Source organism: Orrella sp. JC864 (assembly GCF_037026685.1).
GTDB lineage: Bacteria > Pseudomonadota > Gammaproteobacteria > Burkholderiales > Burkholderiaceae_B > Orrella.
This window is the reverse complement of the sequence record NZ_JBANET010000014.1, coordinates 1-111,359: the sequence shown is the minus strand read 5'-3', so window position 1 is coordinate 111,359 and position 111,359 is coordinate 1. Positions and strand designations below refer to the sequence as shown.

The following is a 111,359-nucleotide window of genomic DNA, read 5'->3' as shown; positions in this document are numbered from 1 at the left end:
CCAACTTCGCCGACATGGCCAACATCGGCGGCCCGCCCGCCGGCGCCGTCACGGCGGCCTGCTTCCTGTCGCGCTTTGCCAAGGCCTATCCATGGGCCCACCTGGATATCGCCGGCACCGCCTGGCGCGGCGGCAAGGACAAGGGCGCCACCGGCCGCCCGGTGCCGCTGCTGGTGCACTACCTGCTCGAGCAAGCCGGCAAGGGCTGAGCATGGCAGGCCAGTCCAAGCTGCGGATAGACTTTGCCTTCGGCGCGCCCGACCGCGTGCTGATGGCCTGCCAGACGGCGGGCAAGCGCTACCACGCCGGCCAGCGCGTGCTCGTCTATTGCAGCGACCGGGCGCGCCTGGCGGCTTTCGACCGCATGCTCTGGACCTACCAGGACGACGCCTTCGTCCCCCATGTCATGGCCGACGATCCGCTGGCGGCCGACACCGCCGTGGTGCTCACGGCACAGGCGCCCGTGCCGCCGCCGGCCGCCGGGCAGGCCGAGCCTGCCTGGCTGCTCAACCTGGACGACGCCTGCCCGCCCGGCTACGAGCAGTTCGCCCGCATCATGGAAATCGTCTCGGACGAGCCCGAAGACAGGCAGGCCGCGCGCCAGCGCTGGCGGACCTACCAGGCCGCCGGGCACGCGCTGCACGCGCACGATCTGAAACGCTAGCGCGCGAAAAACCTGCGCGCCCCGCCCTGGAGCCCTGCATGAACGACTTGCGCGACGACCCCGGCATCCCCACCTTGACCGAACGTGTCGAACCCGGTTTGGCCACGTCCCGGCTGCCCGCCGGGCCGGCCTTTGCCCAAGCCGCCCCGGTTCAGGCCCCAGCCCCGGTTCAGGCCCCAGCCCCGGTTCAGGCCCCAACCCCGGTTCGGGCCGCCAGCCCGTCTGGCGCGCCGCAGGATCCCGAGCAGGCGCGCTGGCGCGCCCAGGTCCAGCAGGAAATCGAACGTGCCCTGCGCCCGGCCGTAGAAGCTTCGCTGGACAGCCTGCGCCGGCGCCTCGAACGCGAGCTGCCCGCGCTGGTGGCCGCGGCCATCGAACGGCATGCCGCCCAGCACCCGCCCCGGCATCCCGCCACGCCGTCCGGCGCAGGCCCCGACGCAGCCGGGCGCTGACGCCTCTTTTCCCGGCGGCAGGCCAAGCCTGCGCTGGATTTTTCAGGGAACTGTCAGGTATTCTAGTGGTCAGATAGCGGTGATCCGCCGGGGCGCGCCGTTGCCCTCCGGCCCATTGCTTGCGCATTCAGGAGCTTGAACCATGAACGATTTCCGTCAATCGCCTCTGGCCCGTACCGGACCGTATACCGGCGCACCGGGCGAAGTCGTGCGCAACCGCGTGTTGCGCAACACCTACTGGCTGCTGGCGCTCTCGCTGGTGCCTACCGTGCTGGGCGCCGCACTGGGCCTGTACACCGGCCTGAACCAGGTCATGGGCACCAGCCCCGGCATGACCACCATCCTGTTCCTGGTCGGGGCCTTCGGCCTGATGTTCCTCATCGAGCGCAACAAGAACAGCTCGGTGGGCGTGGCCCTGCTGCTGGGCTTCACCTTCTTCATGGGCATCATGCTGTCGCGCCTGCTGGGCTTCGTGCTGGGCATGAGCAACGGCCCGCAGCTGGTCATGACGGCCTTCGGCGGCACCGCCGCGGTGTTCGCCAGCATGGCCATGCTGGCCACCACCATCAAGCGCGACCTGTCCGGCATGCAGAAATTCCTGTTCATCGGCGCGGTGGTGATCCTGCTGGCGGCGCTGGCCAACATCTTCCTGCAGATCCCGGCCATGACGATCACCATCTCGGTGATGGCCATCGGCATCTTCTCGGCCTTCATGCTGGTGGACCTGCAGCGCGTGGTCAACGGCGGCGAGACGAACTACGTCTCGGCGGCGCTGGCCATCTACCTGGACGTCTACAACGTCTTTGCCAACCTGCTGATGCTGCTGGGCATCTTCGGCGGCGACCGCGAATAACCCGCAGCGGCGCGGCCGGCACCGCTGCCGGCATCGCCCCTGGACAGGCCCGCCCCAAGGCGGGCCTGTTTCGTTTCACCGCCCCGGCGGCACGGCATGCCGGGCAATCAGCGCGGCCACCCAGTCCATGAAGACCCGCAGCTTGGCGCTGACATGCCGTTTCGGCGCAAAGGCCAGATACAGCGGCATGGGGTCCATGCGCCAATCCTCGAACAGCGGTACCAGCGCGCCGTTCGCCAGATGGGCCCGCGACATGTACTCGGGCAGCCAGAGCACGCCCAGGCCGGCCAGGCCGGCGGCCAGGTAGGCATTGCCGTCATCGACCGACAGCACATGGCGGCCTTGCACCGTGACACGCTCCTGGCCGCGGCGCATGGCATAGGGAAACGCCTTGCCGGTGCGGGCCCAGACGAAACCCACGATGCGGTGGTGGCTGTCCTGCAGTTCGCGCGGATGCGCGGGCGCGCCCTGGCGCCGCAGGTAGTCCGGCGCCGCGTAGACTCCCAGCCGCAGGTCTCCCAGGTGCCGGGCCGCCAGTGACTGATTGGCGATCTCGCCCCCGCGCACCACGCAATCGACGTTCTCGTCGATCAGGTCGACCATGCGGTCGCTCACGCCCAGGTCCAGCTGGATATCGGGATACCGGGCATGGAAGGCGGGCAAGGCCGGCACCAGGACCATGCTGGCCAGCGGGCTGGGCACGTCCACGCGCAGCCGGCCGCGCGGCGAGGCCGCGGCGCTGGCCAGGCTGGTTTCGGCCTCGTCCATGTCAGCCAGCAGCCGGACCACGCGCTCGTAGTAGACACTGCCTTCGGCCGTCACGTTGACCTTGCGGGTGGTGCGGTTCAGCAGCCTGACGCGCAGGCGCGCCTCCAGCTGCTGCACCAGCTGCGTGACGCTGGTCCTGCTCATGTGCAGCGTTTCCGCCGCCTTGGTAAAGCTGCCGGTTTCCACCACGCGGGCAAATGCCCGCATCGCATCGAAACGGTCCATCCGGCCTCCTCGACGAAGATTGTTCGTATTCTACAAACAGTGATGGGCACACTTGCCTGTTTATCGGGAACAGCCAGTTGCCTAAAGTCATGCCATCGGGCCTGCCCCGGCCTTTTTTATGGAGACTTTCATGGCAACACGCGATGTCGTATTTCCCCCCGGGCGCCAAGCGCTTTATGACAGGAACCGCTATTCGCCGGCGATCCGGTCCAACGGCCTGCTGTTCGTCTCGGGCCAGGTCGGCAGCCGGGAGGACGGCTCGCCCGAACCGGACCTGCAGGCCCAGGTGCGCCGGGCGTTCGAGAACCTCAATGCCGTGCTGGGCGCGGCGGGCTGCACTTTCGAGGATGTGATCGACGCCACCGTGTTCATCGTCGATCCGGCGGCGAACTTCGAGACCATCTGGCAAACCGCCTCGGCCTATTGGGGCGAGGCCCCGCATCCGACGCTGACGGCGGTGGGCGTGACCTGGCTCTACGGCTTCCAGTTCGAGATCAAGGTGATCGCCAGGCTGCCGCAAGCCGGCCAGTCCTGAGCAGGCCTTACAGCCGCTGCAGGTCCATCAGGATGCGCCGGGTGGACAAGGGGCGGCCGGCCAGCTGTTCGGCCAGCCGCTCGCGCAAGCCCGCGCGCAGGGCCGGCTCGGCCTTGGCATCCAGGAAGTCGGGTTCGGCCTCGTCCACGCCGTAGCCCGTCTCGCGCAGCAGGATCCATTCGAAACGCCGCAAGGCGGCCGCCGCGCGCTGGCCGCTGGCCAGTTGCGACAGCGCATCCACATAGGCATCGAACAGCACCGGGTGCGGATCCTCGCGCGCCAAGAGGCGCAGCAGCAGCTCGTTCATGTACCAGGCCGACATCAGCGGCGAGCCGCTCAGCGCATGCAGGCCCGCGCACTCGGCGCGGGTCAGCGTCTTGACCTCGCCGCTGCCGCTCCAGGACAGCAGCAAGGGCTGGAAGGCCGAGAGCACCGGCCGCAGCACCGAGTAAGGCCTTTTTGCGCCCTTGGCCACCAGCGCCAGGCAGCCATGCTCGCGGGTAAAGACCTGCACCACCAGCGACGTCTCGCGCCAGGGCGTCGCATGCAGCATGTAGCCGGCCACGTCCTGGACGCGCGCCTGGCGTCTACTCATAGCCCAGATCGCGCAGCGCGCTCTCGCGCTCGGACCAGCCCTTGCGCACCTTGATATAGACCTCCAGGTGCACGGGCTTGTCCAGCAGCCGGGCAATGTCCTGGCGCGCTTCGGTCGCGATGCGCTTCATGTGCTCGCCGCCCGCCCCCAGCAGGATGGGGCGATGGCTTTCGCGCTCGACCACCACGCAGGCGGCGATGCGCGCGCCCTTCTCGTGCTCTTCCCACTGCTCGATGACCACCGTGCTGCCGTAGGGCAATTCGTCCCCGACCAGGCGGAAGATCTTTTCGCGGATCAGCTCGGCCGCGATGAAACGCATGGGCCGGTCGGTCAGCGTGTCGGGCTCGAACATGGGCTCGCCCTCGGGCAGGCGCTGGGCGATCTCCTGCAGCAGAACGTCCAGCTGCTTGCCGCGCGTGGCGCTGACCGGCACCACGGCGGCGAACTCGTGCTGGGCCGAGAGCTTGGCCACGAAGGGAAACAGGTCGTCGCGCCGCTTGAGCAGGTCCACCTTGTTCACGACCAGGATGGTCTTGCCGCCGGCCGGCAGCAGCGGCAGCAGCTTGGCATCGCCCTCGGACCACTTGCCGGCCTCGACGACCAGCACCACCACGTCCACCTCGGACAAGGCCTGGGTGACCACGCGGTTCATCATGCGGTTCATGGCCCCGCCGTGGCGGGTCTGGAAGCCCGGCGTGTCGACGAAGACGAACTGCTCGCGTTCGCGGGTGAGCACCCCCTGGATGCGATGGCGCGTGGTCTGCGCCTTGCGCGAGACGATGGATATCTTGGTGCCGATCAGGGCGTTGGTCAGCGTGGACTTGCCCACGTTGGGACGCCCCACCACGGCCACGAAGCCACAGCGGTAGCCTTCGGGCGGCCGGGCGGTCACTTCACCTCCTGCGCGACGGCGACGGGCAGGGTCAGCTGGGTGGTCTTGCGGGCCTTGGGCGAGCTGCGGCGCTTGGCCTGCGCGGGGCTGGCGGCTTCGGCGGCCTCCAGCGCCAGCTTGGCGGCGGACTGCTCGGCGGCGCGGCGGCTGGTGCCGGCGGCCACCACCTTGATGTCGAAGGCGCCGATGGCGCATTCGACCTCGAACTGCTGGCTGTGCGCGGCGCCGTGCGTGGCGACCACGGTGTAGACCGGCAAGGCCAGCTTGCGGCCCTGCAGGAACTCCTGCAGCAGCGTCTTGGCGTCCTTGCCCAGGGTACGGGGGTCGACGTTGGCCATCACCGGGGCATAGAGCTGGCTGATGACGCGGCGGGCCTCTTCGAAGCCGGCATCCAGGAAGATGGCGCCGAAGATGGCCTCCAGGGTGTCGGCCAGGATGGACGGGCGGCGAAAGCCGCCGCTCTTGAGCTCGCCCTCGCCCAGGCGCAAGTATTGCGACAGGTCGAGCTTCTGGGCGATTTCGGCCAGCGACGCCTGCTTGACCAGGTTGGCGCGCAGCCGCGACAGGTCGCCTTCGTCGATGCGGGCGTAGCGCTCGAACAGCATGGCGGCCACGACGAAGTTCAAGACCGAATCGCCCAGGAATTCGAGCCGCTCGTTATGGCGTGCGCCATGGCTGCGATGCGTGACGGCTTGCTCGAGCAAGGCCGCGTCGGCAAAGCGGTAGTCCAGGCGGGATTCGAGCTTAGCGAGTGACATCGTCAATTGAAGCGGCCTATACGTCCCAGGTCGCCGAAGTTCATCCAGATGAAGAAAGCCTTGCCGACAATATTACCGTCCGGCACGAAGCCCCAGTAGCGGCTGTCCAGGCTGTTGTCCCGATTATCGCCCATCACGAAGTAGTGGCCTTCGGGCACCGTGCAGCGCACGCCGTTGCGGGCGTATTCACATGCCTGGCGGTGCGGATACGACAAAATGGGGCCAATATTCTGGAAAGACCGCTCATCCAGCAATATCTTGTGGTCAATTTCGCCCAATTTCTCGTCATAGCGGGCGGTGTAGGCCACCCGGTCGGGCTCGAAGTAATCGCCGTCCCGGGTGCGCGGCACTTCCTGCCCGTTCACGTAGAGCTTTTTGTCCAGGTAGGCCACCTCGTCGCCGGGCAGGCCCACCACCCGCTTGATGTAGTCCACCTGGGTGTCCACCGGATAGCGGAACACCATCACGTCGCCGCGCTGCGGCTGGCCCAGCTCGATGACCTTGCGGTCGAGCACCGGCAGGCGGATGCCGTAGCTGAACTTGTTGACCAGGATCAGGTCACCCGATTGCAGCGTGGGCAGCATGGACCCGGACGGTATACGGAAGGGCTCGACGATGAACGAGCGCAGCACGAAGACGAACAGGATCACCGGAAAGAAGCTGACCGAGTACTCCACTAGCCAGGAGGCGCGGCCGGCCTGCTGCTGCGCCTGCAGGCGGCGCTGGGCGATCTCTTCGGCCGGCAGGCCCTGGGCGTCGCGCTCGGCCAGCGCCGCGGCCTGCGCGGCGCGGTCCTGGCGGCGCCGGCGCAGCCATAAACGGTCGGCCAGCCAGATCACCCCGGTCAGGACCAGCAGAACGAACAGTATCAGGGCGAAATTCCAGCTCATGCCACGCTTTCCTTACTTGTCATCGACCTGCAGGATGGCCAGGAAGGCTTCCTGCGGGATTTCCACGCTGCCGACCTGCTTCATGCGCTTCTTGCCGGCCTTCTGTTTCTCGAGGAGCTTCTTCTTGCGGCTGATGTCGCCGCCATAACACTTGGCCAGCACGTTCTTGCGCAGGGCCTTGACGTTCTCGCGCGCGATGACCTCCGCGCCGATGGCCGCCTGGATCGCCACGTCGTACATCTGGCGCGGGATCAGCTCGCGCATGCGCGAGACCACCTCGCGCCCGCGGTAGCGGGCGTTGCTGCGGTGCACGATCATGGCCAGCGCATCGACCCGGTCGCCGTTGATGAGCAGGTCCACCCGCACCACGTCGGCCGAACGGTATTCGAGGAACTCGTAGTCCATCGACGCGTAGCCGCGCGAGACGGACTTGAGCTTGTCGAAGAAGTCCAGCACGATCTCGGCCAAGGGGATCTCGTACACCAGGTGCACCTGGCGACCGTGATAGCTCATGTTGACCTGCACGCCGCGCTTGTTGTTGCACAGCGTCATCACCGGCCCCACGTATTCCTGGGGCATGAAAAGCGTGACCTTGACGATGGGCTCGCGGATGTCGGCGATGTGCCCGACCTCGGGCATGCGCGAAGGGCTTTCGACCTGGACTACCGTGCCGTCGCGCTTTTCGACCTCGTACACCACCGACGGCGCGGTGGTGATGATGTCCATGTCGAACTCGCGCTCCAGGCGCTCCTGCACGATCTCCATGTGCAGCAGGCCCAGAAAGCCGCAGCGGAATCCGAAGCCCAGCGCCTGCGACACCTCGGGCTCGAACATCAGCGCGGCGTCGTTGAGCTTGAGCTTTTCCAGCGAATCGCGCAGTTGGTCGTACTCGCTGCTTTCGACCGGGTACAGGCCGGCGAAAACCTGCGGCTGCACCTCCTTGAAGCCGGGCAAGGGCTCGGCGGCCGGCTTGCCGGCCAGGGTGATGGTATCGCCCACCTTGGCATGGGCCAGGTCCTTGATGCCGGCGATGACAAAGCCCACTTCGCCGGCCGAGAGCTGCGGCCGGGCCTGCGACTTGGGCGTGAACACGCCCAGCTGCTCGCACGGATGGCTGGCCCCGGTGGCCATCAGCAGGATCTTGTCCTTGGGACGCAGCACGCCGTTGACGATGCGCACCAGCATCACCACGCCCACGTAGTTGTCGAACCACGAATCGATGATCAGCGCCTGCAGCGGCTTGTCCGGATCGCCTGCCGGCGGCGGGATGCGGGCCACCACCGCCTCCAGGATGTCGTCGATGCCCATGCCGGTCTTGGCGCTGGCGGCGATGGCGTCGGCAGCGTCGATGCCGATGACGTCCTCGATCTCCTGGCGTGCCCCGTCGGGATTGGCTTGCGGCAAGTCCATCTTGTTAAGGACCGGCACCACTTCCACGCCCAGCTCGATGGCGGTGTAGCAATTGGCCACGGTCTGGGCCTCGACCCCTTGCGAGGCGTCCACCACCAGCAGCGCGCCCTCGCAGGCCGAGAGCGAGCGGCTGACCTCGTAGGAGAAATCGACGTGTCCCGGCGTGTCGATCAGGTTCAGCGCATAGACCTTGCCATCGCGCGCCTTGTACTGCAACGCGGCCGTCTGGGCCTTGATGGTGATGCCGCGCTCGCGCTCGATATCCATGGAATCGAGCACCTGGGCCGACATCTCGCGATCGGCCAGCCCGCCGCAACGGTGGATCAGGCGGTCGGCCAGGGTCGACTTGCCGTGATCGATGTGAGCGATGATGGAAAAGTTGCGGATATGCTGCATAAACCAGACTATAAGGATCGCAGGAAAACGGCGAAACAGGGAGGGGCCGCGCGCGGCGCCGCCGGCTCGGGCCGGCCGGCCGGATCGTCCATGCGTCGTCCGCACGGCATGCCACGCAGCAAAAAAGGGGGCGCCATGCGCCCCCTTTTGCGGCAACCAGCCATTTTAGCCGGTCTTGCGCCTACTTGCCCGGGCGCACCGCCACCCACTGGGTGAGGTCGCCGCGGCGCACCAGCAGCCCGGCCGCACGGTTCTTGTCCAGCTTGGAGACCAGCCTGTAGAACTGCTCGGGGCCGGTCACGTCGCTGTCGTTGACCGCCAGCACCACGTCGCCCTGGGCCAGCCCGGCGGCCGCGGCCGGGCCCTCGGCCGCCTGCACCAGCACGCCGCCCTTGATGCGCAGCTGCTGGCGCAGCTGCGCCGGCACCGGCGCCACCGTCAGCCCCAGGGCATTGGCGGGCGCCGGCTCGCGCTCGCCGCCGCCGGCCGAAGTCACGGCCTTGCCGGTTTCCAGCTCGTCCACCTTGACCTTGACGGTGACGTTGCGGCCCTTGCGCCACAGCTCCATGTCGACCTGGGAGCCCGGACGGGTTTCGCCGACGATGCGCGGCAGGTCCGACCAGCGGTGGATGGCCTGGCCGTTGAAGCGCTGGATCACGTCGCCGGGCTGCACGCCGGCCGCGTCGGCCGGACCTTGCGCCTCGACGCCGCTGACCAGCGCGCCTTCGGCCCTGGGCAGCCCGATGGCGTCGGCCACCTCCTTGCTCACTTCGCCGATCTGCACGCCGATGCGCCCGCGCGTGACGCGGCCGTCCTTCTTGAGCTGCTCGACAACCCGCATGGCCTCGTCGATGGGAATGGCCAGCGAAATGCCCATGAAGCCGCCGCTGCGCGAGACGATCTGCGAATTGATGCCGACCACCTCGCCGTTCAGGTTCAGCAGCGGGCCGCCGGAGTTGCCCGGGTTCACGGCCACATCGGTCTGGATGAACGGCAGGTACTCGCCCGTGTCGCGGCCGATGGCGCTGACGATGCCCGAAGTGACCGTGGAGTCCAGCCCGAACGGCGAGCCGATGGCCAGCACCCACTGGCCTTTCTTGAGCGCCCTGCTGTCGCCCACGGGCAAGGTCGGCATGCCTTCGGCTTCGATCTTGATCAGCGCCACGTCGGTGCGCTCGTCCGTGCCGATGGTCTTGGCCTTGAATTCGCGCCCGTCCGTCAGGGTGACGAAGATCTCGCTGGCATCGGCCACCACGTGGTTGTTGGTCAGGATGTAGCCGTCCGGGGAAATGAAGAAGCCCGAACCCAGGCCGCGCGGCACCGTGCGCTCTTCGGTGGGCGGCTGCTGCCCGCGCGGGCCCTGGCGCGGGCCGGGAATGCCGGGCGGCTGGAAGTCCGGACCGAAGAACCAGCGAAACAGCTCGTAGGGATCGCCGCCGCCGCCGGGCAGGCCGCGCCGCACCGGCACGGTGGCGGTGGTGCGGATGTTGACCACGGCCGGATCGGCCTTCTCGACGATGCTGGTGAAATCGGGCAGGCCTGCCACCGGCTGCGCCAGCGCGCCCGGGGCGGCCAGGGCCGCGCCCAGCAGCAGCAACAAGGCCAGCACGCCGGCGTGGCAGCGCCGTGCCATGGGGTTCGCAAGAGTTTGGAATCGCTTCATGTAACGCTCCAGGAAGCCCGTTCGGGCCTATGCAAGAAACTGGCTATTGCGCGGGCGCCAGCGGGACGTACTCGGTGGAGGCGGCCAGCTGCTCGAGCGTGGCCGGCGGCACCTCGCCCAGCACCGTCACCCAGAAGTCGGCGATGCGCGTGCCGTAGACGTTGATCGGACCGCGGCGCATCAGCCCGCGCGGATGGTCGCCCGCCAGGCTGCCGTCGTAGGGCTCGATGAATACGGAGATGGCCGCCAGCCCGTCCGAGAGCACCAGCTGGCTGACCGAGTTGCGCCGCCCCATGGGCCGGGCCACCTGCATGACCTGCGTGAAGCCGGGCGGGGCGGCGATGCGCCAGCCCTGCCGGGCAAGGTCCACGGCCGGATGCTCGGCGGCCTCGACCACCTTCCAGTCCTGCGTGGACCAGCCCGGCGCGAGCAAGGCGGGATCGACGTCCGCGCCCAGGCGCAGCGAGGTGAAGGACACCTGCTCGATCACGCCGCGGTCGCGGTCGACCGTCTGCGCCTTGAGCAGCAGGTTCGTGGAAGTATCGGCGCACAGCTTGTAGCCGTAGCGGCGGTCGTCGCGCGGCTCTATCCGCACGACCCGGCATTGGCGCCCGGCCACGCGGTGCAGCTTGGATTCGGCCTGGATCCGGTAGTGCTCGGGCAGGCGGGAGGCGTCGCCCAGCAGCAGGCCCGGGAAACGGTCCGGACGGCGGCGCTCGATCAGGACGGTTTTTTTCTCGGGAATGAGGCACTGCACGGTGTCGTTGTGCCGCAGGTATTCGCGCGGCTGGCCGTCCAGCACCTCCAGGCGCTCGCGCGAGCCGGTGCCGTCGATCACGTGCGTCACCCGCGAGGACTCGATGTATTCGCCCTGCTGGTAGGCGAACACGCCGCTGTAGTCCAGCTGCCGGGCCGCATCCTGGATACGGGCCAGCAGCATGACGGTCTCGTCGGGCGCGGCGCCTTGCTGCGCCCCCTCGGCCGCCAGGGCGCGCTGGTGCGCGCCGGCCATGGCGGCCACCAGGGTCAGGGCGGCCAGCCCCGCGCCCCGGCGCCACCGCAGCGCGCGCCCCAGGCGCGGGGCCGGCGCGCGCGCCAGCCTGCCTTGTACGCGGCTTTGCAGAGCAGTCAACGCATGCCTCCAGGTTCGAACGACACCTGGCGCACCGCGCTGGGGCCGGCCACCTGGCGGTGCGCCTCGAGATAATCGCCCAGGCCCGGCATATCGGCGGGCGTGGCCTCGGCCAGGGTCTGCACGCCCGCGGGCGTCTCGGGCTGCGTGAAATAGGGTTGCGCCACCCACACCACCGAGGCCACCGCGGCGGCCACGGCCAGGCCCGACAGGCCCAGGCGTACCGGCAGGTTGCGGCGCGGCGCGGCCACGATGGGCATCTCGTCCTCGATGGCGCGCGACAGGCGCACGCGGAAACGCTCGCTGGTCGTGATGGCCAGCTCGGGGCTGCGCAGCACGTCGCCGATCAGGTGGTAGGTGTTCCAGGTCTGGCGGCCGGTGGCCGTATCCAGGTCGACCGGCCAGGTGTCCTGCGACTCGCCGTCCATGAAGGCGGACAAGGTCTCGCCCCAATGGCTTTGCGTGTCGGCATGCTCGGTACGGGATACGGTTTGGGTTTGCATAACGTTGAACTCCTTACCAGCGACGCTCGGTATCGACATCCAGCAATGGACGCAGGCGGGCGGCAATGGCCTCGCGGGCCCGGAATATGCGCGAACGGACCGTGCCGATCGGGCAGTCCATGGTCTGGGCGATGTCCTCGTAGCTCATGCCTTCGATCTCGCGCAGGATGATCGCCGTGCGCAGCTCCTCGGGCAGGTCCTGGATGGCATCGTTGACCGTCTGGGCGATTTCCCGGCTGGCCGCCACCGATTCCGGTGTGCTGATGTCCGTTAGGTTGTCGGTTTCGTTAAAAGTTTCACCGTCTTCCATCTCCAGCGCATTGGGAGCGCTGGGCCGGCGGCCGGACGAGGCCATCCAGTTGCGGGCGGTATTGACCGCGATGCGGTACAGCCAGGTATAGAAGGCCGACTCGCCCCGGAATTGCGGCAGGGCGCGGTAGGCCTTGATGAAGGCCTCCTGGGCCACGTCCTCGATATCCGAGGGGTCGCGGATCATGCGCGAGAGCAGGCGCGTGATCTTGCGCTGGTACTTGAGCACCAGCAGGTCGAAGGCTTTCTTGTCGCCGCGCTGGACCCGGGCGACCAGTTCGGCGTCGGCGTCGCGCTCGCTCACGCTGCGCCCTCCAGGCCCGCCGGCCGGCGCGCCAGGCTGGCGGCCGACAACCAGGCCAGCCGCCGCCAGGCCTGCGGGGCCAGGCGGCTGCGCCAAAGCGTGCAGCGGCGCCTGCGCGCCGCGCCAGGCCGGCGTCCGGCCCATCCGTGCGGCCCGGCCAGGCCGGCCCAAAGCAGGCGCCAGGTGTTTTTTTGCAATGCAATATTTCCGTTCGGCAGCGCCGTGGCGGGCTCGATATCCCGCCCGGTGTACGCCAGGTCCAAGGTCAGCCAGGCGCCGGTCTGCCAGCGCGCCACGGGCTGGACGTCCTGCCAGCCGTCCGCCCCGCCCAGTTGCCAATGCCGGCCGCAGGCCGAGACGCGCAACGTGCGGGCCGGCCCGGGCCGGGCATGCCCGCGCCAGAGCCAGGCGCTCCAGAGGCAGGCGGCCAGCATGCAGGCCGCCTGTCCCCACGCGGGCGCCAGGCCCGCCAGCGCCAGCGCCGCGGCCCAGCCCGCCAGCGCTGCCAGGGCGGTGACCGCCCGAGGCCGGTCGCCGGCCACGGCATATGCGCTCCAGTGCGGGTCAGCCGCCGGACCCATTCAGATCCTGCGCACGGCCATCGAGCCGTTGGTGCCGCCGAACCCGAAGGAGTTCGACAGGGCCACGTCGATCTTCATCTCGCGCGCCTGGTTGGCGCAGTAGTCCAGGTCGCACTCGGGATCCTGGTTGACGATGTTGATGGTCGGCGGCGAGACCTGGTGGTGCACGGCCAGGGTGGTGAACACGGCCTCGATACCGCCGGCCGCGCCCAGCAGGTGCCCGGTCATGGACTTGGTCGAATTGACCACCAGCTTGCTGGCATGCCCGCCGAAGGCCAGCTTCAGCGCCTCGGTCTCGTTCTTGTCGCCCAGGGGGGTGGACGTGCCGTGAGCGTTCACATACTGGACGTCCTCGGGATTGAGGCCGCCGTTGCGCAGCGCGTTGACTATCCCGCGGCGCGGGCCGTCGCGGTCCGGCGCGGTGATGTGATGCGCGTCCGAGCTCATGCCGTAGCCGGCGAACTCGCCATAGATGCGCGCCCCGCGCTTCTTGGCGTGCTCGTATTCCTCGAGCACCAGCACGCCGGCGCCCTCGCCCAGCACGAAACCGTCGCGGTCGCGGTCCCAGGGGCGCGAAGCCGCCGTGGGGTCGTCGTTGCGGGTCGAGAGCGCGCGCATGGCGGCAAAGCCGCCGATGCCCAGGGGCGAGACGGTGGATTCGGCGCCGCCGGCCACCATCACGTCGGCATCGCCGTATTCGATCAGGCGGGCCGCATCGCCGATGCAGTGCAGCCCGGTCGTGCAGGCCGAGACCACGGCATAGCTGGGGCCCTTCATGCCGAAATGGATGGACAGCTGCCCGGAAATCAGGTTGATCAGCGAGGCCGGCACGAAGAACGGCGAAATCCGCCGCGGCCCGCGCTCGAGCAGGTCGGTCTGGGTTTCCTCGATGCGCGGCAGCCCGCCGATGCCCGAGCCCACGATCACGCCGATGCGCTCGGCATTGGCGTCCGTGACCTCCAGTCCGCTGTCGCGCCAGGCCTGCACGCCGGCGGCAAAGCCGTAATGGATGAAGGTATCCATCTGCCGGGCTTCCTTGGCGGGAATGTACTGGGTGACGTCGAAATCCTTGACCTCGCCGGCGATGTGCGTGGTCAGCACGGACGGATCGAAGCGCGAGATGCGGCCAATGCCCGACCGGCCGTTGACGATATTGTCCCAGGCGGTCGAAATATCGTTGCCGACCGGGCTGACGATACCCAATCCGGTGATGACGACACGTCGCTTCACGGAAGACTCCTCAAACAGATGAAAATGCCTGCGCTGCAGGCTCGGGCAGGCCGGCCCGGAACGGGCGCTGGAACCTGGGTGCGGCGCAAGGGCGGCATGACGTGACGCCCGTCATGCGGCAGGCCGCGCGCTGGCGCGAAAGCGCCGGCAAGCCAAAGCCATGCAGCCCAGGCACGACCTGGCCGGACGGCAGCCTGACGGCGCCCGCATCCCGTGCCGGCGCTCCAGGCGAGCCGGCCGGCACGAGAGAACGGTACTTATTGCTTGGCGTGCGCGTTGATGTAGTCGACCGCCTGCTGAACCGTCGTGATCTTTTCGGCCTCTTCGTCGGGGATCTCGGTCTCGAATTCGTCTTCCAGAGCCATGACCAGTTCGACCATGTCGAGCGAATCGGCACCGAGGTCGTCAAGGAAGGAAGATTCGTTCTTGATCTCGGCTTCGTTCACGCCAAGTTGTTCAGCGACGATCTTCTTGACGCGCTGTTCGATGCTTTCCATGCAGATCTCCAATTGGGAAAAATCCCGCGAATTATAGCCAAGCGTAGAGGTTAGCAAACACGAGGCCATGACTAAAAACACAGGCATCGTCCCCGGGGCGCGGCAGGCGCCAGGGCCGGGCGGCGATGCCTGCCCGACGGCAGGATGCCGTCATTTACTGCATATACATGCCGCCGTTCACGTGCAGGGTCGTACCGGTAATGTAACCCGCCTGCTGGCTGGCCAGGAACGCCACGGCGTGGGCCACGTCGGCCGGCGAGCCCAGCCGGCCCAGCGGGATCTGGCCCAGCAGCGCCGCCGTCTGGCTGTCGTCCAGCGCGCGGGTCATGTCGGTCTCGATGAAACCCGGCGCCACGCAATTGACCGTGATGCCGCGGCTGCCCAGCTCGCGGGCCAGGGCGCGCGACATGCCGGCCACGCCGGCCTTGGCGGCCGCGTAGTTGGCCTGGCCCGCGTTGCCGCTGGCGCCCACCACCGAGGTGATGTTGATGATGCGGCCCCAGCGGGCCTTCATCATGTTGCGCAGCACCGCGCGGGACAGGCGGAACACCGCCGCCAGGTTGGTGTCGATGACCGCCGACCAGTCCTCGTCCTTCATGCGCATGGCCAGGGTGTCGCGGGTGATGCCCGCGTTGTTGACCAGGATGTGCGGGCCGCCGCCTTCCTTGCCCAGGGCTTCGATCAGGGCGCTGCAGGCCTCGGCGTCGGTAACGTCCAGGACCACGCCGCGCCCGCCCTGCGCCTGCAGGGCTTCGCTGATCGATTGCGCGCCTGCTTCGGAAGTGGCGGTGCCCACCACGGTGGCGCCCTGCTGGGCGAGTTCTTGCGCAATGGCCCGTCCGATGCCGCGCGTAGCGCCGGTCACCAGGGCGACTTTGCCTTGCAGATCCATGCTTGATTCTCTTTTCAGTTGGCGGACAGGGTAGCCAGGGCGGCTTCGAGCGAGGCCGGGTCGGTGATGGCCAGCCCCACCAGATCCGGATCGATGCGGCGGGTCAGGCCGGCCAGGACCTTGCCCGGGCCGCATTCGACCACGTGCGTCACGCCCTGGGCCTTCATGGCGCGCAAGGTCTCGACCCAGCGCACCGGGTGCCAGGCCTGGCGCACCAGGGCATCGCGCACGGCCTGCGGATCGCTGACCTGGGCCACGTCGACGTTATTGATCACGGCGATGGCAGGCGGGTTCACCTGTACCTTCGACAAGGCATCCCGCAGCACGTCGGCGGCAGGCTTGAGCAGGCTGGAATGGAAAGGCGCCGAGACCGGCAGCGGCAGCGCACGCTTGGCCCCGGCGGCCTTGGCGGCCTCGCAGGCGCGCTCGACCGCCGCCTTGTGGCCGGCGATCACGACCTGGGCCGGCGCGTTGAAATTGACCGCCTCGACCACTTCGCCCTGGGCGGCCTGGCTGCAGGCCTGGCGCACCGCATCGTCGTCCAGGCCCAGGATGGCGGCCATGGCGCCCGTGCCCACCGGCACGGCTGCCTGCATGGCATCGGCCCGGATGCGCACCAGCCGCACCGCGTCCTCGAGCGCCAGCGAGCCGGCGGCCGTCAGCGCGGCGTATTCGCCCAGGCTGTGGCCGGCCACCACGGCCGGCTGCGCGCCGCCGGCCGCCAGCCAGGCCCGGTAAAGCGCCACGCCCGCGGCCAGCATGGCCGGCTGGGTATTGGTGGTCAGGTTCAGCTGCTCGGCCGGCCCTTGCCCGATCAACGCGGCCAGGTCCTGGCCCAGCGCCTGCGAGGCGGCGGCCAGGGTGTCGGCTACGGCGGCATTGCCCTGCCAGGCATCGAGCATGCCGACCGACTGCGAGCCCTGCCCCGGGAAAACGAAAGCGATTTTCATGAAGGTAGCCCTGTTGTAGGTATTCTTAGCCCATAGTGCGGCGCCCGGGCGCCGTCATACCCGGACGAGCACCGAACCCCAGGTGAATCCGCCGCCCACGCCTTGCAGCAGCACCAGTTGCCCGGCCTGGATGCGCCCGTCGCGGCGCGCCATGTCGAAGGCCAGCGGCACGCTGGCCGCCGAGGTGTTGGCATGCTTGTCCAGCGCCAGGACCACCTTGTCCAGCGAGACGTCCAGCTTGCGCGCCAGGAAATTGAGGATGCGCACGTTGGCCTGGTGCGGCACCAGCCAATCGATGTCCTGCACCGACACGCCGGCCTCTGCGCAAACCTTGCGCGCCGAGCGCTCGAGCACGGTCACGGCCTGCTTGAAGACGGCCTGGCCGTCCATGCGCAGGAAAGGATCGCCGGTGACTTCGCCATAGGCCACGTTGCCGGCCGCGCACAGGATCTTCATCAGGCTGCCGTCGGCATGCAGGGCCGAGGCCAGCACGCCCGGCGTGTCGCAGGCCTTGAGCACCACCGCGCCAGCCCCGTCGCCGAACAGCACGCAGGTCGAGCGGTCGTTCCAGTCGAGGATGCGCGAAAACACCTCGGCGCCGATCACCAGCGCGCAGCGGGCGCGGCCGGCGCGGATGTAGGCCTCGGCCGTCGAGAGCGCGTAGACGAAACCGCTGCACACCGCCTGCACGTCGAAGGCCGCCGCCCCCTGGTTGCCCAGGTTGGCCTGCACCAGGCAGGCGGTGCTGGGAAACACGTAGTCGGGCGTGGACGTGGCCACGATGATCAGGTCCAGCTCGTCCGCCGCCATGCCGGCGTCGTCCAGGGCGCGGCGGGCGGCCTCGGTGGCCAGCTCGCTGGTGCGCACGCCGCGCTCGGCCAGGTGCCGCTGGCGGATGCCGGTGCGCTCGACGATCCACTGGTCGGAGGTCTCGATGCCACGGGTGGCCAGCTCGGCCGCCAGGTCGTCGTTGGTGACCACGCGCGAAGGCAGGAAGCTGCCCGAGCCAGCGATGGCGGCATGCGAATAAGCGTTCTGCGTCATAGGGAGCTTCCAGTGGATCCTTCGGCCAGGGGCGGCTCGGGCGCCCGGACGCCGTCCGGCGCGGGCGCGCTCAAGCCGGTCATTTGCGCCACGCCGTGCGCGGTGCGCTCGAGCAGGCGGCTGATGACGGCCTCGCGGGCCCGCTGCAGCGCAAAGCCGTAGGCATAGACATCGGCCGAGCCATGGCTCTTGATGACCACGCCGCGCAGGCCCAGCAGGGCCGCGCCGTTGTAGCGGCGGTTGTCCACGCGCTGGCGGAAACGGTTGAGCACGGGCGTGGCCACGGCGCCGGCCAGCAGCGTATAGGGATTGCGCTTGAATTCTTCGCGGATCATCGAGCCCAGCATCCTGGCCAGGCCTTCGATGGACTTGAGCACGACATTGCCCACGAAGCCGTCGCAGACCACCACGTCGACCGTGCCCTTGAAAATGTCGTCGCCCTCGACGTTGCCGTGGAAATTCAGCTGGCTGGCGCGCAGCAGCTCGGCGGCCTGCTTGACCACGTCATTGCCCTTGATGACTTCCTCGCCGATGTTGAGCAAGCCCACGGAAGGACGCTCGCGCTGGTCCACGGCCTGGGCCAGCGCGCTGCCCATGATGGCGAACTGCAGCAGGTGCTCGGCGGTGCAATCGACGTTGGCGCCCAGGTCCAGCATGGTCGTGGCGCCGGTCTGGCTGGGAATGGACGTGGCGATGGCCGGCCGGTCGATGCCGTCCAGCGTCTTGAGCACGTAGCGCGAGATCGCCATCCAGGCGCCGGTGTTGCCGGCCGACACGCAGGCGTCGGCGCGCCCGTCCTTGACCGCCTGGGCGGCCAGGCGCATGGACGAGTCTTTCTTGCGGCGCAAGGCGACCTCGACCGAATCGTCCATGGAGACGACCTCGGCGGCGTGGACGACCTCGATGCGATCGCGCGGCGCGTCACGATGCGACGCGAGCGATTGCTCGATTTCGCTGGCCAGCCCCACCAGCAGGAGCTGCACATCGGGATGCCGCTGGGCGAACTCGACGGCGGCCGGCACCGTTACGGGCAGGCCGGCGTCCCCGCCCATGCAGTCGATGGCAATGCGTGTCACGGATGCCAGGAATCAGCGCGCAGGCAGCAGGCTTGCAGCTTACTCGTCGTTCTTGGTCTTCAGAACCTTGCGGCCCCGGTACACGCCGTTGGGGCTGATGTGGTGACGCAGGTGCACTTCGCCGGTCGTGGGTTCGACGGCGGTGGGAGGATTGCCCAGGAAATCGTGGGAGCGGTGCATGCCACGCTTCGAGGGACTCTTTTTGTTTTGCTGAACAGCCATGATGACTCCTTGGAACGGGCCGCATTGTACGACATGCGGACCCGATGTTTATCTAACGGAACTACGTACTGCCTGTGATTCTGACTTCATGCCTTGTCGGCATCGTTACGCTTGAGCCTGGCCAGCGCCTCGAAGGGCGAAGGGCGGCGCTCGTCCTGCGCCTGGGCGCCGCCAGCGCCCGGGCTGCCATCGGGGCAGACCTCGTGGCGCGGCACATACGGGATGCTCAGAATCAGCTCATCCTCGATCTGCGCCAGCAGGTCGAACCGGCGCGACCCCAGCACCTTTTCGGGCTGGCTCGCATCCAGGTCTTCTTCCTCGTCCAGCGGCAGGCCCTCGTCGAGCTCGGCCTCGGTCAGCACCGGCTGCAGCAGCACCTCGGCCTGGACGGGCCAGGCAAAAGGCTGCAGGCAGCGCTGGCACTGCACGAGCGGCCGGGCCTGGATCTGCAGGCGCAGCAGCTGCTCGCCGCGGGTGCCCTGCTCGCCGTCGATGGCCCAGCGTACCAGGCCCGCCTCGCCCTGCGGCTGCTCGGGCAGGTCCTGCAGGAGCCGGACGAAGCGGCCCAGGCCGACCTCGCCCTGCGCATGCCTGCGCAAGCGCACGAATTCGAAGACATCCATCGCCGAAGGATTGATGTCGGCTGCTTGATGCGCATCGGCCACAGTCGCTCCCTCCCTGGTGTCTCGCACCGTCCCGCACGCCGGCCACGACCCGGCATCGCCGCCATGCCGCCGGCTTGCCTTGCTTGACCGGTTTTCAGTCCTTTGGTTTCCTGCCTGGATCTGGTCCCTGGGCTCCAGGGCTCTTGCCGGGCGTCTTGCCAGCGCCGCCGCAGCGGCCACGAACCGGGGCCCGCAAACACCGCGCCCGCAAGGGCACGCACGCCGCCGCAAAACGGGCAATAATACTGCGCATTCCATGCACGCGTCAATTTTAGATGAGCCTCGATAACCCACCCCGCGGCGGCGCCGGCCCGGCGGACCGCCCCTTGCTGATCCTGGCCTCGACCTCGCGCTACCGGCGCGAGATGCTCGAGCGCCTGCGCCTGCCGTTCGTTGCCGAGCCGCCACAGGTGGACGAGACGCCCCTGCCGGGCGAGCCGCCCGGCGAACTGGCCCTGCGCCTGGCGCGGGCCAAGGCGCAGGCCGTGGCCGGGCGGCACCCTGGCGCGGTGGTAATCGGCTCGGACCAGGTCGCCGCCGTGGATGGCGCGCCGGTGGGCAAGCCCGGCGGCCATGCGCAGGCGCAGGCGCAGCTGCGGCGGCTCTCGGGCCGCACGGTCCGCTTCCACAGCGCCCTGGCCGTCACTGACGGGCAGCGCTGGCTGGCGCGCGACGTGGTCACCGAATGCCGCTTCCGCACGCTGGACGAGGCGGCCATCCAGGCCTACCTGCTGGCCGAGCGCCCCTACGACACGGCGGGCAGCGCCAAGGCCGAGAGCCTGGGCATCGCCCTGATGCAAAGCATGCACAGCGACGACCCCACCGCCATCATCGGGTTGCCGCTGATCGCCCTGACGGCCATGCTGGCCGAATTCGGCCTGGATCCCCTGCGTCACCTGCCCGCGCAGCACGCGCAAGCGACCCCATGAACGCATCGCACACAGCCGCCCTGCACCTGATCCCGGTCGGCCTGGGCGATGCCCCGATCGAGAGCTGGCTGCCGCAAACGGTGCGCGAGCTGGCCGGCCGGATCGATTGCTACATCGCCGAGAACGCCAAGACCGCCCGGGCCTTCCTGAAGCTGGCCGGCACGGCGCGGCCGCTGCAGGAAATCCAGATCCATACCCTGGATGCGCGCACCACGGCGCAGCAGATGAACGAATGGCTGGCGCCGCTGCAAGCGGGCCGCGACATCGGCCTGGTGTCCGAGGCCGGCTGCCCGGCAGTGGCCGACCCCGGCGCGCGCGTGGTCGAGCTCGCCCACCGCATGGGCATGCAGGTCAAGCCCTGGGTCGGCCCCTCTTCGCTGCTGCTGGGCCTGATGGCCAGCGGACTGGACGGCCAGCGCTTCGCCTTTCATGGCTATGCGCCGGTCAACCCGCAGGAGCGCGCCCAGCAGCTCAAGGCCTGGGAACAATCCTCGGCCCGCGCCAATCAGACGCAGATGCTGATCGAAACCCCCTATCGCAACGGCGCGATGTTCGCCACCCTGCTGGCTGCCCTGCGCGGCGACACACGCCTGTGCGTGGCGCGCGCGCTGACGACCCCGCAGGAGTGGATATGCACGCGCACCGTGGCGCAATGGAAACAGCAGCCGCCCCCCCAGCTGGACAAGCTGCCCACGCTTTTCCTGTTCCTGGCGGGGCGCTAGTGGCGATCGCGCGCTGGCAGCGGACGTGGCAGCTGCGGGCCGGCTGCCTCGGGCTGGCGGGCCTGCTGGCCGGCTGCGCCGGCACCGGCCCGCAAGGGCTGGACATCGACACCTCGGTGCAGGCGCTCGGCCAGAGCAGCCGCGTGCGTTTTCTGGTGCTGCACTACACCGGCTCGGGCAACGCGCAGTCGCTCAAGGTGCTCAGCCGCGGCCAGGTCAGCAGCCACTACCTGATCACCGACGAGCCGCGCCCGCGCGTCTACCGGCTGGTCGACGAACACCGCAGTGCCTGGCACGCCGGCCAAAGCCAATGGCACGGACGGACCTGGCTGAACGCCAGCTCCATCGGCATCGAGATCGTCAACCCGGGCTGGACCACCGGCGCCGACGGCAAGCCGCAATGGCACCCCTATTCCGATGCGCAGATCGAGACGCTGATCGCGCTGATGCGCGACATCGTGCAGCGCCACGGCATCGCGGCGCGCGACATCGTGGCGCACAGCGACATCGCGCCGCGCCGGAAATGGGATCCGGGTCCGCTGTTTCCCTGGAAGCGGCTGGCGCAGGCCGGCCTGGGTCGCTGGTACGACGAGGCGGCCGCGGCGCGGCTGCAGGCCGAATACGAGGCGGGAACGGTGCCCGACGTGGCCTGGTTCCAATCGCAACTGCACCGCCTGGGCTACGCGGTGCCGCAGCACGGCGTGGCCGACGAGCAGACCGTCAAGGCGCTGGTGGCCTTCCAGCTGCGCTACCGCCCCTCCGACTACGAGGGCCGCTTCGACGCCCAAAGCGCCGCCATCCTGCAAAGCCTGCCGGACTGACGCTCAGCGCCGCGCGCGGCGCAGCACCAGCATCGCCAGCACGCCCGCCACCAGCCCCCAGAAGGCCGAGCCGATGCCCATCAGCGTCACCCCCGATGCCGTGACCAGGAAGGTCAGCAGCGCCGGCTCGCGCTGGGTCTCGTCCTGCACGGCGGTGGCCAGGCCGCCGCCGATGGTGTTGATCAGGGCCAGCCCCGCGATGGCCGCCACCAGCTCGCGGGGAAACGCCGCCAGCAGCGCCACCAGCGTGGCGCCGAACAGGCCGATGAGCAGGTAGAACAGGCCGGCGGCCACGGCCGCGGTATAGCGCTTGTTGCGGTCGGCGTGGGCTTCGGGCCCCATGCAGATGGCCGCCGTGATCGCCGCCAGGTTGACGGAGAAGCCGCCAAAGGGAGCCAGCACCAGCGTGGCCAGGCCGCACCAGGAGATCAGGGGCGAGATCGGCGCGTCATAGCCCGAGGCGCGCAGCGTGGCCACTCCCGGCACGTTCTGCGAGGCCATGGTGACCACGAACAGCGGCAGCGCCATGCCGACCAGCGCTTCCCAGGAGAACTCGGGCGCCGTGAATATCGGCGTCGCCAGCCTGGCCTGGACCTGGTCCAGGTGCAGCTGGCCTTGCGTGGCGGCCACCGCCACGCCGGCCAGCAGCGCCCCCAGCACCGCATAGCGCGGCCAGGCGCGGCGCCCGGCCAGGTAGAACGCGGCCATGGCCAGCACCAGCAGGAACTGGCTTTGCATGGCCAGGAACACCTCCAGCCCGAAACGCAGCAGCACGCCGGCCAGCATGGCGCCGGCCAGCGGCAAGGGGATGCGCGACATGGCCCGCTCGAAGCTGCGCGTGACGCCGCACAGCAGGACCAGCAAGCCCACCGCCATGAACACGCCGGTGGCCTGCGGCAGGCTCAGGCCCATGGTGCTGGCCACCAGCAGCGCGGCGCCGGGCGTGGACCAGGCCGTCACGACAGGCTGGCGGTAGCGCAGCGACAGCCCGATGCTCGTCAGGCCGCAACCCAGGCCCAGCGCCCATATCCACGAGGCCGTCTCGGCCGGCCCGGCGCCGCTGGCCTGGGCCGCCTGGAATACGATGACGGCGGAGCTGGTAAAGCCCACCAGGACGCAGACGAAGCCGGCCACGAAGGCCGAAAGGGAAAAGTCGCCGGGCCGTATCGGCACGCGGACGGCGGGAGAAGTCGCAGGCTGCATGGGCGCGAAGCAATGGGCATGGCGCGCCTGGCGCGCCCATCCGGCGCGCTGCGGCGCAAAGGAGCCAAGCTTAACTGAATGCCGCCTAACGCGGCCTGGCCGCCCGCTGCCTAGCCGCGTGCCATGCCCGCCAGCCCAGCAACGCGGCCAGCACGCCGCCGTAGAGCCAGACCTCGGCAAAATCGTTCTTGCCCGCCTTGTGCAGCCAATAATGCACGATCGCCAGCACGCCCACGGCGTACACCGAGCGGTGCAGCGCCTGCCAGCGCGGGCCCAGGCGGCGCATCCAGCCCCGCGTCGAAGTCAGGGCCAGCAGGGCCATCAGCGCAAAGGCGGTCAAGCCCACCGTCACGAAGGGCCGCTGCAGGAAATCGGCCCACATGCCTGCAGCGCTAAACCCCTGCTCCCAGCCGGCCCAGGCCAGGCAGTGCAGGCTGGCATAGAAGAAGGCGAACAGCCCGCACATGCGCCGCAGCCGCACCAGGGCCGGCGCGCCCAGCAGCCTGCGCAGCGGCGTGACGGCCAGCGTCGCCAGCAGGCACACCAGCGTCCAGGTCCCGGACGAGCGCGTCAGGAATTCCACCGGGTTGGCGCCCAGCCCGCCTTGCCAGCCCAGCCAGAACCAGCGGGCCAAGGGAAACAGCCCCAGCGCGAAGAGCAGCGGCTTGAGCCGGTCCACCGTCCGGGCATCGAGGGCGGCCGGCCTAGCGATGCCCATGCCGCTTCAGTAGTTGGCCCGCAGGTCCAGGCCCTGGTAGAGCGAGGCCACCTGCTCGGCATAGCCGTTGAACATCAAGGTCTTGCGCTTGGGCGCGAACAAGCCCCCTTCGCCGATGCGCCGCTCGGTGGCCTGGCTCCAGCGCGGATGCGGCACCTCGGGGTTGACGTTGGCGTAAAAGCCGTACTCGTGCGGCGCCGCGCGCATCCAGCTGCTGGGCAGCGGCTTTTCGTGCAGGCGTATGGCCACCAGCGACTTGGCCGACTTGAACCCGTACTTCCAGGGCACGGCCAGGCGTACGGGCGCGCCGTTCTGCTGGGGCAGCACCTTGCCGTACAGGCCGAAAACCAGCATGGTCAGCGGATGCATGGCCTCGTCCATGCGCAGCACCTCGGTATACGGCCATTCGAGCACCGACGACTTCAGCCCGCGCATGTTCTCGGGCTGCATGGCGGTGACGAACTCGACGTACCTGGCGTTGCCGGTCGGCTCGACCTGCTTGAGCAATTCGGACAAGGAATAGCCGACCCAGGGAATGACCATGGACCAGCCCTCTACGCAGCGCAGCCGGTATACGCGCTCTTGCATGGGCGCCAGCTTGAGCAGGTCTTCGAGCGCGAAGCTGCGCGGCCGGGCCGCCTCGCCCTGCACGGCGACGGCCCAGGGATCCAGGCGCAGGGCCGCGGCATGGCGCGCCGGATCGCCCTTGTCGGTGCCGAACTCGTAGTAGTTGTTGTAGGAAGTGACGTCCCGCTCGGGTGTGGGCGCGTCCATGACCGCGTAGCGCGGATCGGGCTTGCCGGGCAGCGGCGAGCCCGGCGCCGGCGCCGCCATCGCCCGGCGGTGCGCCCAGGAGGGCGCGCCCAGCGCCAGGGCCGCGGCGCCGGCGCGGGCGATCCACTCGCGGCGCGCCTGCCAGACTTCGGGCGGGGTGATTTCGCTGGACGGCACGGCCGGGATCTTGAATTTCGACATCGCAGGGCTCCGAAAGGAAAGCGACCGGCCGCGCGGGCCATACCGTCGTGGTCCTTGGACAAGCCGGCGCGCCGCCGGTTCCCGCCGCGCCCCCGCACACGGCGCGGCGGCGCGGGCATCCGGCCTGCCGCCCCGCCCGCTCAGGCCGCCACGCGCGGCAACAGCCACTCGCGCAGGCCCGCCACGTCGTGCACGATGGCCTGCGGCGCACAGGCCAGCAGCTCCTTGTGCTCGTGCGCGCCGTAGGTCACGCCTAGCGCATGCACCCCGGCGTTGGCCGCCATCTGCAGATCGTGCGAGGTGTCCCCGATCATCAGCACCTGCGCGGGCGGCACGTCCAGCTCTTGCATGATCTCGTGCAGCATGGCCGGATGCGGCTTGCTGAACGATTCGTCGGCGCAGCGGGTGGTCTCGAAGCGCGGCCCCAGGCCGGTGGCGGCCAGCACGCGGTTCAGGCCCACGCGGCTCTTGCCGGTGGCCACGGCCAGGCGGATGTTGCGCGCGGCCAGGTCCTCCAGCAGCCCCGGGATGCCCTCGAACAGGCGCAGCTCGGGGTCGCGCGTCAGGTAATGGATGCGGTAGCGCTCCAGGAAGCGCGGCATCAGGGCGGCGGTCAGCCCGGGCACGGCGCGGCGCAGGGCGCTTTCCAGGGACAGGCCGATGACCCAGCTGGCGGCCGAGGCCGACGGCACGGGCAAGTCCAGGTCCCGGCAGGCCGCCTGGATGGCGGCCACGATGCTGTGGGTGGAATCCATCAGCGTGCCGTCCCAGTCGAACACCACCAGGCTGTAGGACTGGGCGCTAAGGGGCGTCATGGGCGTCTTTCTCCAGTTGATCGAGCACGGCCTGGCACGCCGCAGGCAGCTCGGCCCGCAGGTGCAAGGGCTCCGCGCCCAAGGGATGATCCATTTCCAGGCTGAAGGCGTGCAGGAACATGCGGGCAAAGCCCTGCTGCGCAAAGGCGTGGCGCGTGGCGTCGCGGCCGTACTTGTCGTCGCCCACGATGGGAAAGCCGCTGGCGGCCAGGTGCACGCGGATCTGGTGCGTGCGGCCGGTGCGCAGCTCGGCTTGCACCAGGCTGAACGCGCCATAGCGGCGTTGCAGCGTAACCACGGTATGGGCGAACTGCCCGGCCTCGTCCACCCGCACGCGGCGCTCGCCGCTGCGGGTGGTCCATTTAAGCAGCGGCAGCCGGATGTGCTGCCGGTCGTTGACCCAGTCGCCCTCGACCAGCGCGTAATAGCGCTTGCGGCCCCGGCCCTCGCGCAGCATTTCATGCAGGGCCAGCAGGGCCCGGCGGTTCTTGGCCAGCATCAGCAGGCCGGAGGTTTCGCGGTCGAGCCGATGCGCCAGCTCGAGAAAGGGCTGGGCCGGCCGGGCGGCCCTGAGCTGCTCGATCACGCCGAACGAGACCCCGCTGCCGCCATGCACCGCCACCCCGGCCGGCTTGTCCACCACCAGCAGGGCCTCGTCCTCGTAGACCACCGGGAATTCGGTGCCGGGCACGGGGCGGGGTTGGCCGGGGTCGGGCAGGCGCAGGGGCGGGATGCGGACCACGTCGCCGCCGGCCAGCCGGGTCTCGGCGCTGGCCCGGCCCTTGTTCACGCGCACCTGCCCCCCCCGGATGGCCTTGTAGAGATGGCTTTTGGGGACGCCCTTGCACTCGCGCAGCAGGAAGTTGTCCAGCCGCTGGCCGGCATGTTCGGCCGAGACCTCGACCAGCCGCACGGCCGGCGCGGCGCCGGCCGCCGGCCGGCGGGGATGGCCCGGGGACGGGCTCTGGGGAGGGTCTTCTTTGCGCATTGCGGAAAGCGGCATATAATCATCCAGCCTGAAGGGGCTGGATATAGCCGCCCGGCGTAGAGATGCAATTATGTTGGCGTCTCCGTCCGGAGCGCGGGCCGTCATTGTACCGCCGCCGAATCCCGCCCCAGGGGCACTTGGTCGTCGGCCCAGCCGCGGCTGCCATTGGCGATGTAGCACTTAGGCCCGCCACGATACGCAGCCCCCGTTGCCGGCCGAACGCGGCTCTGAACTCAAAGCAAGAAAACGTCGTCACAATGCATGCAGCAGATGCGTGCGATATTTCCCGCATCTGTGTTCTTACAGCAACCTTTCTCGTCAAAAACACAACCCGTGCGCCTGACCCCCCTGCTGACCGAACCCCGCGCCTTAGGGCGTGCCGTGCCCGCCTAGACCACCGTCGGTGGCGCGGGCAACCGCGCCACCCGCTCTTGCCTGCTTCAGCCCCGCACACCGAGTGACCCGAGGCGATGCGCCGATTTCGGCGCGTCTGACCATGGAGATCATCACTCATGAAGCGCATGCTGTTCAATGCAACGCACCAGGAAGAACTGCGCGTTGCCATCGTCGATGGGCAAAAGCTCATCGACCTTGACATAGAAACCGCCGGCCGCGAACAGCGCAAAGGCAACATCTACAAAGGCGTCATCACCCGCATCGAGCCGGGCCTGGAAGCCTGCTTCGTCAACTACGGCGAAGACCGCCACGGCTTTTTGCCCTTCAAGGAAGTGGCGCGCAGCTACTTCAAGGAAGGCGTGGACGTGCGCAGCGCCACCATCAAGGAGGCGCTGCACGAAGGCCAGGAGCTCATCGTCCAGGTCGAGAAGGAAGAGCGCGGCAACAAGGGCGCCGCGCTGACGACCTTCGTATCGCTGGCCGGCCGCTACCTGGTGCTCATGCCCAACAACCCGCGCGGCGGCGGCGTCTCGCGCCGCGTCGAGGGCGAGGACCGCCAGGAACTGCGCGAGACGATGGACCAGCTGCAAGTGCCCCAGGGCATGAGCATCATCGCGCGCACCGCCGGCATCGGCCGCAGCGTCGAAGAACTGCAATGGGACCTGTCCTACCTGCTGCAGCTGTGGAACGCCATCGACGGCGCGGCGCGCGAGAACGCCGCGCCCATCCTGATCTACCTGGAATCGAGCCTGGTCATCCGGGCCATCCGCGACTATTTCTCGCCCGAGATCGGCGAGATCCTCATCGATACCGACGACATCGCCGACCAGGCGGTGGCCTTCATGAGCGTGGTGATGCCGGACAACGTCCAGCGCGTCAAACGCTACCGCGACGACATCCCGCTGTTCTCGCGCTTCCAGATCGAGCACCAGATCGAGACGGCCTATTCGCGCACGGTCGAGCTGCCCTCGGGCGGCGCGGTGGTGATCGACCACACCGAGGCCTTGGTGGCGGTGGACGTGAACTCGGCGCGCTCGACCCGCGGCGCCGACATCGAGGAAACGGCCCTGCGCACCAACCTGGAGGCCGCCGACGAAGTGGCCCGCCAGTTGCGCCTGCGCGACCTGGGCGGGCTGATCGTGATCGATTTCATCGACATGGAGGACAGCAAGAACCAGCGCGCCGTCGAGAACCGCCTGCGCGATGCCTTGCATTTCGACCGCGCCCGCGTGCAGATGGGCAAGATCTCGCGCTTTGGCCTGATGGAGCTTTCGCGCCAGCGCCTGCGCCCGGCCCTGAACGAGGGTTCGCACGTGACCTGCCCGCGCTGCAACGGCACCGGCGTGATCCGCGACGCCGAATCCAGCGCGCTGCACGTGCTGCGCCTGATCCAGGAAGAGGCCATGAAGGAGAACACCGCGGCGGTGCACGCCCAGGTGCCCGTCGAAGTGGCCACCTTCCTCTTGAACGAGAAGCGCGCCGACATCGCCAAGATGGAGGCCCGCCTGAAGGTCAACCTGGTGCTGATACCCAACAAGCACCTGGAAACCCCGCACCATCACCTGGAGCGCCTGCGCCACGACGATCCGCGCCTGGAGCAGACCCGCGCCAGCTTCGAGCTGGCCGAGGCGCCGGCCACCAACGTCGCCTGGACGCCGCGCGAGCAGGAAATCAAGACCCGCCCCGAAGCGCTGGTCAAGGGCATCACGCCTGCCCAGCCGGCGCCCGTCTCGGCCCCGGCTCCGGCGGCCGAGGCGCCCGCCGCGCCGGCAGCCGCCGCCGCCGGCGGCCTGGGCGGCCTGTTCAAACGCATGATGCAATGGCTGGGCGGTTCGCCGGCGGCCAGCGCCGAGCCGGCCGCTGCCCAGCCGGCCGCCACGCCGCGCGAGAAATCGCGCCGTGCCGATGGCCAGGAACGCGGCCGCGGCGAAGGCCGCGAACGCTCGCGCAACCGCCGCGGCGAGCGCCGCGAAGGCCCGGCCGCCGTTGAGGCCGCGGGCGAGGACACCGCTCGGCGCGGCAGCCGCGGCGGCCGCCGCCAGGAGGCCGAACGCGACACCACGACGCGCCAGCCCGCCATCGCGCCGGCCGATCCGCAGGCGATGGCCGAGGCCGGCGAAAACGGCCGCTCCGGCCGCAGCCGCCGTGGCCGCAACCGCGGCCCGCGCCGCGAGGAAGCCGCAGGCGCCACGGCCGTGGCGCAATCGCAGGAAGACATGGTCGCCGCCCTGGCCCAGAGCATCGACGAAGCGGTGCCGGCCAAGACCGCGGCGGCGCCCGAGCAGCCGGTGACCGAGGCCGCGCCCCAGGCTGGCGCCCGGGACGAGACCGCCGCCGATGCCGCCCTGGCGCTGCACCCGGCAGCCGACGACCAAAACGGCGAGACCGGCGACCCGGAACGCAAGCGCCGCCGCCGCCGCAGCCGCCGGGGCCGCCGCAGCGGTGAAGAGGCAGGCGCAGGCACGCAGGACGGTTCGGCCGACGAAAACCGCGCCGAAGGCCAGGCGCAGGCCGAAGACGATGCCGGACAAGCGCCGGCGCCGACCATCCCGGCATACGCTCCGGCGGTTGCCGTGCCGCTGGCCGCCGAAGCTGCCGCGCAGGCGCAACCGCCTGCCGCCGAGCCGCCCGCCGCGCCCGAGCCGGTCTCGACCCTGGTGGATCCGGCCCTGCGCGCCGCGCAGACCGCCGAACCGCCAGCAGCGCCCCAGGCCCCGGCCGAGGAGCCGGCCCAGGCCGCCGAGGAACGCGCCCAGGCCGAGCCGGCCCAGGCCGCGGTCCCCGCCCAGCCCGAAGCGCAGGCCGATACGCCCGCGCAAGAGCAAGCCGGCGAACCGGCCCAGCCTGACCAGCCCCTGCCCTTCCCGGCCGAAACCGTGACGGCCACGCCGGCCAGCACGGAACAAGCGCTGGCCCAGGCCGAACCGGCCCTCGTCCCGGCCGCGGGCGATCCGCTGGCGGCACCTGCCGCCACGACCCAGCCGGCCACCCCGGCACCGGTCCAGGCCGAACCCGCCGCTGCCGCCCAAGCCGAGCCAGCCGCCGCTGCTGCCCAGGCCGCTCCTGTCCAGGCCGCTCCTGTCCAGGCCGCTGCCATCCAGGCCGCTACCGCCCAAGCCGGGCCGGCCGCGTCCGGGGCCGAGCCCGCGCCCAGCCAGCAGCGCCTGCACGAGGTGATCGCCGCCGCGGGCCTGCAATGGGTGGAGACTGCGCCGGGCCGGGCCGAAGCCTTGCAAGCCAGCCTGGCACAGGTGCCCCCGCCCAAGCTGGGGCGCGCCCGCAAGCCGCAGCCGCCCATCTCCAACGCCCCGCTGGTGCAGGTCGAGACGCTCGGCAAGTAGTAGCCGCCGGGCACGCCAGGCGGCCGTGCTGCCGCCTGGTGCTGCGCGCACGCCGCCCTCGCATGGGCGGCGCATGAAAAAAAGCCCGCTGTCGCGGGCTTTTTTTCGGCGCAAGCCGGTGCCGATCAGAACTGATAGGTATAGGTCAGCTGCAGCACATCCAGGCCCGGATTGGGGCGCTTGATGCTGGCATTGGAGAAATGCGAGTAGCGAATGCCGATGCGGTTGGCGTCGTTGATGAGGAAACCCGCGCCGATGTGGTCGCCGAACTGGAAGGCCGTGCTGATGGCCTCGTCGGCAAAGCGGGTGCTGGTAAAGACGGTGGCGCCGATGCCTGCCTCGATATAGGCGCGCTCGCTGGCGCCGATCCACCAACGGAACATCGGGACGGCATTGAACTGCCACACGTGGCCGGGGCTGCGAGAGCCGTCGGCCTGCCAATAGGCCACGCCCAGTTCGCCCACCAGGTCCAGGCGGCCCCAGTCGCTGCCGAAGCGGTGGGTCCAGAACGACGGCGTTTCGTAGTTCACGCCCAGGCGCTTGTAATGCTCGCCCACGCCGGCGTGGACGCTGATGCCGCCCTGGGTGCCTTGCGCCGGTTGGGCCTGGGCAGCGGTGCCCAGGCCTGCGGCGGCGGCCAACAGCCCCAGGCCCGCCAGCGCGCGCGGGATGCCCAGGCGCTTGCGGGCGGCGGCCAGGCCGCGAAGGCCGTTCTTGTTTTTGTGCATGATCGAAGACTCTCCAACAATGAGTGTTCGGCCTTGGGGGCACGCCGTCACCATGACGGCGTGCCCCCAAGGCTCATGCCCGCAAAATTAGCAGAAAAAACCCGCAGCCGCCTGCAAGACCCCTGGGGCGTCAGGCCGATACGGCTTCCACCGGCTGCTTGGTCAGCAGCGCCAGCAGGCGCGCCAGTTCCTCGCGCAGCTGGCGGCGGTCCACCACCATGTCGATGGCGCCTTTTTGCAGCAGGAATTCCGAGCGCTGGAAGCCCTCGGGCAGTTTCTCGCGCACCGTCTGCTCGATCACACGCGGGCCGGCAAAGCCGATCAGGGCCTTGGGCTCGGCGATGACCACATCGCCCATGAAGGCGAAACTGGCCGACACCCCGCCCATGGTGGGATCGGTCAGCACGCTGATGAAAGGCAGGCCGGCGGCCGACAGCCGCGTGAGCATGGCGTTGGTCTTGGCCATCTGCATGAGCGAGAGCAGGCTCTCCTGCATGCGCGCGCCCCCGGAGGCGGCCACGCAGATGAAAGGCGTCTTGTTATCCAATGCCGCCTGCACGCCGCGGGCAAAGCGCTCGCCCACCACCGAGCCCATGGAGCCGCCCATGAACTCGAACTCGAAGCAGGCCAGCGTGGTGGCCACGCCCCGGATGCTGCCGCTCATGACCACCAGTGCGTCGCTCTCGCCGGTCTGCTTGGCGGCCTCGGCCAGGCGCTCGGGATACTTGCGCGAGTCCTTGAACTTGAGCGTATCGACCGACCGCACGTTGCCGCCGATCTCGACCCGGCCCTCGATGTCCAGCAGCGAATCGATGCGCGCGCGCGCGCCGATGCGCATGTGGTGGCTGCACTTGGGGCACACGTGCAGGTTGGCGGCCAGGTCCTCGTTGTACAGCACGGTCTCGCACGACGGACACTTGACCCACAGGCCTTCGGGCACGCGGCGCGAAGCCTGCTCGTTGCTGGTCTTGTTGATCCGGGGAGGCAGGAGTTTTTCGATCCAACTCATGGTGATGACTCGTTATCGTTTGGCCGAAAGCGGTTCGGTTATGCCGGCGGCGCGGCGGGTTCAGGCCGGCACGCCAGGGCGGTCGGCAACAGGCTGCAGCGCCTGGCGGATGGTCTTGAGCCAATCGGAAGCGGCTTGCGCGGCCGTCTCGGCCTGCTGCGCGGGCGGCACGTCCCGCAGCGCCTGCTCCATGGTCTCGATGAGCTTGCTGCCTATCACCACGGCATCGGCCACCGCGCCGATGCGCTGCGCCGTCTGCGCGTCGCGGATGCCAAAGCCCACGCCCAGCGGCACCTTGATGTGGCGGCGGATGTCGGCCAGCCGGGCGGCCACGTGCTCGGTGTCCAGGTGGCCGGCGCCCGTCACGCCCTTGAGCGAGACGTAGTAGACGTAGCCGCGCGCGATCCGGGCCAAGGCCTGGATGCGCGCCTCGGTGGAGGTGGGCGCCAGCAGGAAGATCGGCGCGATGCCGTTCTCGTCCAGCAGGCGCGCGAACTCGTCGATCTCTTCGGGCGGGTAATCGACCGACAGCACGCCGTCCACGCCGGCCTGGCGGGCCGCCTGCGCGAAGGCCGCCTGGCCCATGCGCTCGATGGGATTGGCATAGCCCATCAGCACCACCGGCGTATCCGGATCGCTTGCCCGGAACTCGGCGACCATGCGCAGCACGTCCTTCAGGCCCACGCCCTGGGCGATGGCGCGCTCGGCGGCGCGCTGGACCACCGGCCCGTCGGCCATGGGATCGGAAAACGGCACCCCCAGCTCGATGATGTCGGCCCCGGCGGCCACCAGGGCATGCATGATGGGCACGGTGGCGGACGGGGACGGGTCGCCGGCGGCGATATAGGGGATCAGGGCGGCCCGGCCCTGTTGGCGGGTCGCCTCGAAACGGCGGGCGATGCGATCGCTTGCTTGGCTCATGGAGTGGGCTTTCAGAGTTGGATGCCCGCGCGCTCGGCGACGGTATGCATGTCCTTGTCGCCCCGCCCCGACAGGTTCACCAGGATGATCTTGTCGCGAGCGAGCGTGGGCGCGAGCCGCACGGCGTGGGCGATGGCATGGGCGGACTCGAGCGCGGGCATGATGCCCTCGATGCGGCAGCAGTCATGGAAGGTCTTGAGCGCCTCGTCGTCGGTGACATGGACATAGCTGGCCCGGCCGCTGTCCTTGAGCCAGGCGTGCTCGGGCCCCACGCCCGGGTAGTCCAGTCCGGCCGAGACCGAATGCGTCTCGGTGACCTGGCCGTTCTCGTCCTGCATGACGTAGGTGCGGTTGCCGTGCAGCACGCCCACCTGGCCCGCCGTGATGGAGGCGGCGTGCAGGCCGGTGTGCAGCCCCTGCCCGCCGGCCTCCACGCCCACCAGCTGGACCTCGGGCAGCGCCAGATAGGGATGGAAGATGCCCATGGCGTTAGAGCCGCCGCCCACCGCGGCCACCACCACGTCGGGCTGGCGGCCGGCGAACTCGGGCATCTGCGCGCGGCATTCGTTGCCGATGACCGACTGGAAGTCGCGCACCATCATGGGGTAGGGATGCGGGCCGGCGACCGTGCCGATGATGTAGAAGGTGTTCTCGATGTGGGTGACCCAGTCGCGCATGGCTTCGTTCAGCGCATCCTTGAGCGTGCGCGAGCCGGACTCGACCGGCACCACCTGCGCGCCGAGCAGCTTCATGCGATAGACGTTGGACGCCTGGCGGCGCACGTCCTCGCTGCCCATGTAGACCACGCACTGCATGCCGTAGCGCGCCGCCACCGTGGCCGTGGCCACCCCGTGCTGGCCGGCGCCGGTCTCGGCGATCACGCGCGGCTTGCCCATGCGCCGGGCCAGCAGGGCCTGCCCGATGCAGTTGTTGACCTTGTGGGCGCCGGTGTGATTGAGGTCTTCGCGCTTGAACCAGATCTGCGCCCCGCCCAGCTCCTCGGACCAGCGTCGGGCATGGTAGACCGGCGTGGGCCGGCCCACGAAATGGCGCAGCTCGTGCTGGAACTCGCCGATGAATTCGGGATCGTTCTGGTAGCGCGCATAGGCCGCGCGCAGCTCGTCCAGCGCGTGCATCAGCGTCTCGGCGACAAAAACGCCGCCATACGGACCGAAATGGCCGCGCGCATCGGGAAAATCGTAGGGTTTCAAGCGGGCTTCTCCTGCTCGGCGCCAGGGGCGGCCCAGGCCGCGCCGGCCTGAACACCGGATCCCGCAGTCCGGCCCGGCCCTGCCCGGCCGCTGGCGCGCCCAGGCCCGGCAAATGTTTCAACCAGACTGCAACACGCCATTTTAGCAGCGCGGGCCGCCGCCAGCCCAGGCGGCGCGCCGGCCCCTAGCGGCGCACGACCGAAACCACGCCCGCGACCTCGCCGATGGCCGACAATGCCCGGGCCAGTTGCGCGCCGTCCCCCACCTCGACGGTAAAGACCATGTGCGCCAGCGACTGCCGGCTCTGGGTGTTGACGCCCACCACGTTCAGGCGCAGCCGCGCAAAAACCTCGGACAGGTCGCGCAGCAGGCCCGGCCGGTCGTGGGCGCGCACGCTGACGTCCACCGGATAGACCGAACCCTCGGTCTGGCCCCAGGCCACGTCGATGACGCGCTCGGGATGCCGCTCGGCAAGCGCCGCGTAGCTGTGGCAATCGGCGCGGTGTATGGACACGCCCCGGCCGCGGGTGACGAAACCGGCGATGCGGTCGGGCGGGGCGGGGCGGCAGCAGCGCGCCAGCTGCGTCATCAAGGCGTCGACGCCCACCACCAGGACCCCGCTCTTGCCCGGCGCGCCGGTGGCCGCGCGGCTGGCGTGCGGCACCACGGCATCGGGATCGGCCAGGGGCTGGGCCGGCTGCTGGAACAGCGCGTCGATCTGGCGCAGGCTGAACTCGTCCTTGGCCACCGCCACGTACAGGTCGTCGGCCCGGGCAAAACCCAGCTGCTGCGCCAATTGCTCTAGCTTGACCGCGGTCTTGCCCAGGCGCTGCAGCTCCTTCTCGACCAAGGCCTGGCCCTGGGTGATGCGCTGCTGCAGCTCGATGGCGTTGAACCAGGCCCGCACCTTGGCGCGCGAGCGGGGACTGGCCAGAAAGCCCAGTTGCGGATTGAGCCAGTCGCGCGAGGGTCCGCCGGCCTTGGCGGCGATGATCTCCACCGTCTGGCCGGTGGCCAGGCGCGTATGCAGCGGCACCATCTGGCCATCCACGCGCGCGCCGCGGCAGCGGTGTCCCAGGTCGGTATGCAGGTAATAGGCGAAGTCAACCGGGGTGGCGCCGGCGGGCAGCTCGATGACGCGCGCCTGCGGCGTGAGCACGTAGATGTGCTGTTCGTGCGCGGCCTGCCCGTGCGGCGGCGCGCTGCGTCCCTGGGCGTCCAGCTCGTTGTTCCAGGCCAGCAGTTGCCGCAGCCAGGACAACTGCCGGTCGTACTCGCCCGCCGCGCGCGTGCGCCCGCCCTGCTTGCCTGACTCCTTGTAGTGCCAGTGCGCGGCCATGCCGTACTCGGCATGCTGGTGCATGGCCTGGGTGCGCAGCTGCACCTCGAAGGGCTTGCCGTCCTCGTCGGTGACCACGGTGTGCAGCGAACGGTAGCCGTTGGGCTTGGGCCGCGAGATGTAGTCGTCGAACTCCTCGGGCACCGGCTGCCACATCTCGTGCACCAGCCCCAGCGCGGCGTAGCAGTCGCGCTCTTCGGGCACGATCACGCGCAGGGCGCGCAGGTCGTACAGCTGCGAGAAGGCCAGCCCTTTCTGGCGCATCTTGTTCCAGATGCTGTAGATGTGCTTGGGGCGCCCGCTGACCTCGGCCTGGATGCCGGCGCGGGCCAGCGCCTGGCTGAGCGTCTGCACGGCGCGCGCGATGAAGGCCTCGCGCTCGGTGCGCTTTTCCTCCAGCAGGCGGGCGATGTCGCGGTATTGGTCCGGCTCCAGGAAACGAAAGGCCAGGTCTTCCATTTCCCACTTGATCTGCCAGATGCCCAGCCGGTTGGCCAGCGGCGCATACAGGTCCAGCGTCTCGCGGGCGAAGGCTGGGTCGCAGGGCGTCTTGGACTGGGCATACCAGCGCAGCGTCTGCTGGCGCGAGGCCAGGCGCATGAGCACGATGCGCAGGTCGGCCGCCATGGCCAGCAGCATCTTGCGCAGCATTTCCTTTTGCGCGCCGCTGTCGGCCGCGCTGTCGCTGGACTGGCGCGCGGCCGCGCCCAGGCGCACCAGGGCCCGGCTGCCCTGCACCAGCTTGCCCAGCTCCAGGCCGAACTGCCTGGCGATGGGATCTTCGCGCAGCGCCGGCACCGGCGCGGACAGGTCCACCGGCAAGGTGGCCAGCACGGCGGCCGCGCGGGTGGCGGTATCGGTGCGCAAGCCGGCCAGGATACGCACCACGCCGGCGGCGTGCTCGGCCAGGGCCTCGCCGGTGGGCGAACAAGCGCCTTCCAGTTGCGGCGCCACCCAGGCGCAGGCGCGCCGCAGCAGGTCGGCGCCGGCCGGATCCAGGCCCGCGCCGGCCTGCGCGAACCATTGCGTATCGAAAGGCGCCGGCAAGGCGCCGGCGTCGTCGTTCACCATGAAGTCAACGGAAAGAAAAAAGCCCGCTGCGCCTTGCCCGCCCAACAAGCAGGCACTACCGCAGCGCAAATTTCCCTACACTCTACACCAGCGCCCGGCCCGATTTGCGGCCGGCGCCTTGCTCAATCCAAGGGAATATTTGCTTATGCTGCGCTGGCTCAAGGGCGCCGGTGCGGGGCGGGCCGAAATCGACCGCATGCGCGCCCGCATCACCGATGCACTATGGGAGCAGGTGCTGTCCACCTACCCTTTCCTGGCCCGCCTGGACGACGGCGAGCGCGCCGAGCTGCGCGCGCGCTGCGCCTGGCTGCTGGCCAGCAAGCACATCAATGGGGCGCGGGGACTGCAGCTCAACGATGCCATGGTGCTGGCCATCGCCGCACAGGCCTGCCTGCCCATCCTGAAGCTGGATCCGGCGCTGTACTCGGGCTGGAACGAGATCATCGTCTACCCGGGCGGCTTCCTGATCCCGCGCAGCGAGCAGGACGAGGCGGGCGTGGTGCACGAGTACGTGCAGGAAGCCGCCGGCGAGGCCTGGGACGGCGGGCCGGTGGTGCTGGCCTGGGACGAACCCGATACCGCGGGGCAGGAAGGCGGCGCGCCGGGGCTGCACGCCTTCAATGTGGTCATCCACGAATTCGCCCACAAGCTGGACCTGCGCACGGGCGTGGCCGACGGCATGCCAGCCCTGCAAGGGCGGCCGGGCCTGTCGCCCCGGCAATGGCGGGCCGTGCTGGAGCAAAGCCTGGATGCCTTCACCCAGGCGCTGGAGGAGATCGAGGCGCAGATCCCGCCCGATGTCGATCCCGAGGGGCCCGAGGCCGACCCCTGGTACGGCCAGCTGCCGCTGGACCCCTATGCCGCCACGGACGAAGCCGAGTTCTTCGCGGTCAGTTCCGAAAGCTTCTTCGTGGACCCGGCGCCGCTGGCCCGGGCCCTGCCGCGCTGGTACGCGATGCTGGCCGCCTATTACGGCCAGGATCCGCTGGGCGCTCAGCCGACGGCGGCGGTCACCACGATCTCGACCTTGTAGTCGGGATTGGCCAGGCGCGCCTCGACGGTGGCGCGCGGCGGCGCGTTGCCATCGGCCACCCAGGCATCCCAGGCCTTGTTCATGCCGTCGAATTCCTTCATGTTGGCCACGAAGATCTGCGCCATCAGGATGCGGCTCTTGTCGGTACCGGCCTCGGCCAGCAGCCGGTCGATGGTGGCCAGCACCTGCGCCGTCTGGCCGGTGATGTCCAGGCTGGCGTCATCGGGCACCTGTCCGGCCAGATACGCCACGCCGTTGTAGACCGCCATGTCCGACAGGCGCTTTTCGACATTGAAACGCTGGATGCTGCTCATGCAAAACTCCCTTGCAATCGTGTGTGGAGAAATTTCATTCCAACTGAAAGACCTGCCGCAGATAGGCCAGGTAGGCCGGATCGTCGCACATGGTCTTTTCCGGCGCGTCGGACACCTTGGCCACCGGCTGCCCGTTGCAGCGGACCATCTTCATCACGATCTGCAGCGGCTCGTGCCCCAGGTCGTTGGTCAGGTTGGTGCCGATGCCGAAGGAGACCTTGCAGCGGCCGGCGAAACGGCGCGTCAGCTCCATGGCCAGCGGGAAGGTCAGCGCATCCGAGAACACCAGCAGCTTGTTGCGCGGATCGGTGCGGTTGGCGTGGTAATGCGCCAGCATGCGCTCGCCCCAGACGAAAGGATCGCCCGAATCATGCCGGGCCCCGTCAAAGAGCTTGCAGAAATACATGTCGAAGTCGCGCAGGAAGGCGTCCAGGCCATAGACGTCCGACAGGGCGATGCCCAGGTCGCCGCGGTACTCCTTGGCCCAGGTTTCCAGGGCGAATACCTGCGAATCGCGCAAGCGCGGCCCCAGCGCCTGGCAGGCCTGCAGGTATTCGTGGCCCATGGTGCCCAGGGGGGTGACCCCGTTTTCCTTGGCCAGCAGCACGTTGCTGGTGCCGGCGAACAGCTTGCCCATGTGGGTTTTCAGCTCGCGCACCACCTCTTCGTGCCAGGCGCGCGAAAAACGCCGGCGCGTACCGTATTCGGCCACCCGGAACTCGTCCATGTCGGGCGCGTCCAGCACCTGGCGCATCTTGTTGCGCAGGCGCTTGCGCCCCTCTTCCCAATCGGGAAACTGCCGGGTGTTGCGGAAATAGACCTCGTTGACGATGGCCAGCACCGGTATCTCGAACAGGATGGTGTGCAGCCACGGCCCCTTGACGGTGATCGAGATCTCGCCCGGCGCCTCGCCCTTGCCCACGAAAATGCACTTGTGGGGCAGGTGGAACAGGCCCAGGAAGTCGATGAAGTCGCTCTTGATGAAACGCAGGCTGCCCAGGTATTGCAGCTCGTCCTCGGTAAAGCGCAGGCGGCACAGCGCCTGGATCTCCTCGCGGATCTCGTCCAGGTAGGGTTCGAGATTGACCCCCGGCGTGCGGCATTTGTAGCGGTATTCGACCTGGGCAGCAGGAAAATGATGCAGCACCACCTGCATCATGCTGAATTTGTACAGGTCGGTATCGAGCAGCGACTTTATTATCATGATCGAGAGGGAGATTTTCGCAACCATAGCACAGCGCCCTGGCGCCGGGGCGCGCCGCGCCCCACGCCCGCCTGCTCTCTATTACAGCAAGCCGGCCGCGCGCCGGCCAAGCGCCGGCGCCCGTGCGCGCCTATGCTTGCCGCAGGGTTATCCGGGCCTGCCTACCCGCATTCGGTAAAATAGGCGGTTGCTGACCAAAAATCTCCTCGCGCCTGGAGCGCCCAGAGCATGACCCACGTTGTCACCGAAAACTGTATCAAGTGCAAATACACCGACTGCGTCGACGTGTGTCCGGTGGATTGTTTTCGCGAAGGCCCGAACTTCCTGGTGATCGACCCGGACGAGTGCATAGACTGCGCGGTCTGCATCCCCGAGTGCCCCGCCAACGCCATCTATGCCGAGGAAGACGTCCCGCAGGACCAGATGCAGTTCATCGCCCTGAACGCCGAGCTGTCGGCCGAGTTCGCCAGCATCAGCCGCTCCAAGAAGCCGCTGCCCGACGCCGACGAATGGAACGGCAAGGAAGGCAAGCTGGCGCACCTAGAGCGCTAAGGCGCCGGCCCCGAGCCGATGGCAGAAACCCAGTACACCCGCCAGACCGTCCTCGCCCGCACCGAATGGGTGCCGGGCAAGCTGTTCTCCTTGCGCGTGACCCGGCCCGAGGGCTTCGAATTCGTGGCCGGCCAGTTCGCCCGCCTGGGCCTGCCGCAGGCCGGCCCAGGCGAAAACGGCGCCCCGGCCAGCCCGGCGGACCCTGCGCAGCAGCCCGCGCCCACCGTGTGGCGCGCCTATTCCATGGTCTCGGGCGCGCGCGAGCCCTGGCTGGAGTTCTATTCGGTGGTGGTGCCCGAAGGACAGTTCAGCCCGCTGCTGGCCCGCCTGCAGGAGGGCGACGGGCTGTACGTGGACAGGACGGCCTTCGGGTTCCTCACGCTGGAGCGCTTTGCCGACGGCCAGGACCTGTGGCTGATCGCCTCGGGCACCGGCCTGTCGGCCTATCTGTCCATGTTCCGCGACGGCGAGCCCCTGCGCCGCTTCCAGCGCGTGGTGCTGGTGCACGGCGTACGCAGCGCGCAGGAACTGGCCTACCGCGACCAGATCCTGGCCTGGCAGCGCGAGGCCGGCACGCTGGACGGCCAGCAGCGCCTGGTGTACCTGCCCATCGCCTCGCGCGAGACGCTGCCCGGCGCGCCGCAGTCCCGGATCACCCCGCTGCTGGCCGACGGCCGGCTCGAAGCCGCGGCCGGCCTTGCGCTGGACCCGGCCCGCTCGCGCATCATGCTTTGCGGCAACCCCGGCTTGCTGGCCGATGCCCGCGCCCTGCTCAAGACCCGCGGCTTCGCCCCGGGTCGGCGCGGCGTCCCTGGCAACCTGGCGGTCGAGAACTACTGGTAGCTGCGCACGGGCCGTGCCCGCCGCCGCTGCCTGCCTTCCCATGCAAGACATCCCGGTCCGGATCGAACAGATCGACGCCCTGCTGCCCCAGACCCAATGCACGCAGTGCGGCTACGACGGCTGCCGCCCCTATGCCGAGGCGATCGCCGGCCAGGGCGCGGCGATCAACCGATGTCCGCCCGGCGGCCAGCAGGGCGTGGCCGCCCTGGCCGCCCTGCTGGACCGTCCGGAAATCCCGCTCGATCCCGCATGCGGCGCGCCCGGCCCCTTGCGCGTGGCGGTCATCGACGAGAAGCACTGCATCGGCTGCACGCTTTGCATCCAGGCCTGTCCGGTGGACGCCATCGTGGGCGCGAACAAGCGCATGCATACCGTGCTGGCCGACTGGTGCACCGGCTGCGATCTGTGCGTGCCGGTCTGTCCGGTCGATTGCATCGAGATGCGCGCCGCGCAGCGCGCCTGGACGCCGCAGGACGCGGCGGCCGCGCGCCAGCGGCATGGGCGCCGCAATGCGCGCCGGGCCCAGGAGCAGGCCCAGGAAGCCCGCCGTCTGGCCCAGGGTGCGGCCGAGCCCGCGCCCGCCGCCCGGCAGCACGCCCCGGAAGATCCCGAGGCGCGCAAGCGCCAGGCCGTGGCCCAGGCGCTGGCCCGCGCCCGCGCCCGCCGCCAGTCCACCCCCCAAAACTAGGTTCCGGCCCTCTTGCGCATGAACGCCGCCAAACGTCGCGAAATCTTCGCCCGCCTGCAGGCCGCCAACCCGGCGCCCACCACCGAGCTGGAATACGAGACGCCGTTCCAGCTGCTGATCGCGGTGCTGCTCTCGGCGCAAGCCACCGACAAATCGGTGAACCTGGCCACGCGCAAGTTCTTTCCCGAACATGGCACGCCCGAGAAAATGCTGGCCCTGGGCGAAGAAGGGCTGGCCCAGTACATCCGCACCATCGGCCTGTACCGGACCAAGGCGAAGAATGCCATCGCCACCTGCAGGCTGCTGCTCGAGCGCCACGGCGGCCAGGTGCCGCGCGACCGCGAAGCGCTGCAAGCCCTGCCCGGGGTAGGCCGCAAAACCGCCAACGTGGTGCTGAACACCGCCTTTGGCGAGCCCACCATCGCCGTGGACACCCACATCTTCCGGGTCAGCAACCGCACCGGCATCGCGCCGGGCAAGAACGTGCTGGAAGTCGAGCACAAGCTGGAGAAGGTGGTGCCGCGCGAATATGCGCAGGACGCCCACCACTGGCTCATCCTGCACGGGCGCTATGTCTGCGTGGCGCGCAAGCCGCGCTGTCCGAGCTGCGGCATCTCGGACCTGTGCGAATACAAGGCCAAGACGCCGGCCTGAAGCCGGCCCGCCGCCCGCCTCGCCCGGGCGGCCCAGCCCCGGGGCGGGCCTATGATAAACCCGCATGGAACAAACCCGCATGGCAATTTCCCGGTGGGCTGCGCATACTCGCGGGCACATCGTTCGAAAACGGGGCCGCCCATGCAGGGACGCCCTCGCGATCGCCGCCCCACAAGGGCGGTTTCCAACCCGGATGCATGGCCTATGGATGACGTCATTCTGGAAACGAAGGGCCTGACCAAGGAATTCCGCGGCTTCGTCGCGGTCAACAAGGTCGACCTGCGGGTCAGGCGCGGCCAGATCCATGCGCTGATCGGCCCCAACGGCGCGGGCAAGACCACCTGCTTCAACCTGCTTACCCGTTTTCTGCCGGCCAGCTCGGGCACCATCGTCTACAAGGGCCAGGACATCACCCGCGAGCGGCCGGCCCAGATCGCCCGGCGCGGCATCGTCCGCTCGTTCCAGATCTCGGCGGTATTCCCGCACCTGACCGTGCTCGAGAACGTGCGCATCGGCCTGCAGCGCGCCACCGGCACCTCCTATCACTTCTGGCGCAGCGAACGCAGCCTGCGTAACCTCGATCCGCACGCCCTGGCGCTGCTCGAACAGGTGGGACTGCAGGATTTCGCCGGCGAGACGACCGCGAACCTGCCCTACGGACGCAAGCGCGCCCTGGAGATCGCCACCACGCTGGCCATGGAGCCCGAGCTCATGCTGCTGGACGAGCCCACGCAGGGCATGGGCCACGAAGACGTCGAGCGCGTCACGCAACTGATCAAGCAGGTCGGAGCCGGCCGCACCATCCTGATGGTCGAGCACAACATGGGGGTGGTTTCCTCGATCGCCGACACCATCACCGTCCTGGCGCGCGGCGCCGTGCTGGCCGAGGGGCCCTACGCCAGCGTCTCGCGCGACCCTGCGGTCATGCAGGCCTACATGGGCACCACCGAGGGCCAGCTGCAAGGAGCGCATGCATGAGCGACGTCCGTCCGGAAAGCCCCCGTGCGCCAGCCCTGGAGATCAGCGGCCTGCACGCCTGGTATGGCGAATCGCACATCCTGCACGGCGTGGACCTGTCGGTGGCGCCCGGCGAGGTCGTCACGCTGCTGGGCCGCAACGGCGCCGGCCGCACCACCACGCTGCGCGCCATCCTTGGCCTGACCGGCGCGCGCAAGGGCTCGATCCGCATCCACGGCACCGAAGCCATCGACCTGCCCACCTACAAGATCGCCCACCTGGGCGTGGGCTACTGTCCCGAAGAACGCGGCATATTCGCCAGCCTGTCGTGCGAGGAAAACCTGCTGCTGCCCCCGCCCATCGCGGGCGTGCCCGGCGGGGCCATGTCGCTGACCGAAATCTACGAGATGTTTCCCAACCTGCTCGAGCGACGCCATTCGCAAGGCACCCGGCTCTCGGGCGGCGAGCAGCAGATGTTGGCGGTGGCGCGCATCCTGCGCACCGGCGCCAACCTGCTGCTGCTGGACGAGATATCCGAAGGCCTGGCGCCGGTGATCGTGCAGGCGCTGGCGCGCATGATCACCACGCTCAAGCAAAAGGGCTACACCATCGTCATGGTCGAGCAGAACTTCCGCTTTGCCGCGCCCCTGGCCGACCGCTTCTACGTGATGGAACACGGACAGGTGGTCGAACGGTTCACGGCCCGGGAGCTGCCCGCCAAGCAGGATACGCTGCACGAGCTGCTGGGCGTCTGAATCCGCGAAACGACAAACGTTGCACACCCATATCATCCGGCAAACCGCCGGTTACGAGGCAAGGAGACACACCTCATGAAGCTGCGTATTCTGGCTGCCGCCCTCACCCTGGGCGGCCTGGGCGCGACGGCGGTGCCCGCGCTGGCCCAAGGCATATCCGATGACGTGATCCGCATCGGCTTCATCTCGGACATGTCCGGGGTGTATTCGGACATCGACGGCCCGGCCGGGGTGGAGGCCATCCGCATGGCCATCGCCGACGCGGGCGGGCAGATCGACGGCAAGAAGATCGAGCTGCTGTTCGCCGACCACCAGAACAAGGCCGACATCGCTTCGGCGCGCGCGCGCGAATGGTTCGACCAGCAGAAGCTGGACGTGCTGGTGGGCGGCACCAATTCGGCCACCAGCCTGGCCATGGCCGCCGTGGCCGCCGAGAAGAAAAAGCCATTCATCGCCATCGGCGCGGGCGCCTCGGACCTGACCAATGCGCAATGCACGCCCTACACCGTGCACTATGCCTACGATACCGTGGCGCTGGCCCGCGGCACGGGCTCGGCGGTGGTCAAGGACGGCGGCCAGAGCTGGTTCTTCCTGACCGCCGACTATGCCTTCGGCCACGCGCTCGAGCGCGACACCAGCAACGTGGTCAAGGCCGCGGGCGGCAAGGTGGTGGGCGGCGTGCGCGCACCCCTGGGCGCCTCGGACTTCTCCTCCTTCCTGCTGCAGGCGCAATCGTCCAAGGCGCAGATCCTGGGATTGGCCAACGCAGGCGGCGACACCATCAACGCGATCAAGGCCGCCAACGAATTCGGCGTGACCTCGACCATGAAGATGGCGGGCCTGCTGGTGTTCATCAACGACATCCACTCGCTGGGCCTGCAGGCGACCCAGAACATGTACCTGACCGACGGCTGGTACTGGGACCTGAACGACGCCTCGCGCCAATGGGCCAAGAAGTTCGAGGACAAGATCGGGCGCAAGCCTTCCATGCTGCAGGCCGGCAACTACTCCTCGGTGTCCTTCTACCTGAAGGCCGTCAAGGAAACCGGCACCGACGATGCCGACACCGTGCTCAAGTGGATCAAATCCAACAAGATCGACGACTTCTTCGCCCAGGGCGGCTACGTGCGCGAAGACGGGCGCATGGTGCACGACATGTACCTGATGCAGGTCAAGACGCCGGAAGAATCCAAGGGGCCGTGGGACTACTACAAGGTCGTGGCCACGCTGCCCGGCGACGAGGTCTACACCAAGCTGTCGGAATCCACCTGCAAACTGGTCAAGCAGTAGCGAGACGGGGCGATGATCGAGCTATTCGGCATTCCCTTGCAGGCCCTGCTGGGGCAGCTGCTGCTGGGCCTGGTCAACGGGTCCTTCTACGCCATCTTGTCGCTGGGCCTGGCGGTCATCTTCGGGCTGCTGAACGTCATCAACTTCGCCCACGGCGCCCTGTACATGCTGGGCGCCTTCCTGGCCTGGATGGGCATGGCCTATTTCGGCCTGAACTACTGGGTGATGCTGCTGCTGGCTCCGGTGCTGGTCGGACTGTTCGGCATCGCCATCGAGCGGCTGCTGCTGCGCCACCTGTACAAGCTCGACCACCTGTACGGCCTGCTGCTGACCTTCGGCATCACCCTGCTGCTCGAAGGCCTGATGCGCAGCTTCTACGGCGTCTCGGGCCAGCCCTACGCCACGCCCGAACTGCTGCGCGGCGCGACCAACCTGGGCTTCATGATCCTGCCCAACTATCGGGCCTGGGTGGTGGTGGCCTCGCTGGTGGTCTGCCTGGCGACCTGGTTCGTGATCGAGCGCACGCGCCTGGGCGCGCTTTTGCGCGCCGGCACCGAGAATCCCAGGCTGGTGGAGGCCTTCGGCGTGAACGTGCCGCTGATGGTCACCCTGACCTACGGCTTCGGCGTGGCGCTGGCCGGCTTTGCCGGCGTGCTGGCCGCGCCGGTGCTGCAGATCTCGCCGCTGATGGGCAGCAATCTCATCATCGTGGTGTTCGCCGTGGTGGTGATCGGCGGCATGGGTTCGATCCTGGGCGCCATCGTCACGGGCCTGGGGCTGGGCATCATCGAGGGCCTGACCAAGGTCTTCTGGCCCGAGGCCTCCAGCACCGTGGTCTTCATCATCATGGCCATCGTCCTGCTGCTGCGTCCGGCCGGGCTGTTCGGGAAGGAAAAATGAATCTACGCGTGCTCGCCTTCTTCGCGCTGGTCCTGGTGGTGGCCGCGCTGCCCTTTCTGGGGGTCTACCCGATCTTCGTGATGAAGATCATGTGCTATGCCCTGTTCGCCTGCGCCTTCAACCTGCTGCTGGGCTTTACCGGCCTGCTGTCCTTCGGCCATGCGGCCTTCCTGGGCAGCGCGGCCTACGCCACCGGCCATGCGCTGAAGGTCTGGGGCCTGCCTACCGAGCTGGGCATCGTCTTCGGCGTGGCGGTGGCCGCCCTGTTGGGGCTGGTCTTCGGCCTGCTGGCCATCCGCCGCAGCGGCATCTACTTCGCCATGATCACGCTGGCGCTGGCGCAGATGGTGTTCTTCTTCTTCCTGCAGGCGCCCTTTACCGGCGGCGAGGACGGGCTGCAGGGCGTGCCGCGCGGAACCCTGCTGGGCATCGTCGACCTGGCCTCGGACCTGAACCTGTACTACTTCGTGCTGGGCATCTTCCTGCTGGGCTACCTGCTGATCTGGCGCACGGTGCACTCGCCCTTCGGCCAGGTGCTCAAGGCCATCCGCGAGAACGAGCCGCGCACCTTGTCGCTGGGCTACGACGTGGACCGCTTCAAGCTGCTGGCCTTCGTCATCTCGGCCGCGCTGGCGGGCCTGGCCGGCTCGGCCAAGACCCTGGTGTTCGTATCGGCCACGCTGTCGGACGCCACCTGGCAGATGTCGGGCCTGGTCATCCTGATGACGCTGATCGGCGGCCTGGGCACGCTGACGGGCCCCATCCTGGGCGCCTTCATCGTGGTGCTGCTCGAGAACAAGGTCGGCGACATGGGCGCGGCGCTGGCCCGCTGGACCGACGTGCAATGGTTCATGCGCCTGGGCGAATCGGTCACCATCGTCATCGGCCTGATCTTCGTGATCTGCGTGCTGGCCTTCCGGCGCGGCATCGTCGGCGAGATCGGCCACTGGATGCAGCGCCGCCGCCAGCAGGCCTGACATTGTTCCAGTGATCTGAAGAATCCTTTAGATCATTTGATTTGCGTAGACGATCCTGCGCCGCTTAAGCTGGATCGGACGGGCCAAGCGCCCATCCGATCCCGCATCCAAGCCATCAGGAGATCCCGTGAACGTCAAACGCATCGCCGGCGCGCTGGGCGCCGAAATCACCGGACTGGACCTGCGCGCGCCCCTGGACGAAGCCGCCGCGCGCGCCTTGCGCGAAGCCTTTCTGCAGCACAAGGTGATCTTCCTGCCCGGCCAGGCCTTGTCCCCGGCCCAGTTCCTGGATTTCGCCCGGACCCTGGGCACACCCATCGAATATCCCTTCGTCAAGGGCATAGAAGGCTTTCCCGAGATCATCGAGGTCAAGAAGCTGGAACACGAGAAAGTGAATTTTGGCGGCGTCTGGCACTCGGACACCACCTATCTCGATATCCCGCCCATGGCCACGCTGCTGCTGTCCAAGGAAGTCCCGCCCTATGGCGGCGACACCTTGTTCGCCAACCAGGTGCTGGCCTACGAATCGCTGTCCGACACCATGAAGCGGCTGCTCGAAGGGCTGCAAGGCATCTCCAGCTCGGCCAAGGCGGACGTGTCGAAGACGCGCGAGGACCGCATGCGCACCGACGGCAACGATGCGGCGCCCAAGTCCTATGAAGCGCGCCATCCCATCGTGCGCACGCATCCGGAAACCGGCCAGAAGGCCCTGTACGTGAACGTGGCCCACACCGTGGGCATCGAAGGCCTGACCGAGGCCGAAAGCGCGTCGCTGCTGGCCTTCCTGTTCGCGCACCAGGTCAAGCCCGAGTTCACCTGCCGCTGGTCCTGGCAGCCCGACTGCATCGCCGTGTGGGACAACCGATGCGTGCAGCACAACCCGGTCAACGACTATCACGGCTTCAGGCGCGTGATGCAGCGCATTACGCTGGCTGGGACGCGGCCGGCCTAAACGGCCTGGCGCTTCCATTCACGCCAACGCTGGTCCAGCAATTCGCGCACTTGCGCATATTTTTCCGGCGTATCGGGCTCGTGGTAGATGGTGGGCAGGTCGTCATCGGACAAGTCCACGTAGTCGTCCAGGTAGTGCTTTTCGTAGTAATACTGGGCAAACGCATTGCCCTGCTCGGACAGGTCGTCGGGAAAATCGCCCCCCACATGCCAATCCACGTCGTCGTATCGGGTGCTATTGCTTCTAGCCATGACCGCTACACCTCGCTTCGGATTGCCGTACATCTGGTCCGCGACGGGGTCGGACTACTCGTCCATCCTCGCGGTCTTGGAATTACGGTTCAGCAGACCGAGTCCCGCTCCAGGTCATAGATATCGGGCTCGTGCTCCAGCAGCGCGTCCTCCAGGGCTTCGTGCCCCTGGCGCTCCACCAGGGCAAGCTCGGCCTCGGAAATCGGCACGGCCTGCAGCCAGTTGACCAGCACGCCGTCCTGCTCGAAACGGGGAAACTCGCCCCCGTGCCACGAATAGGGCACGCACAGGTACAGATGGGGCACGGTCGTGTCGGGGTAGTATTCGGCCACGCAGCCCGGCAGCACGCTGCCCGGGATCGCCGCCTGCCCGCCGCGCAGCAGCGTGAACGCAGCGGTAGCCAGCACATTGCCCCATAGGTCCAGGTCGTCGGGCATCTCGGCGCACAACTCGATTCGTGTCTGCATGGCCTGGCCGTCGTCGTGGCGCAGTTCGGCCTCGAACAGGCCCAGGGTGCTGTACGAGACCAAGCCATCGTCGGGGCTGTCGTCGACTTCGAGCAGGTCGATGGACAAGGTCTGGATTTCGTCGTGATGATAGGCCTGCACGAGGGGCTTGCCGCCGAACACCGACAGGGCATGGCGGGCGATCGCCTTGTGCAGCGGCGAGGGGGCTTTCGATTCAGGGGCCAAAGTAGTCATCCGTTTTCAGTTCGCCTTGGTGGCTGCGATTGGAACGAGGCAGCTCGGGGCGATAGTGGCTGGGGTCATTGTATTCATCCAGGAACTGCTTGCGATCGATGCCGCGCCGCTTGGCGCTGTCGACATGCTTGCGGTGCTCGTAGCCGGGCTTGTGGCCCATGTCCCACGGCTCGTCCTTGTTCATCCTCTTCTGGGTGACAGGGTCGCGCACCACGCCGTCCTTGCTCTTCTTGGCTTCGGCGTCCCAGACCTTGTCGCGCACGCCCTTGCGAAACTTGCCGCGGCGATAGCGCGGATCGTCCTTGCCCTTGCCTTTCCCTTTGCCGCCTCCCTTTCCGCCGCCGCCCTTGCCGGAAGCACCTTTACCAGAGGCGCCGGACTTGGCCGACGAGGCCTTGGGGCCGGCGGTCTTGGCCGAGCGTGCGGTCTTGGCCGCGCCTGCGCCCTTGGATGCCGCGCCCCGTCCGGCGCTGCCGCCCGCGCCGCCGCCTCTGACCGCCCTTGCCGCAGCACCGCCGCCTCCGCCGCCGCCAAGCAGCACCACCTTGATCTGACTGGGCACGATGCGCATGCCCACCGTGTTGCAGCGGTTCTGCACCGTCATGCTAGTCAGCCGGGTGGCGGGAATGCACTTGAACAACACGTTGGGCACGCAGGTGATGTGGCGCGACGGTCCCATGACCGAGGGCGAAATCAGGCCCAGTGCCAAACCCGGATTGTCGCCATTGGTCATGACGATCGTAGTCAGCAGGTTATGCGCCGGCATGCCCATCAGCAGGATGTTCCATGCGTTGGGGATGCCCATGGGCCCGAGCGCGAAGTTCGGATAGGGAATGGGCAGCAAGGCCGGCGGGGTCTTGCAGATATCCGGAAAGGCCAAATCCAGGCCCATCAGCTGGCAGTTGGCAAACATGGGATTGCTTGGCTCCTTGTGAGTGCGTCCGGGCGCCGGGATTCAGCGCCGCGCGCCCGAGGCGGCGGGCCGGGCGGCAGACCAGAGTTCGGCCTCGAACAGCGCCGCGTCCTTCTCGAGTACGCCGCTGCGGCTGTCCCAGCGCACGCCTTCGACCAGTGCGCGATGCATCTGCGTGCGGTCGAAACCGGCTTGACGGAAATCCGCGCCGCTCAGGTCGGCGTACGAAAAATCGGCATACTGCAAATGCGTCCCGGCAAAAGAGGCCCGGGCGCAGCGGGTGCGATGCAAGACAGCCTGATAAAGCTGCGCGCCCTCGAGCACGGCATCGTCCAGGCAGGCGTCGGCCCACAGGCTTTGTGGCGCGTGGATCCCCCTCGCATCGGCACGGCTCAAATCGGCCTGCACCCACATGGTGCGCGCGGCCTGCGCGCCGGCCAGCTTTGCGCCGGCCAGCCTGGCTTGGCGAAAGCTCGATTGCGTCAACTCGGCCTGCCGCAGGTCGCTGTGTTCGAGATTGCAGCCATTGAGCTGGCAGCGCACCAGCCGCTGACCGGCCAGCATCTGGCCCGACAGGTCGCTTTCCACGCAAACCACGCCTTCCCAATCGGCGGTCCGGATGGGAGCGCCGGACAGGTCGGCACGAAAGTACAGCACGCCCTTCTGGCGCGAACCCTCCAGGCGCAGGCCACCCGTCTCGCACTCCGAGAACGAGCAATCCGTCAGCACTGCCTGGCTCAGGTCCGCCGACTGCAGCGCGCAACGCATGAAATGCCATTGCTCGAGGTGGGCGCCGCGCAAGTCCATGCCTGGGGCGACCGATTCGTTCCAGGCCACGCGCGCCGCGCGCACGCCGCGCCAGGTGGATTGGTCGGCCTCGCAATCGTGAAAGATGCAATCGTCGAGCTGCACGGTCTCCCATGTCGAAGCCTGCAGGCGGCATTGGCTGAACCGGCTGTCCCTGAGGTCCAAGCCTGCCAGCCGCATACCCCGCAGGTCGCAGCGAAAGAAATTGGCGCCAGCATAGTCGCCCGGCGGCAATTCGAGCCCGCGCAAATCCAGCCCCTGCAGGGGCTGGCCGGCCTTGATGCGCGCCCGCAGCTCCTGGCCGTTGGATGGCGGGGCGCTTTGCCAGATACCCCCGGTGAAATCCATGTTCATGGGTGGGTGCCTGCCGCGGCACGCGGCAGCGTCTTGGCCAAGGTCACGTAGGCGCCCTCCGTGCGCGTACTGTGGTCCAGTACGCCTTGCGAGATATCGGCCCGGAACAGATTGGCGCCGCCCAGGTCGGCATGGCGAAAATCGCTCTTTTGCATCAGCGCGTCGATCAGGTCGGCATCGCGCAGGTCGGCCTCTTGCAAGTCGGACTGCATCAACAAGGAATCGCGCGCGCAGGCCGACCTCAGGCAGGCCTGGCGCAGGCTCGCGCCCGACAGATCGCAGTTCAGCAGCCTTGCTCCCGAAAAGTCGGCGCGGTCCAGCACGACCTCTCGCAAGGAACATTCGCGCAGCGTCGCCGCATCGAAGCGGGCCTCGGACAGATCGGACTGCACCACGCAGCAATTGAGCAGGCTGGCTTGCGTAAAGGCCGGCGGGCCGTCGAACTCGCACTGCACCCAGGCACACCCGCTCATCTGCGCCTGGCTGAAATCCGCCTCGCCCAGCACCGCCTCCAGCCAGACTGTGCGCTCGAAAACCGCCTGGGCATGCCGGGTCCGGACCAGCACCGCTCCCTTCCAGAAAGTCACCGCCTGCAAGCGGGCTTCGGAGAAATCGCAATCGAGAAATACCACGCCAGCCGCCGCGCAATCGCTCATCCTCGCGCCGCGCAGGTCGCAGGCCTGGAACCGGGCTTCGTCGAGCAAGGTATTGGAGAACTGCGCCCCGGCCAGACGGCTGCCGTAAAAATCGGCTTGCCCCAGGTTCGTGCCCGCCAGCACGGCATCGCCCAGGTCGGTTTCGTGCAGCCTCGCACGCGCCAGCACGGCGCCGCTCAGGTCGGCACCGGCCAGGCGCGCGCCGCTCAGGTCGGCGCCTTCCATGAATGCGCCGCGGCAGCGTGCGCCGGACAGGTCCAGGCCACTCAAGTCCACCCCAGTCAGATCCAGCCCGGCAAGGTCGGCGCTGCCGCGCATCAGGGCCTGGACGCGCCTGCGCATGCGCAGGCTGCGGCCGGCGGCGGCAGGTTCGGCGGCCTGTTGCAGGTGCGCTGCGCGGCGATACATGCCCTCCAATCCGGCGCGGGCCTGCTCCAACTGGGCTTGCAGCGCCTGCGCGGGCATTGCCTGCGGATCGTGGCGCCCGGCTTCGTGCGCCATTTGCGCCATGGCATTCCAGGCACCGAAACGGGGCGGGCCGCCCGCCGCGACCGGCTCGGCGCCTACGTCGGCGTCGAAGGCCTGGGCCATTTGCCGGTGCGCCTCCCGCCGCCGGCGCAAGGCATCGGCCTTGGCCTGCCGCTGAGCGCGGCGCGAGCGGCGCAGGTAGTCCGGCAGATCCTCCAGGCGCGCCGGTGCCTGCGGGGCGGCCGGTTCCTGCGCCAGCAGGGCTTCGGGATCCTGGCCCAGCGCCACGGCGCGCTGCCGCATTTCCTGCCGGAAGTCTTGCGCACGCCGGCGCTGGTTGAGCACTTGCGGGCTGGTGCCGGCCGGATCGGCATCCAGGCGCTCTTCGGGCAGGCAGGCGCTGGGCAGCAGGTCGCTTTCGAGCAGGGCATACAAGGCGCCATCGTCGCGCGCCAGACGGCGCGTCAATGTCTGCTCGTAGTGCGCCAGGCTGCGCGGCGCATCGGCTAATTCCAAAGCCGGCATGATCGCGGCCAGTTCCGCCGCGTCCTCGCTGAGCAACGGAAAAACGCCCTGATAGATCATGAGCAGGCGCTCGCAATCCGGAAAAAACCAGGCAGTCGTCGCGCGCAGTTCGGTCTCCTGCAGCGTTGCCGAGCCATGCGGCAGCACGAAACAGCGCGCCCGCCAGTCCGGCAACTCGCCTTGCAGCACCGCCCGTTCGGGATGCATGTTGTCGATGCGCCACGGTGCCTGCCCGGGCAACTGCGACAAGCCGACAAACCATTGGTCGGGGGGCGCGCAATTGAAAAAGTGGGGGTCCAGCGTGTCGGGCAGCCCCGGAAAGCCCTGTTCAAGCCAGCCCGGGTCGTAATCGCCAGTCAGCTTGAACCGGCGCGGCCTGATGGGCGAGACGGCGCCCAGGCTGGCCGGCCGGCAAGCCGAGCCGGGACGCTGCATGCGGTCGTCGAAATATTCCACCTGCGGAGCCGGCCAGGATCCGTCCGCCGCCTTGGCCATGCCGATGCCCACAGGGTTCTCTTCGAACTGAGGGCCGCCGTAGGCGTGGCGCCAATTCACTGGCACGCCTTGTACCGGCTCGGGCTCCGACAGCCGGCCATCTCGCCAGGCCCGCGCGCCGCTGACCAGCAAGTGCTTTTGCAGGCCGGCGACCTGCACCTGCACCGCGCAGCGCCCGGGATCGGTCGTGGCGTGCGCATAAGCCTTGCCCGACACCAGGAATTCGGCGCAAGGCTTGGGCAGCCCCAGGTCCAGGCTTTCGTCCTCGTCCAGCACCTGGCCCGCCAGTTTCCACAGTTCGGCTTCGGGCAGCAGCTGCGTGCCGTCCAGCCGTCCGTAGGCCAGCACCGACACGCCCAGGTGATGGCGGCCGCGGTACTGGTACGGCCGGCTCAGCAGGCCCAGTCTCAAAGGCTTGATGATTCTCACCGCGCGCGCCCTATCATTGCACCATCACAGGAGAGCGGCTGCGGTCTATCGAGACGAAGTCCGGATCGTCCGGGTCATGCATCAGGTCGATGTGCTGGCCCGTGGAGAACCTGGGCAACAGGGAGTCCTCGACCAGCACGTCCAGCTCGACCATGCGTTCGGTCCCGTCCTCCAAGGGCATGATGGCCGTAATCGCCAGGCGCGTCTGGCGTATGCGCTCGGTTTCGCGCAAGCCTCGATGCCGGACCGATGCGATCCGCCCCTGTACGTGGCGCGCCTGGCCCGCCTCCTGCATCGCCCTGCCCCGGCGCTCCTCCGGGTCGGGAAGATAGGAGCCAACGGCCATTGCCGTGCCGAACAGCGTGACGCCCCAGATCAGCACGTGCACCCAGATGGACGAATCCGTCTCTTTTTCCATCAGGTAGCTCATGCAGGCGGCAAACGCCAGGCCGGCGGCGATGCCTCCCCACAGAATGGCCCGTTCCGTACCGGTCAGCAGCGTGCCGCGCATGATTTGCTTGGGCGTTTTTTCCGGCCGCGGGGGCCGGGTTTCAGCGTTCGAACGGGCTTGCCGATCCATCGGGAAGACTCATCTCCAGGATTGAAGCGTTGAAGCGGGACGAAGCTCGCTCATGTGAAAAGGTTCATGACCTTGTTGGTCACGGTGATCGCGCCGTTGCGGATTTCCGCAGCCGCGGTGGTGGCCATCTTGGTTACCGTGCTGCTGACCTCCAGCCCGCTGCTGCTGTTCTTGGCCGCGGCGAAATCCAGCTTGAGCGCGGCGGCCTGCATGTTGACCGCGTAGAACTGCTCGCGCAAACCCCAGAAATCCAGGGACATGCCGACGGCTTGCTTGCGGTCGGGCGTGAACTTGATATAGCTGGTCAGCCAATGCTGCGTCTCGCCGGTGTTGACCACTTTCCAGGCCGGCGTGGTCACGGTCATGCCGGTCTCGGCGAAGATGTCGAACTGCCCGCTGACGGTTTGCGAGATCGTGCCGGTCTGCGTGCTGACGGTATTGCCAGTGATGGTCAGGTCGATATCGCCGGTGATGGTGTCGGTCACGTTGCCAGTGATGGTGCGTGTTACATCGCCGGTGGTTTCCTGGGTGAGATTTCCGGTGATGCTCTCGTCCACGTTGCCGGTCGTCGTATCGATGACGTCCCCGGTAATGGTGCGGTTCACCTCTCCCGTAGTGGCCTGCGTCAGGTTCCCGGTGATGGTCTCGTCCACGTCGCCGGTGATGGTCTCGATGATGTTGCCGGTGAACGTGCGCGTCTCGTTGCCCTGCACCGTCTCGTTGACGTCGCCCGTGACGGTGCGGTCCGCGCCGGCCAGGAAGGTCTCGGTTTCCTGGGCGTGTACGGTGGTCGTGCGCGTGCCCATCACCGTGAGCGTGTCGGCGCCGCCGATGACCGTGTTGCGGTTGCCGTCCACCGTGTGCATCTCGTTGGCTTCGACCTCGGTGGTCAGGTCGCGCTCGGCATGCAGCACGATCAGTTCCTGTCCGGCCTTGTCCTCGAACATCAGCGCGTTGGCGGTGCCGGGCGTGCCATCCTTGCTGCGGCTGAGGAACCCGCTTTGCGTGGCGTTGCCCGGCAGGTCCCAGGGCGGCATGTTGCTGCCGTTGTAGACGCGGCCGATGATGATCGGCCGGTCGGGCTGGCCGCCGATGAAATCGACGATGACCTCATCGCCCACGCGCGGCAGCTGGATGCCGCCAAAGCCGCCGCCGGCCCAGGGACTGGATACCCGCACCCAGCATGAGCTGCTTTCGTTCTTCTGGCCGTAGCGGTCCCAATGGAATTGCACCTTCACGCGGCCATAGCTGTCGGTCCAGAGCTGCTCGCCGGGCTTGCCCACCACGGTGGCGGTCTGCGGGCCGTGGGTGCGGGGGATGGGCGTGAGGCGCGGCGCGCGGTACGGCGTGCTGGATGGCAGCACCGAAAAACCCAGTTCGAACAGGCTCTGGAGCGCATCGCCGGTGGCGTAGCCGTTTTCCTGCAGGTTGTACGACACCCGGTGCACCAGGTATTCGCGATTCTCGCCCTGGCGCGGATGGTTGCGCAGGGTGAACAGGTAGCCGGGCGCCAGGGCCTTGACGTTGCTCATGCCCTCGACGGTGGACTGGCGCGCCTGCAAGGCCTCGAGCCGGATACGGGAATACTGCTCGCCCTGGTCCGGCTCGGTATAGCCGCCCATCCACTCGTAGACTTCCAGGTCGCCGTGTTCGTAGCCGCCCGGGTTGCTGCGCAAGGCCTCCAGGCTGGCCGCCGGCTTCTTGAAATCGTAGTCCACCGTGGCAAAACGGCCCGGCGTGATCTGCTCGGCGGGCTCCCATGACGAGACGTACTCCTGGCCGGGCTGGGCCACCCGGTCCGGCCCGTAGTAGGTCAGCATCGGGTTGTGCGGCAAGGTCTCGTGGCGGGTGACGCTATCGCTCAGGATCAGGGTGTGCTTGCCTTCCTCGTGGCGGAACCAGTAGTAGATGCCCTCGTGCTCCATCAGCCTGCTGACGAAGTTGAAGTCGCTTTCCTGGTACTGCACGCAGTATTCCCAGTTGCGGTAGCTGGCCGTGAGCTGCGACTCGACCGCGAAGCCGTATTCGCCCAGCACCTCCTGGATCACCTCGGGCACCGGCTTGTTCTGGAAGATCTTGCTGTCGGTGGTCTGGGTCAGGTACCAGAGCCAGGGCCGCACGGTGGCCCGGTAGATGTAGTGGCGCGCCGTCGGCCCGGCGCGTCCGACCAGCGTGCAGCGCGTGACCTGTCCGTTCAGGTAGCGCTTGCCGATGGGATCCAGCGCGATGGCCAGCGTCAGGGGCTTGCCCAGCATCTGGCGCAGGTCCAGCGCATAGGACTCGGCCTGCATCTCCACTTCGAACTCGAACAGGCTCGAAAGCGCCTCGGTGCCGCTCATGGCGCGGAATTCCAGCATGCCGTCGGGCAAGGCGGTGTGGACGGTGAAGATACGATTCATGCCTGTGCTTCCCCTAGCCCATGTGGATCTGGTCGGCATCGACCTTGACCAGGTCCTTGCCGGTGACCAGGGTCTGGCGCGCATGCAGGCGGGCGCTGCGCTCGGCCTGCATGTCCAGCATGCCGGCGCGCACCTGCTCGTGCTCCTCGGCCAGGCGGAAGATCTGGCGGGCCACTTGCGTGATCCTGTCCATGACGGTTTCGCAGGCCTGCCCCACCACCCGCACCGTTGCCGCGCTGGCCCGCACGGCCATGCCCAGGTAATCGAGCTCGCGCACGGTGACGCGGGCGTGGCCGGCCTGCACCGCCAGTTCGCCGCCTTGCAGCGACAGGCTGGCGCCCGCCTGCACGGCGGCATCCTGGCCCGCCTGCAGGCGCAGGCTGCCCGGGGCCGCGATCACCACGTCGCCGGCCAGCGCCAGCGTGCCTGCCGGCACCGCCTGCTCCAGCACGGCGATGAGATAGCACGGGCCTGCGGCCGGACCGCTGACCAGCACGGTATCGCCGACCGCCGGCGCCAGCAGGCAGCTGGCCGCGCGGCGGGCTTGCCAGGTGCCGGCCTCGCCCTCGACGGCATACCAGCCGTCGGCGCAGGCCTGCACCACCTTGCCGGCCGCATGCACGGCCTCGGATTGCAGCGCGGCCAGCGCGCTCAAGGGGGCTCCCATCGCTTGTCATCCTTGACGTATTCCGGGGCACGGGCACCGGACGGTTTTTCCGCGGCTTCGCACACCGCGCGAAAAAGCGCAGCGAACGGACCGAACGTCAATGTAAAAAACGGGTCAGGACCGCTTGATGACAAGAATATTCATTTACCGGGTTTTACCTTTGGCAATAGAACGGGGCCGGCGCGCAGCCAGCCCCTTGCCCGTGCCCTGCCCCGGCGGCCCGGCGTGCTAGTGCCCGCCCTTGCCCAGCCCCAGATAGCTTTCGATCACGCGGGGATTGACAGCCAGCTCGGCGGCCGGCCCTTCGAGCACCACTTCGCCGGTCTCGAGCACGTAGCCGTAGTCGGCCACCTGCAAGGCCGCCCGCGCGTTCTGCTCCACCAGCAGGATGGATACGCCGGTGGCGCGCAGCCGCGCGATGATGTGGAAGATCTCGCGCACGATGCGCGGCGCCAGCCCCAGGCTGGGCTCATCGAGCATCAGCACGTCGGGCTTGGCCATCAGGGCGCGGCCCACGGCCAGCATCTGGCGTTCGCCGCCCGAGAGCGTGCCGGCCTGCTGGCGGGCGCGCTCGCGCAGCCGCGGGAAGATGTCGTAGACCTCATCGAGCGTGTCGCGCCAGCCGCGCTCGCGCGCGCGGTAGCGCCGAAAGCCGCCCAGCAGCAGGTTGTCCTGCACGCTCATGCTGCCGAACAGCTCGCGCCGCTCGGGCACCAGGGACATGCCGGCGGCCACGCGCCGCTCGACCGGCCAGCCGCCCACATCCTGCCCGGCATAGGCCACGCGCCCGGCGGCATTGCCGCTGGTGGGCAGCGAGCCCATGATGGCGTTGAGCAGCGTGGATTTGCCCGCGCCGTTGGCGCCGATCACCGTGACGATCGTGCCGCGCGGCACCCGCAGCGTCGCGCCCGTCAGGGCGTGGACCTTGCCGTAGCGGGCCGACAGTTCGTCAGTGGACAGGACGATGTCCGAAACGGCGCTTGCCTGCGAAACCGCGCTCATGCCCCTTGCTCCTGCGCCGCCGCCTGGGGCGCCGGCACTTCGTTGATATCGTCGTCGATGCCGCCCAGGTAGGCCTCCAGCACCGCCGGATTGGCCTGCACCTCGGCCGGCACGCCCTCGGCCAGCTTGGTGCCGAAATCCATGACCACAAGATGGTTGGTCAGGCGCATCACGAAATCCATGTCGTGCTCGACCAGCAGTATGCTCATGCCCTCGGCGCGCAGCTGCTCCAGGACCTGGGCCAGTTCCTGCTTTTCCTTGTAGCGCAGGCCGGCGGCCGGCTCGTCCAGCAGCAGCAGCACGGGATCGCTGGCCAGGGCGCGGGCGATCTCCAGGATGCGCTGCTGGCCCAGCGCCAGGTTGCCGGCCTGCTCGTACAGGTAGTCGCCCAGGCCGACGCGTTGCAGCTGGCGCGCCGCCTCGTGCAGCAGGCGCGCCTCCCCGGCCCGCTCGGCGTGCAGGGCCCCGCGCACCACGCCAGCCGAGGCGCGCAGGTGCGCGCCCAGCGCCACGTTCTCCAGCACCGTCATGCCCGGCAGCAGCTGCACGTGCTGGAAGGTGCGGCCCACGCCGCGCCGCGCGATCTCGCGCGCCGCCAGGCCGGATATGTCCTGGCCCATGAAGCGCACGCTGCCGCGCGTGGCCGGCAGCACGCCGGTGATCAGGTTGAAGGTGGTGCTCTTGCCCGCGCCGTTCGGGCCGATCAGGCCGACGATCTCGCCGGCGCGCACCTGGAAGCTGATGTCGTTCACGGCAACCAGGCCGCCGAACTCCTTGCGCACGCTCTCGACCTGCAGGACCAGCTCGCCGACCTGCGGCCGCTGGCGCTGCGGCAGCGCCGGCGCCTCGGGCGGGGCGGCGCGTCCGCGCGCACCCGCGCCGCCGGCCACGCGCTGCCAGGCGCCCTGCAGGATGGGCCACAGCCCCTCGCGGGCGTACTGCAGCACGATCACCAGCAGCACGCCGAAGACGATCAGCTCGAAATTGGCGCTGGTATCGAACAGGCGCGGCACGATGTTCTGGATCTGGTCCTTGAGCACCAGGATCAGGCCAGAGCCCAGGACCGCGCCCCAGACGCTGGAGGCCCCTCCCACCACCGCCATGAAAAGGTACTCGATGCCGTAGTTCAGGCCGAAGGGGCTGGGGCTGACGGCGCGCTGCATGTGGGCGTACAGCCAGCCCGACAGGCTGGCAAGCAGCGCCGCATACACGAAGATCACCACCTTGTAGGCAGCGGTATTGATGCCGAACGACTCGGCCATGCCCGCGCCGCTCTTGAGCGCGCGGATGGCCCGCCCCGGCCGGGAATACAGCAGGTTGTGCGTGGCCCACAGCGACAGCAGCACCAGCAGCCAGATCAGGTAGTAGATGTGCCGCCCGCTGGCCAGCGAAAAGCCCAGCACCTCGATGGGCGCGATGCCGGCGATGCCGTCGTGCTTGCCCAGCGCATCCATGTTGCCGAACAGGTAGTACAGGGACAGGCACCACGCGATGGTGCCCAGCGGCAGGTAATGGCCCGACAACCGTAGCGTGACGGCCCCCAGGACGAAAGCCAGCAGGGCCGTGGCCGCCAGGCCGGCCAGCAGCCCCAGCCAGGGCGTATAGCCGTGGTGGGCGGTCAGCCAGGCGGTGGCATAGGCGCCGATGCCCACGAAGGCCGCCTGGCCGAAAGAGGTCAGGCCACCCACGCCGGTCAGCAGCACCAGGCCCAGCACGACCAGGCTGGCCAGGCCGATGTAGTTCAATTGCGTGATCCAGAACTCCGGCGTGGCCGGCAGCAGCGGCAGCGCAGCCAGCAAGAGCACGAACAGGACGAGGACAATACGGTTTTTCATGAGGCCGCGGTCATTCATGGCGTCACTCCTCGTCGTCCGAGTGGTGGCTGGAGAGCGAACGCCACAGCAGCACCGGGATGATCAGGGTGAACACGATCACTTCCTTGTAGGCACTGGCCCAGAACGAGGCGAAGGCCTCGAGGATGCCCACCGTGAGCGCGCCGGCCGCCGCGATGGGATAGCTGGCCAGGCCGCCGATGATGGCCGCCACGAAGCCCTTCAGGCCGATCAGAAAGCCCGTGTCGTAATAGACGGTGGTGACCGGGGCGATCAGCATGCCCGAGAGCGCGCCGATGAAGGCCGCCAGCGTGAAGGTCAGCCGTCCCGAGAGCGTGGTGCTGATACCCACCAGCCGCGCGCCGCGGCGGTTGACGGCGGTGGCGCGCAGGGCCCGGCCGTATAGCGTGTAGCCGAAGAAGATCCACAGCGCGACGATGAAGACCGCACTGGTGGCCACCACGAACAGGCTTTGGGCCGACCAGGTGACCACGCCCAGGTCCACCTGGCCGTCCAGGAAGGCGGGCGTGCGCCAGCCTTCGGCGCCAAAGAAGACCAGCCCCAGGCCCATGAGGGCGAAATGCACCGCCACCGACACGATCAGCAGCACCAGCACGCTGGCCTCGGCCAGCGGCTGGTAGGCCACGCGATACAGCATGGGGCCCAGCGGCACCACCAGCGCCAGGGTCATGAGCACGTTCACGGCCAGGGGCAGCTGCGCCTGCGCCACGATGGGCGTGAGCCAGACCAGCGCCCAGGGCAGCGCCACGCAGCCAAGCAGCGTGACGGGCAGGCCGCGCCAGACGCCGGTGCGCCAGGCCTGGAACAGCTCCATCAGCAGGACCACGCCGCCGGCGATGGGCAGCAGCCAGACCGTGCCGGGCACCTTGCCGTCGACCAGCATGGCCAGCGTCAATGCGCCGAAGGTGACGAACTCTCCCTGCGGAATGAAGACGACGCGGGTGACGGCAAAGACCAGCACCAGCGCCAGGCCAAGCAAGGCGTAGATGGCGCCGTTGACGACGCCGTCCTGCAGCAGTATCAGGGCAATTGTGGAATCCATCGGTCCGGTGATTCGTGGTCGGGATGGCTGGACGCCGGACGAACGGACCGGCAGAAGAAAGCCGCTGCTTGGCGCAACAGGCCTGGGGACAGGCCGCCGCGGCTTGCGCATCGGCCCGCGCGGCGCGCGGGCCGATGCAAGGATAAAGGCTTAGAGGTCGGGCTGGTAGACCCACTTGCCCCCTTCGACCTTGACCATGACGCGCGAGCGCTCGTCAAAGCCGGCGTGGTCGGTCGGGCTCATGTTGAAGACGCCTTGCGAGACCGCCAGGTCCCTGACGTTCTCCAGCGCGTCGCGCAGGGCCGCGCGGAATTCGGGCGTGCCGGGCTTGGCCTTCTTGGCGGCCTCGGGCACGGCGGCCAGGATCAGCTGGCCGGCGTCCCACATATGGCCGCCGAAGGTGTTGGTCGATCCCTCGCCGTGGGCCTTCTCGTAGATTTCGGTATAGGCCAGGGCCGACTGCTTGACCGGGTTGTCGTCCGGCAGCTGCGAGGCCACCAGCAGCGGCCCGGCCGGCAGCAGCATGCCTTCGCAATCCTTGCCGCACACCCGCAGCACGTCGTTGTTGGCCGCGCCGTGGGTCTGGTAGATGATGCCGCCGTAGCCGCGCGCCTTGAGCTCCTTCTGCGGCAGCGCCGAAGGGGTGCCCGCGCCGGCGATCAGGATGGCGTCGGGCCTGGCCGCCACCAGCTTGAGCACCTGCCCGGTCACGCTGGTGTCGGTGCGGGCGAATTTCTCGACGCCGGCCATCTTGATGCCCTTGGCCTGGGCCGCCTTCTGCATCTCGGCCAGCCAGCCGTCGCCATAGGCGTCGGCGAAACCGATGAAGCCCAGCGTCTTGACGTTCTGCTTGACCATGGCGTCGGCCAGGGCCGAGGCCATCAGCGCGTCGTTCTGCGGCGTCTTGAAGGCCCAGCGGCGCTTCTCGTCCACCGGATCGACGATACGCACGTTGGCCGCCACGCTGATCATCGGCGTCTGGGTCTCGGCGGCCACATCGACCATGGCCAGGGACCCCGGCGTGACCGAGGTGCCGACCACCACGTCCACGCGGTCCTCGGAGATCAGCTTGCGGGTGTTGCGCACCGCCTGGGTGGTGTCGGTGCCGTCATCGAGCACGATGTAGTCGATCTTGATGCCGTCCACTTCCCTGGGCAGCAGCGCCACGGTGTTGCGCTCGGGAATGCCCAGCGAGGCCGCCGGCCCGGTACTGGACACCGTCACGCCTACCTTGACCTGGGCCTGCGCGGCCAAGGGCAGCGCCAGGGCCACCGCGCCGGCCAGCACGGCGCGGCGCAGGATGTCGCGAGCAATCATGGTTGTCTCCTTGTTGTACGGCGCGTGCGGGCGGCCGCGAAAGTTATACAGAAAAATCTTTTTTGTGGCGGAAATAGTATCAAATGGTGAGGCGCCCCTGTGGCTTTCGCGTGTTGGGAGATACCCCCATTTGCCATATCAAACATATTCGTTAATAACGAATTTAAAGCCGCCGCCCCCACCGGTCTGCCTGGGGAATTCCCCAAGAAGCCGGCAAGGCCGGCACATCCTTTAAGATGGCGGGTTGGGACAGCGCCGGACCGGCCCGCGATTATGCCGCAAGCGGCACGCGCCGGGCTACGCGCCCCGCACCGGCGGCGCCGGCGCCTGCCAGGGGCGCGCGGGCGCGAACCCTCGGCCCCGGACGCTGTCTGAAACCCATCGGGCGCGATGCAGAAGGCATCGGCCTTTTTTCCGGACCAGGCGCAAAGCATGGAAAAAATACGCAAGACCGATGAAGAGTGGCGCCGCCAGCTCAGCCCCGAGCAATACTACGTCACCCGCCAGAAAGGCACCGAGCGCGCCTTCACCGGCCGCTACTGGGACACCACCGAGCCGGGCATCTACCGCTGCGTGGGCTGCGGCACGGCGCTGTTCGCCTCGGACACCAAGTTCGACGCCGGCTGCGGCTGGCCCAGCTATTTCGAGCCGATCGACCCGGCGCGCGTGCGCGAGGAAATCGACACCAGCCACGGCATGGTGCGCACCGAAGTGCTGTGCAATATCTGCGATGCGCACCTGGGCCACGTCTTTCCCGACGGCCCGCCTCCCACCGGACTGCGCTATTGCATCAACTCGCTGTCCATGACTTTCGAACCCGAACAGACGCCCCCCGCCCGATGAAGAAGTTTCTTTTCGACCTTTTCCCGCTGATCCTGTTCTTCATCGCGTACCGCTACGCCGATATCTACGTGGCAACCGGCGCGGCCATGGCCGCCGGGGTGGCGCAGATCCTCTGGCTCAAGCTGCGGCGCCAGCCCATCGAGACCATGCACTGGATCAACCTGGGCGTGATCGTGTTCTTTGGCGGCGCCACGCTGCTGCTGCACGACGAGGCCTTCATCAAGTGGAAGCCCACCGTGCTGTATTGGGTGTTCGGCGCCGTGCTCCTGGGCGCGCGCCTGTTCACGGGCCGCAACCTGCTGCGCAAGCTGCTGGGCGCCAAGATCCAGATGCCCGACGCCATCTGGGACCGCTTCAACGCCAGCTGGGCCGTCTTTTTCCTGGCCGCCGGCGTGCTCAACCTGTTCGTGGCGTTCTCCGGCTATTTTTCCGAAGCGCAATGGGTCAACTTCAAGGTCTTCGGGCTGACCGTGCTGCTGCTGGCCTTCGTGGTGATCCAGTCTCTGTGGCTGGGCCGGCACATGCAGTCGCCCGGCGAATCCACCGAGACGGAGCGCCGGCCATGAACGAACAACGCATCGCGCTGCTGCGCGAGCGCCTGGCGGCCCTGGCGCCGCAGTCGCTGGACATCGAAGACGAGTCGCACCTGCATGCCGGCCATGCCGGCGCGGCCGGCGGCGCCAGCCATTTCCGCGTGCGCATCGTGGCAGACTGCTTTGCCGGCCTGCCCCCGGTGGCGCGCCATAGGCTGGTGTATGATCAATTGCAGGATCTGATCCCTTATCCCATTCATGCACTGGCGCTGCATGCCCAGGCACCCTCTAAGGAAGTCTCCCCATCATGAAACGACTCGCCATGCTGGCGGCGACGATTGCCGTCGCGGCACCGTTGCACGCCCAGAACGTCGCCACCGTCAACGGCAAGCCCATCACGCAGAAGAACATCGATGAGTTCGTGACCCTGCTGGTGTCGCAGGGCGCCGCCGACTCGCCCCAGCTGCGCGAGCAGGTCAAGCAGGAGATGATCAACCGCCAGGTGCTGATCCAGGCCGCCGAGCAGCAGGGCATCCCCAAGCAGGCTTCGGTGCAGACCGAGCTCGAACTGGCCCGCCAGGGCATCCTGGTGCGCGCCCTGATGGCCGACTACCTGGAAAAGAACCCGGTCACCGATGCCCAGGTCAAGGCCGAGTACGACAAGCTCAAGGGCGAGCAAGGCGACCAGCAGGAATACAAGGTGCGCCACATCCTGGTCGAGGACGAAAAGCTCGCCAACGACCTGACCGCGCAGATCAACGGCAAGAAGGCCAAGTTCGAAGACCTGGCCAGCAAGCACTCCAAGGATCCGGGCAGCGCCGAGCGCGGCGGCGACCTGGGCTGGGCCCCGCCCTCGAACTACGTGCAGCCGTTCGCCCAGGCGGTCACCTCGCTCAAGAAGGGCCAGGTCAGCGCCAAGCCGGTGCAGACGCAGTTCGGCTGGCACGTCATCCAGGTCGAGGACACCCGCCCCGTCGAGTTCCCGCCGCTGGACCAAGTCCGTCCCCAGCTCGAAGAAATGCTGCGCCAGCAAGCCCTGGCCAACTACCAGCAAGAGCTGCGCAGCAAGGCCAAGATCCAGTAAAGTGCCGCCCGCGCGGCCCTGAAGGGCCGCGCGAACCGGCTCAGTCCAGGCCCAGCAGCTGCTTCAGGCCGTCCTCGTCCAGCACGGGCACGCCCAGCTCCTGGGCCTTGGTCAGTTTGCTGCCGGCTTCCTCGCCGGCCACCAGGTAGGCGGTCTTCCTGGAAACCGAACCGCTGACCTTGCCCCCGGCATCCATGATGTGGCGGGTGGCCTGCTCGCGCGTCCAGGTGGGCAGCGTGCCGGTCAGCACCAGCGTCTTGCCGGCCAGCGAGCTGCCTTGGGCGGCCGCCTCGGCCTGCGGCGCCACGCCTTGCTCGAGCAGGGCCGCGACGATCTCCCGGTTGTGCGGTTCCTGAAAGAAGCGGTGCAGCGAGCCCGCCACCACCGGCCCCACGTCGGGCACGGCCAGCATCTCTTGCTCGCTGGCCTGCATGATTTTTTCCAGCGAGCCGAAATGCCGGGCCGTGTCGCGCGCGGTCGTCTCGCCCACATGGCGGATGCCCAGGGCAAATAGCAGCCGGCCCAGCGTGGGCCGGCGCGCCTTGTCCAGGGCGGCCACCAGGTTCTCGGCCGACTTGCGGCCCATGCGCTCGTACCCGGCCAGTTCGTCGGCCGTCAAGGTGAACAGGTCGGCCAGGGATTTGACCCGGCCGCTGTCGACCAGCTGGTCCACCAGTTTTTCGCCCAGCCCCTCGATGTCCAGCGCCTTGCGTCCGGCGGCGTGCAGCAGCGACTGCTTGCGCTGGGCCGCGCAGAACAGCCCGCCGGTGCAGCGCGATACCGCCTCGCCCTCGGGCCGCTCGATGGCCGACTCGCACACAGGGCAATGAGCCAGCATGCGGAACAGCCCGGCACCGGCGGGCCGCTTCTCCAGCACCGGCCCCACCACTTCGGGAATCACGTCGCCGGCGCGCCGCACGATCACGGTATCGCCGATGCGCACGTCCTTGCGCAGGATCTCGTCCTCGTTGTGCAAGGTGGCGTTGGTGACGGTAACCCCGCCCACGAAGACCGGCTCTAGCCGGGCCACCGGCGTGATCGCGCCGGTGCGGCCCACCTGCACCTCGATGGCCTGCAGCACGGTGGTGGCCTCTTCGGCCGGGAACTTGTGCGCCACCGCAAAGCGCGGCGAGCGCGAGACGAAGCCCAGCACCTTCTGCGCGGCCAGCCCGTCCAGCTTGTAGACCACGCCGTCGATGTCGTAAGGCAGGCCGCGGCGGGCCTGCCCGATGCGGGCGTAGTAGTCCAGCAGGCCCGCCGCGCCGCGCACCAGCGCGTTGTGCTGGCGATTGACCGGCAAGCCCAGTTCATGCAGCCAGGCCAGCATGCCGCCATGCGACTCGCGCGGCAAGGCGGCGGTGGCCCGCGTGCCGGGCAAGGCCTCGCTGAACTGGCCCGGCTCCTGCGCGGGCAGGTCCTGCACCACGCCCCAGCCATAGGCGAAAAAGCGCAAGGGCCGGCGCGCCGTGATGCGCGGATCGAGCTGGCGCAGGCTGCCGGCCGCGGCATTGCGAGGATTGACGAAGATCTTCTCGCCGCGCTCGCGCTGCGCGTCGTTGAGCTTTTCGAACTCGGCGCGGTTCATGAAAACCTCGCCGCGCACCTCGAGCACACGCGGGGCCGGCCCGCGCAACACCAGGGGAATGGACTTGATGGTGCGGATGTTGCTGGTGATGTCCTCGCCGGTGGCGCCATCGCCGCGCGTGGCCGCCTGCGCCAGCCTGCCGTCCTCGTAGCGCAGGCTGACCGCCAGGCCGTCGAGCTTGGGCTCGCAGAAATAGTCAGGCTCGTCCTGCTCGTCCAGCATGCCGGCGCGGCGCAGCGTCTCGGCCACCCGCTGCGCGAAGGCCAGCACGTCTTCCTCGCTGAAGGCGTTGCCCAGCGACAGCATGGGCACGGCATGGGTGACGGTGCCGAAGGCCTGGACCGGCGCGGCGCCTACCCGCTGGGTCGGCGACTCGGGCGAGACCAGCTCGGGATGTTCCGCCTCCAGCGCCTGCAGCTGGCGCATCAGCGCATCGTATTCGCCGTCCGTGATCTGCGGGGCGTCCAGGACATAGTACAGATGATTGTGATGCTCGATCTGGGCACGCAGGCGCGCCGCCTGCTGAGAAGGATCTGCGGGGGGCGAACCGTCGCGCGAAGATCCATCGGACGACGGGTTACCCGCCGCCGGCGCGCCGGCGGGCGTCTGCTGCCTGCCGCTCACGAGAAGACCCGCAGCGCGCGCGCACTGGCCGCCGGCAGGCCGGCCTGCTCGAGCTGGGTATAGAGCACCTGCAGGCGCTCGTCGATGCCGGCCTCGGCGCCGTCCTGCAGGGGACGGCCCTGGTCGTCCACCAGTTCGGCATCCAGGCGCGCGGCCAGTTCGCGGCCCACCTTGACCATGCGGCCGAAGGGCTGCGGATCGGGCGGGCTGCAGGGCACGTCCAGCAGCAGGCTCATGCGCTCGACGCTGCCCTGCCCGTCCTCGCCCAAGGGCTGGCCATCGGCGCGCGACAAGGTGAAACGGGCCAGCCCCTCGTCCGAAAGCCAGGCCAGGCGCTGGCCTTGCGGGACGAAGCCGATCTCCTGGGCGGCCCGCAGCACGTGGGCCAGGGGCCTGGCCGCGCCCAGCATGAGCGTCAGGCCCACCTGCGTGTCCAGGGCGGCGCAGGTATCGTCCAGCTTGGCCGCGCGCTCGAGCACGGCCTGTTGCTCCGGCCCCTCGATGGTGGCCTCGAAGCGTTCGGCCAGGTCCTGGGCGCGCGCCCAGGCCTGCGACCATTCGATGGCGCTTAGCGGACCGCTGCGATTGGCCAGCAGCACGGCGATCTGCATGGAAACGTAGTGCTCGCCCGGGCGCAGCCGCGCGCGGTGGCGGCCCTGGTCGGTCTCGGCAAAGACGCGCACCGGCTTGCGGCCGGCATGGCGCATCGATTGCAGCGCGGCCATGAGTTCGGCCGCCGGCACGGGCGCGGGAAATGCCAGGTCGATGACCACTTCGCTGCTGGCATCGGCCTCTTCGGGATCGTCGGCGGCCGGCTCGTGCGCGCCGGGCGCACCGTCTTCGGCATAGTGGGCCACGCCCAGGCCCGGCTCGCGGCGCTGGCCCGGCGCCGCAGCGCCGCCGGCCGTGCCCGCGCCCAGCAGCGGATCGTGTTCGGATGCCGGGAAATGCGCCTGCATGCGCTGGCGGGCGCGGCGGTCCTGCCACCAATTAAAGCCCAGCACCAGGGCAATGAGCAGCACGCCCAGTAGGATCAGTCCGATCTGCAAATCACTCATCTATTCAACTCCGCAACCGGCAGCGCAGGGACCTGGCCTTGGCCTTGGCCGATGCGCGCGGCGCATCCAGCCTTATGCCGCCTCTGCCGCCCACTGCACGGCAGAGTCGATGTCAACCGCCACAATACGCGAAACGCCTTGTTCCTGCATGGTGACGCCCACCAGTTGCTTGGCCATCTGCATCGCGATCTTGTTGTGCGAGATGAACAGGAACTGGGTCTGCTCGCTCATGCTGCCTACCAGCTTGGCGTAACGCTCGGTATTGGCGTCGTCCAGCGGCGCATCGACCTCGTCCAGCAGGCAGAACGGCGCGGGGTTCAGCTTGAACAGCGCGAACACCAGCGCGGTGGCGGTCAGCGCCTTCTCGCCGCCCGAGAGCAGGTGGATGGTGCTGTTGCGCTTGCCCGGCGGCTGCGCCATGACCTGCACCCCGGCATCGAGGATTTCCTCGCCGGTCATGGTCAGGCGCGCCTCGCCCCCGCCGAACAGGCGCGGGAACAGCTCGCCGAAATGGCCGTTGACCGTCTCGAAGGTTTCCTGCAGCAGCTGCCGGGTTTCGCGGTCGATCTTGCGGATCGCGTCCTCCAGCGTCTCGATGGCGGCGTTCAGGTCGCTGTGCTGCGAATCGAGGAAACCCTTGCGCTCGCGGGCGCTGTTCAGTTCGTCCAGCGCCGCCAGGTTGACCGAACCGAGGGAATCGATCTGGCGCGAGATGCGCTGGACCTCGGATTGCAGCCAGCCCACCCGCCGCCAGGAATCGTCCAGGGACGCCAGGTCGGCGGCCAGCGCCGCCCGGTCGACCTGGCGCGACTCGAGCTGTTCGGCATATTGCTCCACGGCCAGGCGCGCGGCCTGCTCCTGCAGCTGCAGCTCGGTGATGCGGGCGCGGCGCGGTTCGAGCGAACGCTCGCGCTGCAGGCGCTCTTCGTCGGCTTCGCGCAATTGCGCCGCCAGGGTATCGAGCTCGATACGGGCGCGGGCCAGGGTTTCCTCGCGCTCGGCGCGCGATTCGAGCGCATCCTGCAGGCCGGCCTGCGCGGCCGAGGCGTCCAGGGCGGCCAGCTCGGATTCGAGCTGCTCGAGCTCGGCGCCGGCACGGCGCGCCTGCTCGGCCGCCAGTTGCTGGTTGCGCTGCAATTCGACGATGCGCGCGCGGATGCCGCGCTCGGCAAACTCGGCCTCCTGGGCGCTGCGCTCGAGCTCGCGCAGGCGGGAGCGGGCCTGGTCCGCCTCGGCGGCCAGGGCCTCGCCGGCCATTTCGGCCTCGGCGAACTGCGATTGCTGCTCGGCCAGCTCCTGGTCCAGGGTCTCGAAGCGGGCCTCGGCCTCTTCCCGCGCGGCCCGCAGCTCCTCCTGCTGCGCCGAAAGCTCGGCCAGGTCTTCGCGCAGCCGCGCGGCACGCTCGCCCGACTGCTGAGCCTGCTGCTGCAGGCGCGAATATTCGAGCTGGATGTCGTGCAGCCGGGTGGTGACCTCCGAGACGCGCTGGCGCGCCGGGCCCAGCGACTGCGAGACGTTCTGCCAATCGGCCTCGGCGCGCGCCACGGCGCTGCGCGACTGGTCGGCGATCAATTGCTGGGCCCGGACCTCGCGCTGCAGGTTCTCGATCTCCTGCTGGCGCGCCAGCAGCCCGGCCTGCTCTGAATCGGCGGCATAGAAACGCACGCTGTGCGCATCGACCAGGTGGCCGCTCTTGAGCACCAGCACCGCCCCGTCGGGCAGGCTGGCGCGCGCGGCCAGGGCCTGGGCCAGGTCGTCGGCCGTATAGACATTGCGCAGCCATGCGTTAAGCAGCGTGCGCAACTGCGGGTCGCTGATACGCAGCAAGCCGGACAGCGGCGCCAGCCCGGGCTCGGCCGGCGCGGCGGCGGCCGGCACGGGCAGCTGATAGAAGGCCAGCCGCGCAGGCGGGGCGTCTTCGGCAAAGGCGCGCGCCCAATCCAGGCTGCGCACCTCCAGGCCGGCCATGCGCTCGCGCAGCACGGATTCAAGGGCGGTTTCCCAGCCCGGCTCGATATGCAGCTTCTGCCACAGGCGCGCCAGGCTGCCCAGCTCGTGCTTGGCCAGCCAGGGCTCCAGCGCCCCCTGTTTCTGCACGTCTTCCTGCAGCTTGGCCAAGGCCGAAAGCCGGGCTTCCAGCCGGGCCAGCGACTGCGCCTCGGCCTGCGCGGCCTGCTGAGCCTGGCTGCGCCGGGCATCGGCCTCGGGCACCCTGGCCTCCAGCGTGGCCAGGGCCTCCTGGGCTTCGGCCAGCTGGTCCTCCAGCATGGCCTTCTCGCCGGCCAGCTGCTCGATGCGGGCCGGATCCGGGCTGTGCAGCTCGCGCAGCTCCTGTTCGAGCCGCTCGCGCCGCTGCTCCAGGTGCTGCAGCTGGCGGTCGGATTCGCGCTGCGTCTGCGCGGCCAGGGCCAGGCTTTGCTCGACCCGCGCCAGGGCGCTGCGCATCTCGTCGCGCGAGGCGGCCGCGGCCCGCACGCGGTTCTCGATATCGGGCAGCAGGGCCTGGGCGTCGAAAGCGGCGGCCTGGCTGGCCTCGGCGCGCGCCGCGCCTTCGGCCAGCTCTTCCTCCGACTGGGCGATCTGCTCGGTGCAATGGGTCTGCTGGGCCTGCCAGTCGGCAATCTGCTCCTGCAGCTGCGTGCGGCGCGCCTGCAGCCGGTTGCGCGAATCCACCACGTGGCGGATCTCGGCCTCCAGGGTATTGACCAGCGCATTGGCTTCGTACAAGGCGCCCTGCGCGGCATGCACGGCGTCGCCGGCGGCGTAGTGCGCCTGCCGGCGCGATTCGAGCTGGGCCTCGTCCGAGCGCAGCGCCGCGATGGCCGCCTCCAGCTCGTTCTGCGCCTGCTCGATCTCGCGCGCCTTCTGGTCGCGCTCCTTGATGGCGGCGGCCTCTTTCAGGTACCAGAGCAGGTGCTGCTTGCGCTCGCCATCGGCCTGCAGCTCGCGGTACTGGCGCGCCACCTCGGCCTGCGACTCGAGCTTTTCCAGCTGCCCGCCCAGCTCGCGCAGGATGTCCTCGACGCGCACCAGGTTCTCGCGGGTATCGGCCAGGCGGTTCTCGGTTTCGCGGCGGCGCTCCTTGTAGCGCGAGACGCCGGCCGCCTCTTCGAGATAGACCCGCAGCTCTTCGGGCTTGGCCTCGATCAGCCGGTTGATCATGCCCTGGCCGATGATGGCGTAGCCGCGCGAGCCCAGGCCGGTGCCCAGGAAGATGTCGTGGATGTCGCGGCGCCGGACCTGCTGGTTGTTCAGGAAATAGCTGCTGGTGCCGTCGCGCGTGAGCACCCGCCGCACCGCGATCTCGGCATAGGTGCTCCACTGGCCGGCGGCGCGGCCTTCGCTGTTGTCGAACACCAGCTCGACCGAGGCGCGCGCGGCGGGCTTGCGCTGGCCCGAGCCGTTGAAGATGACGTCCTGCATGGACTCGCCGCGCAGCTCGGAGGCGCGGGTCTCGCCCAGCACCCAGCGCACGGCGTCGATGATGTTGGACTTGCCGCAGCCGTTGGGCCCCACCACGCCGACCAGCTGGCTGGGCACGGGGATGGTGGTGGGGTCGACGAAGGACTTGAAGCCGGCGAGTTTGATCTGGGTCAGGCGCACGGTGACAGGGTCTGGTTCGCTCTGCGGTGCGCGGCACGGGCCGCGCGATCGGGATTAAAAATCGGCCCATCCGGGCCGTTACCGGTTAATGATACCCCAGGCCCGGCCCCTGTCCGCCGCGCCCGCGATGCAGGCGGAAGGGCCCTGCCGCGCGGGCTATACTGCCCGGCTAAGATTGCCCCCGCACGGCGCGCCGCACGGCCGCGCTCGACCGAGACGAGACCCCACTCGGAGGACCCCCGCTTGAAACGAGGCTTTTACCTGGTCATGGCCGCCCAGGCGCTGTCGTCGCTGGCCGACAACGCGCTGTTCATCGCCGCGGTCGCCCTCATCCAGGAACTGCAAGGCCCCGATTGGATGACGCCCGCCATGAAATGGTGCTTCGCGTTGTCGTATGTCCTGCTGGCGGCGTTCGTGGGCGCCTTCGCCGACTCGTATCCCAAGGGCCGCGTCATGTTCGCGACCAATGCGCTGAAGGTCGCCGGCTGCCTGCTCATGTTCGCCTACGCCGGCTTCGGACTCTCCGCCACCGGGCAAACCTATCTGGTCTGCGCCGCCTATGCCATCGTCGGGGTGGGCGCGGCCGCCTACTCGCCGGCCAAGTACGGCATCGTCACCGAAATGCTGCCGCCGGCCATGCTGGTCAAGGGCAATAGCTGGATCGAAGGGCTGACCGTCATCTCCATCATCCTGGGCACCGTGCTGGGCGGCGCGCTGATTTCGCCCCAGGTCTCGGCCTGGCTGCTGTCGCACCCCTGGATCAACAGCCTGGTGGGCACCCCCGCCGAGGCCGCGATCCTGGTCATCGCCTTCGTCTACCTGGCCGCGGCCGCCTGCAACCTGCTCATCCCGCATACCCACATCACCTACCCGCCCCAGCAGAAGCATCCGGTCAAGCTGATGCTGACCTTCGCCGGCTACGTGCGCATCCTGTGGCGCGACAAGCTGGGCCAGATCTCGCTGGCCGTCACCACCCTGTTCTGGGGCGCGGGCGCCACCTTGCAGCTGATCGTCATCGAATGGGGCCGCGCGCACCTGGGCTACCGGCTGGACCAGGCTTCCATCCTGATGGGCGTGGCCGCCGTGGGCACCGTCATCGGTTCGATCCTGGCCGGACGCATCCCGCTGCGCCGCGCCCTGTGCGTGCTGCCCATGGGCGCGCTGATGGGCGCCGTGGTCATGCTCATGCCCTTCGTGCATTCGACCTGGAGCGTCTACCTGCTGCTGCTGGCCACCGGCGGCCTGGCGGGCTATTTCGTGGTGCCCATGAACGCCCTGCTGCAGCACCGCGGGCACGTGCTGCTCTCGGCGGGACACTCGATCGCGGTGCAGAACTTCAACGAACAGCTCAACATCCTGCTGATGGTGGCCTGCTACACGCTGATGCTGTGGCTGGACCTGCACATCAACGTGATCATCGTCATCTTCGGCCTGCTGGTCAGCTGCCTGATGCTGCTGGTGATGCGCTGGAGCCGCCGCAACCTGCAGGCCGACCCCACGCTGCATGAGCAGATCGGGCAGGAAGGGCACGGGAAGGCGCTCTGACGCGGCTTTCCCGCTTGTGTCGTTGCGGCGGGGGGCCAGGTTGACCTGGGAACGCCCGCCGAGGCGGGTGGCGCGGGAGCGGCGCTACCGGCATGGATGCGGCCGAGCGCTGGTTCCGCTCGGCCCCTGGCTACATCAACGACGCGGCCAGCCTCAGGTCCTGCCAGGCCTTGGCTTTTTCCAAGGGGCTGCGCAGCAGGTAGGCGGGGTGATAGCTCACCACCAGCGGCACCTGTCGCCCGTCCGGCGTATCCAGGGTATGCACGCGCCCGCGCAGGCTTCCGATGGGCGCGTCGGTGCGCAGCAGGGTCTGGGCCGCGAAACGGCCCAGCACCAGGAGGCGTTCGGGCTTGAGCAGCTCGATCTGGCGCATCAGGTAGGGACTGCAGGCCGCGATTTCCTCGGGCCGCGGGTTGCGGTTGCCCGGCGGGCGGCACTTGATGACGTTGGCGATGAACACGTTGCTGGCCCGGCTTTTGCCCACCGAGGCCAGCATGGCGTCGAGCAGTTGGCCGGAGCGGCCCACGAAAGGCTCTCCCTTGCGGTCTTCCTGTTCGCCGGGCGCCTCTCCCACCACCATCCAGGTGGCCTGGCGCACGCCCACGCCGTAGACGGCCTGCTTGCGCCCCTGGCACAGGCCGCAAGCCGTGCAGGCCAGCACATGCTCGCGCAGCTGGTCGAAATCGGACTGGGCCGCCAGCTGGGCGGTTTGCCGGGCAGCCTCGCCCTCGGCCGCCGGCTTGGAAGGCGCGGAAGGCTTGGCCGGCACGCGGCCGGCCTGGATGCCGGCCGGCGCCTGCACGGGCGGCGCCAGCCGCGCCGGGCCGCCAGGCCCGGGAGCGGATGCCGGGGCAGCGGCGGGGCCGGCCTTGCCGGGCTGCGCGGCAGGCTGCGCGGCGCACGGGTCGGCGCCGGGCGCTGGCGCCCTGGCTGGAGCCGGCGGCAGCCAGTGCTTTTCCACGCCCAGCTCGCGCAGCCATATCCGCTGCAGCGCGCTGGGCTGCACAGCCGGAACCGGAAACACGTCGGCATCGGGCAGGTTCATGGCGCAGCCCCGGCGCCAGGCCCGGACAGGTCCTTGCGCAGCACCAGCGCGTCCTCGCGCTGGCCGTGGGCGGCCGGGTAGTAGCCGCGGCGCAGGCCTATCTGCACGAAGCCTTGCGCCGCATAAAAGGCGCGCGCCCGGGCGTTGGAAGGACGGACCTCGAGCAGCAGGGCATCCAGGCCGCGCCCCCGCGCCTGGGCCTCGCAATGGGCCAGCAAGGCGCCGCCCAGGCCGCGTCCCTGTGCATCGCGGCGCACCGCGATGACCAGCAGGTGGGCCAGGTCGGGCGCCGGCATGCTGATGTAAAAACCCGCCAGCCCGTGCTCGTCGCGCATCGCCCAGGCCTCGTAGCCGGCCTGCAAGGCATCGGCGAAATTGCCGCGCGTCCAGGGAAACGCCTGCACGGACTGCTCCAGCGCGGCGACCTCGTCCAGGTCCGCGGCGGTCATGGGCTGGAGCCGGCCCGCCCCGCCGCACGCCGGCCAGCCGGCCGGCGGCAGGCTGGCGCGCGGGTTGCCGCCTTCGCCGCGCTCGCGCTCGGCGGTGGTGAAGGCCACTTTGTCGCGCACGTACAGCGGCGCGGCAAGCTCGGGAGCCAGCCGCTCGCCCCGCTGCCATGCCGCCAGGGCCAGGCGCGCCACCGAGGCGGCATCGGGCCGCAGCGCCGCATCGGCCTGCCAGCCATCGGGCAGCGGCATCGCTGCCGCATAGGCCGTCCAGGCATCGCCGGCGGCCAGCACGGGCAGGCCCGCATCGACGCTCCAGCCAGGCAGTTGTCCGCGCACCCAGGGCACGGCCTGGCTGGCCGGGATCAGGACCGGCGCAAGCAGGGTCTGCCAGCGCCAGGGATCGTCGCCGCGTCGCAGCACGGCCAGGTAGACCTCGTCCATCCGGGCATCGAGCGCGACCGCCACGCATTGGCCCGCCGCGGCCGCCGTCTGGGCGGCGACCGACTCGTGCGAGCCGATCGGCAGCACCGGCACGTCCAGCGCGTAGGCCAGCCCCTGGGCCACGCCGCAGGCCACGCGCAGGCCGGTAAACCCCCCCGGGCCCTGGCCGAAGGCCACGGCGCCGAGCTGCCCGCGCGCCAGGCCGGCCTCGTCCAGCAGGGCCTGCGCCATGGGCAGCAGGCGTTCGGCGTGCTCCTGCGTGCCCTCGTGTTCGCGCACGGCCAGCCGCGCCGGCTGCGACTGCTGCGCGCACAGCAGGGCCACGCCGCAGCGCGACGACGAAGTTTCCAGGGCAAGCAGGGCAAATTCCATGGCATGCCATTGTAAAGAGAAAGCCGAACCGGCCCCGCCGCAGGCCCGCAAAATTCGCCTACGTTACTGAAAAAACGCGTCTTTTCTACCGTTACCTGCTTTGTGTAATATTTTGCGAACACCCACTAGCGGTCGTTTCGCGCCACTGTTACATTTGCGCCCATGAATACTCAGACCCCCAACCCCTCCCGTAAAGTCCTCGTCGTCGACGATGACCCCCGCCTGCGCGACCTGCTGCGGCGCTATCTCTCGGAACAGGGATTCAACGTGTTCGTGGCTGAAGATGCCAAGGAAATGGGCAAACTCTGGCAGCGGGAACACTTTGACCTCCTGGTCCTGGATCTCATGCTGCCGGGGGAGGACGGCCTGTCCATCTGCCGCCGGCTGCGTGGGGGACACGACAACACGCCCATCATCATGCTGACCGCCAAGGCCGAGGAAATCGACCGTATCGTCGGCCTGGAAATGGGCGCGGACGACTACCTGTCCAAGCCTTTCAACCCGCGCGAACTGCTCGCGCGCATCAACGCCATCCTTCGCCGCCGCGGCACCGAGGAGCACCCCGGCGCGCCCAGCCAGGAAAACGAGTCGATCGCCTTCGGCCCGTATACGCTCAACCTTTCGACCCGCACGCTCATGCGCAACGGCGAGACGGTGCCCATCACCACGGGCGAATTCTCCGTGCTCAAGGTCTTTGCCCGCCATCCCAAGATCCCGCTCTCGCGGGACAAGCTGATGGAGCTGGCGCGCGGGCGCGAGTACGAAGCCTTCGACCGCAGCCTGGACGTGCAGATCTCCCGCCTGCGCAAGCTGATCGAGCCGAATCCTTCCAAGCCGGTGTTCATCCAGACGGTCTGGGGCCTGGGCTACGTATTCGTGCCGGACGGCGGTGGCTGATAGCCGGTCGAGCGCGGCCGGCGCGGCAACGCGCCACGCCGCCTCGCGACGCTCCTCGGCCCGGCGTGCCCTGGCTCAACGCCTGAGACTGGGGCTTTTCAGCCGAACCTTTCTTTTGCTGGCTGCCCTGATGGGCCTGAGCCTGGTTGCCTGGCTGCAGGTCTTTTTCAGCATGGAAATGGGGCCTCGCGCCAGCCAGATGGGTCAGCGGGTGGTCACCACGGTGAACATCACGCGGACCGCGCTCGTCTATTCCTCCGACACCAACCGCAGCAAGATGCTGCTGGACCTGGCCACCAACGAGGGCATACAGGTCTATCCCCGCGCCGTCGACGACGTGGTCGAGCCGCTGCCGGCCAACAGCTACTGGCAGCAGGTCGCCGCGCACATCAGCGCGCGCTTCGGCCCCGACACCCTGCTGGCCTGGTCGGTCAACCGGGTGCCGGGCTTCTGGGTGAGCTTCCAGATCGACGAGGACCGCTACTGGCTGGTCTTCGAGCGCGAGCAGATCGGCCTGACCGGCGGCATCGAATGGCTGGGCTGGGCCGCGGCGGCCCTGCTGCTGTCGCTGATCGGCGCGGCCGTCAGCGTGGGCTTCGTCAACCGGCCCCTGTCGCGCCTGGCACGCGCCGCCCAGATCCTGTCGCGCGGCGAGACGCCGCCCGCCCTGCCGGAGACCGGCCCGACCGAGATCCGCGAACTGAACGCCAGCTTCAACCGCATGGCGCGCGACCTGCGCCAGACCGAAGCCGACCGCGAACTGATGCTGGCCGGCATTTCGCACGACCTGCGCACGCCGCTGGCGCGCATGCGCCTGGAGATCGAAATGAGCGGCGTCAGCGAAGAAGCCCGCCAGGCCATCGACGAGGACCTGGCCCAGATCGATCACAGCATCGGCCAGCTGATGGACTACGCCCGCCCGGCCGGCGCGCTGCCGCAGATGGCCACCGACGTCTCGCAGGTGCTCACGGAGCTGTACGAGCGCGAGCGCAGCCACACCGAATCGACCGGCGGCGAGCTCGAGGCCCACATCGAGCCGGGCCAGCGCGTGCGCATCACGCCGCTGGATCTCAAGCGCCTGGTGGGCAATCTCATCGAGAACGCCCGGCGCTACGGCAAGTCGCTGGACGGGCGCGCCTACATCACGCTGACGGTGCAAGCAGAAGGTAATACGCTTGTGATAGAAGTATCGGACCGCGGTCCCGGCATCGCCGCCGACGACATCCCGCGCCTGCTGCGTCCGTTCTCACGGGGCGATGTGGCGCGCACGGGAGTCAGCGGCGCCGGGCTGGGCCTGGCCATCGTCGACCGCCTGCTCGGGCAGGTCGGCGGGGCCTTGCACCTGATCTCGCGCGAGGAAGGCGGACTGACGGCGCGCATAGAGCTGCCCAAAGCCCGTTTTAGAAATTTTCAATTAGACAGCGACAACCCATAGCGTAGAATGTGGGTTCTTGGGCTGGCGACAGCCCCTCTCTCTAGACACAGGAGTTCCTGAATGAAAACCGTAGGCGATAAACTCGAGCCCTTCAAGGTCGTCGGCGTCAAGCCCGGCTTCAACCAGCACGAAGAAAACGGCGTGTCGGCGTTCGAAGACATCACCGAAAGCTCGTTCCCCGGCAAGTGGAAGGTCATCTACTTCTACCCGAAGGACTTCACTTTCGTCTGCCCCACCGAAATCGTCGGCTTCAACAGCCTGGCCAAGGATTTCGAAGACCGCGACGCCGTGCTGCTGGGCGGCTCGACCGACAACGAATTCGTCAAGCTGGCCTGGCGCCGTGAGCACCCGGACCTGAACAAGCTGGGCCACTACCAGTTCGGCGACACCACCGGCTCGCTGATCGACCAGCTGGGCGTGCGCGAGAAGGGCGCCGGCGTTGCCCTGCGCGCCACCTTCATCGTCGATCCGGACAATGTCATCCAGCACGTTTCGGTCAACAACCTGAACGTGGGCCGCAGCCCCGAGGAAATCCTGCGCCTGCTGGACGGCCTGCAAACCGACGAACTGTGCCCCTGCAACCGCACGGTCGGCGGCGCGACGCTGTAATTGCCCGCACCCGGCTGAAGGAAGCCGGCATGGAACAGGGACTGCTCCCGCCATGCCGGCGCCTTGCCGGGTTTTTTCATCTCCAACCTATAGGTGAAAACTATGGAATTTATCTCGTCGATTAAAGAACAGCTGCCGGACTGGGCCAAGGATATCCGCCTTAACCTGGACGCGGTCATCGCCCGCTCCACCCTGAGCGCCGAAGACGCCGTGGGCACGGCGCTGGCCGCGGCCTATGCCGCGCGCAGCACCACGCTGGTCGAAGCCTTCAAGAGCGGCCTGTCCGAGACCGATGCCAACGCCGCCCTGACCGCCGCCGCGCTCATGGGCATGAACAACACCTGGTATCCCTATGTGGAGATGACCGGCGACGCCCAGCTCAAGACGCTGCCGGCGCAGCTGCGCATGAACGCCTATGGCACGCATGGCGGCGTCGAGAAAAAGCGCTTCGAACTGTTCGCGCTGGCCGCCTCCATCATCGGCAAGTGCCACTTCTGCGTGCAGTCGCACTACGAGCTGCTCAAGAAGGAAGGCCTGACGGTCGAGCAGCTGCGCGACGCGGGCCGCATCGCCGCCGTGGTCAACGCCGCCGCGCTCGCCCTGGCCGCCCAGGGCAAGAACTGATAGGGGCCCGGCCGGCCGCTCAGGCGCGGGCGATCAAGGCCACCACGGTGGCCGCGATGCCTTCCTTGCGGCCCAGGTAGCCCAGGTGCTCGTTGGTCTTGGCCTTCACGTTGACGGCCTGGGCGTCGATGCCCAGGTCGGCGGCGATGTTCGCCACCATGGCCGGGGCGTGCGGGCCGATCTTGGGCGCCTGGGCATGCACCGTGGCATCCACGTTGACCACCTGCCAGCCGGCCTGGGCCACCTTGGCGCAGGCCTGGCGCAGCAGCACCCGGCTGTCCGCCCCCCGGTAGGCCGGGTCCGTATCCGGAAAATGCCGGCCGATGTCTCCCAGCCCCGCCGCGCCCAGGATGGCGTCGGTGACCGCGTGCAGCAGCACGTCGGCATCGGAATGGCCCAGCAACCCGTGGCTGTGGGGAATGGCCACGCCGCCGATGATCAGCGCACGGTCGGGCACCAGCGCATGCACGTCGAATCCCTGCCCCACCCGGAACGGCACACCCGGCCTCGTCATAGCCACTTCTCCATCAAAGCAAAATCCTCGGGCCAGGTCAGCTTGAAATTGCGCGCCGAGCCCTTGACCAGCAAGGGCGCATGGCCCATTGCCTCCATGGCGCCGGCCTCGTCGGTGACGGCCGCGCCCCTGAGCGCCGCGCCGCGCAGGGCCTGGCGCAGCGCCCCGGCGCGAAACATCTGCGGCGTCTGGGCCAGCCACAGCCCCTCGCGCGGCACCGTGCGCGCCACGCGGGCCTGGCCCTGCTTGACTGTATCGGACATGGGCAGGGCCAGCAGCCCGCCCGTGCCGTCGGACAGGCAGGCGTCGATCAGCCGCGCCAGCGCGTCGGCGGGCAGGCCGGGACGGGCCGCATCATGAACCAGCACCCATTCCTGCTCGCCCGGCTGGGCATCGCGCAAGGCGTTGAGCACCGTATCGGCGCGCGTGGCGCCCCCGCACGGACGCACCACCGTGCGCGGCAGGCCGGCCAGCACCGCGTCGGCGCGCACGTCCTGCGGCGCCACGGCGACCCGCACCTGGGCGATGCGCCGGTCGGCCAGCAGGGCCTTGACCGCATGGCGCAGCATCGCCTCGCCGGCCAGCAGCCGGTATTGCTTGGGCGCCTGCCCGGCCTGGGAATTGGCCCGGGCGCCCACGCCGGCGGCCGGCACGATGGCGATGATTCGTTCTGACATGGGTCGGGATTTTATAATCATCAACGCAATGTCCACATCCGCCCCCCCTGCCCCGCCCGCGCCGGCCTATCCGGTTCCTTCGACCCCCGCCGTCCTGTCCGCCCTCAAGCCCGGCCTGCGCCACGCCCAGCCGCGCCCGCCCGGCGCGGGCGACGCCTGGTGGCTGGCCGACATCGCCCGGCAAAGCGCCCGGCCGCTGGTCATCCTGAGCGCCGAGCCGCTGGAGGCCCAGCGCCTGGCCGACGAGATCCTGCTGTTCTCGCCGCAGCTTCGGGTGCGCCAGCTGCCCGATTGGGAAACCCTGCCCTACGACAGCTTCTCGCCGCACCAGGACCTGATCTCGGCGCGGCTGCAGGCGCTGCACGCGCTGATGCAAAAAACGGTGGACGTGCTGACGGTGCCGGTCACCACCGCGCTGTACCGGCTGCCGCCCCCAAGCTTCATGGCGGCCTATACCTTTTCCTTCCGCCAGGGCGAGACCCTGGACGAGGCCGCGCTGCGCGCGCAACTGACGCTGGCCAACTACACCCATGTCAGCCAGGTCACCGCGCCGGGCGAATTCTGCCTGCGCGGCGGGCTGATCGACCTGTTTCCCATGGGCTCGGCGCTGCCCTACCGGCTGGATCTGTTCGACGACCAGGTCGAATCCATCCGCGCCTTCGACGTGGACACCCAGCGCAGCCTGTACCCGGTGCGCGAAGTGCAGCTGCTGCCCGGGCGCGAATTTCCCATGGACGAGGCGGCGCGCAACCTGTTTCGCGCGCGCTTTCGCGAAATGTTCGAAGGCGATCCCTCGCGCGCCACGCCCTACCGCGACATCGGCAACGGCATCGCCTTCGCCGGGGTCGAATACTACCTGCCGCTGTTTTTCGACGAGACCGCCACGCTGTTCGACTATCTCGATCCGCAGGCGCTGGTCGTCACGCTGGGCGACACCGACGATGCAATCCGCCGTTTCGCCCAGGACACCGCCACCCGCTATCAGTTCCTGAAGGCCGATCGCGAGCGCCCGGTGCTGGCGCCCGAACTGCTGTTCCTGTCGGGCGAGTCGCTGTTCGGCCGCATCAAGGACTTTGCCCGCCTGACGCTCGATGCCCAGGCCCGCCATCCCGACTTCGGCCCGGCTCCCGCCGCGGCGGTGCAGCGCCGCGCCGAGGATCCGCTGGCCCGCCTGCGCCTGCTGGTCGAAGCGGCGCGCGCCCAGGCCGACGCGCGCCGCGTGCTGCTGTGCGCCGACTCGGCGGGCCGGCGCGAAACCCTGGCGCAGATGCTGGCCGAGCACGGCCTGGCGCCGGACGTGCAGACCGAAACCATCGATGCCTTCCTGCAATCGCCGCAACCCTTCGGCCTGACCGTCGCCTCGCTGTCGGCCGGCTTCACGCTGGCGGCCGGCGGGGTCATTTTCCTGACCGAGGCCGATCTCTATCCGGACCACGCCGGCAGCCGCCGCGGCAGGCGCGTGCAGGAGCGCGCCAGCAACGTCGAGGCGATGGTGCGCGACCTCTCCGAGCTGCGCCCGGGCGATCCGGTGGTGCATGCGCAGCACGGCATCGGCCGCTATCACGGCCTGGTCGGCATGGACATGGGCGAAGGCGAGATGGAATTCCTGCACCTGGAATACGCCAACGGCAGCACGCTGTACGTGCCGGTCTCGCAGCTGCACGTGATCGCCCGCTACAGCGGCGCCGACCCGGAGGCCGCGCCGCTGCACCAGCTGGGCTCGGGCCAGTGGGACAAGGCGCGCCGCAAGGCCGCCAGGCAGGTGCGCGACACCGCCGCCGAACTGCTGGACCTGTACGCCAAGCGGGCCGCGCGAGAAGGCTACGCCTTCAAGCTGCCGCTGTCGGACTACGAGATGTTCGCCGAAGGCTTCGGCTTCGAGGAAACCCCCGACCAGGCGGCCGCCATCCAGGCCGTGCTGATGGACATGAGCTCGGGGCGGCCCATGGACCGCCTGGTCTGCGGCGACGTGGGCTTCGGCAAGACCGAGGTCGCGCTGCGCGCGGCCTTCATGGCGGTGGCCAACGGCAAGCAGGTGGCCATCCTGTGCCCGACCACGCTGCTGGCCGAGCAGCATGCCCAGACCTTCTCGGACCGCTTCGCCGACTGGCCGGTCAAGGTGGTCGAGCTCTCGCGCTTTCGCTCTGCCAAGGAAGTGGCCGCCACCATCGAGGGCATCAACAACGGCACGGTGGACATCGTCATCGGCACGCACAAGCTGCTGTCCAAGGACGTGAAGTTCAAGCGGCTGGGCCTGACCATCATCGACGAAGAACACCGCTTCGGCGTGCGCCAGAAGGAGGCCCTGAAGGCGCTGCGCGCCGAGGTCGACGTGCTGACGCTTACCGCCACGCCCATCCCCCGCACGCTGGGCATGTCGCTGGAAGGCATCCGCGACTTCTCGGTGATCGCCACCGCGCCGCAAAAGCGCCTGGCCATCAAGACCTTCGTGCGGCGCGAGGACGGCAGCACCATCCGCGAGGCGCTGCTGCGCGAGCTCAAGCGCGGCGGCCAGGCCTATTTCCTGCACAACGAGGTCGAGACCATCCACAACCGGCGCGCCCGGCTGGAAGAACTGGTGCCCGAGGCGCGCATCGGCGTGGCCCACGGCCAGATGCCCGAGCGCGAGCTCGAGCAGGTGATGAAGGCCTTCTACCAGCAGCGCTTCAACGTGCTACTGTGCACCACCATCATCGAGACGGGCATCGACGTGCCCAGCGCCAATACCATCGTCATCCACCGCGCCGACCGCTTCGGGCTGGCCCAGCTGCACCAGCTGCGCGGACGCGTGGGCCGCTCGCACCACCAGGCCTACGCCTATCTGCTCACGCCGGGCGAGGACGCCATCACCTCCAACGCCAAGAAGCGCCTGGAAGCCATCCAGGCCATGGAAGAGCTGGGATCGGGCTTTTACCTGGCCATGCACGACCTGGAGATCCGCGGCACCGGCGAGGTGCTGGGCGAGGCGCAGTCGGGCAACATCCAGGAAGTGGGCTTCTCCATGTACAACGAGATGCTCAACGAAGCCGTGCGCGCCCTGAAGGCGGGCCAGGAGCCCGACCTGGACGCGCCGTTCTCGGCCGGCTGCGAAGTCAACCTGCACCTGCCCGCCCTGCTGCCGGCGGACTACTGCGGCGACGTGCATGCGCGCCTTGCCATCTACAAGCGCCTGTCGCACGCCGCCGACGAGGACGCGCTGATCGAGATCCAGGAAGAGCTGGTGGACCGCTTCGGCAAGCTGCCCGACGCGGCGCGCGCCCTGCTGGCCACGCACCGCCTGCGGCTGGCGGCCCAGCCGCTGGGCGTGCAGAAGATCGACGCCAGCGAAAGCCAGGCGCTGCTGCAGTTCAAGCCCAAGGCGCCGGTCGACCCCGTGCGCATCATCGAACTGGTGCAGAAGCAGCGGCATGTGCGGCTGGCCGGCCAGGACAAGCTGAAGGTCGAGATCAAGGCGCCGGACCTGAATGCGCGCGTGGACGCGGTCAGGACGGTATTGCGCGCCCTGGCTTGAGGGCCGCCCGGCGCCTTTGGCCGCAGCGGCGCGACATTCGCAAGACGCCGAGCAGCACGCGCCAGCCGCCTGCTACGATGACGCGTTTTCTCCATTCCGCCGCCGCACTGTCCCATGAGTTCCGAAACCACCCACCTCGTCGTCCAATCCCCCGCCCTGTCGGCCGAAGCCGTTGAACAGGCCGCCGCCGTGGCCATGGCCAATGGCTCGTTTCGCATCAACGCCACGGCCGTGCGGCTGACGGACGTGGCCACCGACGAGCAGACCCGCCGCGACGTGCGGGAATGGTGCGCCCAGGCCGGCGTGGACTACGCCTATGTGCCGGCGCGCCACAGGCTGGCCGACTACAAGGTGCTGGCCATGGACATGGATTCGACGCTCATCAACATCGAGTGCATCGACGAGATCGCCGACTTCATCGGCAAGAAGGCGCAGGTGGCCGCCATCACCGAGGCCGCCATGCGCGGCGAGATCAGGGACTTCAGCGAAAGCCTGCGGCGCCGGGTGGCGCTGCTCGAAGGCACGCCCTCCGAGGCGCTCGAGCGCGTCTACGAAGACAGGCTAAGGCTCAATCCCGGCGCCGAGAAACTGGTCGAGCAGGCCCATGCGGCCGGCCTGAAGGTGCTGCTGGTCTCGGGCGGCTTTACCTACTTCACCGACCGGCTGCGCGAGCGGCTGAGCCTGGACGCGGCGCATGCCAACGTGCTGGAGATCGACAACGGCGTGCTGACCGGCCGCGTGCTGGGCGACATCGTCGATGCCTACGGCAAGGCGCTGCACCTGCGCGAGTTCGCCCAGCGCCACGGCGCGCGCAACGAACAGATCATCGCCATCGGCGATGGCGCCAACGACCTGCAGATGCTGGGCCTGGCGGGTATTTCGGTGGCCTACCGGGCCAAGCCGGTGGTGCGCGAGCAGACCCGCTATGCGCTGTCGCACTCGGGCCTGGACGGCGTGCTCAACTGGTTCGAGACCTAGGTCCGGGCGCCGGATCCAAGGGTCGGCGGTTCAAGCCCCAGGCTACAGTGCCTGGGACGCACGCTAGGATCGCGGCGCTGGCCTGCGCCGCACCAGGTACCGCAGCACGAAGCCGGGATACGCCAGCACCAGGAACAATGAAAACGTGATGGCGTAGAACTCCCAGCCCTGCCGGAAACGGTTGCCCAGCTGCGCCTCGACGGCGAAGGCCAGCAGGCCGACCAGCAGGTAGAAGGCCAGCAGCTCGGCCAGCCGCACCCAGAAAGGCTTGGGCGCCGGCGCGCCGCCCTGGCGCCAGGGCAGCACGGCAAAGACGCGCTCGGTCAGGAACGGCAGGTTGGCGCAGACCAGCGCCAGCCCGATCAGCAGCCAGATGGCCAGCGTCTGGTTCATCCGCCCGTCAGAACGACAGCGAGGTGCGGATGGCCTGCACCGACACGGCCATCAGGCCGCCGGGCAGGATGCCCAGCAGCAGGATCAGCGCGCCGTTCACGCTCATGATGCCGCGCTGCACGCAAGTGGCCGACAGCGCCGGCACGCCTTCCTGGGGCTCGTCGAAATACATGACCTTGACCACGCGCAGGTAGTAGAAGGCGCCGATCAGCGACAGGATGACCGCCGTCACGGCCAGCCACAGATGGCCGGCGTTGACCACCGCCTGCAGCACGGCCAGCTTGGCATAGAAACCCACCAGCGGCGGCAGGCCCGCCAGCGAGAACATTAGCAGCAGCAGGATGGCGGCATGCCAGGGGCTGCGGCGGTTCAGGCCCTTCAGGTCGTCGATGCGGTCGCATTCGAAGCCGTCGCGCGACATCAGCAGCACCATGCCGAAGCCGCCCAGCGTGGTCAGTACGTAGACCAGCATGTAGAACAGCGAGGCGCCATAGGCCGCGGCCGCGCCGTCGGACTGGGTGCCGACCACGCCCGAGAGCAGGCCCAGCAGCACGAAGCCCATGTGCGAGATGCTGGAATAGGCCAGCATGCGCTTGAAGTTGGTCTGCACGATGGCGGTCAGGTTGCCGATGACCAGCGACAGCACGGCCAGGATGATCAGCATGGGCTGCCAGTCGGCCGCCAGGCCGTGCAGGCTTTCGGCCAGCAGGCGCAGCGTGATGGCGAAGGCGGCCAGCTTGGGCGCGGCGCCCAGCACCAGCGTGACGGCGGTGGGCGAGCCGTGGTAGACGTCGGGCACCCACATGTGGAAAGGCACCACGCCCAGCTTGAAGGCCAGGCCCGCCACCAGGAACACCACGCCGAAGACCAGCGCCATCTGCTCGGTCTGGCCCGCCGCGATGGCGTCGGCGATCTCGGTCAGGTCCAGGTGGCCGGTGGCGCCATACACCATCGACATGCCGTAGAGCAGGAAGCCCGATGCCAGCGCGCCCAGCACGAAGTACTTCATCGCCGCCTCGGTGGCCACGACGTTCTCGCGGCGCAGGGCGATCAGGGCATACAGGGCCAGCGACATCAGCTCCAGGCCCAGGTAGACCGACACCAGGTTGCCGGCCGAGATCATCACCATCTGGCCCAGCAGGGCGAACAGCGTCAGCACGTAGAGCTCGCCGCCGCGCATCATGTCGCGCGCCATGGCGTAGTGGCGGCCGTAGATCAGCGTGACGGCCACCGCCAGGTAGGACGTGACCTTGAGCAGGTGCGCCAGCGCGTCGGTCACGAACAGCCCGTGGAAGGTGACGCCTTCGACGCCGGCATTCCATTGCACCAGGGAGATGACGGTCAGCACCGCCAGCACGGCCAGCGACAGCGCGTGCGTGAGCCTGCGCGCCGGATCATTGCTGAAGGCATCGATCAGCAGGATCGCCAGCCCTGCCACCAGCAGGACGATTTCGGGAGTCGCCAGAGCGAAGTCGAATTGGGATTGCATCGATGGTCCAGTCTTACAGTTTCGATATGGCAACGTGCTGCAGCAGCGCCTCGACCGAGACGTGCATCACGTCGGTGAAGGGCTTGGGATGGATACCCATGTACAGCACGGCCAGGGCCAGCACGCCGAGCATGGCGAATTCGCGCCGGTTGATGTCCTGCAGCTGGCGCACGTGCTCGTTGGCGATCTCGCCGAACGCCACGCGCTTGACCATCCACAGGGAATAGGCGGCGCCAAAGATCAGCGCGGTGGCGGCCAGCAGACCGATCCAGAAGTTGTACTCGACCGCGCCCATGATCACCATGAATTCGCCCACGAAGCCGCTGGTGGCCGGCAGGCCGCTGTTGGCCATGGAGAACAGCACGAAGAAGGTGACAAAGCGCGGCATGGTGTTGACCACGCCGCCGTAGTCGGCGATCAGGCGGCTGTGCATGCGGTCGTAGAGCACGCCGATGCACAGGAACATGGCGCCCGAGACGAAGCCGTGCGAGATCATCTGCACGATGGCGCCTTCGACGCCGGCCGTGTTGAAGATGAAAAAGCCCAGCGTCACGAAGCCCATGTGGGCCACCGACGAATAGGCCACCAGCTTCTTCATGTCTTCCTGCACGATGGCGACCAGGCCGATGTAGATCACCGCGATCAGCGACAGCGCGATCATCAGGCCGGCCAGGCTGTGCGAGGCGTCCGGCGCGATGGGCAGCGAAAAGCGCAGGAAGCCGTAGGCGCCCAGCTTGAGCATGATGGCCGCCAGCACCACCGAGCCGCCGGTGGGCGCCTCGACGTGGGCGTCGGGCAGCCAGGTATGCACCGGCCACATCGGCACCTTGACGGCGAAGGCCATCAGCAGGGCCAGGAAGATCAGCACCTGGGCCGTCATGCCCAGCGGCAGCGTGTGCCAGGTCTGGATGTCGAAGGAGCCGCCGGCGGCATGCCACAGGTAGATGAAGGCCACCAGCGTCAGCAGCGAGCCCAGCAGGGTGTAAAGGAAGAACTTGAAGGCGGCGTACACGCGGTTCGGGCCGCCCCACACGCCCACGATGATGTACATCGGGATCAGCGTGGCCTCGAAGAACACGTAGAACAGCAGGCCGTCCAGCGCCGCGAACACGCCCACCATCAGGCCCGACAGGATCAGGAAGGCGGCCATGTACTGGGCCACGCGCTGGGTGATGACTTCCCAGCCGGCCACCACCACGATGATGGTGACGAAGGCGGTCAGCAGCACGAACCACAGCGAGATGCCGTCGATGCCCAGGTGGTAGAACACCGCGAAGGTGTCGATCCACGAGACGCGCTCGACGAACTGCATTTCGGCGGTGCTGGGATCGAAGCCGGTATACAGCGGGATCGTGACCAGGAAGCCGGCCACCGCGCCGGCCAGGGACAGCCAGCGCGTCAGGCCCGGCCTGTCGTCGCGGCCCAGCGCCAGCACCAGCAGGCCGAAGGCGATGGGAACCAGGATCGCAAGCGTGAGCCAGGGAAAGTTAGAGGATGCCATCTCGCTTGCCATCAGTGTTTAACCAGCACGAAGAACGAAACCAAAGCCATGATGCCGATGATCATCGCGAACGCGTAGTGATAGATGTAGCCGGACTGCAGGTGGCGGCTGGCCGCCGCGAACCAGCCCACCACCTTGGCGCTGCCGTTGACCACCAGGCCATCGATCAGCGTGCGGTCGCCCGTTTGCCACAGGCCGCGGCCCAGCACGCGCGCGCCGCGCGCGAAGACCTGCTCGTTGATCCAGTCGACGTAGTACTTGTTCTCCAGCACGCGGATCACGCCCGACAGGCTGCGGTGGATGGCCGCCGGCACCTTGGGGTTGACCAGGTAGCAGTACCAGGCCAGCACGGCGCCGGCCAGGGCCAGCCAGAACGGCACGGTCACGAAGGCGTGCAGGCCGTAGGCGATCCAGTCGTGCCAGTGGGCGGCCAGTTCCGCCATCGCCGGGTGTGCCGGCAGGACGGTGATCACGCCGTCGAAGAAGCCGCCGAACAACATCGGGTCGATGACCGCCGCGCCGATGATGACCGAGGGGATGGCCAGCAGCACCAGCGGCAGCGTGACCACCCAGGGCGACTCGTGCGGCGTGCCGCCATGATGGCCGTGGCCGTCGTCGTGGCCGTGGGCATCATGCCCGTGCCCGTGCCCGTGGCCATGCCCGCTGGTGTCGAAGCGCTCCTTGCCGTGAAAGACCAGGAAGTACACCCGGAAGGAATACAGCGAGGTCACGAACACGCCGATCAGCGTGGCGTAGTAGGCAAAGCCCGCGCCCCAGACGTTGGCCGCGCCGGCCGCCTCGATGATGTGCTCCTTGGAGTAGAAGCCCGAGAAGAACGGCGTGCCGATCAGCGCCAGCGTGCCCAGCAGGAAGGTCAGCCAGGTGATGGGCATGTACTTGCGCAGCCCGCCCATGTTGCGGATGTCCTGGTCATGGTGCATGCCGATGATGACCGAGCCGGCGCCCAGGAACAGCAGCGCCTTGAAGAAGGCGTGGGTCATCAGGTGGAAGATGGCCACGGAATAGGCCGAGGCGCCCAGCGCCACGGTCATGTAGCCCAGCTGCGACAGCGTGGAATAGGCCACCACGCGCTTGATGTCGTTCTGGATGATGCCCAGGATGCCCAGGAACAGCGCGCCGATGGCGCCGATCACGATGATGAAGGACAGGGCCGTGTCCGAGAGCTCGAACAGCGGCGAGAAGCGCGCGACCATGAAGATGCCCGCCGTCACCATGGTGGCGGCGTGGATCAGCGCCGAGATCGGCGTGGGGCCTTCCATCGAGTCGGGCAGCCAGGCGTGCAGCGGCACCTGGGCCGACTTGCCCATCGCGCCGATGAACAGGCAGATGCAGGCCACGGTCAGCAGCATCCAGTCGGTGCCGGGAAAGCTCAGGCCGGCCAGCTTCTCGCTCTGGGCAAAGACCTCGCCATAGTGCATCGAGCCGGTGTAGGCGAACAGCAGGCCGATGCCCAGCACGAAGCCGAAGTCGCCCACCCGGTTGATCAGGAAGGCCTTCATGTTGGCGAAGATGGCCGTCGGGCGCGTGTACCAGAAGCCGATCAGCAGGTAGGACACCAGGCCCACGGCCTCCCAGCCGAAGAAGAGCTGGAGCATGTTGTTGGACATGACCAGCATCAGCATGGAGAAGGTGAACAGCGAGATATAGGAGAAGAAGCGCTGGTAGCCGGGATCGTCGGCCATGTAGCCGATGGTGTAGATGTGCACCATCAGCGAGACCGAGGTGACCACCACCATCATCATGGCCGAGAGCGGATCGATCAGGAAGCCGATGTCCAGGCTGGCCTGGCCGATCAGGCTCCAGGTGTAGACCGTGCCGTCGAAGGTGTTGCCGGCCAGCACGTCCATCAGCACGTAGACCGAGGCGATGGCCGAGAGCGCCACCAGGGCGATGGTGATCAGGTGCGCGCCGCGGCGGCTGACCGCCCGGCCCAGGAACCCGGTGCCGAACAGGCCCGAGAGGATGGCGCCCAGCAGCGGAGCCAGGGCGATGAACAGGTAGAGAGATGCGTTGGACATGTTCTTCTTGTTCCCGTCAGCCCTTCAGGCGGTCGAGTTCGTCGACGTTGATCGTGTTCAGGTTGCGGAACAGCAGCACCAGGATGGCCAGGCCGATGGCGGCCTCGGCGGCGGCCACGGTCAGGATGAAGAACACGAACACCTGCCCGGCGGTATCGCCGAACCAGGTGGAGAAAGCCACGAAGTTCATGTTCACGGCCAGCAGCATCAGCTCGATGGACATGAGCAGGATGATGAGGTTGCGGCGGTTCAGGAAGATGCCGAACACGCCGGTGGCGAACAGGATCGCGCCCAGGATCAGGAAATGGGGCAGCGTCAAGGTCATTTCTTTTCTCCTTGGGCGGGGGCGGCGGGCGCCGGCTTGGGCGCGGCCTGCTCGACCACGGCATCGGGGCCTTGCTCGTGCGGGGTCGGCTCGGCGGGCTTTTCGACCTGGGGCGCCATCTTGACCATGCGGAAACGCTCGCTGGCCTTGACGCGCACGGCCTCGGACGGGTTGTTGTAGCGCACGTCGCGCCGGCGCCGCAGCGTCAGCGCGATGGCCGCCACCATGCCCACCAGCAGCAGCACGGCGCCCACCTCGATGCCGAAGACGTACTGGCTGTACATCACCTCGCCCAGGGTGCGGGCATTGTTGTAGTCGTCGGCCTGCACCGCCTGCGGGCCGGCCTGGGCCCAGGTGGTGCCCAGCACGAAAGCCATCTCGACCACCATGATCAGGCCGATGGCCAGGCCCAGCGGCAGGTAGGTCTTGAGGCCGCGGCTCAGCGTGTCGATGCGGATGTCCAGCATCATGACGACGAACAGGAACAGCACCATCACGGCGCCGACGTAGACCAGCACCAGCAGCAGCGCGAGGAACTCGGCGCCCAGCAGCATCCAGATCATGGCCGCGTTGAAGAAGGCCAGGATCAGGTGCATGACGGCGGTCACGGGATTGCGCGCGGTGATGACGCGAAATGCCGCAAAGACCAGCACCGCAGCAAGCACATAGAACAGTATGGTGGTGAACATCGTGGGATCTCGGCCTGCGGTCAGCGGTAGGGCGCGTCGTCGGCGCGACGCTGGGCGATTTCGTTCTCGTAGCGGTCACCGACGGCCAGCAGCATGTCCTTGGTGAAATAGAGGTCGCCGCGCTTTTCGCCGTGGTATTCGTGGATATGGGTTTCCACGATGGAGTCGACGGGGCAGCTTTCCTCGCAGAAACCGCAGAAGATGCACTTGGTCAGGTCGATGTCGTAGCGCGAGGTGCGGCGCGTGCCGTCATCGCGCACTTCCGATTCGATGGTGATGGCCAGCGCCGGACAGACGGCCTCGCACAGCTTGCAGGCGATGCAGCGCTCTTCGCCGTTAGGGTAGCGGCGCAGCGCGTGCAGGCCGCGAAAGCGCGGCGAGGTCGGCGTCTTTTCCATCGGATAGCGCAAGGTGATCTTGCGCTTGAAGAAATACTTGCCCGTCAGGCGCATGCCCTTGAGCAATTCGGTCAGCATCAGGCTGCCGAAGAAATCCTTGATCGCTTCCATTTCGTGCCTTTTTGCTAGTCGGTCACTGCCAGATGTTCCAGGGCGTCTGCATCCAGATCGCCACCACCACCAGCCACACGCCCGTCAGCGGAATGAAGATCTTCCAGCCCAGACGCATGATCTGGTCGTAGCGGTAGCGCGGGAAAGAGGCGCGGAACCACACGAACAGCGACACCACGAAGAAGGTTTTCAGGCCCAGCCAGATCCAGCCGGGAATCCAGTTGAACGGCGCGAAGTCCAGCGGAGGGTACCAGCCGCCCAGGAACATGATGGAGGCCAGGCACGAGAGCAGGATCATGTTGGCGTACTCGCCCAGGAAGAACAGCGCGAACGCCATCCCGGAGTACTCCACCATGTGGCCCGCCACGATTTCCGATTCGCCTTCCACCACGTCGAAGGGGTGGCGGTTGGTCTCGGCCACGGCCGAGATGACGTAGATCACGAACAGCGGCAGCAGCGGCAGCCAGTTCCAGGACAGGAAGGACAGGCCGCGCTCGGCGAACCAGCCGCGGCCCTGCCCCAGCACGATCTCGCTCATGTTCAGGCTGCCCGAGACCAGCAGCACCACCACCAGCACGAAACCGATCGCCAGCTCGTAGGACACCATCTGCGCCGAGGCGCGCAGCGCCGCCAGCAGCGCATACTTGGAGTTGGAGGCCCAGCCGGCCACGATCACGCCGTAGACGCCGATCGAGGTGATGGCCATGACGTACAGCAGGCCGGCGTTGACGTTGGCCAGCACCGTTTCCGGACCGAAGGGCACCACCGCCCAGGCGGCCAGCGCCGGCATCAGCGTGACCACCGGGGCGATCACGTAGAGCGCCTTGCTGGCCTGGCTGGGCACGATGACTTCTTTGGTCAGCAGCTTGAAGACGTCGGCAAACGGCTGCAGCAGCCCGCGGTAGCCCACGCGCGTGGGCCCCAGCCGGGTATGCATGAAGCCGATCATCTTGCGTTCCCAGTACGTCAGGTAGGCCACGCACAGGATGACAGGCACCGCGATCATCACGATCTTGGCGATCGTCCACACCACCAGCCAGGCGGTCGGGCCCAGCAGCGCCGTGCCCTGGCTTTCAAGAACGTTGAGCCATTCCATCAGGCACGCTCCACCGTCAGTTGACCATAGGCGCTACCGAGTGCCGCAGTCTGCTCGAAACCGGCCGACACGCGCACCGCGCCGTCGGCCACGCTGTTGTCCAGAACCAGCGCCAGCTCGACGCTGCCCTGCCCCTTGCTTACGCGCACCGCTTGCCCGGCCTGCAGGCCCAGGCTTTGCAGGGTGCGGGCGTTCACGCGCACGCCCGGCAGGCGGGCCGCCGACGTGGCCTGCAAGGGATCGGAGCGGCGCACGATGGCATCGCTGCGATAGATGGGCAGGTCGGCCACGCGCTCCAGGCCGTCTTCGGCGGGCTGTCCCAGCCCCACCTGCGCGGCGATCTCGTTGGACAGGCGCACCTCGATGCCGCCGGCCAGCACCGCGTCGCGCACGGACTCGGAGCTCTCGTCGTCAAAGCCCTGCAGCTGCAGCACGTTGCCCAGCACGCGCAGCACCTTCCAGGCCGGACGGGTCTGGCCCAGCGGGGCGACCGTGCCCTTGAAGCTTTGCGGCAGGCCTTGCGCGTTCACGAAGGTGCCCGAGGTCTCGGTAAAGGGCGAGACCGGCAGCATCACGTCGGCCCAGTCGGCAGCGGCCGATCGGTACGAGGTCAGCGCCACGGTGAACTGCGCTTCGCGCAGGGCCTGCACGGCCCGCGCGCCATCGTCCGCGTCGAGCAAGGGCTCGGCGTGCAGCACGATGTAGGCCTTGAGCGGCTCGGCAAGCATGGCCGAGGCCGGCTTGCCGCCCTGGCCCGGCACCGCGCCGGCCAGGTAGCCGCCCAGCGTGTTGCCGCCGGCGGTCAGGAAACCGAAACGCGCGCCCACGGCCTGGGCCAGGTGGCGGGCGTTGGCAGCCAGCACGCCGGCCCCCGGGGCGGCCACGGCCTGGTTGCCCAGCAGCACCGCCGACTGCGTGCCGGCGGCCAGCAGCTCGGCGACCTTGATGGCGGCCTCGCCCGGCTCGACGCCGGCAAATTCGGCCGGCGCCTGGGTGTTGCGGGCCTGCGCCAGCGCCACGGCCACCTCGGCCAATGCGCGCGGCAGCTTCGAGGGCGCCACGGTGATGCGGGCGGCCACCGGCATCAGCGGATCGTCGGCCAGGCTGTCGATGAGGATAATGCGCGCGCCGCGCTTGGCGGCCTGGCGCAGGCGCTGGGCCATCAGCGGATGGTCGCGGCGCAGCACCGAGCCCACCACCAGCACGCAGTCCAGCGTATCCAGCTCGGCCACCGGCATGCCCAGCCAGGGCACGCCGCGCAGTGCGGCGTCCAGCGAGGCGTCGGCCTGGCGCAGGCGGAAATCGATGTTCTCCGAACCCAGGGCGCGGGTCAGCCGGCCCAGCAGCGCGTATTCCTCGGTGGTGGCCATCTCGTTGGCCAGGGCGCCGATCTGGCCGGCGCCGAAGCTGTCGCGCACGCGGGTCAACCCCTGGGCGACGGCTTGCAGCGCCTCGCTCCAGGAGACTTCGCGCCATTGCCCGTCACAGCTCTTGACCATGGGCACCGACAGCCGGTCCTCGCTGTTCAGGCCTTCGTAGGAGAAGCGGTCGCGGTCGCTGAGCCAGCACTCGTTGACGGCCTCGTTCTCGAAGGGCACCACGCGCATCACGCGGTCGTTCTTGACCTGCACGACCAGGTTGGCGCCCAGGCTGTCGTGCGGGCTGACCGAGCGGCGCCGCGCCAGTTCCCAGGTGCGGGCCTGGTAGCGGAAGGGCTTGGAGGTCAGCGCGCCGACCGGGCACAGGTCGATCATGTTGCCCGAGAGCTCGGACTCGACCGAGCGGCCCACGAAGGTAGTGATCTCGGAATGCTCGCCGCGCCCGATCATGCCCAGCTCCATCACGCCGGCCACTTCCTGGCCGAAGCGCACGCAGCGGGTGCAGTGGATGCAGCGCGTCATTTCCTCGGCCGAGACCAGCGGGCCCAGGTCCTTGTGGAACACCACGCGCTTTTCCTCGCGATAGCGCGAGGACGAGCCGCCATAGCCGACCGCCAGGTCCTGCAGCTGGCATTCGCCGCCCTGGTCGCAGATCGGGCAGTCCAGCGGGTGGTTGATGAGCAGGAACTCCATCACGCTCTTTTGCGCGGCCACGGCGCGCTCGGAGCAGGTGTGCACCACCATGCCGTTGGTGGCGGGCGTGGCGCAGGCCGGCAAGGCCTTGGGGGCCTTCTCGACCTCGACCAGGCACATGCGGCAGTTGGCCGCGATGGAAAGCTTCTTGTGATAGCAGAAATGCGGTACGTACACCCCGAGCTTGTGCGCGGCATGCATGACCATGCTGCCTTCGGGAACTTCGACCTTGTTGCCGTCGACGGTCAGTTCAACCATGGTGTCGTCCAAACCTTACAGATATTGCGGCACCACACAGCGCTTGTGCTCTATGTGGTGGGCGAATTCGTCGCGATAGTGCTTCAGGAAGCCGCGCACCGGCATGGCCGCGGCATCGCCCAGGGCGCAGATGGTGCGGCCCATGATGTTGCCGGCCACGGAGTCCAGCAGTTCCAGGTCTTCCTGGCGGCCCTGGCCGTGCTCGATGCGGTTGACCATGCGGTAGAGCCAGCCGGTGCCTTCGCGGCACGGCGTGCACTGGCCGCAGCTTTCCTCGTAGTAGAAGTACGACAGGCGCAGCAGCGACTTGACCATGCAGCGCGTCTCGTCCATGACGATGACCGCGCCCGAGCCCAGCATGGAACCGGCCTTGGCGATCGAGTCGTAGTCCATGGTGCAGTCCATCATGATGGAGGCCGGCAGCACGGGCGCGCTGGAGCCGCCCGGGATCACGGCCTTGAGCTGCCTGCCGCCGCGCATGCCGCCGGCCAGCTCGAGCAGCTTCGCGAACGGCGTGCCCAGCGGGATCTCGTAGTTGCCGGGACGCTCGACGTCGCCCGAGACCGAGAACAGCTTGGTACCGCCGTTGTTGGGCTTGCCCACCTCCAGGTAGGCCTGGCCGCCGTTGCGGATGATCCAGGGCACCGCCGCGAAGGTCTCGGTGTTGTTGATCGTGGTGGGCTTGCCGTACAGGCCGAAGCTGGCGGGGAAAGGCGGCTTGAAGCGCGGCTGGCCCTTCTTGCCCTCCAGCGATTCGAGCAGCGCGGTTTCCTCGCCGCAGATGTAGGCGCCGTAGCCGTGGAAGGCATGCAGCTGGAAGTCGAACTCGCTGCCCAGGATGCCCTTGCCCAGGAAACCGGCGGCGCGCGCCTCTTCCAGGGCCTCTTCGAAACGCTCGTAGACTTCGAAGATCTCGCCGTGGATGTAGTTGTAGCCCACCGAGATGCCCATGGCATAGGCCGCGATCGCCATGCCCTCGATGACGATGTGCGGATTGAAGCGCAGGATGTCGCGGTCCTTGAAGGTGCCGGGCTCGCCCTCGTCGGAGTTGCAAACCAGGTACTTCTGGCCGGGAAAGCCGCGCGGCATGAAGCTCCACTTCAGGCCGGTGGGAAAGCCCGCGCCGCCGCGCCCGCGCAGCGCCGAGGCCTTGATCTCGGCGATCACGTCCTCGGGCTTCATGCCCGTGGTCAGGATCTTGCGCAGGGCCTCGTAGCCGCCGCGCTTGACGTAGTCCTGCAGGCGCCAGTTCTGGCCGTCCAGGCCGGCCATGATCTGCGGCGAGATGTGACGCCCGTGCAGGCACATGGTGCGCGCCGGGTCGTTGCCGGCGGGGTCCGGCTGCAAGCCCTGGGAGAACTTGCTCAGGTCGAATCGTTGCTGGGCCAGGGTGGTCATGCGGACTCTCCTTGCGCCTTGAGCTCTTCTATCATCGCGTCCAGCTTTTCCTCGGACATGCGCACGCACATGTGCCGGTTGTTGACCAGCAGCACGGGCGCATCGCCGCAAGCGCCCATGCATTCGCCTTCGATCAGCGTGAACATGCCGTCGGGCGTGGTTTCGTGAAAGCCGATGCCCAGCTTGCGCTTGAGGTGGTCGGCGGCCTTTTCGCCGTCGCGCAAGGCACAGGGCAGGTTGGTGCAGACAGAAATCTTGATGCTGCCCACCGGCTTGGTGTCGAACATGTTGTAGAACGTGGCCACCTCCTGCACGGCAATGGGGGGCACGCCCAGGTAGTTGGCCACGTCCTCGATGACTTCGGGCGAGATCCAGCCCGTCTCGACCTGGGCGATGCCCAGCGAGGCCATGATGGCGGACTGCTTCTGCTCGGCCGGAAACTTGGCGAGTTCCCTGTCGATCTTCTGGTAGGCCTGTTCGGAGAGCAACATGATTGGAAATCCGGTATGACTTGAAACGAGGGCCGGCCGTCTCGGGTTAACGGTCGATCTCGCCGAACACGATGTCCTGCGTGCCGATGATGGTGACCGCATCGGCGATCATGTGGCCGCGGGACATCTCGTCCAGCGCCTGCAGGTGCGCAAAACCCGGCGCACGGATCTTCAGGCGGTAGGGCTTGTTGGCGCCGTCGGACACCAGGTAGATGCCGAATTCGCCCTTGGGATGCTCGACCGCGGCATAGGCCTCGCCCGGCGGGACGTGGAAGCCTTCGGTGTAGAGCTTGAAATGGTGGATCAGCTCTTCCATGCTGGACTTCATGTCGGTGCGCTTGGGCGGCGTGACCTTGTGGTTGTCCAGCATGACCGGGCCGGGGTTGTTGCGCAGCCATTCGACGCACTGGCGGATGATGCGGTTGCTTTCGCGCATCTCGGCCACGCGCACCAGGTAGCGGTCGTAGCAGTCGCCGTTCACGCCCACGGGCACGTCGAAATCCATCAGGTCGTAGACCTCGTAGGGCTGCATCTTGCGCAGGTCCCAGGCCACGCCCGAGCCGCGCAGCATCGGGCCGGTAAAGCCCAGCGCCTTGGCGCGGTCCGGATCGACCACGCCGATGCCCACCAGGCGCTGCTTCCAGATGCGGTTGTCGGTGAGCAGGGTCTCGTACTCGTCCACGCAAGCCGGGAAGCGGTTGGTGAAATCCTCGATGAAATCGAGCAGCGAGCCCGAGCGCGCCTCGTTCAGGGCGCGCAGCTCTTTCTCGCTGCGATACTTGCTGCCCTGGTGCTGCGGCATGGAATCGGGCAGGTCGCGGTAGACGCCGCCCGGCCGGTAGTAGGCCGCGTGCATGCGCGCGCCCGAGACCGCCTCGTAGCAGTCCATCAGGTCTTCGCGCTCGCGGAAGGCATACAGGAACACCGCCATGGCGCCCACGTCCAGCGCGTGCGAGCCCAGCGACATCAGGTGGTTCAGGATGCGCGTGATCTCGTCGAACATCACGCGGATGTATTGCGCGCGCAGCGGCGGCTCGATGCCCAGCAGCCGTTCGGTGGCCATGACGTAGGCGTGCTCGTTGCACATCATGGACACGTAGTCCAGGCGGTCCATGTAGGGCAGCGCCTGGATGAAGGTCTTGTGCTCGGCCAGCTTCTCGGTAGCGCGGTGCAGCAGGCCGATGTGCGGGTCGGCGCGCTGGATGACCTCGCCGTCCAGTTCGAGCACCAGGCGCAGCACACCGTGCGCGGCCGGGTGCTGCGGACCGAAGTTCAGGGTGTAGTTCTTGATCTCGGACATCTTAGCGGCCCACCCCGTAGCTGTCCTCGCGGATGACGCGAGGCGTGAGTTCCCTGGATTCGATGGTGACAGGCTGGTACAGCACGCGCTTTTGCTCCGGGTCGTAGCGCATCTCGACATTGCCCGACAAGGGGAAATCCTTGCGGAACGGATGGCCGATGAAACCGTAGTCGGTCAGGATGCGGCGCAGGTCGTCGTGGCCCTCGAACACGATGCCGAACAGGTCGAAGGCCTCGCGCTCGTACCAGTTGACGCTGGGCCAGACCTCGGTGAGCGAGGCCAGCACCGGGAATTCGCTCGAGGCGGTGAAGGTCCGCACCCGCAGGCGCCAGTTGTGGGTCAGCGACAGCAGATGCACGACCACCGCGAAACGGCCCGGGAAGCTGTGGCCCGCGCCGATGGGGTCGCCCACTTTGCCCACGCCGTAGGTGGCGTAATCGACGCCGCACAGGTCGATACAGGACTCGAAGCGCAGGCCCGGCTCGTCGCGCAGGCGGGTGCAGATCGGCACCCACTGGTCGGCCGGCACGGTCAGCGTCACCTCGCCCAGCGCCTGGACCGGCGTGAACGTGTCGCCGAAGGCGGCGTGCAGATTGTGTAGCAGGGTTTCTAGCCTGGTCATGTCATTCAACGCAGTTTTCAAGCTCGCTGCCGGCCGGGCCGGCGGCGGTTAACAGGCACATCGAGGGCCGATCGGCGAGCGCGGCGCGCCAGGCGGGCACGGCTCAGCGGGCGATCGTGTTGGTCAGGCGGATCTTGTTCTGCATCTGCAGCAAGCCGTAGACCAGGGCTTCGGCCGTGGGCGGGCAGCCCGGCACGTAGACATCCACCGGCACGATGCGGTCGCAGCCGCGCACCACCGAGTACGAATAGTGGTAGTAGCCGCCGCCATTGGCACAGGAGCCCATGGAAACGACCCAGCGCGGCTCGGGCATCTGGTCGTAGACCTTGCGCAGCGCCGGCGCCATCTTGTTGCACAGCGTGCCAGCCACGATCATGAGGTCGGACTGGCGGGGGCTGGGACGGAAGATGATGCCGAACTGGTCCAGGTCGTAGCGGGCCGCGCCCGCATGCATCATCTCGACCGCGCAACAGGCCAGGCCGAAGGTCATGGGCCACATCGAGCCCGTCTTGGCCCAGTTGATGAACTTGTCGGCGCTGGTGGTGATGAAGCCTTGCTTGAGTATGCCGTCTATGGCCATGATGACTCTCTCTCGGGACGCCCGGGGTCATTCCCAGTCGAGCGCGCCCTTTTTCCATTCGTAGATGAAGCCGACGGTCAGCACGGCGAGAAACACCATGACCGTCCAGAACCCGACCAGCCCGAGCTCTCCCTGCGCGATGGCCCAGGGGAAAAGAAAGGCGATTTCCAGGTCGAAGAGAATGAAAAGGATGGCGACCAGGTAATAGCGCACGTCGAACTTCATGCGCGAATCCTCGAAAGCCTCGAAACCGCACTCGTAGGGCGAGAGCTTTTCGTCGTAGGGCTTGCGCGGGCCGATCACCGCACCGGCCAGGATCAGCCCGAACCCGATGAGGGTAGCGACCGCTATGAAAAGCAGGATGGGAAAGTATTGCTGCAGGTTCATCCAGGATTTCCGGCAAGGTGCATAAACTTGTAGATTGTAGCATTTGCTAGAGGCCCGCCACCTGAACGGAAGCTGGCAAAAGCCAGGGCCGGACCCGCCGGATCGCTGCAAATAGACGCCAAAACGTCCCCTTTTTCCCGACATAGCGGGGCGATGCGCGATGCGCCCAAAAAACAAGAACCCCGCCTTGCGGCGGGGTTCTTGTTTTGCCGGCCCGAAGGCCGGCCATCAGGCGCGGCGGCCGCCGAAGCGGCCGCAAGCCCGATTAGAAGCGGTGACGCAGGCCCAGACCGACCAGCTGGCTCTTCACACCGTCGAGGAACGCGTAGTTCTTCGAGTACGAACCGTAGGCGTACACGTTGGTACGCTTGGACAGGTCGTAGGTGTAGCCCAGGCTGTAGGTGTTCTGGGTGGCGTCGTCGCCGGTCAGGACGTCGCTGTTGGGATCGGCACGCTGCCACGAACCGAACAGGCTGCCCGGGCCGATGGGAGCGGTCAGACCGACCAGGTACGACTTGACCTTCGAGCTGTCGGCGGTGAAGCCCATGCCGGTGTAGCCACCGACGTTGCCGCCGGGCAGGCTGAAGCTTTGGCCGCTTTGCAGGCCGGGCGAACCGAACCAGCCATCCTTGGTCTGGCCGTAGGCCAGGGCCAGCTTGACCACTTCGAAGTCGAACGAGCCGCCGACCATCCAGGCCTTGATCTTGTTCAGGTCTTCGTTGCCGGCGACGCTGGCGGGGTTGACCTGGTCGTAGGTGGCAGCGACGTTCAGCGGGCCGTTGGCGTAGCGCAGGCCAGCGGTGATGGCGCGATCCTTGCGGTTGGTGCCCCACACGTTGCCGTCGGTGCCCAGGTTGCCGGCAGCCGAGTTCTCGCCGATGTCGAACGAGTAGCCAGCAGCGACTTGGAAGCCGCCGATGCTCGGGGTGGTGTACTGGACGATGTTGTCGTAGCGCAGCGTGTTGGCTTGCGAGAAGGCGCTACCGATGTTGGCTTGGCCGAAGGCGGCGGCGAACGGATCGATGCTCGAGAAGAACTGCGAGGCCACGTTGGTGCGGCGGCCGGCGGTCAGCTCACCCCAGGAATCGCCAGCCAGGCCGATGGTGGCTTGGCGGCCGAACAGACGGCCACCCTGGGCCGAACGGCCGGTGCGGGGGTTGAAGCCGCTTTCCAGCACGAAGGTGGCGCGCAGACCGTCACCCAGGTCTTCCGAGCCACGCAGGCCCCAGCGCGAACCGCTTTGGACGCCGTCGATCAGACCGGTACGGCTGATGTCGGTGCCGTTGCCCTTGATCTTTTGGTAGCCGACGCCAACGTCGACGATACCGTACAGGGTCACCGACGTTTCAGCTTGTGCGGCACCAGCGAAGCCGGCCAGCACAGCAGCGGCGAGCAGAGTCTTTTTCATTTAAGAAATCTCCGAAGATTTGAGTGACTAGAGCAGCATCGTTGAGTCGTTGTGCCGCCCCGCTAACTCCGCGAAGGGAAGTTGGAGCTATTCCATCAAAATTCCCTTAGTGTGGCTATGTTCTGCTTAGGAAAAGTGCCAGACAGTCGCCGATGTGTTGGTAAGCAGCAACAGATTTTGGGACACTTCCGTCAAATTCCAGGGTTTTCCCGTAGCACTTTGAAAACACCTGCGGACGCGGCGTCCCCGTTTTTGAAAAAAGGTTGCGGGACAGGCGATTAGGACCAGTAATTAAGGTGAAGCATTACGGCGCCGAGCCCGCCTGGGCCAGGAAGACAGCCTTCCCTGGGCCGGCCCTCACCCCTGGGCCGCGCGCCGGCAGGCCCAGGCCCGCGCGGCCATGCACAGCACCAGCCAGGCGAAGGTCACGGCGAAGGCCGCCACGACGTCGCTGAAGTAATGCACCTGCAGGACGATGCGGCTGTATCCCACCGCCGCCACCAGCATGGCCGTGCCCGTGACCATGGCGCCTTGCCAGCCCGGCGGCGCCCGGCGCACCAGCAGGTAGGCCAGCATGACGTAGAAGGCCATCGCGCCCGTTGCATGGCCGCTGGGAAAGCTCCAACCCTCGGCATGGGCGTAGCCGTGTCCATGCTGGGGACGCGCGCGCGCGAAGGCGGCCTTGAGCACGATGTTCAACACGCCCGCGCCGGCGGTGCCGGCCACCCACACCAGCGCGTCGGCCCAGCGCCGGCGCAGCAGCAGCACCGCGAGCACGCAGGCCCCCAGCACGATCAGGAGGTTGCGGTCGCCGGCCACCGTCAAGAGCGCCCACAGGCGCAGCCACGCCGGCCAGGCATGCTGGGCCAGCGAGCCGGCCAGCGCATCGTCGAAGGCCACCTGCGCGCCGTCGCGGTACAAGCCCCATGCCAGGGCGCCGAACAAGGCCAGCGACAGGCCCGCACAAAGCCAGGCCACGCGGGTGCGGCGGCGCCTGCGTTCGCGCGTCGGCGCGGCGGGCACCTCGCGCACGGCGTGCCAGCCCAGGGCCGCCAGCAAGGCGGTAGCGCCCATCAACAGACAAAAAACCGCCACCGGATGCCGGCCGATCCAAAATGCCGCCTCGACCATGCCTAGCTCCGCTGCAGCATGCCGCGACCGTCGCGCCCCGACGAGACCGCACGGCGCGCCGCGCGCTCGCCCAGCGCGAGCTCGTGCTCGGCGGCCGGCTCGAACCGGCCGCTGGCCGCCAGGAAATCCCAGCGCTCGACCCGGCAGACGCGCGCCTGCCCGGCGCGCCAGCGCCAGTCCAGCACGTTGACGGAATTGGGCACGCCCCCGCGCACCCGGTGCGACAGGGCCGTGCCGGCCTGCACGGCCCAGGCGAGCGCGCCGCGCGCCCCGCCCTGCCCGGGCGGCGTCACCGCCGGGGTGGACGGCGCCAGCGGCGTCACGTAAGGCAGGTGGATATGCCCGCCCAGCAGAATGTCGGCGCCGGCCCGCGTCCATTCGGCCACGGCCGCCTCGCGCCCGCGCGCCAGGTTGGGCCGGTCTTGCGCGACCGCGGCGACCAGCGGATGGTGCAGCAAGACCACGCGCAATTGGGCGGGGCCGGCCTGGCGCAGCCGATGCGCCACGCGGCGCACCTGCGCGGGAGAGATTTCGCCGTGCTTGTGGCGATAGCGGCGGGTGGAATCGACGCCTATCACCAGCAGGCCCTCGGATTCGTAGACAGGTTCGCGGTCGGCGCCGAAAGCGCGGCGATAGTTTCCATAAGGATCGAACAAGCGGGCAAAAAGATTGAACAAGGGGATGTCGTGATTGCCCGGCACGGCCAGGAACGGCCGCCCCAGGCTGTCCATGTAGCGCCGCGCCGCCAGGAACTGCGGCGCGCGTGCGCGCTGGGTGATGTCCCCGCCCAGCAGCACCACCTCGGGCTGGCGCCAGGCGACCAGCTCGCGCAGCGCGGCCAGCACGGGTTCCTGCTGGGTGCCGAAGTGCGGGTCGCTGATGTGCAGGGCCGCCGTCATGCGCGATCGGCCGGATCGACGTGGCGAGGCGTGAGCAGCGGCAGCGGCAGCGGCGCCACCTTGAAGACCAGCTCGCCATCCATGTGGAAGATCTCGCCATCCATCGCCACCTTGTGGCGCATGCCGCGGCGGAACTTGACCCGCATTTCCTGGAAACCGAAGCTGACCACGTTTTCCGCTTCGCCCAGGCGGCTGAACAGTCCGCGCAGGATCAGCCAATACAGCGCGAAGGTGCCCACGGGCTTGGGGCTCATCGCCACCAGGCTGCCCTGGCGCGGCAGGTCCGCCTCGGTGAACCCCAGCTGCTCGAGCTGCAGCGCATTGTTGCCCACCACCAGCGTAGGCGTGCGCAACATCCGCGCGCGGCCGTCCTGCAACAGCGTCAGGTCCAGTTGGCGGGGCCGGTGCCAGGCGGTGACCAGCCCCGACCACAAGGCAACCATGCGGCTGCGCCCGTAGCGCTGCTTATAGGCCTCGCGGTCTTCGAGCACCTGGGGATACAGTCCCAGGCTGGCGTTGACCAGGAACACCCGGTCGTTGAGCAGGCCCACCTGCACCGGCTGGATCACCGCATCGAGCATGGCCCGCGTGGCGCGCTCGGTGTCGGCCGGGATGCCGTAGGTGCGGCCGAAATAGTTGAAGGTGCCTTGCGGCAGGATGGCAAACGGCAGGCCGGTGCCCAGCACGCGCTGCGTGACGGCGTTGAGCGTGCCGTCGCCGCCGGCGGCCACCACCACCCCGCCCTGCTCGCGCGCCTGGCGCACGGCCCAGTCGGCCGCCTCGGGCAGGCGGGCGGGATCGCGCACCAGCTCGGTCTGGCAGCGGCGGCCGGCCTGCTCCAGGATCCGCACGATGGTTTCGCGGGCCTGGCTGGCATCCTCGCGGCCCGAGCCGGCGTTGATCACCACAAAAAAAGGCTCCCTGCCCGTCAGGACAGGCATCGCGGCGGCGGATGGGTCGGGCGCTGGCATGGCCGCACCTTAGCCCGTCGGCGCGGCGCCCCGCAACCGGCCGCGCGCCCAGGCGTAACAAAACGCGCCTGCGGCCGCGCGGGCCGCCCGGCCCGGCCCCGTCGTGCCGCCAAGGTCCGGCGGCGGGCGCTACCGACGGCAACAACTCTTACCGCTGCGGCCGGCAAGCGCGGGCGCGGGCGGCGCGCCCGCCATCCTTCGTTTCGTGAATTTTTTGTGCGATTAGGGTTAACCCCGTCGCTGCATCCGGCCCCGTCTACTTAGACTCGAAGCGCCACTTGCGGACATGCGCATAGGTCATGTCGACAAACTAGAAGCAAAGAAACAGGAGATCTTGATGTTCGGTCCAGGCATGCTTGCCTTATTCGCCTTTTCACCCATCCTGCTTGCCGCGATACTGCTCATCGGCTTGCGGCTGCCGGCCAAGCACGCCATGCCGGCGGTCTACCTGCTGGCCGCGGCGGTAGCCTGGCTGGTCTGGGACATGAGCCTGAACCGCATCGCCGCCTCGACGCTGCAAGGCCTGATCATCACCCTAGGCCTGCTGTGGATCATCTTCGGGGCTATCCTGCTGCTCAATACGCTCAAGTATTCAGGCGGCGTGACGGCCATCCGCCGCGGCTTCACCGCCCTGAGCCCGGACCGCCGCGTCCAGGCCTTGATCATCGCCTGGACCTTCGGCTGCTTCATCGAGGGCGCCTCGGGCTTCGGCACGCCGGCCGCCGTGGTCGCGCCGCTGCTGGTGGTGCTGGGCTTTCCCGCGCTGGCCGCCGTCATGCTGGGGCTGCTGGTGCAAAGCACGCCGGTGTCCTTCGGGGCCGTGGGCACCCCCATCCTGGTGGGCGTGACCAGCGGCCTGAACCTGGCCGAGCTGCGCCCGCAGCTGGAGGCGGCCGGTTCGTCGTGGGACGTGATGCTGCGCCTGATCACCAGCGAAGTGGTCATCATGCACGGCCTGATCGGCATGACCATGCCTTTCGTCCTGATGCTGATGCTCACGCGCCTGTTCGGCCGCGAGCGCAGCTGGAAGCCGGCCCTGGAAATCCTGCCGTTCGCCCTGTTCACCGGCGTGGCCTTCGCCGTGCCGTCCATGCTGGCCGGCGTGCTGCTCGGGCCGGAATTCCCCTCGCTGCTGGGCGGGCTGGTCGGCCTGGCCATCGTCACCCTGGCCGCCCGCGCCCGCTTCCTGACGCCGCGCAACACCTGGGACTTCGCCGATCCCAAGGACTGGCCCAGCAACTGGATGGGCTCGATCGAGATCAAGCTGGACGAGACGGCCGGCCGCCCCATCAGCCTGCTGCGCGCCTGGCTGCCCTACGTGGTGCTGGGGCTGCTGCTGGTGCTCTCGCGCACGGTCGCGCCGCTGGGCGACGCGCTCAAGAGCGTGGCGGTAGCCTTCACCGGCATCCTGGGCGAGACGGGCATCAACGCCGACTTCCAGCCGCTGTTCCTGCCGGGCGGCATCCTGGTGATGGTGGTGCTGTTCACCTATTTCCTGCACGGCATGAGCGGCCGCCAGCTGGGCGCGGCCGCGCGCGAGTCCAGCGGCACGCTGCTGTCGGCGGGCATTACGCTGGTCTTTACCGTGCCCATGGTGCGCATCCTGATCAACTCGGCCGAGAACGGCGCGGGCCTGCCGGGCATGCCCATCGCCACGGCCCAGTACATGGCCGATACGGTGGGGGCGATCTACCCGGCCGTGGCGCCGGTGGTCGGCGCCCTGGGCGCGTTCATCGCCGGCTCCAACACGGTCAGCAACATGATGCTGAGCGAGTTCCAGTACGGGGTCGCCACGTCGCTGGGCCTGTCCGGGGCGCTGATGGTGGCGGCGCAATCGGTGGGCGCGGCGGCCGGCAACATGATCGCCATCCACAACACCGTGGCGGCGGCCGCGACCGTCGGCATGCTGGGACAGGAAGGCACGACCCTGCGCCGCACGATCTGGCCGACGATGTACTACCTGCTGCTGGCAGGCATCCTGTCGCTGATCGGCTTCTTTGTACTGGGCCTGAGCGACCCGCTCTCGCCGTAAGGCCCGCGCCGGGCCCAGGCGGGCGCCATGCCCGCCGGGCCCGGCCCGGTGTTCAGACCACGTCCAGCGGCTGCCTGCTCGACGGCGGCGGGAAAGCCGCATCCAGCGCGCGCAGGTCGGCCTGGTCCAGGCGCAGCGCCGCCGCCTTGGCGTTCTCGCGCACATGCCCGGGATCGACCGCCTTCGGGATGGCGATCACGCCGCCCTCGCGCAGCGTCCAGGCCAGCGCCACCTGCGCGGCGGTGGCGCCGTGGCGCCGGGCCACCTCTTGCAGCGCCGGGTGCGCAAGCAACGCCCCCTTGATCCGTCCGCCCTGGGCCAGCGGGCAATAGGCCATGACCGGCATGCCGGCGCGGCGCATCAGCGGACGCAGGTCGTAGTCGATGCCGCGCGAAGCCAGGTGATAAAGCACCTGGTTGACGGCGCAGTCGCGCCCGCCCGGTAACGCCAGCAAACGGTCCAGCAGCTGCGCATCAAAATTGGACACGCCCCAGCGCAGGATCTTGCCCTCGCGCTGCAGCCGCTGCATGGCGGCGATGGTGTCCTGCAAGGGAATGCGGCCCGGCCAGTGCAGCAGGTAAAGATCGATGCGGTCGGTGCCCAGGCGGCGCAGGCTGGCCTCGCAGGCCCGGGCCGCGGCCGCGCCGCCGGCATTGTGCGGATAGACCTTGGACACCAGGAAGACTTCATCGCGCCGGCCGGCGATGGCCTGGCCCACGATGGTCTCGGCCCCGCCGTCGGCGTACATCTCGGCGGTGTCGATCAGCCGCATGCCCAGGTCCAGGCCCAGCTGCAGCGCGCGGACCTCGTCCGCGGCGCGCTCGGGCCGCTCGCCCATGAACCAGGTGCCCTGGCCCAGCGCCGGCACGGCGGCGCCATCGGGCAAGGTCACGGCAGGCATGGCCGGGGCGCGGCCGGAAGCGGCAAGCAAGGTCATGACAGTCTCCTGGCGTGGAAATCTACAACACCGTTATCGCATCGCAGCGACATGCTGCGCAACATTACGAAATACTGAAAATCAGTCACAAAAGTTACATGGAGCCCGCCTAGCATGGGCCCGTCTTCCGCCGTCGAGTCTTCGTCGAGCTCCTCATGCATCCCGCGTTTCCTTCCTTGCGCCGCGCCCAGGCCACCGGTCTTCACCCCGTTGCCGATGCGCTCTGCCAGGAAGCGCCCGCCATCGAGGCGGACGGCACCAACGAGCAGGTCATGGCGCTGTTCTCCAGCGACCGCGACCTGGGCAGCCTGGCCGTCATCGAGCAGGGCCGCCCTATCGGGCTGATCAACCGCAACATCTTCCTGTCGCAGATGAGCAAGCCCTTCCATCGCGAACTGTACGACAGGAAGAGCTGCATCGCCTTCATGGACAAGTCGCCGCTGGTGGTCGATGCGCAAACAGACGTCGACGCGCTGATGCACATGACGGTGCAGACCGGCAAGAAGGCCCTGGCCGACGGCTTCATCATCACCCGGCAAGGCCGCTATGCCGGCATGGGCAACAGCCTGCAGCTGCTGAGCATGATCGCCGCCATCCAGGAGGAACGGAACCGCCAGGTCATGCAAAGCATCGAGTACGCCAGCGTGATCCAGCGCGCCATGCTGCGCACCTCGCGCAGCGCCGTGGACGCGGCGCTGGGCGATGCGGCGCTGGTCTGGCAGCCGCGCGACGTGGTGGGCGGCGACTTCTATCATTTCGGTTCCTATCCCGAGGGCTGGTTCGGCGCCGTGGCCGATTGCACCGGCCACGGCGTGCCGGGCGCCTTCATGACGCTGATCGCCTCCTCGTCGCTGTCCCAGGCGCTCGAACACGACGGCCCGCGCCGGCCCAGCGCCTTGTTATCGGCGGTCAACCGCGGCGTCAAGAGCATGTTGGGCCAGGTCAAGGAAACCGACGCGCCCGAGTCCAACGACGGCCTGGACGCGGCGTTCTTCTGGTTCGACCGGGGCACCGGCACGCTGACGTTCTCGGGCGCGCGCATCGCCCTGTACGTGCTGCGCCCCCAGGACGCGGAATTCGAGATCGTGGGCGGCCAGCGCAAAGGGGTGGGATACATCGACACCCCCATGCACCACACCTGGACCGAGCAGGCCTTGCAGCTGCCGCCCGGCACGCTGCTGTTTGCCACGACCGACGGACTGACCGACCAGATCGGCGGCCCCAAGAACATCGCCTTCGGACGCCGCCGCGCCTGCCAGGCCATCCTGGCGCAACGGCACGCGCCTGCCGCGCAGATCTGCCAGGCCTTGCTGGCCGCGCTGGCGCAGTGGCAGGGCCAGCAAGCGCGGCGCGACGACCTCACCCTATTTTGCGCGCGCCTGTGACGCCAGGCAGGCCAAGCGACATGACAGGACCTTCCCCATGACCATCACCCAGCTGCTAGGACAAGACAGCGCCTTCTTCGACCTGGCCTTGCGCCGCAACGTGATCTTCTACCATCAGGGCTACTTCTCGCAGAGCATCATCGCGGCGATGGCCGAGGTGGTCAAGCTCCAGCTGGAGAAGGCCGGCATCAACGGACCGACGCGCCGGCGGCTGTTCTCCTCGTTCGTGGAGCTGTCCCAGAACATCATCCACTACTCCTCCGATTCGCTCGAACCGGGCAATCCGGGCAACGCGGTGCGCCAGGGCGCGGTGTGCATCATCGCCGAGGGCGAGCGCCACCTGATGCTGTGCGTCAACCCGGTGGTGGCCGACGACGTGCATGGCCTGCGCGACAAGCTCGAGCCGCTGCGCACCATGTCGATCGAGCAGATCAAGCAGGCCTACCGCACGTCGCTGCGGGCCGAGACACCGACCGACAGCCGGGGCGCCGGGCTCGGGTTCCTGACCATGGCGCGCGACGCCAGCGCGCCGCTGGAATTCGCGTTCCATCCGCTTGCCGACCAACCCGGCACCACCCTGTTCTGCCTGAAAGCAGTCATCTGAATACGGCCGACGCTATCGCCATGGAAAACCTCTTCATTGCCGCCACCCCGACCTCTCCGGAGATCGATTTTCGTTTCGATGCGCATCGCCTGGCCATGCGCGGCGAGTCCTACCCCGAGAATGCCGCGGCCTTCTACGGGCCCGTCAACGCGCAGCTCGACGCCTATCTCCAAAGCTGCCAGGGACAGGAAATCGTCGTGGACATCGCGCTGTCCTACTTCAACAGCTCGAGCACCAAGATGCTGTTCAACCTGTTCGAGGCGCTGAACCGCGCCGCCCTGGCCGGCAATACGGTGCGCCTGCATTGGGTGTACGACGACGAGGACGACACCATCCAGGAGTTCGGCGAAGAGCTGCGCGCCGACTTCGATGCCATCGAATTCATCGACCAGCCCATCCGGTCCTGAGCGGGAGCCGGCCATGCGACCCAGTACCGTGGAGGCCCCCGGCCCCGCCGGGGCGCTGGATAGCCACGACCTGTTCGCCAGCGAGCAGGCCGCGCTGGAGCAGGCGCGCGCCGCGTTGAGCCTGGGCCAGGCGGACGCCGGCCACTTTCGCCAGGCGCTGCTTGCCTTGACGGGCCACTACGAGCGACTGCTGCGCGAAACCCGGCGCCTGGTCAGGCGCAGCGACCGGGCCGAGCGCGAAATGAACGCGCTGAACCTGCAACTGCAGCAGTTGGCCGCCGAGCTGCGGCACCGCGCCACCCACGATGCCCTGACGGGCGTGTTGAACCGCAGCGCCATCATCGAAGCCGCCAACCGCTACCTGGCCGAAGGCGAGCTGATGATGATCGTGCTGGACATCGACGAGTTCAAGCGCGTGAACGACGACTTCGGCCATCCCGCCGGCGATGCGGTGATCCTGGGCATTGCCGACTGCCTGCGCCGCGTGGTGGGGGAAGCCGGCGTGGTCGGCCGGGTCGGCGGCGAGGAATTCACCGTGCTGCTGCCCCGGCACAGCCTGGCGCAGGCCTGCGAAGCAGCCCACGCGATGCGCCAGGCCATCGCGCAGCTGGTCTTTCCCCCGCCGGTGGACCGGCAGGTCACGGCCAGCTTCGGCGTCAGCGCCAACGCGCAAGGCGCGGGCTTCGACCAGGCCTATGGCCTGGCCGACGATGCGCTGTACCGCGCCAAGCGGGGGGGAAGGAACCGAGTGATAGTGGCCGGCGAAAATGCCGATATGGAGCCAGCGTCATAAACCCGGGAAAACCCGGAGACCGAGACGGTCGTTTCTGAATTTATGACATTTCTGCTACAAATGCTCCCGAGTATCGGGGGCATCAATGAAAGACACCGTCACCATCCCACAATACGACACGGTAGGTGAAGCCATCCAGGCAGGAAGCGGCCAAGCCGACCACTTCTATTTTCACGACAACCCTGATCGATCCAGAATCATCATCTTCTTCAATGGCGCCGTATCCAATCTGGAAATCCGTGGCAGCACGGTATTTCATCGCTGGACGTGGCATCAGTACCTTAAACACCCGATTCTTTGCGTCGCCGACCCCATAGTCTCGGCACCGGGCACAGGCGCATCGCTGGCCTGGTTCGTCGGCCGCCGGGATACCGATGGGTTCGCCGGTCTAGTCGAACACATCCGCACTATCGCGAACATGATCAATCCTGACGCGGAAATCGTCACGATGGGCTCATCGGGCGGCGGGTTTGCGGCGCTGATGGCTGTTGCATGCGGATTCGCGGATCAGGCCATTGTGATTAATCCCCAAACCGACGTGGAACTATTCGAACGCAAAACCGCGATCGCGCGCTTCAAGGACGAATTCAGCGGCGACACCAACCACCGTTTCAGCAACCTGGAAAAAAGACGCATAAGCGTGCTGGCCCATGGCTTCGAACGCGCCAAGCCAGGAGCAAGCATTCATTACGCGCAGAATCTGGCCGATCCCGTCCACTATTCGGCCCATCTGCTGCCCTTCCTCTCGTATGTCGGCATGCACCGGCCCGATATCCGGATCTCGGTCCAGATTTATACGGATCACACGAAAGGTCATAACCCGCCCGCATTCAAAGGCACGCTGCAGCTGTTCGGACAGCCGATCCGGCGCCTCATGCGTTCTACTGCATAGGTGTGGTTCTACCTGAAGAGGCGCTGCCCTCTGGCAAGAATCCCGTACATGGC

Annotated in this window: 107 protein-coding genes (1 of these 107 running past the window's edge); 37 read left to right on the top strand and 70 right to left on the bottom strand. The window is 68.2% G+C overall.

Annotation, left to right across the window (positions count from 1 at the left end; translation table 11 throughout):
- From V8Z80_RS14015 to V8Z80_RS14000, 4 genes are all read left to right on the top strand, one after another.
- Positions 1 to 209, top strand: the end of a protein-coding gene (locus V8Z80_RS14015; protein ID WP_336062398.1) for a leucyl aminopeptidase. The gene continues 1,321 nt to the left of window position 1, outside the view; 209 of the gene's 1,530 nt are visible here — the last part of the coding sequence; its start codon lies beyond the left edge, outside the window; the stop codon is at positions 207 to 209.
- Between the two features lie 2 nt (positions 210 to 211).
- Positions 212 to 664, top strand: a complete 453-nt coding sequence (locus V8Z80_RS14010) for a DNA polymerase III subunit chi (RefSeq protein ID WP_155197234.1) — start codon at positions 212 to 214, stop codon at positions 662 to 664.
- Between the two features lie 38 nt (positions 665 to 702).
- Positions 703 to 1,116 carry a hypothetical protein gene (locus tag V8Z80_RS14005; RefSeq protein WP_336062397.1) on the top strand — a complete coding sequence of 138 codons (414 nt, stop codon included), beginning with the start codon at positions 703 to 705 and terminating at the stop codon, positions 1,114 to 1,116.
- A 142-nt stretch (positions 1,117 to 1,258) separates the two neighbouring features.
- A complete protein-coding gene (locus tag V8Z80_RS14000; RefSeq protein ID WP_155197232.1) occupies positions 1,259 to 1,969 on the top strand; it encodes a Bax inhibitor-1/YccA family protein in 711 nt (236 codons plus the stop codon).
- 75 nt (positions 1,970 to 2,044) lie between these two features.
- On the opposite strand, the gene V8Z80_RS13995 is transcribed toward V8Z80_RS14000, so the two are convergent.
- Positions 2,045 to 2,962, bottom strand: coding sequence for a LysR substrate-binding domain-containing protein (locus V8Z80_RS13995; protein ID WP_155197231.1), 918 nt, complete (start codon positions 2,960 to 2,962; stop codon positions 2,045 to 2,047).
- A gap of 130 nt (positions 2,963 to 3,092) precedes the next feature.
- On the opposite strand from V8Z80_RS13995, the gene V8Z80_RS13990 reads away from it, so the two are divergent.
- Positions 3,093 to 3,497, top strand: a complete 405-nt coding sequence (locus V8Z80_RS13990) for a RidA family protein (protein ID WP_155197230.1) — start codon at positions 3,093 to 3,095, stop codon at positions 3,495 to 3,497.
- A gap of 7 nt (positions 3,498 to 3,504) precedes the next feature.
- Here the strand turns inward: V8Z80_RS13990 and recO are convergent, their stop codons facing one another.
- From recO to V8Z80_RS13900, 18 genes are all read right to left on the bottom strand, one after another.
- Complete coding sequence (recO, locus tag V8Z80_RS13985) at positions 3,505 to 4,092, bottom strand: DNA repair protein RecO (RefSeq protein ID WP_155197229.1); 588 nt, start codon at positions 4,090 to 4,092, stop codon at positions 3,505 to 3,507.
- Complete coding sequence (gene era, locus V8Z80_RS13980; protein WP_336062396.1) at positions 4,085 to 4,984, bottom strand: GTPase Era; 900 nt, start codon at positions 4,982 to 4,984, stop codon at positions 4,085 to 4,087. Before era ends, recO begins: the two co-directional genes overlap by 8 nt.
- Positions 4,981 to 5,742 (bottom strand): ribonuclease III, encoded by a 762-nt coding sequence (gene rnc, locus V8Z80_RS13975; protein WP_155197228.1) that lies wholly within the window; start codon positions 5,740 to 5,742, stop codon positions 4,981 to 4,983. The genes era and rnc overlap by 4 nt, the downstream gene beginning before the upstream one ends.
- A gap of 2 nt (positions 5,743 to 5,744) precedes the next feature.
- The gene (gene lepB / locus V8Z80_RS13970; protein WP_155197227.1) at positions 5,745 to 6,632 is read right to left on the bottom strand and encodes a signal peptidase I; all 888 of its coding nucleotides are present in this window, start codon (positions 6,630 to 6,632) and stop codon (positions 5,745 to 5,747) included.
- A 12-nt stretch (positions 6,633 to 6,644) separates the two neighbouring features.
- Positions 6,645 to 8,438, bottom strand: coding sequence for a translation elongation factor 4 (gene lepA / locus V8Z80_RS13965; protein ID WP_155197226.1), 1,794 nt, complete (start codon positions 8,436 to 8,438; stop codon positions 6,645 to 6,647).
- A gap of 181 nt (positions 8,439 to 8,619) precedes the next feature.
- A complete protein-coding gene (locus V8Z80_RS13960) occupies positions 8,620 to 10,101 on the bottom strand; it encodes a Do family serine endopeptidase (RefSeq protein WP_336062395.1) in 1,482 nt (493 codons plus the stop codon).
- A 43-nt stretch (positions 10,102 to 10,144) separates the two neighbouring features.
- A complete protein-coding gene (locus tag V8Z80_RS13955) occupies positions 10,145 to 11,200 on the bottom strand; it encodes a MucB/RseB C-terminal domain-containing protein (RefSeq protein WP_336062415.1) in 1,056 nt (351 codons plus the stop codon).
- Positions 11,201 to 11,229: 29 nt separating this feature from the next.
- Positions 11,230 to 11,736: a sigma-E factor negative regulatory protein gene (locus tag V8Z80_RS13950; protein ID WP_155194974.1), complete on the bottom strand. Its 507-nt coding sequence runs from the start codon at positions 11,734 to 11,736 to the stop codon at positions 11,230 to 11,232.
- A 13-nt stretch (positions 11,737 to 11,749) separates the two neighbouring features.
- Complete coding sequence (gene rpoE, locus V8Z80_RS13945; protein WP_336062394.1) at positions 11,750 to 12,349, bottom strand: RNA polymerase sigma factor RpoE; 600 nt, start codon at positions 12,347 to 12,349, stop codon at positions 11,750 to 11,752.
- Positions 12,346 to 12,930, bottom strand: coding sequence for a hypothetical protein (locus V8Z80_RS13940; RefSeq protein ID WP_336062393.1), 585 nt, complete (start codon positions 12,928 to 12,930; stop codon positions 12,346 to 12,348). Before V8Z80_RS13940 ends, rpoE begins: the two co-directional genes overlap by 4 nt.
- Positions 12,931 to 14,160 (bottom strand): beta-ketoacyl-ACP synthase II, encoded by a 1,230-nt coding sequence (gene fabF, locus V8Z80_RS13935; RefSeq protein WP_336062391.1) that lies wholly within the window; start codon positions 14,158 to 14,160, stop codon positions 12,931 to 12,933.
- Positions 14,161 to 14,417: 257 nt separating this feature from the next.
- Complete coding sequence (gene acpP / locus V8Z80_RS13930; RefSeq protein ID WP_155194971.1) at positions 14,418 to 14,657, bottom strand: acyl carrier protein; 240 nt, start codon at positions 14,655 to 14,657, stop codon at positions 14,418 to 14,420.
- A gap of 154 nt (positions 14,658 to 14,811) precedes the next feature.
- Positions 14,812 to 15,549, bottom strand: coding sequence for a 3-oxoacyl-ACP reductase FabG (fabG, locus tag V8Z80_RS13925; RefSeq protein ID WP_155194970.1), 738 nt, complete (start codon positions 15,547 to 15,549; stop codon positions 14,812 to 14,814).
- 14 nt (positions 15,550 to 15,563) lie between these two features.
- Positions 15,564 to 16,499, bottom strand: a complete 936-nt coding sequence (gene fabD / locus V8Z80_RS13920) for an ACP S-malonyltransferase (protein ID WP_155194969.1) — start codon at positions 16,497 to 16,499, stop codon at positions 15,564 to 15,566.
- A 54-nt stretch (positions 16,500 to 16,553) separates the two neighbouring features.
- On the bottom strand, positions 16,554 to 17,543 hold the full coding sequence (locus V8Z80_RS13915) for a beta-ketoacyl-ACP synthase III (RefSeq protein WP_155194968.1): 990 nt from the start codon (positions 17,541 to 17,543) through the stop codon (positions 16,554 to 16,556).
- On the bottom strand, positions 17,540 to 18,619 hold the full coding sequence (plsX, locus tag V8Z80_RS13910) for a phosphate acyltransferase PlsX (RefSeq protein ID WP_336062390.1): 1,080 nt from the start codon (positions 18,617 to 18,619) through the stop codon (positions 17,540 to 17,542). Before plsX ends, V8Z80_RS13915 begins: the two co-directional genes overlap by 4 nt.
- 39 nt (positions 18,620 to 18,658) lie before the next feature.
- A complete protein-coding gene (gene rpmF / locus V8Z80_RS13905; protein WP_155194967.1) occupies positions 18,659 to 18,841 on the bottom strand; it encodes a 50S ribosomal protein L32 in 183 nt (60 codons plus the stop codon).
- Between the two features lie 86 nt (positions 18,842 to 18,927).
- Entirely contained in the window at positions 18,928 to 19,464 is a 537-nt protein-coding gene (locus V8Z80_RS13900; protein ID WP_155194982.1) for a DUF177 domain-containing protein, read from the bottom strand.
- A gap of 317 nt (positions 19,465 to 19,781) precedes the next feature.
- Between V8Z80_RS13900 and V8Z80_RS13895 the strand changes: the two genes are divergently transcribed.
- The 3 genes from V8Z80_RS13895 to V8Z80_RS13885 are packed head-to-tail and all read left to right on the top strand — an operon-like array spanning position 19,782 to position 21,978.
- Positions 19,782 to 20,435: a Maf family nucleotide pyrophosphatase gene (locus V8Z80_RS13895; RefSeq protein WP_155194966.1), complete on the top strand. Its 654-nt coding sequence runs from the start codon at positions 19,782 to 19,784 to the stop codon at positions 20,433 to 20,435.
- Complete coding sequence (locus V8Z80_RS13890; RefSeq protein WP_336062388.1) at positions 20,432 to 21,157, top strand: SAM-dependent methyltransferase; 726 nt, start codon at positions 20,432 to 20,434, stop codon at positions 21,155 to 21,157. The genes V8Z80_RS13895 and V8Z80_RS13890 overlap by 4 nt, the downstream gene beginning before the upstream one ends.
- Positions 21,157 to 21,978 carry an N-acetylmuramoyl-L-alanine amidase gene (locus V8Z80_RS13885; RefSeq protein WP_442951980.1) on the top strand — a complete coding sequence of 274 codons (822 nt, stop codon included), beginning with the start codon at positions 21,157 to 21,159 and terminating at the stop codon, positions 21,976 to 21,978. The genes V8Z80_RS13890 and V8Z80_RS13885 overlap by 1 nt, the downstream gene beginning before the upstream one ends.
- Positions 21,979 to 21,981: 3 nt before the next feature.
- On the opposite strand, the gene V8Z80_RS13880 is transcribed toward V8Z80_RS13885, so the two are convergent.
- The 5 genes from V8Z80_RS13880 to V8Z80_RS13860 all read right to left on the bottom strand — a co-directional run bounded on the left by V8Z80_RS13880 (position 21,982) and on the right by V8Z80_RS13860 (position 26,692).
- The gene (locus V8Z80_RS13880; protein ID WP_442951979.1) at positions 21,982 to 23,181 is read right to left on the bottom strand and encodes a benzoate/H(+) symporter BenE family transporter; all 1,200 of its coding nucleotides are present in this window, start codon (positions 23,179 to 23,181) and stop codon (positions 21,982 to 21,984) included.
- An 85-nt stretch (positions 23,182 to 23,266) separates the two neighbouring features.
- Positions 23,267 to 23,899, bottom strand: a complete 633-nt coding sequence (locus V8Z80_RS13875; RefSeq protein WP_336062386.1) for a sulfite oxidase heme-binding subunit YedZ — start codon at positions 23,897 to 23,899, stop codon at positions 23,267 to 23,269.
- 6 nt (positions 23,900 to 23,905) lie between these two features.
- On the bottom strand, positions 23,906 to 24,874 hold the full coding sequence (gene msrP / locus V8Z80_RS13870; RefSeq protein WP_336062385.1) for a protein-methionine-sulfoxide reductase catalytic subunit MsrP: 969 nt from the start codon (positions 24,872 to 24,874) through the stop codon (positions 23,906 to 23,908).
- Positions 24,875 to 25,014: 140 nt separating this feature from the next.
- Positions 25,015 to 25,689, bottom strand: a complete 675-nt coding sequence (locus V8Z80_RS13865) for an HAD-IA family hydrolase (protein WP_336062384.1) — start codon at positions 25,687 to 25,689, stop codon at positions 25,015 to 25,017.
- Entirely contained in the window at positions 25,676 to 26,692 is a 1,017-nt protein-coding gene (locus tag V8Z80_RS13860; protein WP_442951978.1) for an RluA family pseudouridine synthase, read from the bottom strand. The genes V8Z80_RS13865 and V8Z80_RS13860 overlap by 14 nt, the downstream gene beginning before the upstream one ends.
- A gap of 497 nt (positions 26,693 to 27,189) precedes the next feature.
- Here V8Z80_RS13860 and V8Z80_RS13855 point away from each other — a divergent pair, with 497 nt between their 5' ends.
- Positions 27,190 to 30,414: an Rne/Rng family ribonuclease gene (locus tag V8Z80_RS13855; protein WP_336062383.1), complete on the top strand. Its 3,225-nt coding sequence runs from the start codon at positions 27,190 to 27,192 to the stop codon at positions 30,412 to 30,414.
- A gap of 125 nt (positions 30,415 to 30,539) precedes the next feature.
- Here the strand turns inward: V8Z80_RS13855 and V8Z80_RS13850 are convergent, their stop codons facing one another.
- The 5 genes from V8Z80_RS13850 to V8Z80_RS13830 all read right to left on the bottom strand — a co-directional run bounded on the left by V8Z80_RS13850 (position 30,540) and on the right by V8Z80_RS13830 (position 36,693).
- Entirely contained in the window at positions 30,540 to 31,142 is a 603-nt protein-coding gene (locus tag V8Z80_RS13850) for an acyloxyacyl hydrolase (protein ID WP_155194958.1), read from the bottom strand.
- Positions 31,143 to 31,272: 130 nt separating this feature from the next.
- Complete coding sequence (gene accD, locus V8Z80_RS13845) at positions 31,273 to 32,151, bottom strand: acetyl-CoA carboxylase, carboxyltransferase subunit beta (RefSeq protein ID WP_336062382.1); 879 nt, start codon at positions 32,149 to 32,151, stop codon at positions 31,273 to 31,275.
- Positions 32,152 to 32,211: 60 nt separating this feature from the next.
- Entirely contained in the window at positions 32,212 to 33,072 is an 861-nt protein-coding gene (gene trpA / locus V8Z80_RS13840) for a tryptophan synthase subunit alpha (RefSeq protein ID WP_336062381.1), read from the bottom strand.
- Positions 33,073 to 33,083: 11 nt separating this feature from the next.
- On the bottom strand, positions 33,084 to 34,283 hold the full coding sequence (gene trpB / locus V8Z80_RS13835) for a tryptophan synthase subunit beta (RefSeq protein ID WP_155194955.1): 1,200 nt from the start codon (positions 34,281 to 34,283) through the stop codon (positions 33,084 to 33,086).
- Between the two features lie 184 nt (positions 34,284 to 34,467).
- A complete protein-coding gene (locus V8Z80_RS13830) occupies positions 34,468 to 36,693 on the bottom strand; it encodes a RelA/SpoT family protein (protein ID WP_155194954.1) in 2,226 nt (741 codons plus the stop codon).
- A gap of 145 nt (positions 36,694 to 36,838) precedes the next feature.
- On the opposite strand from V8Z80_RS13830, the gene V8Z80_RS13825 reads away from it, so the two are divergent.
- On the top strand, positions 36,839 to 37,726 hold the full coding sequence (locus V8Z80_RS13825; protein WP_155194953.1) for a zinc-dependent peptidase: 888 nt from the start codon (positions 36,839 to 36,841) through the stop codon (positions 37,724 to 37,726).
- On the opposite strand, the gene V8Z80_RS13820 is transcribed toward V8Z80_RS13825, so the two are convergent.
- Complete coding sequence (locus V8Z80_RS13820; protein WP_336062380.1) at positions 37,687 to 38,040, bottom strand: RidA family protein; 354 nt, start codon at positions 38,038 to 38,040, stop codon at positions 37,687 to 37,689. The two genes, V8Z80_RS13825 and V8Z80_RS13820, sit on opposite strands and share 40 nt — an antisense overlap.
- A gap of 34 nt (positions 38,041 to 38,074) precedes the next feature.
- On the bottom strand, positions 38,075 to 39,244 hold the full coding sequence (pncB, locus tag V8Z80_RS13815) for a nicotinate phosphoribosyltransferase (protein WP_155194980.1): 1,170 nt from the start codon (positions 39,242 to 39,244) through the stop codon (positions 38,075 to 38,077).
- A 228-nt stretch (positions 39,245 to 39,472) separates the two neighbouring features.
- Between pncB and fdxA the strand changes: the two genes are divergently transcribed.
- From fdxA to V8Z80_RS13765, 10 genes are all read left to right on the top strand, one after another.
- Positions 39,473 to 39,796 (top strand): ferredoxin FdxA, encoded by a 324-nt coding sequence (fdxA, locus tag V8Z80_RS13810; RefSeq protein ID WP_155194951.1) that lies wholly within the window; start codon positions 39,473 to 39,475, stop codon positions 39,794 to 39,796.
- Positions 39,797 to 39,814: 18 nt separating this feature from the next.
- Positions 39,815 to 40,639, top strand: a complete 825-nt coding sequence (locus V8Z80_RS13805) for a ferredoxin--NADP reductase (RefSeq protein WP_336062379.1) — start codon at positions 39,815 to 39,817, stop codon at positions 40,637 to 40,639.
- A gap of 40 nt (positions 40,640 to 40,679) precedes the next feature.
- Positions 40,680 to 41,327 (top strand): electron transport complex subunit RsxB, encoded by a 648-nt coding sequence (gene rsxB, locus V8Z80_RS13800; protein WP_336062378.1) that lies wholly within the window; start codon positions 40,680 to 40,682, stop codon positions 41,325 to 41,327.
- A gap of 18 nt (positions 41,328 to 41,345) precedes the next feature.
- Positions 41,346 to 41,981, top strand: a complete 636-nt coding sequence (gene nth, locus V8Z80_RS13795; RefSeq protein ID WP_155194948.1) for an endonuclease III — start codon at positions 41,346 to 41,348, stop codon at positions 41,979 to 41,981.
- A 204-nt stretch (positions 41,982 to 42,185) separates the two neighbouring features.
- Positions 42,186 to 42,959: an ABC transporter ATP-binding protein gene (locus V8Z80_RS13790; protein ID WP_155194946.1), complete on the top strand. Its 774-nt coding sequence runs from the start codon at positions 42,186 to 42,188 to the stop codon at positions 42,957 to 42,959.
- Complete coding sequence (locus V8Z80_RS13785; protein ID WP_155194944.1) at positions 42,956 to 43,693, top strand: ABC transporter ATP-binding protein; 738 nt, start codon at positions 42,956 to 42,958, stop codon at positions 43,691 to 43,693. The genes V8Z80_RS13790 and V8Z80_RS13785 overlap by 4 nt, the downstream gene beginning before the upstream one ends.
- Positions 43,694 to 43,768: 75 nt before the next feature.
- A complete protein-coding gene (locus tag V8Z80_RS13780; RefSeq protein WP_336062377.1) occupies positions 43,769 to 44,983 on the top strand; it encodes an ABC transporter substrate-binding protein in 1,215 nt (404 codons plus the stop codon).
- A gap of 12 nt (positions 44,984 to 44,995) precedes the next feature.
- Positions 44,996 to 45,883: a branched-chain amino acid ABC transporter permease gene (locus V8Z80_RS13775; RefSeq protein ID WP_155194940.1), complete on the top strand. Its 888-nt coding sequence runs from the start codon at positions 44,996 to 44,998 to the stop codon at positions 45,881 to 45,883.
- On the top strand, positions 45,880 to 46,860 hold the full coding sequence (locus V8Z80_RS13770) for a branched-chain amino acid ABC transporter permease (protein WP_155194939.1): 981 nt from the start codon (positions 45,880 to 45,882) through the stop codon (positions 46,858 to 46,860). The genes V8Z80_RS13775 and V8Z80_RS13770 overlap by 4 nt, the downstream gene beginning before the upstream one ends.
- 127 nt (positions 46,861 to 46,987) lie before the next feature.
- Positions 46,988 to 47,812: a TauD/TfdA dioxygenase family protein gene (locus tag V8Z80_RS13765; protein ID WP_336062376.1), complete on the top strand. Its 825-nt coding sequence runs from the start codon at positions 46,988 to 46,990 to the stop codon at positions 47,810 to 47,812.
- Here the strand turns inward: V8Z80_RS13765 and V8Z80_RS13760 are convergent.
- From V8Z80_RS13760 to V8Z80_RS13705, 12 genes are all read right to left on the bottom strand, one after another.
- Positions 47,809 to 48,063, bottom strand: a complete 255-nt coding sequence (locus V8Z80_RS13760; RefSeq protein WP_336062375.1) for a DUF7832 domain-containing protein — start codon at positions 48,061 to 48,063, stop codon at positions 47,809 to 47,811. The genes V8Z80_RS13765 and V8Z80_RS13760 overlap by 4 nt on opposite strands.
- Before the next feature lie 89 nt (positions 48,064 to 48,152).
- Positions 48,153 to 48,764: a suppressor of fused domain protein gene (locus V8Z80_RS13755; RefSeq protein WP_155194934.1), complete on the bottom strand. Its 612-nt coding sequence runs from the start codon at positions 48,762 to 48,764 to the stop codon at positions 48,153 to 48,155.
- Positions 48,745 to 49,677: a PAAR-like domain-containing protein gene (locus tag V8Z80_RS13750; protein WP_155194932.1), complete on the bottom strand. Its 933-nt coding sequence runs from the start codon at positions 49,675 to 49,677 to the stop codon at positions 48,745 to 48,747. Before V8Z80_RS13750 ends, V8Z80_RS13755 begins: the two co-directional genes overlap by 20 nt.
- 42 nt (positions 49,678 to 49,719) lie before the next feature.
- Entirely contained in the window at positions 49,720 to 50,838 is a 1,119-nt protein-coding gene (locus V8Z80_RS13745) for a pentapeptide repeat-containing protein (protein ID WP_336062374.1), read from the bottom strand.
- A complete protein-coding gene (locus V8Z80_RS13740; RefSeq protein ID WP_336062373.1) occupies positions 50,835 to 53,411 on the bottom strand; it encodes a DUF2169 family type VI secretion system accessory protein in 2,577 nt (858 codons plus the stop codon). Before V8Z80_RS13740 ends, V8Z80_RS13745 begins: the two co-directional genes overlap by 4 nt.
- Before the next feature lie 13 nt (positions 53,412 to 53,424).
- Positions 53,425 to 53,922 carry a hypothetical protein gene (locus V8Z80_RS13735; RefSeq protein WP_336062372.1) on the bottom strand — a complete coding sequence of 166 codons (498 nt, stop codon included), beginning with the start codon at positions 53,920 to 53,922 and terminating at the stop codon, positions 53,425 to 53,427.
- A gap of 119 nt (positions 53,923 to 54,041) precedes the next feature.
- Positions 54,042 to 56,390 carry a type VI secretion system Vgr family protein gene (locus tag V8Z80_RS13730; protein ID WP_336062371.1) on the bottom strand — a complete coding sequence of 783 codons (2,349 nt, stop codon included), beginning with the start codon at positions 56,388 to 56,390 and terminating at the stop codon, positions 54,042 to 54,044.
- A 13-nt stretch (positions 56,391 to 56,403) separates the two neighbouring features.
- Positions 56,404 to 57,057: a DUF3540 domain-containing protein gene (locus V8Z80_RS13725; protein WP_155194924.1), complete on the bottom strand. Its 654-nt coding sequence runs from the start codon at positions 57,055 to 57,057 to the stop codon at positions 56,404 to 56,406.
- 228 nt (positions 57,058 to 57,285) lie between these two features.
- A complete protein-coding gene (locus V8Z80_RS13720) occupies positions 57,286 to 58,059 on the bottom strand; it encodes an ABC transporter ATP-binding protein (RefSeq protein WP_336062370.1) in 774 nt (257 codons plus the stop codon).
- Positions 58,056 to 59,912 (bottom strand): branched-chain amino acid ABC transporter ATP-binding protein/permease, encoded by a 1,857-nt coding sequence (locus tag V8Z80_RS13715; protein WP_336062369.1) that lies wholly within the window; start codon positions 59,910 to 59,912, stop codon positions 58,056 to 58,058. The genes V8Z80_RS13720 and V8Z80_RS13715 overlap by 4 nt, the downstream gene beginning before the upstream one ends.
- A gap of 4 nt (positions 59,913 to 59,916) precedes the next feature.
- The gene (locus V8Z80_RS13710; RefSeq protein WP_155194919.1) at positions 59,917 to 60,954 is read right to left on the bottom strand and encodes a branched-chain amino acid ABC transporter permease; all 1,038 of its coding nucleotides are present in this window, start codon (positions 60,952 to 60,954) and stop codon (positions 59,917 to 59,919) included.
- A 150-nt stretch (positions 60,955 to 61,104) separates the two neighbouring features.
- Entirely contained in the window at positions 61,105 to 62,271 is a 1,167-nt protein-coding gene (locus V8Z80_RS13705) for an ABC transporter substrate-binding protein (protein WP_155194917.1), read from the bottom strand.
- Positions 62,272 to 62,703: 432 nt separating this feature from the next.
- On the opposite strand from V8Z80_RS13705, the gene msrB reads away from it, so the two are divergent.
- From msrB to V8Z80_RS13685, 4 genes are read left to right on the top strand one after another with little or no spacing between them, the layout of a single operon-like run.
- Complete coding sequence (gene msrB, locus V8Z80_RS13700; RefSeq protein ID WP_336062368.1) at positions 62,704 to 63,114, top strand: peptide-methionine (R)-S-oxide reductase MsrB; 411 nt, start codon at positions 62,704 to 62,706, stop codon at positions 63,112 to 63,114.
- Positions 63,111 to 63,680: a septation protein A gene (locus V8Z80_RS13695; protein ID WP_155194913.1), complete on the top strand. Its 570-nt coding sequence runs from the start codon at positions 63,111 to 63,113 to the stop codon at positions 63,678 to 63,680. The genes msrB and V8Z80_RS13695 overlap by 4 nt, the downstream gene beginning before the upstream one ends.
- Positions 63,677 to 63,958 carry a BolA family protein gene (locus V8Z80_RS13690; RefSeq protein WP_155194911.1) on the top strand — a complete coding sequence of 94 codons (282 nt, stop codon included), beginning with the start codon at positions 63,677 to 63,679 and terminating at the stop codon, positions 63,956 to 63,958. The genes V8Z80_RS13695 and V8Z80_RS13690 overlap by 4 nt, the downstream gene beginning before the upstream one ends.
- Positions 63,955 to 64,731 carry a foldase protein PrsA gene (locus tag V8Z80_RS13685; RefSeq protein WP_336062367.1) on the top strand — a complete coding sequence of 259 codons (777 nt, stop codon included), beginning with the start codon at positions 63,955 to 63,957 and terminating at the stop codon, positions 64,729 to 64,731. The genes V8Z80_RS13690 and V8Z80_RS13685 overlap by 4 nt, the downstream gene beginning before the upstream one ends.
- A gap of 40 nt (positions 64,732 to 64,771) precedes the next feature.
- Here the strand turns inward: V8Z80_RS13685 and ligA are convergent, their stop codons facing one another.
- The 3 genes from ligA to smc form a co-directional block, all read right to left on the bottom strand.
- The gene (gene ligA / locus V8Z80_RS13680; protein WP_442951981.1) at positions 64,772 to 66,826 is read right to left on the bottom strand and encodes an NAD-dependent DNA ligase LigA; all 2,055 of its coding nucleotides are present in this window, start codon (positions 66,824 to 66,826) and stop codon (positions 64,772 to 64,774) included.
- Positions 66,827 to 66,936: 110 nt separating this feature from the next.
- Positions 66,937 to 67,998 carry a cell division protein ZipA C-terminal FtsZ-binding domain-containing protein gene (locus V8Z80_RS13675; protein WP_336062365.1) on the bottom strand — a complete coding sequence of 354 codons (1,062 nt, stop codon included), beginning with the start codon at positions 67,996 to 67,998 and terminating at the stop codon, positions 66,937 to 66,939.
- A gap of 72 nt (positions 67,999 to 68,070) precedes the next feature.
- Positions 68,071 to 71,601, bottom strand: a complete 3,531-nt coding sequence (gene smc / locus V8Z80_RS13670; RefSeq protein ID WP_336062364.1) for a chromosome segregation protein SMC — start codon at positions 71,599 to 71,601, stop codon at positions 68,071 to 68,073.
- A gap of 243 nt (positions 71,602 to 71,844) precedes the next feature.
- Between smc and lplT the strand changes: the two genes are divergently transcribed.
- Positions 71,845 to 73,146 (top strand): lysophospholipid transporter LplT, encoded by a 1,302-nt coding sequence (gene lplT, locus V8Z80_RS13665; protein ID WP_336062363.1) that lies wholly within the window; start codon positions 71,845 to 71,847, stop codon positions 73,144 to 73,146.
- Positions 73,147 to 73,276: 130 nt separating this feature from the next.
- On the opposite strand, the gene V8Z80_RS13660 is transcribed toward lplT, so the two are convergent.
- Positions 73,277 to 74,191 (bottom strand): uracil-DNA glycosylase, encoded by a 915-nt coding sequence (locus tag V8Z80_RS13660; protein WP_336062362.1) that lies wholly within the window; start codon positions 74,189 to 74,191, stop codon positions 73,277 to 73,279.
- Positions 74,188 to 75,453, bottom strand: a complete 1,266-nt coding sequence (gene tsaB, locus V8Z80_RS13655; RefSeq protein ID WP_155194901.1) for a tRNA (adenosine(37)-N6)-threonylcarbamoyltransferase complex dimerization subunit type 1 TsaB — start codon at positions 75,451 to 75,453, stop codon at positions 74,188 to 74,190. Before tsaB ends, V8Z80_RS13660 begins: the two co-directional genes overlap by 4 nt.
- Before the next feature lie 162 nt (positions 75,454 to 75,615).
- Between tsaB and ompR the strand changes: the two genes are divergently transcribed.
- From ompR to V8Z80_RS13635, 4 genes are all read left to right on the top strand, one after another.
- Positions 75,616 to 76,350: an osmolarity response regulator transcription factor OmpR gene (gene ompR, locus V8Z80_RS13650; RefSeq protein ID WP_155194899.1), complete on the top strand. Its 735-nt coding sequence runs from the start codon at positions 75,616 to 75,618 to the stop codon at positions 76,348 to 76,350.
- Between the two features lie 115 nt (positions 76,351 to 76,465).
- Positions 76,466 to 77,785: an ATP-binding protein gene (locus tag V8Z80_RS13645; RefSeq protein ID WP_442951977.1), complete on the top strand. Its 1,320-nt coding sequence runs from the start codon at positions 76,466 to 76,468 to the stop codon at positions 77,783 to 77,785.
- Between the two features lie 60 nt (positions 77,786 to 77,845).
- Positions 77,846 to 78,394, top strand: a complete 549-nt coding sequence (locus tag V8Z80_RS13640; protein ID WP_155194897.1) for a peroxiredoxin — start codon at positions 77,846 to 77,848, stop codon at positions 78,392 to 78,394.
- 102 nt (positions 78,395 to 78,496) lie between these two features.
- Positions 78,497 to 79,018 (top strand): carboxymuconolactone decarboxylase family protein, encoded by a 522-nt coding sequence (locus V8Z80_RS13635; RefSeq protein ID WP_155194895.1) that lies wholly within the window; start codon positions 78,497 to 78,499, stop codon positions 79,016 to 79,018.
- A gap of 19 nt (positions 79,019 to 79,037) precedes the next feature.
- On the opposite strand, the gene ispF is transcribed toward V8Z80_RS13635, so the two are convergent.
- Positions 79,038 to 79,532 (bottom strand): 2-C-methyl-D-erythritol 2,4-cyclodiphosphate synthase, encoded by a 495-nt coding sequence (gene ispF / locus V8Z80_RS13630; RefSeq protein ID WP_336062361.1) that lies wholly within the window; start codon positions 79,530 to 79,532, stop codon positions 79,038 to 79,040.
- Positions 79,529 to 80,209 carry a 2-C-methyl-D-erythritol 4-phosphate cytidylyltransferase gene (gene ispD / locus V8Z80_RS13625; RefSeq protein ID WP_155194891.1) on the bottom strand — a complete coding sequence of 227 codons (681 nt, stop codon included), beginning with the start codon at positions 80,207 to 80,209 and terminating at the stop codon, positions 79,529 to 79,531. The genes ispF and ispD overlap by 4 nt, the downstream gene beginning before the upstream one ends.
- 28 nt (positions 80,210 to 80,237) lie before the next feature.
- Here ispD and mfd point away from each other — a divergent pair, with 28 nt between their 5' ends.
- Positions 80,238 to 83,720 carry a transcription-repair coupling factor gene (gene mfd / locus V8Z80_RS13620; RefSeq protein ID WP_336062360.1) on the top strand — a complete coding sequence of 1,161 codons (3,483 nt, stop codon included), beginning with the start codon at positions 80,238 to 80,240 and terminating at the stop codon, positions 83,718 to 83,720.
- A 114-nt stretch (positions 83,721 to 83,834) separates the two neighbouring features.
- Complete coding sequence (serB, locus tag V8Z80_RS13615) at positions 83,835 to 84,698, top strand: phosphoserine phosphatase SerB (RefSeq protein WP_336062359.1); 864 nt, start codon at positions 83,835 to 83,837, stop codon at positions 84,696 to 84,698.
- A gap of 63 nt (positions 84,699 to 84,761) precedes the next feature.
- Here serB and V8Z80_RS13610 read toward each other — a convergent pair whose 3' ends face one another.
- The 19 genes from V8Z80_RS13610 to V8Z80_RS13520 all read right to left on the bottom strand — a co-directional run bounded on the left by V8Z80_RS13610 (position 84,762) and on the right by V8Z80_RS13520 (position 104,256).
- Positions 84,762 to 85,091, bottom strand: a complete 330-nt coding sequence (locus tag V8Z80_RS13610; protein ID WP_336062358.1) for a DUF2818 family protein — start codon at positions 85,089 to 85,091, stop codon at positions 84,762 to 84,764.
- Positions 85,092 to 85,098: 7 nt separating this feature from the next.
- Entirely contained in the window at positions 85,099 to 86,580 is a 1,482-nt protein-coding gene (nuoN, locus tag V8Z80_RS13605; protein ID WP_155194883.1) for an NADH-quinone oxidoreductase subunit NuoN, read from the bottom strand.
- A gap of 13 nt (positions 86,581 to 86,593) precedes the next feature.
- The gene (locus V8Z80_RS13600) at positions 86,594 to 88,096 is read right to left on the bottom strand and encodes an NADH-quinone oxidoreductase subunit M (RefSeq protein WP_336062411.1); all 1,503 of its coding nucleotides are present in this window, start codon (positions 88,094 to 88,096) and stop codon (positions 86,594 to 86,596) included.
- A complete protein-coding gene (gene nuoL, locus V8Z80_RS13595; RefSeq protein ID WP_336062357.1) occupies positions 88,093 to 90,120 on the bottom strand; it encodes an NADH-quinone oxidoreductase subunit L in 2,028 nt (675 codons plus the stop codon). The genes V8Z80_RS13600 and nuoL overlap by 4 nt, the downstream gene beginning before the upstream one ends.
- Positions 90,121 to 90,136: 16 nt before the next feature.
- On the bottom strand, positions 90,137 to 90,445 hold the full coding sequence (gene nuoK / locus V8Z80_RS13590; protein WP_155196248.1) for an NADH-quinone oxidoreductase subunit NuoK: 309 nt from the start codon (positions 90,443 to 90,445) through the stop codon (positions 90,137 to 90,139).
- Positions 90,442 to 91,134 carry an NADH-quinone oxidoreductase subunit J gene (locus V8Z80_RS13585; RefSeq protein ID WP_336062356.1) on the bottom strand — a complete coding sequence of 231 codons (693 nt, stop codon included), beginning with the start codon at positions 91,132 to 91,134 and terminating at the stop codon, positions 90,442 to 90,444. Before V8Z80_RS13585 ends, nuoK begins: the two co-directional genes overlap by 4 nt.
- A gap of 20 nt (positions 91,135 to 91,154) precedes the next feature.
- Positions 91,155 to 91,643, bottom strand: a complete 489-nt coding sequence (gene nuoI / locus V8Z80_RS13580; RefSeq protein WP_155196250.1) for an NADH-quinone oxidoreductase subunit NuoI — start codon at positions 91,641 to 91,643, stop codon at positions 91,155 to 91,157.
- 22 nt (positions 91,644 to 91,665) lie between these two features.
- A complete protein-coding gene (gene nuoH / locus V8Z80_RS13575) occupies positions 91,666 to 92,739 on the bottom strand; it encodes an NADH-quinone oxidoreductase subunit NuoH (protein WP_155196251.1) in 1,074 nt (357 codons plus the stop codon).
- A complete protein-coding gene (gene nuoG / locus V8Z80_RS13570; protein ID WP_155196252.1) occupies positions 92,739 to 95,069 on the bottom strand; it encodes an NADH-quinone oxidoreductase subunit NuoG in 2,331 nt (776 codons plus the stop codon). The genes nuoH and nuoG overlap by 1 nt, the downstream gene beginning before the upstream one ends.
- Positions 95,070 to 95,084: 15 nt before the next feature.
- Positions 95,085 to 96,467, bottom strand: a complete 1,383-nt coding sequence (nuoF, locus tag V8Z80_RS13565) for an NADH-quinone oxidoreductase subunit NuoF (protein ID WP_155196253.1) — start codon at positions 96,465 to 96,467, stop codon at positions 95,085 to 95,087.
- On the bottom strand, positions 96,464 to 96,958 hold the full coding sequence (gene nuoE / locus V8Z80_RS13560; protein WP_155196254.1) for an NADH-quinone oxidoreductase subunit NuoE: 495 nt from the start codon (positions 96,956 to 96,958) through the stop codon (positions 96,464 to 96,466). The genes nuoF and nuoE overlap by 4 nt, the downstream gene beginning before the upstream one ends.
- A 46-nt stretch (positions 96,959 to 97,004) precedes the next feature.
- Complete coding sequence (locus V8Z80_RS13555) at positions 97,005 to 98,258, bottom strand: NADH-quinone oxidoreductase subunit D (protein ID WP_155196255.1); 1,254 nt, start codon at positions 98,256 to 98,258, stop codon at positions 97,005 to 97,007.
- 1 nt (position 98,259) lies between these two features.
- Positions 98,260 to 98,880, bottom strand: a complete 621-nt coding sequence (locus tag V8Z80_RS13550) for an NADH-quinone oxidoreductase subunit C (protein WP_155196256.1) — start codon at positions 98,878 to 98,880, stop codon at positions 98,260 to 98,262.
- 103 nt (positions 98,881 to 98,983) lie between these two features.
- Complete coding sequence (locus V8Z80_RS13545) at positions 98,984 to 99,460, bottom strand: NuoB/complex I 20 kDa subunit family protein (RefSeq protein ID WP_066132774.1); 477 nt, start codon at positions 99,458 to 99,460, stop codon at positions 98,984 to 98,986.
- 27 nt (positions 99,461 to 99,487) lie between these two features.
- Positions 99,488 to 99,847, bottom strand: a complete 360-nt coding sequence (locus tag V8Z80_RS13540; RefSeq protein ID WP_155196257.1) for an NADH-quinone oxidoreductase subunit A — start codon at positions 99,845 to 99,847, stop codon at positions 99,488 to 99,490.
- A 265-nt stretch (positions 99,848 to 100,112) separates the two neighbouring features.
- The gene (locus tag V8Z80_RS13535) at positions 100,113 to 101,255 is read right to left on the bottom strand and encodes a porin (RefSeq protein ID WP_336062355.1); all 1,143 of its coding nucleotides are present in this window, start codon (positions 101,253 to 101,255) and stop codon (positions 100,113 to 100,115) included.
- A 357-nt stretch (positions 101,256 to 101,612) separates the two neighbouring features.
- Positions 101,613 to 102,329 carry a phosphatase PAP2 family protein gene (locus V8Z80_RS13530; protein ID WP_336062354.1) on the bottom strand — a complete coding sequence of 239 codons (717 nt, stop codon included), beginning with the start codon at positions 102,327 to 102,329 and terminating at the stop codon, positions 101,613 to 101,615.
- Between the two features lie 59 nt (positions 102,330 to 102,388).
- Positions 102,389 to 103,285, bottom strand: coding sequence for a metallophosphoesterase family protein (locus V8Z80_RS13525; protein WP_336062353.1), 897 nt, complete (start codon positions 103,283 to 103,285; stop codon positions 102,389 to 102,391).
- Positions 103,282 to 104,256 (bottom strand): diacylglycerol/lipid kinase family protein, encoded by a 975-nt coding sequence (locus V8Z80_RS13520; protein ID WP_336062352.1) that lies wholly within the window; start codon positions 104,254 to 104,256, stop codon positions 103,282 to 103,284. Before V8Z80_RS13520 ends, V8Z80_RS13525 begins: the two co-directional genes overlap by 4 nt.
- 352 nt (positions 104,257 to 104,608) lie before the next feature.
- On the opposite strand from V8Z80_RS13520, the gene V8Z80_RS13515 reads away from it, so the two are divergent.
- Positions 104,609 to 106,288 carry an L-lactate permease gene (locus V8Z80_RS13515; RefSeq protein WP_336062351.1) on the top strand — a complete coding sequence of 560 codons (1,680 nt, stop codon included), beginning with the start codon at positions 104,609 to 104,611 and terminating at the stop codon, positions 106,286 to 106,288.
- Between the two features lie 52 nt (positions 106,289 to 106,340).
- On the opposite strand, the gene V8Z80_RS13510 is transcribed toward V8Z80_RS13515, so the two are convergent.
- On the bottom strand, positions 106,341 to 107,225 hold the full coding sequence (locus V8Z80_RS13510; protein ID WP_336062350.1) for an aldo/keto reductase: 885 nt from the start codon (positions 107,223 to 107,225) through the stop codon (positions 106,341 to 106,343).
- Positions 107,226 to 107,380: 155 nt separating this feature from the next.
- On the opposite strand from V8Z80_RS13510, the gene V8Z80_RS13505 reads away from it, so the two are divergent.
- The 5 genes from V8Z80_RS13505 to V8Z80_RS13485 all read left to right on the top strand — a co-directional run bounded on the left by V8Z80_RS13505 (position 107,381) and on the right by V8Z80_RS13485 (position 111,306).
- Positions 107,381 to 108,610 carry a PP2C family protein-serine/threonine phosphatase gene (locus V8Z80_RS13505; protein WP_442951976.1) on the top strand — a complete coding sequence of 410 codons (1,230 nt, stop codon included), beginning with the start codon at positions 107,381 to 107,383 and terminating at the stop codon, positions 108,608 to 108,610.
- A 43-nt stretch (positions 108,611 to 108,653) separates the two neighbouring features.
- On the top strand, positions 108,654 to 109,214 hold the full coding sequence (locus V8Z80_RS13500; RefSeq protein WP_336062409.1) for a SiaB family protein kinase: 561 nt from the start codon (positions 108,654 to 108,656) through the stop codon (positions 109,212 to 109,214).
- Positions 109,215 to 109,234: 20 nt separating this feature from the next.
- Positions 109,235 to 109,621 carry a DUF1987 domain-containing protein gene (locus V8Z80_RS13495; protein WP_155196265.1) on the top strand — a complete coding sequence of 129 codons (387 nt, stop codon included), beginning with the start codon at positions 109,235 to 109,237 and terminating at the stop codon, positions 109,619 to 109,621.
- Positions 109,622 to 109,634: 13 nt separating this feature from the next.
- A complete protein-coding gene (locus V8Z80_RS13490; RefSeq protein ID WP_336062349.1) occupies positions 109,635 to 110,414 on the top strand; it encodes a GGDEF domain-containing protein in 780 nt (259 codons plus the stop codon).
- Positions 110,415 to 110,499: 85 nt separating this feature from the next.
- Positions 110,500 to 111,306: a hypothetical protein gene (locus V8Z80_RS13485; protein WP_336062348.1), complete on the top strand. Its 807-nt coding sequence runs from the start codon at positions 110,500 to 110,502 to the stop codon at positions 111,304 to 111,306.
- Positions 111,307 to 111,359: the final 53 nt, after the last annotated feature.

What these genes read in the sequence shown, in the direction of transcription:
- V8Z80_RS14010 (WP_155197234.1), top strand. Translation starts at nt 212, where the DNA reads ATGGCAGGCCAGTCCAAGCTGCGGATAGACTTTGCCTTCGGCGCGCCC.
- V8Z80_RS14005 (WP_336062397.1), top strand. Translation starts at nt 703, where the DNA reads ATGAACGACTTGCGCGACGACCCCGGCATCCCCACCTTGACCGAACGT.
- V8Z80_RS14000 (WP_155197232.1), top strand. Translation starts at nt 1,259, where the DNA reads ATGAACGATTTCCGTCAATCGCCTCTGGCCCGTACCGGACCGTATACC.
- V8Z80_RS13995 (WP_155197231.1), bottom strand. Translation starts at nt 2,962, where the DNA reads ATGGACCGTTTCGATGCGATGCGGGCATTTGCCCGCGTGGTGGAAACC.
- V8Z80_RS13990 (WP_155197230.1), top strand. Translation starts at nt 3,093, where the DNA reads ATGGCAACACGCGATGTCGTATTTCCCCCCGGGCGCCAAGCGCTTTAT.
- recO (WP_155197229.1), bottom strand. Translation starts at nt 4,092, where the DNA reads ATGAGTAGACGCCAGGCGCGCGTCCAGGACGTGGCCGGCTACATGCTG.
- rnc (WP_155197228.1), bottom strand. Translation starts at nt 5,742, where the DNA reads ATGTCACTCGCTAAGCTCGAATCCCGCCTGGACTACCGCTTTGCCGAC.
- lepB (WP_155197227.1), bottom strand. Translation starts at nt 6,632, where the DNA reads ATGAGCTGGAATTTCGCCCTGATACTGTTCGTTCTGCTGGTCCTGACC.
- lepA (WP_155197226.1), bottom strand. Translation starts at nt 8,438, where the DNA reads ATGCAGCATATCCGCAACTTTTCCATCATCGCTCACATCGATCACGGC.
- V8Z80_RS13960 (WP_336062395.1), bottom strand. Translation starts at nt 10,101, where the DNA reads ATGAAGCGATTCCAAACTCTTGCGAACCCCATGGCACGGCGCTGCCAC.
- V8Z80_RS13950 (WP_155194974.1), bottom strand. Translation starts at nt 11,736, where the DNA reads ATGCAAACCCAAACCGTATCCCGTACCGAGCATGCCGACACGCAAAGC.
- V8Z80_RS13940 (WP_336062393.1), bottom strand. Translation starts at nt 12,930, where the DNA reads ATGGGTCCGGCGGCTGACCCGCACTGGAGCGCATATGCCGTGGCCGGC.
- acpP (WP_155194971.1), bottom strand. Translation starts at nt 14,657, where the DNA reads ATGGAAAGCATCGAACAGCGCGTCAAGAAGATCGTCGCTGAACAACTT.
- fabG (WP_155194970.1), bottom strand. Translation starts at nt 15,549, where the DNA reads ATGGATCTGCAAGGCAAAGTCGCCCTGGTGACCGGCGCTACGCGCGGC.
- fabD (WP_155194969.1), bottom strand. Translation starts at nt 16,499, where the DNA reads ATGAAAATCGCTTTCGTTTTCCCGGGGCAGGGCTCGCAGTCGGTCGGC.
- V8Z80_RS13915 (WP_155194968.1), bottom strand. Translation starts at nt 17,543, where the DNA reads ATGACGCAGAACGCTTATTCGCATGCCGCCATCGCTGGCTCGGGCAGC.
- rpmF (WP_155194967.1), bottom strand. Translation starts at nt 18,841, where the DNA reads ATGGCTGTTCAGCAAAACAAAAAGAGTCCCTCGAAGCGTGGCATGCAC.
- V8Z80_RS13900 (WP_155194982.1), bottom strand. Translation starts at nt 19,464, where the DNA reads ATGGATGTCTTCGAATTCGTGCGCTTGCGCAGGCATGCGCAGGGCGAG.
- V8Z80_RS13895 (WP_155194966.1), top strand. Translation starts at nt 19,782, where the DNA reads ATGAGCCTCGATAACCCACCCCGCGGCGGCGCCGGCCCGGCGGACCGC.
- V8Z80_RS13890 (WP_336062388.1), top strand. Translation starts at nt 20,432, where the DNA reads ATGAACGCATCGCACACAGCCGCCCTGCACCTGATCCCGGTCGGCCTG.
- V8Z80_RS13880 (WP_442951979.1), bottom strand. Translation starts at nt 23,181, where the DNA reads ATGCAGCCTGCGACTTCTCCCGCCGTCCGCGTGCCGATACGGCCCGGC.
- V8Z80_RS13875 (WP_336062386.1), bottom strand. Translation starts at nt 23,899, where the DNA reads ATGGGCATCGCTAGGCCGGCCGCCCTCGATGCCCGGACGGTGGACCGG.
- msrP (WP_336062385.1), bottom strand. Translation starts at nt 24,874, where the DNA reads ATGTCGAAATTCAAGATCCCGGCCGTGCCGTCCAGCGAAATCACCCCG.
- V8Z80_RS13865 (WP_336062384.1), bottom strand. Translation starts at nt 25,689, where the DNA reads ATGACGCCCCTTAGCGCCCAGTCCTACAGCCTGGTGGTGTTCGACTGG.
- V8Z80_RS13860 (WP_442951978.1), bottom strand. Translation starts at nt 26,692, where the DNA reads ATGCCGCTTTCCGCAATGCGCAAAGAAGACCCTCCCCAGAGCCCGTCC.
- V8Z80_RS13855 (WP_336062383.1), top strand. Translation starts at nt 27,190, where the DNA reads ATGAAGCGCATGCTGTTCAATGCAACGCACCAGGAAGAACTGCGCGTT.
- V8Z80_RS13850 (WP_155194958.1), bottom strand. Translation starts at nt 31,142, where the DNA reads ATGCACAAAAACAAGAACGGCCTTCGCGGCCTGGCCGCCGCCCGCAAG.
- accD (WP_336062382.1), bottom strand. Translation starts at nt 32,151, where the DNA reads ATGAGTTGGATCGAAAAACTCCTGCCTCCCCGGATCAACAAGACCAGC.
- trpA (WP_336062381.1), bottom strand. Translation starts at nt 33,072, where the DNA reads ATGAGCCAAGCAAGCGATCGCATCGCCCGCCGTTTCGAGGCGACCCGC.
- V8Z80_RS13830 (WP_155194954.1), bottom strand. Translation starts at nt 36,693, where the DNA reads ATGGTGAACGACGACGCCGGCGCCTTGCCGGCGCCTTTCGATACGCAA.
- V8Z80_RS13825 (WP_155194953.1), top strand. Translation starts at nt 36,839, where the DNA reads ATGCTGCGCTGGCTCAAGGGCGCCGGTGCGGGGCGGGCCGAAATCGAC.
- V8Z80_RS13820 (WP_336062380.1), bottom strand. Translation starts at nt 38,040, where the DNA reads ATGAGCAGCATCCAGCGTTTCAATGTCGAAAAGCGCCTGTCGGACATG.
- pncB (WP_155194980.1), bottom strand. Translation starts at nt 39,244, where the DNA reads ATGATAATAAAGTCGCTGCTCGATACCGACCTGTACAAATTCAGCATG.
- fdxA (WP_155194951.1), top strand. Translation starts at nt 39,473, where the DNA reads ATGACCCACGTTGTCACCGAAAACTGTATCAAGTGCAAATACACCGAC.
- V8Z80_RS13805 (WP_336062379.1), top strand. Translation starts at nt 39,815, where the DNA reads ATGGCAGAAACCCAGTACACCCGCCAGACCGTCCTCGCCCGCACCGAA.
- rsxB (WP_336062378.1), top strand. Translation starts at nt 40,680, where the DNA reads ATGCAAGACATCCCGGTCCGGATCGAACAGATCGACGCCCTGCTGCCC.
- nth (WP_155194948.1), top strand. Translation starts at nt 41,346, where the DNA reads ATGAACGCCGCCAAACGTCGCGAAATCTTCGCCCGCCTGCAGGCCGCC.
- V8Z80_RS13790 (WP_155194946.1), top strand. Translation starts at nt 42,186, where the DNA reads ATGGATGACGTCATTCTGGAAACGAAGGGCCTGACCAAGGAATTCCGC.
- V8Z80_RS13785 (WP_155194944.1), top strand. Translation starts at nt 42,956, where the DNA reads ATGAGCGACGTCCGTCCGGAAAGCCCCCGTGCGCCAGCCCTGGAGATC.
- V8Z80_RS13780 (WP_336062377.1), top strand. Translation starts at nt 43,769, where the DNA reads ATGAAGCTGCGTATTCTGGCTGCCGCCCTCACCCTGGGCGGCCTGGGC.
- V8Z80_RS13775 (WP_155194940.1), top strand. Translation starts at nt 44,996, where the DNA reads ATGATCGAGCTATTCGGCATTCCCTTGCAGGCCCTGCTGGGGCAGCTG.
- V8Z80_RS13770 (WP_155194939.1), top strand. Translation starts at nt 45,880, where the DNA reads ATGAATCTACGCGTGCTCGCCTTCTTCGCGCTGGTCCTGGTGGTGGCC.
- V8Z80_RS13760 (WP_336062375.1), bottom strand. Translation starts at nt 48,063, where the DNA reads ATGGCTAGAAGCAATAGCACCCGATACGACGACGTGGATTGGCATGTG.
- V8Z80_RS13755 (WP_155194934.1), bottom strand. Translation starts at nt 48,764, where the DNA reads ATGACTACTTTGGCCCCTGAATCGAAAGCCCCCTCGCCGCTGCACAAG.
- V8Z80_RS13750 (WP_155194932.1), bottom strand. Translation starts at nt 49,677, where the DNA reads ATGTTTGCCAACTGCCAGCTGATGGGCCTGGATTTGGCCTTTCCGGAT.
- V8Z80_RS13745 (WP_336062374.1), bottom strand. Translation starts at nt 50,838, where the DNA reads ATGAACATGGATTTCACCGGGGGTATCTGGCAAAGCGCCCCGCCATCC.
- V8Z80_RS13735 (WP_336062372.1), bottom strand. Translation starts at nt 53,922, where the DNA reads ATGCGCGGCACGCTGCTGACCGGTACGGAACGGGCCATTCTGTGGGGA.
- V8Z80_RS13730 (WP_336062371.1), bottom strand. Translation starts at nt 56,390, where the DNA reads ATGAATCGTATCTTCACCGTCCACACCGCCTTGCCCGACGGCATGCTG.
- V8Z80_RS13725 (WP_155194924.1), bottom strand. Translation starts at nt 57,057, where the DNA reads ATGGGAGCCCCCTTGAGCGCGCTGGCCGCGCTGCAATCCGAGGCCGTG.
- V8Z80_RS13720 (WP_336062370.1), bottom strand. Translation starts at nt 58,059, where the DNA reads ATGAGCGCGGTTTCGCAGGCAAGCGCCGTTTCGGACATCGTCCTGTCC.
- V8Z80_RS13715 (WP_336062369.1), bottom strand. Translation starts at nt 59,912, where the DNA reads ATGAATGACCGCGGCCTCATGAAAAACCGTATTGTCCTCGTCCTGTTC.
- V8Z80_RS13710 (WP_155194919.1), bottom strand. Translation starts at nt 60,954, where the DNA reads ATGGATTCCACAATTGCCCTGATACTGCTGCAGGACGGCGTCGTCAAC.
- V8Z80_RS13705 (WP_155194917.1), bottom strand. Translation starts at nt 62,271, where the DNA reads ATGATTGCTCGCGACATCCTGCGCCGCGCCGTGCTGGCCGGCGCGGTG.
- msrB (WP_336062368.1), top strand. Translation starts at nt 62,704, where the DNA reads ATGGAAAAAATACGCAAGACCGATGAAGAGTGGCGCCGCCAGCTCAGC.
- V8Z80_RS13695 (WP_155194913.1), top strand. Translation starts at nt 63,111, where the DNA reads ATGAAGAAGTTTCTTTTCGACCTTTTCCCGCTGATCCTGTTCTTCATC.
- V8Z80_RS13690 (WP_155194911.1), top strand. Translation starts at nt 63,677, where the DNA reads ATGAACGAACAACGCATCGCGCTGCTGCGCGAGCGCCTGGCGGCCCTG.
- V8Z80_RS13685 (WP_336062367.1), top strand. Translation starts at nt 63,955, where the DNA reads ATGAAACGACTCGCCATGCTGGCGGCGACGATTGCCGTCGCGGCACCG.
- V8Z80_RS13675 (WP_336062365.1), bottom strand. Translation starts at nt 67,998, where the DNA reads ATGAGTGATTTGCAGATCGGACTGATCCTACTGGGCGTGCTGCTCATT.
- V8Z80_RS13660 (WP_336062362.1), bottom strand. Translation starts at nt 74,191, where the DNA reads ATGAACCTGCCCGATGCCGACGTGTTTCCGGTTCCGGCTGTGCAGCCC.
- tsaB (WP_155194901.1), bottom strand. Translation starts at nt 75,453, where the DNA reads ATGGAATTTGCCCTGCTTGCCCTGGAAACTTCGTCGTCGCGCTGCGGC.
- ompR (WP_155194899.1), top strand. Translation starts at nt 75,616, where the DNA reads ATGAATACTCAGACCCCCAACCCCTCCCGTAAAGTCCTCGTCGTCGAC.
- V8Z80_RS13640 (WP_155194897.1), top strand. Translation starts at nt 77,846, where the DNA reads ATGAAAACCGTAGGCGATAAACTCGAGCCCTTCAAGGTCGTCGGCGTC.
- V8Z80_RS13635 (WP_155194895.1), top strand. Translation starts at nt 78,497, where the DNA reads ATGGAATTTATCTCGTCGATTAAAGAACAGCTGCCGGACTGGGCCAAG.
- ispF (WP_336062361.1), bottom strand. Translation starts at nt 79,532, where the DNA reads ATGACGAGGCCGGGTGTGCCGTTCCGGGTGGGGCAGGGATTCGACGTG.
- ispD (WP_155194891.1), bottom strand. Translation starts at nt 80,209, where the DNA reads ATGTCAGAACGAATCATCGCCATCGTGCCGGCCGCCGGCGTGGGCGCC.
- mfd (WP_336062360.1), top strand. Translation starts at nt 80,238, where the DNA reads ATGTCCACATCCGCCCCCCCTGCCCCGCCCGCGCCGGCCTATCCGGTT.
- serB (WP_336062359.1), top strand. Translation starts at nt 83,835, where the DNA reads ATGAGTTCCGAAACCACCCACCTCGTCGTCCAATCCCCCGCCCTGTCG.
- V8Z80_RS13610 (WP_336062358.1), bottom strand. Translation starts at nt 85,091, where the DNA reads ATGAACCAGACGCTGGCCATCTGGCTGCTGATCGGGCTGGCGCTGGTC.
- nuoN (WP_155194883.1), bottom strand. Translation starts at nt 86,580, where the DNA reads ATGCAATCCCAATTCGACTTCGCTCTGGCGACTCCCGAAATCGTCCTG.
- nuoL (WP_336062357.1), bottom strand. Translation starts at nt 90,120, where the DNA reads ATGTCCAACGCATCTCTCTACCTGTTCATCGCCCTGGCTCCGCTGCTG.
- nuoK (WP_155196248.1), bottom strand. Translation starts at nt 90,445, where the DNA reads ATGACCTTGACGCTGCCCCATTTCCTGATCCTGGGCGCGATCCTGTTC.
- V8Z80_RS13585 (WP_336062356.1), bottom strand. Translation starts at nt 91,134, where the DNA reads ATGTTCACCACCATACTGTTCTATGTGCTTGCTGCGGTGCTGGTCTTT.
- nuoI (WP_155196250.1), bottom strand. Translation starts at nt 91,643, where the DNA reads ATGGAAGCGATCAAGGATTTCTTCGGCAGCCTGATGCTGACCGAATTG.
- nuoH (WP_155196251.1), bottom strand. Translation starts at nt 92,739, where the DNA reads ATGGAATGGCTCAACGTTCTTGAAAGCCAGGGCACGGCGCTGCTGGGC.
- nuoG (WP_155196252.1), bottom strand. Translation starts at nt 95,069, where the DNA reads ATGGTTGAACTGACCGTCGACGGCAACAAGGTCGAAGTTCCCGAAGGC.
- nuoF (WP_155196253.1), bottom strand. Translation starts at nt 96,467, where the DNA reads ATGACCACCCTGGCCCAGCAACGATTCGACCTGAGCAAGTTCTCCCAG.
- nuoE (WP_155196254.1), bottom strand. Translation starts at nt 96,958, where the DNA reads ATGTTGCTCTCCGAACAGGCCTACCAGAAGATCGACAGGGAACTCGCC.
- V8Z80_RS13555 (WP_155196255.1), bottom strand. Translation starts at nt 98,258, where the DNA reads ATGTCCGAGATCAAGAACTACACCCTGAACTTCGGTCCGCAGCACCCG.
- V8Z80_RS13550 (WP_155196256.1), bottom strand. Translation starts at nt 98,880, where the DNA reads ATGACCAGGCTAGAAACCCTGCTACACAATCTGCACGCCGCCTTCGGC.
- V8Z80_RS13545 (WP_066132774.1), bottom strand. Translation starts at nt 99,460, where the DNA reads ATGGCCATAGACGGCATACTCAAGCAAGGCTTCATCACCACCAGCGCC.
- V8Z80_RS13540 (WP_155196257.1), bottom strand. Translation starts at nt 99,847, where the DNA reads ATGAACCTGCAGCAATACTTTCCCATCCTGCTTTTCATAGCGGTCGCT.
- V8Z80_RS13535 (WP_336062355.1), bottom strand. Translation starts at nt 101,255, where the DNA reads ATGAAAAAGACTCTGCTCGCCGCTGCTGTGCTGGCCGGCTTCGCTGGT.
- V8Z80_RS13530 (WP_336062354.1), bottom strand. Translation starts at nt 102,329, where the DNA reads ATGGGCGCTACCGCCTTGCTGGCGGCCCTGGGCTGGCACGCCGTGCGC.
- V8Z80_RS13525 (WP_336062353.1), bottom strand. Translation starts at nt 103,285, where the DNA reads ATGACGGCGGCCCTGCACATCAGCGACCCGCACTTCGGCACCCAGCAG.
- V8Z80_RS13520 (WP_336062352.1), bottom strand. Translation starts at nt 104,256, where the DNA reads ATGCCAGCGCCCGACCCATCCGCCGCCGCGATGCCTGTCCTGACGGGC.
- V8Z80_RS13515 (WP_336062351.1), top strand. Translation starts at nt 104,609, where the DNA reads ATGCTTGCCTTATTCGCCTTTTCACCCATCCTGCTTGCCGCGATACTG.
- V8Z80_RS13510 (WP_336062350.1), bottom strand. Translation starts at nt 107,225, where the DNA reads ATGACCTTGCTTGCCGCTTCCGGCCGCGCCCCGGCCATGCCTGCCGTG.
- V8Z80_RS13505 (WP_442951976.1), top strand. Translation starts at nt 107,381, where the DNA reads ATGCATCCCGCGTTTCCTTCCTTGCGCCGCGCCCAGGCCACCGGTCTT.
- V8Z80_RS13495 (WP_155196265.1), top strand. Translation starts at nt 109,235, where the DNA reads ATGGAAAACCTCTTCATTGCCGCCACCCCGACCTCTCCGGAGATCGAT.
- V8Z80_RS13490 (WP_336062349.1), top strand. Translation starts at nt 109,635, where the DNA reads ATGCGACCCAGTACCGTGGAGGCCCCCGGCCCCGCCGGGGCGCTGGAT.
- V8Z80_RS13485 (WP_336062348.1), top strand. Translation starts at nt 110,500, where the DNA reads ATGAAAGACACCGTCACCATCCCACAATACGACACGGTAGGTGAAGCC.